We start from the raw sequence: 115343 nt of genomic DNA on the forward strand, positions 1-115343 counted from the left end.
GAAAAAGTAAACCTAAAGGCTTATTTTTATTTACTAGTTATCAAGGTTTCAAATTTATACTGGTTGAATACATCATTAGCAATTTTCAATTGTATGTTATAGGATTTGGAAATAAAATCATGTATAATGTTTGCATAGTTACTATTAAGGTAGGTGAAGAAATAAATGCCTCAAGGAAAGTATTTTCGGTTTGGTTATGCGATAGTTTTAATTTTTGTGATTATCTATTTAGCAACTTTAATTGATTTTATCTTTACTCCTATTGTTGTATTAGTTCAAACACTATTTGCACCAATTATTTTAGCAGGGGTTTTATATTATTTATTAAGACCATTTGTTAATATGCTAGCAACAAAAATCAACAGAGGATTATCGATTGTAATCCTTTATCTAGGTGCTGTTGCACTTATAACATTATTTATTTTGTTAATAGGTCCGGAGTTGCAAAATCAGTTTAACAGTTTAGTGAAGAATATGCCATATTTTGTAAATGAAATTAGAGGATTTATATTACAAATTCAAGAGAATGAATGGCTAGCAAGATTCCAGGAGACAGAAAATTTCTCGATTGAAGAAATTATTACTACATACACTAGCTACTTAAATGACTTTGTTTCTAAATTAGGTTCAAATATTGCTTCTTTTGTTGGGTTTATAGCGAATATATTTATTATCCTGATTATCATTCCTTTTGTACTGTTCTATATGCTTAAAGAAGGAGAGAAGGCACCTCGTCAAGTACTAAAGTTACTTCCGAGTAAGCAGCAACAAGAAGGAAGAAAGATTTTAGCAGATATGGATACAGCATTAAGCTCCTATATCCAAGGACAAATTCTTGTCAGCTTTTGTGTGGGAGTTTTAGCGTATATCGGTTATTTGATACTTGGGCTTGAGTTCTCGTTAGTTCTTGCATTAGTTGCGATGTTTACCAATGTAATTCCATTTGTAGGACCTTGGATAGGGACGTTTCCCGCGGTGATTGTAGCTTTTTTCTTCCATTCTCCGTTCATGGCACTTCTTGTTATTATTGTGATTGTTGTTATCCAGCAAATAGAAAGTAATTTTATTTCACCACAAATTATGGGGAGGAAGTTAGCTATTCACCCATTAACAATTATCCTCTTATTATTAGTGGCTGGTCGGTTCGCCGGATTATTGGGACTAATTTTAGCTGTACCAACCTATGCTGTAGGTAAAGTAATAGTTAGTCATACGTATCGACTTATTAAGTTAAGAAATAAACCAACAGAGGATTAGAATCCATATGTTGATTTTCTATTCTTATTTGGATAGAGTAGAGTATATTGATATTAATACGAGGTGAATTAGATGGCTTACGAGTTAGATGGAATTATGCAAATTGAGTACGATGAGCTTCAAAAGCTTGTTGACAGAAAATCTGAACTTGCACCAATCATTATTGATGTAAGGGAATTAGAAGAATACAATGAAGGACACATTCCTACAGTTCCGCTATTACCGATGCACAGTATTCCACCAGTAATTGAACACCTAGATAAAGATAAAGAATATATCTTTGTTTGTAGAAGTGGAAGCAGAAGTCAGCACGTGGCATTATACCTTAAACAAAATGGCTTTGATAAAGTGAACAATTATGCTGGAGGAATGCTCGGTTGGGAAGGACCAATTGCTACTGGGGAAGAAAATGTTGTCAAAGAAATTAGTGATCTTTATAAATAAAACATTACAGTAGCTGTGTTAGAAGGGGAACCTTGTAACACAGCTTTTTAGTATTTGATTGAAATATTTCAATTTTCCTGTTGTTTTTCGTCGAAAGAAAAGGGATGTTTTAAAAAGGAATTTTGAGATATTATAAAGAAGCTAGAAAGTGAGAGAGAAGAATTAGGAGGAGTAGGAATGAAGTTAGGATTTATTAGAATGATACTTCTTTCTGGAATAGTCATTATTCTGACTTTTGCAGGAAACGAGACATATGCAAATTCTATTAAACTATATATTGACGGACAGCCACAAACATACTTTGGACAAGTAGTGGAGGAGAATGGGGAAATGTTTCTTCCGTTACGTCCAGTCATGTTAAGTGTCGAAAGAAGGGTAGCAAAGGAAACAGAGATGGTTTATGGACTCAGCATGGAGCAGGATTACCTTGAAAATATTGAAAACGATATACAAGTTCAATCAATTCGTGGCAGAGATATGATCACACTAGCAGAAGCTGAGAAGCTAGGTTTTGAAAGTACTTTTTACAATGAAGAACAAGTACTGCATGTTTCTTCAAGTAATCTATTAACAGTAGCTGATATAGAAATTGGTATGTCAAGACAAGAAGTCAATGAAATTCTTGGAACGATTCATTGGAATACAGTGTTTAGTAAGCAAGCTGATTATATTGGCTTTTATGGTGAAATGCATTCATATATGTATGTCGATAGGTATGGATATGAACGTCGCGGAGAAGTACCAGATATTCAAATTGAAATTATTGATGGAACAGTATCTTATGTTATAGTTTCCTCACCAGAGTACCTGACTTCAAAAGGTGTGTCAGTTGGTGATAATGTTAGTACATTATTCCGGACATATGGGACAAGCTTTGTTCGAGAGTATATCGATGGTAAAGAAGTATACATTTACGATGTTGAACAAGGTTCAATTTGGTTTATTGCAAATCAGAATCGAGAAATAGAACGAATTGGTTATTGGGATCATTGGATGAGAGGTTTTTAATAGTGAAAAGGGATTGTCTGTAAGGTTAGTTACCTTATTGACAATCCCTTTTTTAAAAGATAGAAAGTATAAAACACTACTATCAGATTTGCCGATGAAGTTCAATGGCTTAGCAATTACTTCAACGGTTTTCTAAGAATAGATACTACTACAAGTGGTCCGTTTTCTTAGAGTACTGTCGTTCGCCTCGCTGACGATTCTTTTCACGTAATTCATTTTTTTGTTGTAGTTTTGCATTATTGTCTCTTTTCTTTTTGTCATCATCTTGAGTATGTGGCATGCTAACATCCCTCCTAAATAAAAGTCATTACTATTCTTTGTTTTATTATGAAAATGATACATTTGTGAATTGTGATGTTTCATGTCGTGTTTTTTTGGGAAGAGAAAAGTAACGCCAATAAAGGAGTGTTGTAATATGAAGAAAACATCCGTTTTTCTATCGGCTATTGCAGGTACCGCTGCTGGTGCAACTGCTATAATGTTAAAAGATAAAGATAATCGAAAAAAACTTTTGTCGATGTCGAAGAAGTTCGTTCCTATGTTAAAAACCCATGATGATAAAATAGCAGAAGAATTACCAAAGAGAATTGGTCATCCAGACCCTCATGATTATGAGGATAATTCAATGGTTGATGAAGGTTCAATTTATTCAATACAATATTATAATGAGAAGAAAGAGAAACAGCCCACGTAATTTTGAGGCTGTTTCTTTTTTTATCTAAAATAATTTTTATCTTTTTATGGTAAAGCTAAGGAGGGTATTTGTTAATGGATAATTTCAAATTTCAAATGGCAAAAGAATTAAAAGCTTATTCGAGGTATTTATGGTTTTGTAAATTGCTTAAAATCAACTATCGTTGATTCTTTTAATACTTTTTTAATAATTTCATAAGTGAGGTTTAATGATTGTTTGTGATAATTGGTTTAGGACGTTGAAGGAGGTAGGATTAATGGAAGATAAACCGGTTGCTCAGCTTATTAGTTTGACTAAGAAAATCGGGAATACAACGATTATTGATGATGTTACATTAGATATATACCCTGGTGAGGTGTTTGGATTTTTGGGACCAAATGGTGCTGGGAAAACGACAACGATTCGAATGCTAGTTGGACTTATGAAAATGTCTGCAGGAGAAGTACTTATAAATGGATACAGTATAAAAAATGACTTTGAAAAGGCAATAGCTCATGTAGGTGGGATAATTGAGAACCCTGAGATGTATAAATTTTTATCTGGTTATGATAATTTAATACACTATGCAAGGATGCTTCCGAAAAAGGTTAGTAAAAAGAGAATAGATGACATTGTAAGACTTGTTGGGTTAGAGGGTAGGATTAATGAAAAAGTTGGGAAATACTCTTTAGGGATGCGACAGCGATTAGGATTAGCACAAGCCCTTCTCCATTCTCCATCATTATTAATATTAGATGAACCTACCAATGGATTAGATCCTGCGGGAATTAGAGAAATTAGAAACTACATTCGTAAGATTGCTCATGAGGAACAATTAGCTGTATTTGTTTCAAGTCATATGTTATCAGAGATGCAGTTAATGTGTGATCGTATTGGAATTATACAAAAAGGAAAATTAATTAGCGTTGAAACTGTTGAGAATTTTGTAGATGTGAAGAAGGATGTTAAAACAAGCTTTGATATTGATAGACTTGATGAAGCTTTACAGTTTGTTCAAGATAAGTTTCCAGCGACGAAGCCTATTATTAATAAAGGGTTATTACAAATTCAAATAGTACGGGATCAAATTCCATCAATGACAGAATCACTTATACAGGTTGGATTCAAAATTTATGGTATTTCTTCAGATAAGAAAACACTAGAGGATAAATTCTTAGAAATAACGGAGGAATAAGATGGGACTACTACGTTTAATTCAAAATGAAAATATGAAGATTTATAAGCGTACGGGAACGTGGGTAATGATAGGAATGCTTGTATTAGCTATTCTTGTTGTAGCTATCTTTACAAATGTGTTTATGACAACAAGTGAAAATTGGAAAGAACAGCTAGTAATTGAAAACCAACATTTAATGGAAAGTGTATCTGGAATGCCTATGTTGGAAGTAGCAAACAGGCATGTTGAACAACGTATGGCAATAAATAATTACCGGATAGAAAATGATATTCCACCTATTGAATCGACAACTTTGTGGGGATTTATGATTGATTCAACAACATTTACAGGCTTCGTTTCATTGTTTACGATTGTTATTGCTGCTGGGATAGTTGCAAGTGAATTTTCGTGGGGGACGATTAAGTTATTACTTATTAGGCCAGTGAGTAGAGGAAAAATATTATTATCGAAGTTCCTAGCAACCTTGTTATTTGCATTAATTTTACTACTATTATTATTTTTCTCTTCTTTTGTATTAGGAGCAATTTTCTTTGGCTTAGGCGGGGCAGAGTTACCTTACTTAGCATACATGAATGGTGATGTTGTTGAAAAAAATATGTTATCACATATTTTTAGCTTGTTTGCATTTCGTAGCATTGACCTTATCATGATGACAACAGTTGCTTTTATGATTTCAACAGTTTTCCGAAGTAGTTCCTTAGCTATTGGTATTTCAATCTTTCTTATGTTTACAGGACCACAAATGGTTCAATTATTTAGTCAATATGATTGGGTAAAATATATATTATTTGCAAATACAGATTTACTTCAGTATGTTAATGGTACACCGTTAGTTGAAGGTATGACTATGACATTTTCTATTGTCATGCTGCTTATTTATTTCCTAGCCCTTGTAATACTATCTTGGGTCATTTTTGAAAAAAGAGATGTGGCAGTTTGATATAATAAAATTGGAATTATAGAGATTACATGGCAAAATGGGATGAATTCATCTTATTTTGCTATTTTTACATATGGCTGTTTATTGTTGGTTTACAATTTGGAGGGACCTACGTGAGTGATACAATTTTAATTATTGAAGATGAACGTGAGATTGGTGAGTTAGTTCGGGACTATCTTGAGGTGGAGGGATATCATGTTATTCTTGCATTTGATGGCACAGAAGGGCTCGAGTTATTTAAGAGAGAAGAGCCTACATTAGTTGTTTTAGATATTATGCTTCCGAAAACTGATGGTTTAGAAGTTTGTCGTACGATTCGTTCTAACTCAACAGTTCCGGTTATCTTAATGAGTGCAAAAAAAAGTGAAACAGATAAAATTATCGGTCTAGGAATCGGTGCAGATGATTATATTACAAAACCCTTTAGTCCGGGAGAACTTGTTGCGAGAATCAAAGCTCAGCTTCGTCGGTATAAACACTTTTCTTCAACGGTTGAAAAGAAGACACTGCTAACAAGTGGTGAGCTACAAATAGATGAGCAAGGGTTTACAGTTTCAATAGGGGAAAACAATATTGAGTTATCAGCAAAAGAATTTCAAATACTTTTGTTCTTAATGAAAAATAAAGGCCAAGTGTTTACAAAGGAGCAATTATTCGAGAAGGTATGGGGGTACGATTCTTACGGGGATATGAATGCAGTTACTGTGTACATTCGCAAAATCCGTGAAAAAATTGAGAAAGTCCCTTCTAAACCAACTTACATAAAAACAGTATGGGGTGTTGGTTATAAGTTTGAGGGTGAAAGTCTATGAATTTTGGCATTAAGACAAGGCTTCTCCTAGCATTTCTTTCGATTATTATCATGCCTATATTAACAATACTCGGCTTATTATATATTTTTTCTACACAGCTTGAAGAAATGGAAGTGGAGCAAAGCGAAAAGCTAGACCTCCTTTTTCAGGAAGTAAAGAATGTAATAATTGAAGAGTATGAGCATATTAACGAACAGAATAAATTTTTTCAAGAAATAGAGCCGTTGCTACTCATATATGATATTGATATTACGATTACAGATGAGTCAGGATTACTTTTTACTTCGGTTGACTACCGAAGTAATACACAGATTGAGAACGAATTTATATTTGACCTTGACCAGCTACAAGCATTTCAATTCTTTATCGAGCCAGTTGAAGGAGAAGTCCTGACTGTCGATCTGAAGGCTAACTCATTTGAAGTAGAACCGTTTACAAGTATTAAACAAATCTTATTGAATATTTTTCTTGCAATAGGTGGGGGATTTGTTGTGTTAGTAGGTTTAATAGTAGGTTGGACATGGTATATTTCTCGAACAATTTTACAGCCCCTTAAACAAATTTATCAAGCAACAGAAGAAATGAGAGATGGAAATTTAGATTATAAAATTGACTATAATAAAAAGGATGAAATCGGACGTTTTATTAATGGATTTAATTTAATGAGAGAGAAACAAAAGCTCTATGAAAAAAATAGAAAAGAATTAATTGCAAGCATTTCTCATGATTTACGTACCCCTTTGGCTTCAATTAAAGGCTATGTAGAAGGGTTACAGGATGGTGTCGTTAAAAGTAAAGAGATGGAACAAAAGTATTTACGAGTGATAAAAACAAAAACTGAACAACTAGATTATTTAATAGAAGATTTATTTGATTTTTCTAAGTTAGATTTAGAACAGCTGCCGATGGAAAAAGTGACTGTAGGTAGTCATGATTTTTTCACAGAAGTTATATATAACGGTAAGATGGATGCAGCACAGCAAGGTGTGAAATTAGATGTGAAGGGTGAAATTCCAAATGTATCGATTGATTTAGACCCTTTTCGGATAGAGCAAGTCCTAATGAACTTATTAGAAAATGGTGTACGATACGGCGGTACAATGATTGATGTAGGTTTTTCAGTAAACAAGGAAGTACAAGAGCTGCAAGTTGTAATTTCTGATAATGGAAGAGGGATTTCAAAGAAGGAGATTCCTATGGTATTTAACCGTTTTTATCGTGGTGAGAAATCTCGTTCACGAGAGCATGGTGGTACAGGTTTAGGATTAGCGATTTCAAAACTAATCATTGAGGCCCATGAAGGTCGCATTTGGGTCGAAAGTGAGGAAGGGGAAGGATGTCAGATAAGTTTTACTCTCCCAATATAGTGATTGAAATGCTATAATTAGGAAAAAATAGAGGTGGAAGAAGATGACAAGCTCAATAGTAAATTAATACTGGTGTTACTCCTGCTATGTATAAATGAACATAGCAGGATTTTACGTTTAGGAATATTTATAAGTTTAATTATTCCTCCTTACGTATACATTAATAACAAGGTAAGGAGAGCCATAACTAGAGGTGAAAAAAATGGAGATTATAAAAAAGCTCTCTGTTATTACATTAGGGGCTGTATTATTAGCTGTAGCTTTAAATATTTTCTTAATACCAGCTAATGTGTTTGCTAGTGGTTTTACCGGGGTTGCGCAACTACTCGCAACTGCCATTCCATTATCAACTGGTATTATACTTTTGCTACTAAATATACCTGTTGCTATTTTAGGATGGATGAAGATTGGCAAGGAGTTTACGGTCTATAGTTTTATTAATGTTGGTTTAACAACATTCTTCCTTGAAGTAATTCCATTAGAAGGAATTTCACAGGATTTATTATTAAATGCTGTTTTTGGAGGGGTTATCCTAGCAGTTGGTGCGGGCATAACACTGAAAGTTGGTGCCTCTACTGGTGGGTTAGATATTATCGCATTAATCTTATCTAGAAATTCAGATCGTTCAATTGGAATGTATTTCTTTATACTTAATGCTTTAATTGTTGGAACATCTGGACTGTTGTTTGATTGGGAACGTGCATTATATACAATGGTTACTTTATATGTTTCCTCGAGGGTGATAGATGCAATTTACACTCGTCATGTAAAATTAACGGCCATGATTGTTACAAAAAATCCTGATGAATTACGGGAAGCGATTCATGCACGGTTAGAAAGAGGAATTACTCGTCTTCCAGCAAAGGGAGGATATACAGAAGAAGATAAAGAGATGTTGTTGATTGTGCTAACTCGTTATGAGCTTTACGATTTACAGCAAGTCATACAACAAGTAGATCCTACAGCTTTTACAAATATTGTAGAAACGGCCGGTATCTTCGGGTTATTCCGAAAAGGGGACTAAGTAAAAAAGTAGGGGAGAGAGGATGATATGAAAAAATGGGCGCTTATTTTTTCGGTATTAGCATTATCTGCTTGTGGTGTGGAAAATGAAGAAATAGAACCAGGGGATGATCAGATAGTGATATTGGAACAATTAACAACTAGTCTTCATGTTATAGAGGATGAGAGTCATCTTGTTGCTGAGATAGCTATAAAAAATGTAGGACCTGAAAACGTAGAAGTGACATTTCCATCTGGTCAAATGATTGAGATCATTGTTGAAAATGAGCAAGGAGATATTGTTTATCAGTACAGCGATAATAAGATGTTTACCCAAGCAGTAATGATGAATAGTATCCCAACAAATGAAGAGCTTAGCTGGACAGAAAGTATAGAAGTTGAAAATCCAAAAGGGATTTACACCGTAACAGGAGAAGTACTTGTAACAGAGGTAAATGGGGAAAATGTACTTGTTGGGGAATTTAGAGATATGCAAGAGATCACGATTGATTAATTACTATATAATAAGGGCTACCTATGTTACTACTTAGGTAGCCCTTATTAGTATTGATGTTAAAATCTTAAATCTACTGATTCCATTTTTTTTTCGCTGCTTTGCTAACTGAAGTAATAAAGTGTTGCCATTGTTCACTGCCTTGCTGAACATCGTTTATTTCTTCGGAGCCAATACTCGTCTTTCTTTTCTTTTTGTACCAAAATTGTTTAAAAGGCTTAGGCATATCTTTTTTCATATTTCAGACCTTTCTAGTAGAAGTTTAGCTTTTCGGTGTGACTTCAATTCAATCATCTAGTTTCTAAGTTCTAGTAGTTCTCGTAATTCATCCTGAGATAATTCGGAAAGCTGTTGCTCATTTGCACCTAACACTTGGTCTGCTAGTTGTTGTTTCTGTTGAAGCATATGGTCAATTCTTTCCTCTAATGTTCCTTTCGTTACCATTTTATGTACGGTAACATGTTTCTTTTGTCCAATTCGATAAGCTCTGTCAGTAGCTTGGTTTTCTACAGCAGGGTTCCACCATCTATCATAGTGAATAACATGGTTCGCAGCCGTAAGATTTAACCCGGTTCCACCAGCTTTTAATGAAAGTATAAAGATCGGATGGTCATTACTTTCTTTAAATAGATTAATTAGCTCATCACGCTTCTTGCGTGGCAGGCTTCCATGGAGAAATGGGATGTCCTTTCCGAGCCATTCACCTAACCCTTGTTTTAATAATGTACCCATTTCTTTATATTGCGTGAAGATTAATGTTTTTTGTTCATTATCTATAATTTGCTCTAGTAAGCCCATTAGTAATTCCCATTTTTCTGAGCGAGAGGCAAGTGGTCCGCCATCTTTTAAAAATTGAGCAGGGTGGTTACAGATTTGTTTTAGTTTTGTAAGGCTACTTAATATCAATGCACGACGTTCCATGTCAGTTACGTTATCTATTTGGGTCATTAAGTCATTTACAACTACTTGATAAAGAGTTGCCTGTTCAATCGTTAAGCCAACAAGATGTGTTTGTTCATTTTTATCAGGCAATTGCAGCTCTAATGTTGGATCAGATTTTTTCCGCCTCAATAAAAATGGAGAAATAAGCTGTTGTAATTGAGTGAGACGTTTTTCATTCTTCTCTTCGCCTTCTAGCTCTTTAATGAACATTTGTTGGAAGTGTCGATATGAGCCTAAATAGTTATGATTTAAAAAGTCAACCATTGCCCATAGTTCTTTTAGACGATTTTCAATTGGTGTACCAGTTAATGCAATTCGATGAGTAGCACTCATTTTCTTTATTGATTTACGTTGCTTTGTTTCTACATTTTTTACTTGCTGTGCTTCATCTAGGATCAGACCATCCCATGTAACAGATTTCCATATGTCTTCGTCACGTACTGCAAGGGCATAGGATGTGATGATAACATCGTAAGTTAATTTTTCCTCTAGTTCATTTTCTATAACTCGACTATCACCGTGATGGATAAATACTCGTAATTTAGGAGCAAATTGCTCTAGCTCATGAACCCAGTTTCCGATAAGAGACGTTGGACATATGAGTAAGAATGGAACAGAGCTTTTCTTTTCTTGTTTCTGTACTTCTCTAATCTTAAGTAGATAGGAAATCGTTTGAATTGATTTTCCTAGTCCCATGTCATCAGCTAAGCAAGCTCCGAAGCCGATTTTTCTCATTAATAACAACCATGAGTACCCTTCTTGTTGATAAGGTCTTAAAGTACCTTGGAGTGATAGTGGTGGTTCCACGAGCGGAATATCTTTCTGTTCAATCATCGAGAGAATCTTTTCTAACTTGTCATCCCAGTTCACTTGCCAATCAATATGAAATTCTTCATCGACACTATTTTCGACATCATTAGGCTTTGAATCAGCAGCCATATGTTTTTGAAGTGCATCAAAAAAGGAAAAAGGTTCCTCTTTCTGTGAGTCTAGCTGCTGTTTCAACTTATTTGCTTGTTTCGGGTCCCATAGCAACCACTTACCACGAACTTTCACTAGTGATTCTTTTCGTTTAACTAGTGAAGTAAATTCCTCTTCAGTTAATGTTGCACCACCAACTGAAACATGGTATTGAAAATTAGTAAGACTTTCCCAACTCATTAACGGGTCGATACTTGTATCAATCGGTTCATTTTGTTTAGCTACATTAACTTGAACTGAATACTGATTTTGAATATTACGCATCCATTGAGGAACATAAATCGTAAATCCTATCTCTTGTAATCGTTGGAAATCTTCAGTTAAAAACATGTAAACTTCATCTGCAGTCACAGTGATTTCAGAATTAGTAGGTGATAACTTTACTAGTTTTGGAACCTTTTCTGTTCCTAAACTAAGATCTTGTTTAATTTTTGAAATAGGGTTACTTCGCCAAGGATGATCTCCATTTTTTAGTTGTTCCATTGTAATGAAAAGGGACGGATCTTCACGGTCCTGAATAAACAAGGAAAGTGTCCATTCTTCTGATTCTGTCTTGGGCTCATTAATGGCAATCCCTGTTTTAAATGGAGACTGCGGAAGCACTCCTAATTCCTCAAGTAGATATAATTCATCAACTTCACCAGTAACAGTATTTTCGCTGTCAAGAGATTCTACTACTGAAGATAAGATGGCATCATCTGTGTTATTTAAATTAATTAATGCATCTTTTACATCTTGCTCTGAATGCAGTAAATCTCTAATTAACTTGTCACAGATAGAATTAGCAACAACTTGTAAGGATAACTCTTGATTATTTTTTACAAAGTGTGCAGATTGTGTTTTAAGTGAATAGCCTGACTGAGGAATGATTTTTTTCCAAGCAGACCAATCGCTTCTTCGTAATTTCCAATGTCCATCAGTTGTAGGCAGAAACGCACCTTTTGAAATATCAATTTGAATCTGTTCAAAGAACTCAATCCAGCCAGACAAGTCTCCACTTACATACCAATCAGACGAGCTTTTCCAAGTTTTGATTAATTCGATATAGGTTGCAAGACTTTCGATAGGAATGGTTATTCCTTCAATAGGGAATAAGTGATTTTCGTCATTTGAATTCGCTTGATAGATAAGCATTTCTCCAGCCGGAGAATAGAAGTGTCGTTCTAATAATGGTACATCAAGCATGGCTTTGTCGGTAGATATAAAAGTACCGTAAAAGGACTCTTCATCATAGCGAAACAGTTCAAGCTTTAGTTCAGCTGGAGAATATAAAAATGGATATTGAAAATTCACATATTCCATATATTTTTTTTGCTTTTTTCGTTCTCCCCATATAAAGAAGGTTTCTTCATTGAGAAAACCTCCATGTAAAATGACCCTATTTTCCTTTAACGATTCCATTAAGCTTTTTCATCTCCTGTAACAATGCACGGTATGTTTTATAAGTGGATTTTAATTGCTCCAGATAGTCACTAAAGCGGTCTTGTTTTCCTAATTCATTGTAAATATGACCTAATTCAATTAAATACTCCACTGCTTCTTCATAATGCTGACGCGATTTTTTTTCAACGAGTCTCACAACAAATTGATGATAAATAGGTAATAATTGAGCGGAATTATGTTGTTTAACTCCCTTTAAAAAACGTTCTTTCTCAGGTGATAGCTGTAAGGGATTTTTCTCATGCTTTAAAAGAAAATCAATTCCTTCTTCATAGAGCTGTTCTTTATTTACTATTTGAATGTATAGTTGCTGTGTAAATGGCGTTTCATGGTGACGTTCTAATAACGGTAAGATATAGCTTAGGACTTTTTTTCGGTCATCTTTGTTATATGATTTGATTTTGGTTTGATAGGTTTGAAAAGAAGGTCTTGTAAGCCAAGACTTCCATATTGCTTGAATTTGTGAGTTTATATCCTGAGAATTTAATGCCATTTGTTCATAGAACGGTTGTAGCCTTCCTAGAGACTGATTTTTCCAACTAGGTATAAATAAATTAAACCAAACCTTCATGGTGTCCCTATCGTTTCTATCCTGTAAGAGTTTGAAATGATAATACAAATCATTTGGTGTAACTTCATTACTACGTACTCGTAAGAGCTGTAGTGACCGTGCACCATCCTCACATGCCAGGGCAACAAGGCTTGTTAAGTAGGTAAGTGAACGATTTTCTTTATTATGTTTATGGTTTTCTGAAAGTATCTTATAGTAGTCTTGAGTTTTGTTTCGATTCTCCTCAAGCATAATCCATTCTCTTAATAGCGTTTCCCAAGGAGAATGGTCAACTTCTAGGTAGTCAATATAATAAAAAAGTAATGAATCTGAGAGCCATTCTTTAAATCTCGAGTCTGATTCTTCTGACACTTGTGGTAATAGAGGCTCAATATAAGTAACAATGTATTGATAGAATTTCATAAAACGTCGTTCAAATGGATCCGACGTTTTAAATTTTTGTGCTAGCGAAAGAGTGCCATTAACTAAATAAAATACGCCTATCATTGTTTTTTTGTAACTAAACTCTGCTGTTTGTTTGATTGAATGTAGTGTTTTATCACTTAGTTGTTTAAGTTGTGCATCTGTTAAATACCGTGATGAAGTCAAAATTTTATATACTTGTACGACAGTTGTTTCAAGTTCTTCCTGGATACTATGTTGTATTTCTTTTACATCAATTAATTCTATATCTTCAGTCATCAGTACATCCTTTACATAATATAAGACGGCTGCCATGTGTTTACAATAATTATCATAAGGGCAAGAACATTCACTCTTTGGAAAGTTTATTAGGTCAAGGTGGACGTTATAGGATTCCGAACCTGACACAGTTGCTTGTACTGTTTTTCCTTCCTCAATCGAAATTTCCCTTATAAAATCATTTACAAAATAAGTGTAACCACGGTCAGAAATCCGCTTGGCAAAGTATTTAGCTAACAATTGTTCAATTTTCTTAGCCTGGTTCGGCATTTGTTTTTTCAATCAAATCACCACGATCTCATTCATTTCATCATTCAATTGTATCATTGGTGAGAAGAAGAAACAAACGGAGTGCTGATAGATGATAGGAGATCCTTTTTTGAAATCGGAAGGAAAACCGTTAGAAATAGAGAAGTACCTAGTGTCAGCTATTTTAATTCAGTCGGTAAATTGTTATAAGGGGGAGAGAAATATTGGTGCCTATTCGAAAAAAAGTTCAGATTCAGCAGTTTCTTTCATCGTTTTCAAGTACAGTACATTATGACCAAGTGAAGCAAAAGCATTATTTAGTATTTGAAGACCGATTTCGTAAAGGACAAATTACATTGATGAAAACAAATGGACGTTGGTCAACTCATGGGAAAGGCAAAAGTTATAGTGATATTAAAGAGAGCTATTTAGATGAGGACGAGGTAATTTCTCTTGTTTGGAAGCATCGAGCTGCAGTGAACCGAGTGATGAGAGAAGAGTTAACGGGAAGTGCAAGTGTTAATTGATAATTGTTAATTTACCAGGGCACATCAAATGGATGTCTTAAGTTTTGATGTGCCCTCGAATTTATTAAAACAATATGGAGTACAAGCTTAATACCGCTATGCTACTAAGGACAACGAAAATTAAATTCGCTCCTGTTAGTGCGACAAGAATGGCAGTCACTCCACCGATAATGCCGAACCAAATATTTTCATTTACATATAGAATCCCTGGGAAAATAAGGGCTCCTAATGCAGCATAAGGAACATTTCGAAGAATTCCTTGTACTCGTTTTGGAATTTTATTAGCATCTATCGCTACTAGAGGGAGCATTCTTGGTATGTAAGTGACAATGGCCATCCCTGCTATGATAAGAAACATAGTAGACATTATTCCTCCTCCTTTTTCTCGAAAAATTCAATTGCTACTGCAGCGACTAAGGTTGCAAAGATGATTGACCATCCACTAGGAATAACCATTGAAAGTAGAGAGTTTAATACAGCAGCAATAAGTGCAAGTGAAATAACTTTTCGATGCTTTTTTAAGGAAGGAACTAATAACGCAATAAACATTGCATATAAAGCAATTGCCATACTTTCCTGTAAGGTTTGAGGGAGAATACTTCCAACCATATGACCTAATGCAGAGTTGAGGACCCAGCTACTATAAGCAATTGTTGCGACACCAATGATAAACCCACTCTTCACTTGCCCTTCCTGAGTTGTAGTCACGGCAAATACTTCGTCAGTAATCCCAAAGGAATACAATGCTTTTTTAAACGGATGGTCAGGTTCTACTTTCTCACTTACGGAAGCACTCATTAGTAGATGACGTATGTTCACAATAAATGTTGTAAAAATAATTTCAAAAGCTCCTGTACCAAGAGCGATTAAGTTAAGTGCCATATATTGGGCAGCGCCAGCAAAGACAAATACGCTCATTGCAGTTGCTTCTGCTAATGATAGCCCTGTCGCCTTGGCTAGTAAACCAAAGGTTAATGCAGCAGGTGCGTACCCAATGGCAATACTAATACCAGCAATCAAACCTCGTTGAAAATCTGTTTTTTGACTCATTACTGTTGTTGCCATAGAAATCCCCTTGAATAAAATTTGTTTTATTACCATTATTAATTGTATTCCAGCATAAGGAATTGAACAAGAAAAATATAGTAGGAGTGATAATTTCGGTCATACTAATCATGAGGTGATTTAATGAAGTTAGTGGACGAAATTTATCAAATGTATGAACATCATTTCACAGGTGATGAGGAAGATGCTTGGCTTGTAGTAGCTGGAATCATAGAAGAGTTTGACCGTGATGATTTTATGAATCAAATCGATGCATTAAGTGATACTCATTTAACTGAAATGTTTGCTTTATATGTCTATGAGAAACTAAGAGAAAAAATGGCAAGAGAGGGTCTTGGTTATACGAGAAATGTAGATGATGGGGACGGAAATTTATTTCATTAAAAAAGATTGTACAATGTACGGTCTTTTTTTGACCAGAAAATGTCATTAAAGGCTATACATATTACATTACCAAAGGCGTGACATCTTATAAGCACTCTACGATTTTTGGTAAGTAGTTATATTTGTAAAAAACATGTACATACATTATATTTTAGTTATTATAAATTATGATGTAGAGGAGAAGTGCAATGTTTGATTACCTCATAAAGAAGTCGAAAATTACGCTGTTATTTATTGTTTTATTCATTATCATTGGATTCATTACATTTTGGCAATTACCACAAAGGGAAATACCAGAAATAACATTGGATATTGTTACTGTTACAACGGTCTATCCTGGTGCTACACCGGAATCAGTGGAACGTACGATAACTGACCCTGTGGAAAGTGCGTTTGAAGGGATAGGTGGTATTGAGAGCTTTACATCTGTATCATCTCTTGATGCATCGAATATTGTGATTGAAATTGCGGACAACGCAGATAAGGATAAGGTATTGTCAGAAATTAGACAAACAATAATTGATGTAAGTCGTGATTTTCCAGAACAAGTCCTCTCTCCGAATGTTAGAGAGGATATTCAAATGGGAGCATTATCCTCTTATCATATCGTATCGGAAAATAGAGAAGATTTATTCGGTCTTGGCTCTGTTTTAGAAAAGTGGCAAAGAGAAGTAGAAACAATTCCAGGTGTTAAGGGTACAATCGTAAAAGGTGTACCTGAAGAGGAAATACTCCTTTCTCTTGATTCAGATAAAATGGCTGAGAACGGTGTTTTTGTTCCTAATGTATTAGATGCCCTATCAGGTGAATACGAGCAGGTGCCAATAGGAACTCAGCAAATAGGAGATATCATTCATCAACTTGTACTTCCAACAATAAGCGATATTGAAGGTCTTAAAGAACTTCTAATTGGTGTTGATATTAACGACGAACCTATACATATCACTGATATTGGAGAAGTAACTGTACAATATAAAAATCTAAAAGATGTTATCACATATGAAGGTACACTAGCTCTATCGTTTACAGTGTTACCTGAAAGAGGTGTTGATGTACCTTCACTTCATCAAGCTTTAGATGACAGATTAGCAGTATTAAAGGAAGAGCTACCTGCGAATACGGAACTTGATTTATTTTACACCCAAAATAATATCGTTTCAGAAATCTTTAGAGACCTATCTTTATCATTTATTATCTCTGTATTGTTGTTATTCTAGTAACATTGCTTGGATTAAACTTTGCATCTGCTATTATCGTTGCATTGGCAATTCCTTTTTCAATATTACTAGGACTAATACCCTTGCCATACGCAGGTGTTGATTTAAATCAAATATCGATTATTGGGTTTATTATTGCTCTAGGGATACTTGTGGATGATGCAATTGTTGTAAATGATAATATCCAGCGTAGATATCGAGAAGGTGATGCACCTTTAGAAGGTGCATTACGAGGAACAAAAGAGGTACGTGTATCGATCATTACCTCAACATTAGCTGTTGTATTTACATTTCTCTCACTTGAAGGCAGTGGAGCAGTTGTTGATAATATAGGTACTCCTTGGCCAACAATTATGTATGATATGGATCGTCAATTTCTTGCTGAAAATGGGTTAACGATGAAAGAGGTAAGTGAGCAAATTAGACTGAGGACGGAAGGAATACCAGTAGGGAATTTTGATGATGGGCTTAATTTTAGGGATATGAGACTTACTGTCGATGAGCAAGTAGTAGGAGAATCTTTGGATTTATCTGCTCTTGGAATTCCAAGTAGAGCTACTCAACAAGAAGGCGTTCCATCTGTAATTGTGTCCTTTGACCAATTTATAGAGGAAAAAGAAGTGGAATTAATCCAAAGAATTCCTCATTCTAATGGTGAACGTACAGTGACAGTTCGTGTCTATCCAAATGAAGGGGCAAATAACCTCGAACAACAAATTAACGAAACAGTTGATGAGTATTCGCTTGCAGATGGATATACGATCTCGATAGGTGGAGAAACAGAAGCAAGAAGTGATTTCTTTATTGAGGTCGGAAAGCTTTTTCTAGTTGTAATCTTCTTAATTTATATAGTGATGGCTGTTCAATTCTACTCATTAACAACACCTATACTTGTGATGAGCACAGTCTATTTAGCCCTTTCTGGAGCAGTAATTGGATTATTTATTACTCAAACAGGTTTGGGCTTTATGGCAATGATGGGTCTCGTTTCATTAGCTGGTATTGTTGTGAGAAACTCTATTGTGTTAATTGAATTTATTGAACAACGTATGAGAGAAGGAATGGACCTTATCGAGGCTGTTATTGAATCAGGAAGGGCTAGACTTAGACCTATTCTGTTAACTGCCTTAACGGCTATTGGTGCGCTTATTCCAATTGCATTGAGCGGTGATGTTTTGTTTACGCCATTAGCAGTCTCCATCATTTCAGGTATATTCTTTTCAACATTTTTTACCTTATTAATCGTTCCAGCACTTTATATGTGGATTGCTTCAAAAAAGAAAAACAAGAATGTAGCTAGTAACTAAATAACTATAGAAAAAAAGAGCTCCGTATGGTTGTCAACCTATACGGAGCTCATTCTCTTCACTATAATAGCTGCTCTACTTCCTCACGACGATTTAATAGCTTTTTTAAACGACTTTTATGAGAGCGAACCCTCATATTATTACTTTCTTGTAATGCCTCGTGAAGCTCCATTAATTCATAATCAATCTCCATATTCATAATATTAAATATTGTTTGTGGCTCAAGGTTATGGTCATACTCCCTGTACTCAATAATCGATCCATGTTTGTTCATAATGATTTTTTCACTCCCATCAATTTCGATAATCGATTGAATGTCCCCCGTCTTGTAACATGTGATATAGAGGGGACCGTCAGTGAACTTCTTTACAACTCCATTTCCACTAAACTGTGAGATAATCACTTCTAGGGATTCAGCAATTATTGCATCGTTCACTGTAAGATGGTCAACGTCAAGAGTAAGAAAATCGTTATTACGTACAAATGGAATTTCGTATATTAATTCTTCGTTGTCAATGAGTAAATAAATGGTGTCTTCCTCATACCGCCAAAAGAGAGAAAAATTTTCTTCCATTAACTTTTTAATGAAATCATGGAGTGCAGGTTTCGAAATTTCAATATAGAGGTCAGAAAATTCAGCTTCGTAGTAATGTTGGGTCACTAATATACACCCCTCTTTTTAAACTTTGTGAAGAGACTTTTGTTGCTACATCTTATGCAACTAACTACAAAAAAAGAAGTATATTCAGCAAGGAAACGAGCCCTTATAAAAAATAGGCAAGCATGGAGGGGGCTAAAATTAGTACTTTAGGAGAGGAATGGCCTGTTTTAAAAGAAAGAAAAAAGATGTACAGAAAGGAAAAAAGTTCCTCTTTGTACACCTATTATAAAGTGAAGAAATTATGAGCGCCCATATCCATAACGCTTTGATACGATATCATAGAAACCGAGTGAGTTATAGAGGGATTTTGTTGCTTCGTTGTTTACACCGGTCTCAAGTTCTATCCGTTTGATATCATTATCCTCTGCCCAATAAATAACTTTTAAAAGCAATTTCTTTGCAATACCCTGATTCCGGTATTCTTTGTGTACATAAAGGTCATTTAACCAAAGGTAATGTCCACCTTTATTAAGACTTATCCCAATATTGAAGAAAGCAACGCCTATAATCGTTTCTTTATCTTCTGCAACAAATAATCTAGCAGAAGAATCCTCTTGTAATGTTAGTTCAATAGCTTCTAGAAGTAGTTCATAAGCATCGTCAGCGCCTATTGATTCCATTTGCCCCATTAGAAGGTCGGCAATCTTGATGCGGAGCGAGTGGTCTGCATTATTTGGTACACGAAAAATTTTCATTACCTAGTCCCCCAATCATAAACTAGTCTATTCAGTACTAGCTATGAAAATTACTTTTATTAAAAACTCGAAAGTATACAATTCTATCAATCAAAAAAACATAGTGAAAACACACTTACTAGATTATCACAAAACGATTGAAGGGAGTAGGAATATTATGAATAAAAAGTGTGTACTAATATTTTTTAATTTTAACTAATAAAAGAGGTTATCTTAGATAGAAGACTTCTAAGACAACCCCATTCTTGCTCTGTTTATTGTTAATATAGTTTTGTTTCAAGTGAATTTAATTGATTTTGCATATCAGCTAGTTGTTCTTTTTCAGCTGTAGTAGAATTTGCAAAGGCAGAAGATAAATTATTCTTTGCCTTTTCCATTTCTGCTCGAGCAAGTTCAATTTCTTCTGAGGACTGAGCGTTAGAAGCCATTTGTTCAACAATTTCAATAGCATTTCTAGCTTCTTGGAATAGTTTATTACCCATTATTTATCACCTGCAGTATCATTATTTGTATTGGTTTCGCTTTCTTCAAGATCAACCATTGTTGGAATTACTTCATAACGCTCTTCTTTAGTCGGTGTCGGTTCGTGACTTTGTCCAAATTGCTCCTTTGAAGTGGAACGTTTACTCATTGATAACAGCTCCTATCAGATAATTTCAATAGTAGTTTCCCCAAGATTAAACCGATTATGTAATGATATATACCACAAGAGTTAAATAGTTTTTTGAGTTGTGTTTTTAATGAGTGAATAGTGATTCCAAAAATTACCTCTATATGTGTATCAAGTATAGGTTCATGGTAATACTTAAGATTAGTCTGTATTAGACATAGAAACTCCTTTTGTTCAAAATATTGTTAGAAAATAGGCAGTAGTTTACCCCTAAGCGTACAAGAGAAAATGTGCTATAGTTAGTATAGTCTTAAAGATTAGTTATAACTGTGATTTACCTTATGATAAGGAGGAAAACTCATGATAGAACAATTATTAACTAGCTTTGGGTTTCGAGCATTGTGGACACCTGAGTTAATTGTTATTTTGGCTATAGTAGGAGCAGTTTATTTTACTCTTATTACAAAATGGCGTCATCTTTTTAAAGATTCAGAACCAGTAAGAGTACGTCAGAAGGTGTATTTTGTTCTTGCTTTAATTGCATTATACATTGGGTGGGGAAGTCCATTATATATAGCAGGACACATTATGATCAGCTTTCATATGACACAAATGGTGTTTGCTTATTTTATAGCTGTGCCATTGTTTATTATTTCCATGCCTAAATGGTTGCTATATGCGATCAAACGTAAAGTGGAGAATTATTTATTAGGTAGGATTGCCGGTAAGTTATTTATGAACCCGATAATCGGTCTACTGATTTTTAATGGTCTTTTTTCTTTTTACCATATACCGTTAGTTTTTGATACGTTGATGCAACAAGTATATCTTCATAGCTTGTATGAAGTTTTCATGTTTATTGGTGCTACAATTATGTGGTGGCATATGATTGCGCCTCTGCCTAGTAGTGCAACGTTATCTGATCTAAAGAGAATTGGCTATATCTTTGCTAATGGTGCATTAATATTACCTGCATGTGCGCTAATTATCTTTGCTGGTAAACCACTTTATAGTGTTTATACAGATCCTAACACGTGGGCAACGGTTATGTCTTATTGTTTACCTGCAGGGGCATCTATCCCATACGGTCTTTTTGATGGTCCTAATCCATTTTCACCACTTAGTGCCACTCATGATCAACAGCTTGCAGGTGTACTAATGAAGATTATGCAAGAAATTACGTATGGTATTACTGTAGGGTATGTATTTAAGCAATGGATTAGTAAAGAAAAACAGTCAGACGGACCATCAATTAGTGATATTCCGACAACAACAATGCCAAGAGCAACTAAATAATAGAGGAGATAGGGCAATGCGCATTAAACTATTCATTACAGTATTTGTTGCCACTTTAACTCTTTCAGGCTGTGGGTGGTTATATCAATCACATGGGGATGAAACACCTAACTCTGATATTTCTGCTTCAGAGCTGCAAGTTCCAGAGTTTGAATTTGTAAATCAATTTGATGAGAGCTTTGGTTCAAAAGACCTTGAGGGGCAAATGTGGATTACTAGTATGATTTTTACTAGGTGTCCAACTGTTTGTAATATGATGACACCAAACATGGGAATTTTACAGGAAGCTCTTAAGGAAGAGGGGTTAGATGTTAAGCTAGTTTCGTTTACCGTTGATCCTGAATTTGATAACCCAGAGCGCTTAAGAACATACGGAGAGAATAACGCTGCGGATTTTGATCGTTGGATTTTCCTAACAGGTTATACACAAGAGGAGTTTATTGATTTCTCTGCGGATGCATTTGCTACTCTAGTCATGGAAATACCTGATAGTGATGATATTGTTCATGGTACAAGCTTCTTTCTAGTTGATGGGAAAGGAAATGTTATTAGAAGGTATGACGGTTTAAAGTCTGACCCAACTCCTATTATTAACGATTTAAAGAAAATTAATTAAAATAATGTGAGGTTTGAATTTTATTATGAGAAAAATAATGATATTATCCTCTATTATGCTAGCTATAATGATTTTTTTAACAGCATGTGGAGAAGAAGAAGCAGTACCTTGTGGAAATACACTAGTACCAATAGAAGTTAGCTTTTCTTGGGATTCAGTTGAACTTGATAGTGGAGCGGAAGTAGAGTTTGAGGCAATCGTAACACATGATGAAATTCCAGTTGATAATGCTCAAGAGGTTATTTTTGAAATTTGGGAGCATGGTAATGAAGACTATCATTTCATGGAAGAGACTGTCGTAGAAGGTGACGGACGCTACACGCTTGATTGGACTTTTGACCGTGACGGTGTTTATTATGTCTATTATCATGTAACGGCATGTAGCATGCACAGAATGGAAAAAGTGCAAATCGTTATCGGTGACGTTGATGTTGATGCTATACTAGCAGAGCCAGACATCGGTTCAAAATGGAGTAATAGTCATGAACATGGTCACGGAGAAGGTGATGATGAACATGAGGAACATGAAGATGGTCATGAAGAAGATCATTCAAGCCATGAACATGATGAACATGATGCGGAATAATAATATTAGGGAGTAGTGGATATTGTGATGATAAAAAAAACATCATGGCTCCTTCCAATAGCAGTGTTTTTTATACTAAGCTCGATTTTACTTTCTGGATGTGGTGGACAAGAAGAAGCTTCTGATGGACCACTTGTTCTTTTAAACGAGCAAAATGAAGAGGTATCTTTAACAAATAAAGACAGAGCTACGATACTTTTTCACTTCACTGAAATTGGCTGAGGACTTTGCCAACAGCAACTAGTTGAGTTGCAGGACCATTTGCATTTATTTGAGGAAGTAGATGCTGATATTTATGCAATTAGCATTGATTCCACTAGTAATCATCAGCGTTTAAAAGAAGCCGGAGAATTTACGTTTGCATTTCTATCAGACCCTGAGTTTAACGTCATTGAGCATACGAATATGAGAAATGAAAATGTTTCTCATAGGGGTTTCAGTATCCTTGATGCTGATGGGAATCATGTCTATTCTCATATTAATGACTTCTTTGGTAATGAAATTGAAGAAACGTATAGTATCATTGTTGAAAATTTACAATAAGAACGATGAAAAAGTCGAAGAACTCATTCCTAATATAGGTAGTTCTCCGGCTTTTTCTTTTTTACTGTTTAAATCTTGTATTGGAGTTACGTTTGGTGAAACAGAAAGAGAACTGTCCTTTTGCCAACATGCCATTACAAATAAAAAGCCTCTGATTGTAGAAGATTCTTTAGAAGATGAGAGATTTAAAGATAATCCACTTGTAAAGGACCACGGTATTCGGTTTTATGCGGGGGCACCATTAGTAACTGAAAAAGGAAACTATTTAGGCACTTTATGTATTATTGACGATAAACCAATTAATGAATGTTTATCTTCTATTGTACTTAGTTCTTATAAACGTCCAGAAAAACTTCCAGAAAAACTTCCAGATGATATTACCATTGTTTCTATTGAAGTAAGTTGAATAACTTTTGTTAAAGAGTAGCCATTAAAAATGAGAGCACTGAAAAAGTCCAAGGTAGTGTATTAAAAAGGAAGTAATGGCTCCACATGTTGCAAGCCTGCTATGAGTTAACTCATAGCAGGCTTTTTTTTAAAAGAGGCAACGGTTTCATACATTACATAAAGCTGACTGAAAAAGTGAAGTGTACACTTTTTCAGTCGAATCTGTAAATGGCTATTCTTTTTTTATAATCAATAATTTCTGAAACTATTTTTTATACAATATCAGTAATCATAATAATTATATTGATTACTGATATTCCTTTAATGAAAACAAAACAATAGATTTAAGAAAATTAAAATTAAAATAAAAATACAGTTGCATTTATTTTTATTCATACTTATAATAAAAAACAACATAAATGATACGTGGGGAGAGAAGAGATATGAGAGCAGCAATTATTGGGGCCACAGGATACGGTGGTGCAGAGTTAATCCGTTTATTACATAATCATCCCGAGGTAACGTTAAGTTCAGTTCATTCATCTTCACAACAGGGGGTATCCATATCAGAAACATACCCTCATCTAAACAATGTAGTTGATTTAGACCTAGAGGATATTCAAGCAAAACTAATTAAAGAGAAAGCAGAGGTTGTCTTTCTTTCGACTCCACCAGGAGTATCGAACAAGGTAAGTGAATCTCTTTTATTAGAGGGTCTGAAGGTTATTGACTTATCCGGAGACCTACGGCTAAAGGATCGTGATGTGTATGAACAATGGTATGGGATTGAGGCAGCTCCACAACAACTAATAAATAATGCAGTATATGGCTTAACTGAGTGGGCAAAAGAGGAAGTACAAGGGGCAAAACTAATATCAAATCCAGGCTGTTATCCTACAGCGACATTATTAGGTTTAGCACCGTTAATGGTTGAAAAGCTAGTTGAACCTAAATCGATAATTATAGATGCGAAGAGTGGTACTTCAGGAGCAGGTCGTACACCGACTGCGATAACTCATTACGCAGAAATGAATGAGAATTTTAAAATCTATAAAGTTAACCAGCATAAGCATATTCCTGAAATTGAGCAGGGGTTACATGGATGGGATGAACGAGTATCAACAGTTACGTTTAGTACTCATCTTGTACCAATGGTAAGGGGTATCATGTCGACTATTTATGCACAAGCAACAAATCCGATGTCAGAGGAACAACTACGTGAGCTATACGAAACAATGTATGAACAATCGCCATTTGTACGTATAAGGAAAAATGGACAGTTCCCATCAACGAAAGAAGTCTATGGAACGAACTATTGTGATATTGGAATCACATATGATGAGCGTACTGGACGAATTACAGTTGTATCAGTAATTGATAATCTTGTTAAGGGTGCAGCTGGTCAGGCGATTCAGAATTTAAATGTTATGCAAGGATTTGATGAAAAAATGGGCTTAGATTTAGTCCCATTGTATCCATAAAGAGAAAATTTGAGGTGAACATCGTGAGCGTAAATACAATCGAAATTATAGAAGAGGGAAGTGTCACTACACCAAAAGGGTTTAAAGCAACAGGGGTGGCATCTGGTATTAAAAAAAATGGACGTTTAGATTTAGGTGCAATTATATGTGACGTTCCTGCAAGTAGTGCGGCCGTTTATACACTAAATAAAGTTCAGGCAGCACCGTTAAAGGTAACACAAGAGGCAATTGCCAAAGAAGGGAAGCTTCAGGCAATTATCGTAAATAGCGGAAATGCTAATGCGTGTACAGGAACAAAAGGGTTAGATGATGCATATAAAATGCAAGAAGCAGGAGCGGAGAAGTTTAACCTACCTACGCATTATGTAGCTGTTACTTCAACCGGTGTCATTGGAGAATTGTTACCGATGGATAACTTACTTTCAGGTATTACACAATTAGCTCCAGAAGGAAATGAGACAGCTGCTACTACATTTAACGAAGCGATTTTAACAACTGATATTATACAAAAACATGCATGTGTACAAACAAACATAGACGGCAAGATTGTCACAGTTGCTGGTACTGCTAAAGGTTCAGGGATGATTCACCCTAATATGGCAACAATGCTTGGATTTATTACAACAGACGCTAACATCACACCAGGTAACCTTCAGCGAGCGCTATCTGAAGTTACGGACGAAACCTTTAATCGAATTACAGTTGATGGAGATACATCAACAAATGATATGGTTGTTGTTATGGCAAGTGGCTTAGCTGAAAACGACTTTTTAACGCCTGAACACCCTGAATGGTCTACATTTGTGGCAGCACTTAAGCAAACAAGTGAAACATTAGCTAAAAAGATTGCACGTGACGGTGAAGGAGCAACAAAATTAATTGAAGTTCAAGTCAAAGGTGCAAAAACAGATATAGATGCAGGAAAAGTAGCTAAACAAATTGTTGGCTCGTCTCTTGTTAAAACAGCGATTTTTGGAACAGATGCAAACTGGGGACGTATAATATGCGCAATTGGTTATAGTGGAGCAGATATTGACCCAGATAAAATTGATATTGCGGTTGGACCGATTGAAACATTAAAAAATAGTCAACCACTTCCTTTTTCAGAGGAAGATGCGAAGTCTTATTTAGAGAAAGAGAATATTACTATATTCGTAGATTTACATGCCGGTAATGGATTTGGTAAGGCATGGGGTTGTGATTTATCTTATGACTATGTACGTATTAATGCGGGATATAGAACGTAACTACGAAGCTATAATGTAAATGCTGAGTTACAGTGGAGCTATTGCTTAGATACAATCGAAATGAGGGAAGATACATGAACGAAATCGTTGTTGTAAAGTGCGGAGGAAGTACGATTGCTGAGCTTTCAGATGACTTCTTTGTAAGCCTTAAGGCACTTAAGGACGCTGGGAAATCACCTGTTATTGTTCATGGTGGTGGACCTGAGATAAATAAATTATTACAAGTATTAAAGATTGAGAGTGAGTTTATCAACGGCTTACGTAAAACGACAGCAGATGTTCTAGATACGGCTGAAATGGTTTTATGTGGAAAAGTTAATAAACGCTTAGTTCAGAAATTACACCAAGCTGGGTTAAAAAGTATTGGACTTTCAGGGTGTGATGGTGGATTAATTACAGCGAAGCCAATCGATAAAGAGGCTCTAGGATTTGTTGGAGAAGTTGAAGCGTTAAATGCAGAGCTCTTAACTTCATTTATTAATCAAGACCTTGTCCCGATTATTGCTCCAATAGGAATGGGAGAAGATGGGGAACGATATAACATTAATGCAGATAGTGCAGCAGGTGCAGTTGCAGATGGACTTGGAGCGAAACAGCTTATTTTTGTAACAGATGTACCTGGAATTTTACAAAATGGTAACTTACTAGATGTAGTAACAACAGTGGATATTGAAACTCTAATTGAAGATGGAACAATATACGGTGGAATGATTCCTAAAGTAACGGCAGCTGTAAAGAGCCTACAAGGAAATATTGAAGAAGTAATGATTATGAATGGAAAAGGGACGACACTATCAGAAGATGGTTCGATTATTGGAACGAAAGTAATAAAACAACCAGCTGTTACAGAAGTACTTTAAATATAGAAGTAAGGTGGAGAAAATAAAATGAGTGTATTATTTCCTACGTATGCAAGATGGGAAGTGGCGGTAAAAGAAGGAAAAGGAACGACAATTATAGATGTAAATGGAAAAAGCTATTTAGACTTTACTTCTGGAATTGCTGTTTGTAATTTAGGGCATTGTCATGAAAAGGTAAATCAAGCGCTGAAAGACCAAGTTGATAAAGTTTGGCATGTGTCTAATTTATTTCAAATTGAAGCCCAAGAGCGTGTCGCAAGTATTTTAACTGAATATTCTAGTGGTGAATATGTATTCTTTTGTAATAGTGGAGCAGAGGCAAATGAAGCAGCTATTAAATTAGCTCGTAAGCATACAGGTAAGTATAAAATTTTAAGCTTTCAACAATCTTTCCATGGAAGAACACTAGGAAGCATGTCAGCTACAGGCCAAGATAAGGTACATCAAGGATTCGGTCCGTTATTACAGGATTTTAAATACCTACCATATAATGATTTAGACGCAGTAAAGGATGCAATTACAGATGAAATAGCAGCAGTTATGATTGAGGTTATTCAAGGTGAAGGTGGAGTACGCATCGGGAATGAAGACTTTATTAAAGGTGTAGCATCACTTTGTGAAGAGCATGGTGTACTCCTAATTGTTGATGAAGTACAAACAGGAATTGGCCGTACAGGTAAGCCTTTTGGCTACCAACATTACGGAATTTCTCCAGATATCATCTGTGTGGCGAAAGGACTTGGAAATGGATTCCCAGTAGGTGGGATTATTGGTAAAGGACATTTAAAAGAAGCCTTTTCACCAGGAAGTCACGGTTCAACCTTTGGAGGTAACTTTCTTGCGATGGCAGCAGCAGAAGCGACAATAAATGAAATCTTTAATCCTACTTTCCTAGCAGAAGTTGAGGAAAAAGGGAATTATTTTAAAGATTTATTAGCTGAGAAGCTTAAAAATGTTCCTTCTGTACAGTCTATCCAAGGAAAGGGACTTATGATCGGTGTAACTTTTGACCAGGAAGTTGCTCCAATGCTAAAAGATTTACGTGATAATGGCTTACTAGCCCTAGTTGCAGGTCCAAATGTACTTCGTTTAGTACCACCATTAATCGTTACGAAAGAAGAGATTGAGAAGGCAGTAGAGTTAATCGTAGAACAATGTGAAAAGCTATAAATTTTTTTTCGTACGATTGAATAAAAATACCTTGTTTGAAATAAATATACAACAATGAAAACGGATAGGAGGACCTTCGATGAAAGGATATTTGGTACTATCTTCAGGTGAGACGTTTGAGGGAGAATGGTTAGGGGGTTCAGAAGAGGTATACGGGGAAGTTGTTTTCTTTACAGGAATGACAGGTTATCAAGAAGTCATTACGGACCCATCATTTAAAGGACAGATTGTTGTTTTCACGTATCCCTTAATTGGGAATTATGGGGTTAATGATGTAGATAATGAGAGCAAAATTCCTCAAGTAACTGGAGTTATCACAAGTGAAAGTAACGAAGAGGGATTCCATTATGAATCGAACCAATCGTTTGGAAGGCATCTTCAAAATCAAGATGTGCCTTTACTTGTAGGTGTTGATACTCGTGCAGTTGTAAAACGAATTCGTGAGCTTGGTGATATGGGGGCAATTCTAACAACTAATTTAGATAATGTAAATTTTGAAGATAAACAACCGATTGGAACACGAAATTTAGTAGAAGAAGTATCGACAAAAACAATTGAGACAGTTGGTGATGGAGAGCACCATGTTGTATTAGTTGATTTCGGTTATAAACAGTCGATAGTTGATTCTCTAGTAAAAATGGATTGTAAAGTATCGATTGTGCCATATGATACAGGGTTAGATACAATACAACAATTAAAGCCAGATGGAATTCTTTTATCGAATGGTCCTGGTAATCCTAAACAGCTGGAAGCACATTTACCAACGATAAAAAGTATTGCGACAGCATTTCCGACACTAGGAATTTGTTTAGGACACCAACTATTGGCTCTTGCCTTTGGTGGAGATACTGAAAAGCTACGATTTGGTCACCGTGGAGCAAATCAACCGGTTCAGGATATCGTGACAAAGCAAGTGTATATGACATCACAAAACCATAGCTATGTAGTAAAGGAAGATGACGTTTCTGAAACTGGTTTTTCAGTAAGATATAAAAATATTAATGACGGTTCAGTGGAAGGTCTTGTTCATAGCCTTTATCCGATTACTTCGGTACAGTTTCATCCGGAAGCTCACCCTGGACCTAGCGATAGTGAAACAATTTTCGCCTTATTTAAAAAAGAAATGAGTAGCAAGAGGAGAGAGAAACTTTATGCCTAAGGATACTTCCATCACATCTGTTCTTGTTATAGGTTCGGGCCCGATTGTAATTGGTCAGGCAGCAGAATTCGATTATGCAGGGACTCAAGCTTGTCTAGCATTACGAGAAGAAGGGGTTAAGGTAATCCTTGTTAATAATAATCCAGCAACTGTGATGACAGATAAATCGTGTGCAGATGTTGTTTATTTTGAACCTTTAACAGTAGAAAGTATTGAAAAAATTATTCAAAAAGAAAAACCGGATGGTCTTCTAGCAACTTTAGGAGGTCAAACAGGTTTAAATCTTGCATTGGCATTGCATAAAGCAAACCTATTAGAAAAATATTCTGTAAAACTACTAGGAACTCCTATTGAGTCAATTATTAAAGGGGAAGATAGAGAAGAATTTCGTGCATTAATGCATGAACTCAATGAGCCTGTTCCCGATAGTGAAATTGTTTCTACTTCAATTGAAGCAATTGACTTTGCAAATAAAGTTGGTTATCCGATTATTGTCCGCCCTGCTTACACGTTAGGTGGTGCTGGTGGAGGAATTGCCTCGACTGAAGAGGAACTTCGCTATATTATTAAGGGCGGTCTAGAGATGAGTCCTATTACGCAATGCTTAATAGAAAAGAGCATTGCAGGTTTTAAGGAAATTGAGTACGAGGTAATGCGTGACTCGAATGATACGTGTATTACTGTTTGTAATATGGAGAACATTGACCCAGTTGGGGTTCATACGGGTGATTCTATTGTTGTAGCCCCGTCTCAAACACTAACAGACGTGGAATATCAAATGCTGCGTTCAGTTTCAGTAAAAATTATTCGTGCTCTTGGGATTGTTGGTGGTTGTAATATTCAATTCGCTCTTGATCCTTATAGTAAGCAATATTATTTAATTGAAGTGAATCCTCGTGTGAGTCGTTCATCTGCTTTAGCATCTAAAGCAACAGGTTATCCAATTGCACGTATGGCAGCAAAGCTTAGCTTAGGTTATCACTTGCATGAATTATTAAATCCTGTAACAGGACATACGTATGCGAGTTTTGAACCAGCATTGGATTATCTAGTTGTGAAGTTCCCACGTTGGCCATTTGATAAATTTGTTCATGCAGACAGAAAGCTTGGAACTCAAATGAAAGCAACTGGAGAGGTAATGGCAATCGAAAGAAACCTTGAAAGTGCATTTCAAAAAGCCGTACGTTCACTAGAAATAAAGACAGATGGCCTGTCACTTCCATCATTGAAAAGTTGGTCTGAAGAACAATTATGGAACGTGGTTGTTAAACCGGATGATAGACGTTTCTTTGCAATTTTAGAGTTAATGAGAAAAGGAATCACAATTGAGGAAATTCATGAGAAAACAGAAATAAACTTATTTTATTTAACTAGCTGGAAGAAGTTATTAGAGCTTGAAAAATCAGCTCAAGAAATGACATTTGCATCTGTTTCAAAAGAAGCTTTAGCTAAGCTGAAGAAATATGGTTTTTCTGACCAATGGCTTGCAAGTGTTTGGAGTGTGACCCCTTTAGAGTTACGTAACAAGCGTAAAAGTTTAGAAATTTTACCATCTTATAAAATGGTTGATACGTGTGCAGGAGAATTTACAGCATCAACAGCTTATTACTACTCTAGCTGGAGTGGTGAACAGGATGTAGATGTGTCTTCGGACAAGAAAAAAGTTTTAATTATAGGTTCAGGACCTATAAGAATTGGACAAGGGATTGAATTTGACTATTGTTCAGTTCATGGCGCATTAAGCTTGAAAGAGCTTGGTTATGAAGCAATCATTATGAATAATAACCCTGAAACCGTAAGTACTGATTATGAGATGGCAGACCGCCTATACTTTGAGCCACTAACTGTGGAAGATGTATTAAATGTTATTGAGCTTGAAGGAATTGAAGGAGTCATTGTTCAGCTTGGAGGTCAAACAGCGATTTCATTAGTAGAGGGCTTAGAAGAAGCAGGTATTCGTCTATTTGGTACGACAATGGATACAATTGATGAACTAGAAGACCGTGGACGTTTCTATGATTTCATGAACCGAGTAAATGTGCCACATATCCCTGGTGTAACGGCTTATAGTGAAGCTGAAGTTTTAGAAAAAGCAGAGGAGATTGGGTATCCGGTATTACTTCGTCCGTCATATGTAATTGGTGGGCAAGGTATGGCAATACACTCAACAAAAGAGGAGCTACTTGCTTATATTCAGGATACTGAGAATAACATGGCTTACCCAATTCTAATTGATGCCTATTACCCTGGTGTAGAAATTGAAGTCGATGTGCTGACAGATAGCAAAGATGTACTGATTCCTGGAATGTTCCAGCATATTGAAAAGGCAGGGGTACATTCGGGCGATAGTATGGCTGTTACTCCACCATTCTCATTATCAGATGAGACGAAGGAAACGATACTAGCTTACACAAAACAAATTGCACAAGGAATGGATTTCCGTGGCGTATTTAATATTCAATTTGTATTATTTGAAGGTACGCTATACGTGATTGAGATTAATCCGCGTGCCTCTCGTACTGTTCCAATACTAAGTAAAGTAACAGGACTTAACATGATTGGTGTAACGGTTCAATTGTTATTAGGCAAAACGTTATCGGAAGTAGGTCTTACACCTGGGGTACTACCAGAAACTCCTTATTATACAGTGAAGGCACCGATTTTCTCATATAGCAAATTAGCAGGGCTTGATCCATTACTAGAAGCGGAAATGAAATCAACTGGAGAACTAATCAGTATTGATACATCCGTTCAAGTCGCAATGAAAAAAGCATTTGCTTGGAGTGAAGGGCAAATACCGGCTATGTATCAAAAGGAAGGTTCTATTTATTGTGATATTGCTGATGAAGAGTGGGGGAATTTTACCCCTTTAGCTAAAAAATTAAAGGAACAAGGATTTACGCTTATATCGGATTGTAAGCATGATTTGATTGATGATATTGGAAGCTTTGAGACTTGGAATCAACAAGAGAATGCGTTAGGTCTTATTAGTATTCCGAAAAAAGGTCATCGTACAGGTAAAGAAAAAAGACAAATTGCATTAAAGCAACGTATCACTGTAATTACAGAGCTGTCCACTTTAGAAATGATGCTCAGTAGTTTTCATGCTAAAGATACAGACGTTTGCTCTATTGGAGAATGGCTCTCGATGCAGACGGCTAAAGCGTAAACATAGGAGAAGGGGAGTGAGTGAGATGCTTCAAACGAAAACGAGCATTGAGCCTGCAACATTTAAAGGAAAAGATTTTTTAACATTATTAGATTATACATCGGACGAAATTCTATTCATGCTTAACAAAGCAGTTGAGCTTAAGAAGTTACAAAAAGAAGGACATTGTCCATCCTTACTTGCTGGAAAATCGCTTGGAATGATTTTTGAAAATGCTTCTACAAGAACTCGTGTTTCTTTTGAAGTAGGAATGACACAACTTGGTGGGCACGCTCTTTTCCTAAGTCCACGTGACATGCAAATTGGTCGTGGTGAACCAATTTGTGATACAGCCCAAGTACTTTCTCGTTATGTTGATGCAATCATGGTGCGTACAAATAGTCATGAAAAAGTAGCAGAGCTTGCAAAATTCTCTACTGTACCAGTTATTAATGCTTTAACTGATGATTACCATCCATGTCAGGCATTGGCGGATCTACTAACGATTTATGAAAATAAAGGACAATTTACAGGCTTAAAAATGGCATTTATTGGAGATGGTAACAATGTAGCACATTCTTTACTTATCGCAGCTGCTAAGGTTGGAATGGATGTGGCCGTTGCAACACCAAAAGGATATGAAATGAATCCAGTGATTGTTGAGAAGGCTTTATCTGTAGCAGACGAAACAGGTTCAACAGTTACTATAACAAATGACCCATTAGAAGCAGTCCGTGATGCAGATGTTATCTATACAGATGTTTGGGCAAGCATGGGATATGAGGAAGAACAGAAAGCAAGAGAAGAAGCATTTACAGGCTTCCAAGTAAACAATGAGTTAGTTAGCGTTGCAAAAGACGATTATATTTTCCTTCACTGCTTACCGGCCCATCGTGGTGAAGAAGTGGCAGCAGAAGTTATCGATAGCAACCATTCAGTTGTTTATGATGAAGCAGAAAACCGCCTTCACGCACAAAAAGCGATTTTGGCTTTGTTAGTATAAATCTTAAAAACCACTTTCTATTCGGAAAGTGGTTTTTAAGATTCTAAGGATTATTTTTCAAATTCAATCCAATCATGAAAAGTATCCAATGAGGGGATAGTAAGATGGAAGTTCTAGATAAAAAGGAGTTGAACATTATGGGACAAAGTCATCAATTTGAACCGGGTCATAAAGCTCCAAACAATGGAATTTATGTGGAAATCGGTGAAACAGGTAGCATGGTTCAAAATCCACAAAAGGTTAAGTTAAAAGCCGGTGATACATTCCCTGCTACACAAAATAATAACCGTAAATGGACGTATAAGCGTAAGCCTTAAAATCCTACAGTAAAAGGCGGGAGTTAAAATGACACAATCAAAAAGCCAATCTGAGCGACAATTTAGAAAACGTAAAAATGCGCAAAATCCTCATGGAAAAGTGAGATCACTTAAGCAAATTGCAGAGGAAGAAACGAAGTAAGTTTTGTATTTATGTAGTCCTACTATGGGTGAAGCACTCATGGTAGGATTATTTAATATCTTTTATCTGTGATCAATTTTACAGAATTGAAGTTAATATTGTTCTATAATTAGTTTTGTAAACAGAAGTAATTACACTTTATATAGATGGTAATTAGTCTGACCAACTAATTATCCTTCAGAAATAATACGAAATGCCGATAATAGACAGACTTAAAAGGAATTAATCCTTCTAGGTCTGTCTATTACTTATGATAAAAAACCTATGAGTTCATTTGGAAGCTCATAGGTTAAGGCCTTAATTAATTATAATACTAACATTTTTTCTAGCCTTTCTACATGGTGTACGGTTATAAATCCTTGCTTGTTACTAACAATACCTTCTCGTTTTAGTTGATTGATTAATCTATTTACACTTTCTCTCGTAGCACCGAAATAGCTCCCTAATTCCTCGTGAGTAAGTTTTAGTTGAATAGTTATTCCTTGTTCCGTTTCTTCACCATACTCTTTAACTAATCGTAGAAGAGTTGAGGCTAATGAATCTTGTTTCCCATATAAGGCAACGTCTCTAAGTGTTGCTTGAGATGTACGTAATCGGTTAGACATAATTTTAAAAAGACCATTTGCTATTTCTGGACATTTTTTTGCGTATTCTTCCAATTCCTTTATTTGAATCGAAGACACAACGCTTTCTTCAATCGCAGTAGCTGTTGCAGGATAGGTATCTCCTTTAGTACCAAATAAAGCTGCTTCAGCAAAGATTTCTCCTGGTTTGCGGACGGTAAGCGTAATTTCCTTTCCTTCTGTAGAGCTTTTACTAATTCTAATTTTTCCTTTATTAACAAAGTAAATAGCCTCAGCAATATCAAATTCGAAAAAGATTACTTCTCCCTTTTTTATAGTTTCAACAGTATTAATTGAATCGAGTGAGTTCTTTTCATCCTTGGATAAATTGCTAAATAATGTGATAGATGTAAAGCTAGCTTCGGTCATAATATCACCTCATGATATAGAACTTTTCTAATATAGAAAGGTATTCAAGTTTATAAAGATAATCTGAAATACGTTTTTGAACAACCTTATTATCAAAAGCCTATCACGGTGTAAAATACCTATCAGTGATTTTTTTCACATTCTAGTAAGAGTTTATCTGTTAGTATCGTGTAGAGAGGATATCTAGTAATAAAAATTAATTTTTTAGATACCTCATTTACTAGAAGTTAAAAACTATTATTGAGGACGTGATGATATGACGTTAATAGATAAGTTCGGACGAAATCATGATTATTTACGTATTTCAGTGACAGACCGGTGCAATTTATTATGTCATTATTGCGTACCAAATGGAGTTCACGATTGTACGAGTTGGAAAAACTTAATGACTGATGATGAGATTATTTCAATCGTAGAAGCAGGAGCAGCTCTAGGTATTACGAAGATTAGAATTACGGGTGGCGAGCCATTAGTTCGAAAGGGCTTACCTAATTTAATTTCCAGATTGAATGAAATTTCAGGTATTGAAGACATTGCTCTTACGACGAATGGAATTTTCCTAAAAAAATATGCTCAACAATTAAAAAACGCTGGTCTGAAACGTTTAAATATAAGCTTAGATTCATTACAAGAAGATAAATTTACACAAATTACCAGTAATGGCAGACTGATGGATGTAATAGAAGGGATTGAAGAAGCAATCCGATTAGGGCTTCATCCAATTAAGATAAATGTTGTTTTGATGAAGGATTATAATGTTAATGAAGTCTCTTCATTTCTACAGTGGACAAAGGACGAGAAAATCCAAGTTCGATTTATTGAATATATGCCAATTGGTGATACACAAACAAATTGGTCTAAACAATATCAATCTTTATCAGTAGTTGAAGAAATAGCATCTAAAATGGGTGAATATGAACCAAAGGAAAAAGAAAAATCTTCTGGTCCTGCTAGAGTATTTTCGTTTAAAGGTGCAAAAGGTAGTTTTGGTTTAATTCACCCTATCTCAAATGATTTTTGTAACAGCTGTAATCGTCTACGGTTAACTGCAGACGGAAACTTAAAGTCATGTCTATTTTGGGAAGCTGAGGTCCCAGTTAAGCACCTTGCATTTAGCCCTGAAAAGTTAACAATAGCCTATAAACAAGCATTGTTACTAAAGCCTGAAAATCATGAAATGGGTAAGCAAATCTTTGAGCAAGGTTCACCTACAAAGAGACATATGTCTGCAATAGGTGGATAAATTTTCACGGGTGTGATTAACTTCACAGACGTTATACAGAAATGCAAGTATAGTATAAGTATCCCCTTTGAAATATAAATATTAGGACAGCCGGCAGTCATCATATGGTGACTGTCGGTTTTTTTTTCTACTAGTACTTGAAATACTGTGAGAATTCACCAGAAGCCTCATTTTTAATAATTAGGGAAAGTGAAAAGGTATGAGTCGATGGCTGTGACCATTAACTCATACCTTTTTTATTAGGCTTGTAGTTCTTTTGTGTTTAGTATCGTGTCTACTTTTGTTGCTAGTTGATTGTAGTATGGGAAGAGAATTGAGTCCTTCTTAAACAGTTGAGGAACTGTACCGTCTTCATTTGCTGTTGTCATTGGTATTGCTGCTAGTAATTCAGTGTTAAAGGTTTTCGCAAGGGATTCTCCGCCGCCTCTTCCAAACAAGTAATATTGCTCATCTGTTCTTGTTGGAGGTGAGAAGTAAGACATATTTTCTACAATTCCAAGTAATTCATGGTTCGCTCGTAGAGCCATAGTACCTGCTCTTTCAGCTACATAGGTTGCAGTAGGATGTGGCGTTGTTACAAGAATGTTTTTACAGTGAGGGATGAATTTCTGCATATCTAATGCAACATCGCCTGTACCAGGAGGCATGTCTAAGATGACATAGTCCGTATCTCCCCATACAACCCCTTCTAGAAAACGTTCTACTAACACTCCAAGTGCAGGTCCCCTCCAGCTAATAGGTTTATTCCCTCTTACCATAAAACCAGGTGACATCACGCTAATTCCGTGACTCATGACAGGTATTAGCTTACTGTTGATTGAACCTGGTCTCTCCTCTATTTCTAAAATACTAGGAACACTATAGCCGTAAATATCTAAATCAATTATAGCAACCTTCTTTTTCAATCGACTTAGAGCAAGTGCAAGATTAACTGCAACTGTTGACTTTCCTACTCCCCCTTTACCACTTATGACGGCAATTACATGACCTGTTATCATTTTTCTTCACTCCATTTCCTTATGAAACTCGAAACCTGTGACATTAAAATTGTACTAGCTTACCAAATTTTTGGATGTGACTTTTTTCACAACATTAAAAGATAGAAAGGATTACAATGAATGCATAGTAAATAGATGATTTAGAGGAGAGGTCTTTATGAACAGGGTGAATAAAATTACATGGAAGCTAGGAGTAATCATTATTTCAACGATCGTACTTTGTATGGCGATTATTTCTTATTCTAATTATCGCATTAGTTATGAACGTGTAAAGGAAGCGGCAGCGATTGAATTATATGGCTGCGCAAATATTACAACAGGGCTGCTTAACCCTAGTGAAATAGAAGTATTAGTCAGTGGAGATTTATCTAAGTCTCAGGAATTAGGAGAAATGTTAAGTTGGACTGTTGACCACAAAGGAATATTTGAAAATCAATATATTCTTAGTTTAGATGGAACAATTTTGATTGCAGATGAAAATACACAGAACCAGGGCTTTCATGCTGGAGATTCATTTTACATAGATGAGGAAGCGTTAGAAATTATCTTATCCATGGGACACCCTCATTACTCAGATATATATGAATTTGGTGGTATGGAGCGTTTAACAGGTTATGCACCAATATTTAAAGACCATGATCCAACAAAAGAGATTATTGCGATTAGTGCAATTGACTTTAATGCAAAAATTGTTCATGAGAGAACATGGGATATGGTAAGAGGAGGAATCTTATTTGGGTTTATTCCTTTGTTATTAACAGGGTTTTTCACCGTAATTTTAATTGCTAGAACAACAAAGCCAATCACTGATTTAATTGGTTATGCAAGGAATGTAGCTCAAGGAGATCTATCAACACCTTCATTAGAAATTAAAAGAAATGATGAAATTGGACAATTAGCAAAAGATTTTACATCAATGGTGGAAAATTTGCGTGAAGTTATAAAAGAAGTATCGGATAATTCACATCAAGTAGCCGCAACGTCAGAACAATTATCTGTTCGTTCAGAGGATATTACATTAGCTACAGAGCGAAATGGTGAGCATATTCAAAACATTCGAGATGGCTCTTATGACCAAGTGAAGAATGCTTTAAATATTAATGATGTTGTGACTAATGTATCAAACTCAATGGAAAAATTAGTAGAGCGTATCGAAAATGTCGAAAAATACTTTGAACAAGCAACAGTTAAATCAAATACAGGTGATGGAATTATTCGTAAAGGAATCGAGCGGATGGGTGTTATACAAGAGAAATCAGAATTGATGACAGCCTCGATTACTGATTTAGACGAAAAGTCAGACCAAATTAATGAGATTATATCTATCATTACAGCGATTGCAGAACAAACAAATTTACTAGCACTTAATGCAGCAATCGAGTCTGCTCGTGCTGGTGAGCATGGGAAAGGCTTTGCGGTCGTAGCAGATGAGGTTCGTAAACTAGCAGAGCAATCTTCAAAATCAACAAGTCAGATTAGAGATCTAATAGGGGAAATTCAAGTTGAAACAGAAAGGGCAGTAACAGCATCAAAAGACGGAAACAAAGCAGTTGAAGATGGGATGGATGTCATTACTCAAGCAGGTACAGCTTTCAATGATATTTCTCAATCAATTTCACATGTTACTACGGAAGTAGAGCAAGTTGCTGTTTCAATGAAGAATATTAACCTTGACATTAGTCAAATCGTAAACCTATCAGAAACAATTGTTGGAATTTCAGAAGGTCATTCCACTCATACTGAACAGGTGGCAGAATCTACTGAGCAACAAACAGCAGCTATGCAAGAAATTAGAGCTGCGGCAAATAGCTTATCTGCTATGTCAGAAAGATTAGAGGAAAAGGTAAAGAGCTTTAAAGTGTGATGAATTTCACGGAAATAAGTGTGAACTATCTATAAGCTAGGAAGTAAGAGAGTTATCGGCTGACATAACTGCAACCGTTAACGGATGAAGGAGGAACTAAGATGAATCATTCTTATACAAAACTAAGAGATTACAATCATTCTCCGTTTATTGTTATATGGGAAGTAACTAGAGCTTGTGCACTAAAGTGTTTACATTGCCGAGCTGAAGCTCAATACAAAGCTGACCCAGCACAGCTTTCTACTGAAGAAGGAAAAAGATTAATTGATGAAATAGCCAAGCTAGATAATCCCCTTTTCGTATTTACAGGTGGAGATCCTCTTATGAGGGAAGATTTATTTGAATTAGCACAATATGCAATCAATGAAAAGAAAATCTCAGTATCGATGACACCAAGTGCCACTCCAAAGGTGACGAAAGAAGCAGTAGACAGGGCAAAGGAAGTTGGCTTATCAAGATGGGCTTTTAGCTTAGATGGTTCTACAGCTGAAATACATGACCATTTTAGAGGAACAAAAGGTTCTTTCGAAACAACTATGAAAGGGATCTCTTATTTAAAAGAAGCCAAAATCCCCATTCAAGTAAATACAACAGTCTCTGCATACAATCTTCATGACTTAGAGGAGATAAGCAAACAAGTAAAGAAAATGGGTGCTGTGTTGTGGAGTTTATTCTTCCTTATTCCAACTGGAAGAGCTCAGGAAAAGGATATGCTACCAGCTGAACAACATGAAAAGGTGATGGAATGGCTTGTTCAAGTACAAGAAAAGATGCCATATTATGTGAAGGCAACTGAAGCACCTCATTACCGTCGCGTCCTTGTTGAGAAAAATAGTAGAAAAAAGGCTGTAAGTGTAGAGAAGCGTAATGATGTTCTAGGAAGAGCACCAAAAGGTGTAAATGATGGTGATGGCTTTGTCTTTATAAGTCATACTGGAGATGTATACCCAAGTGGATTTTTGCCTATCAAGTGTGGTAGTGTGCGTGAGCAATCACTAGGGGATATATATCGAAACTCACCAATCCTACAACAACTAAGAAATAAGTCAGCCCTAAAAGGGAAATGTGGGGTCTGCGAATACAAAGAGCTATGTGGTGGCTCACGTGCCCGTGCATACGCTGTTACTGGTGATTATTTAGAAAGCGATCCTACATGTGCATATATACCAATGAAATTGAGAGAATTAGTAAGTTTATAAGATAGATGAGGTTTTCCGATGGTTAGTATTCTACCTTCTGGAAAACCTTTTTTATTCTGAAAAAAAATAATTATTTTATTAATAGAATCCGTTATACGTGCATATAGTTTACTAGAAACCGAGAAAGAGAGGGAAGTAGATTCACTATACTATTAGAACTAGATTTATTTTAATAAATTATAACGTTTTAATGTGAATGACCTAGAAAAAAGTAGGGTTTTTATAAAAATAAGCAGTATCTTTTTCTTTTTGTCGAACCTTGTAGTATTATGGAACTAGTGTTAAAGTAGATAACGTTAGCAAAAGACACCAATGAATCAAACTCCTTATGACTAAGCTGATGAATTGCAGGTATATTGACGGACTGCATCTAGTAAATTTATAAATGAGGAGAATTGACATGAAAAAAATAATACAAAGATATTCAAAACAAGAAATCGGAATTATCATTGCATTTATTATGACAATTTTATTAATGTGTGCTTCTGTTCTTATTTCTTCTTAATCTATAGAATTAGCGATTGAACTAAATTATATATACTGTTATGAAAGTACCCTCTGTGGTGCTTTTTTTTTATGTAAGGTGAAAGATAATTACACTAATAAAAAGTAGTAGAAGTAAATACTCTACCAATCCCCCAGATTTAAAAGTAAGAGGGAATTTCACATTCCAAGGTAGAGGATAAAATAACTTTATCCCTCTAGGAGTCATCATATCTCCAATTAAGTGACTAATAGTTCCAATTACTAGTCCTAGTACAAATGAGTAGGGCGCCATATCTCGAAGAATTCCCCATAATAGGGCAACAAATAATATGCTATGAAAAAACTTTCGATGCCCAAAGAAAAAATATACTAGTTTTGATATAGAAGGGAGCTTTCGTCCAATTTTACTTTTCATATGATCAATATCAGGAAGTAACGCACCAATAATCAATCCTCCACTAAATAGTACAAGATCATCTATTACTGGTGAGTAAATCTGTAATGCTCCTATACCAGTGGCTAAACCAAAGGCTATATGTGTTTTATACTGCATCTTACTACCCCAATTTTCTATGACTTTTTTAATTATAATTGAGTTCCCCTCTTAACTATACAAAACCTAATCATTGTTTTCTATACTCTCATTTCATCCATTGCCAATATTTTGTCACAATATCTTTTTTGAATTTCATTTCATGTGTGATAAATTTCACTGTCTCAATATCTTAATCAGCCTACAATGTATTTAACAACAAGATAACTTGTTAGATTCTAAAGGGGTGGAAGAAGATGAATGATTTTGTAAGATCCTTTTATTCAAAAACAAGCATGTATGCTTTTTTCGTAGTATTAGTATTAATTTTTACAATGTGGGTTGGAACGAAGGGCTTTGTAAAGATAGATATGATGTTGTTTGGGTATTTTATTTCTTCAATAGTATTTGCTATCGGAATTACGGTTCGGACATGTTCATGGCTTATTAGACCAGCCACACATCAAGTGTTTAAACGCACACTTCAAAATTTAAAGAAACGTAAGAGACAGAAGCGTAATGTAAAGGCTATTACAAAGACATTAGTAGATAATATTATTCTTCAAAAATTTATTTTCAAGCGTGGTCTTTATCGTGGCATTCAACACTGGTTAGTAGCTTGGGGCTGTATTGGTTCATTCGGGTTTACATTTGGTTTAACTTTTGGGTGGATTCATTTTGCTTTAATAGATGCACAAACATATGCAGTTGTTGCAATGGGTGTTCAAGTAATGACAATGCATCCTGATGGATTCATAGCTCATATCATGTACAACATTTTAAATATTACAGCACTAATGGTATTAGGTGGCGTAACGATGATGATGATTCGTCGTGCGAGAGATAAAAATGTACAAGTAGGTCAGCGTTTTGAATTCGATTTATTCCCACTTTATGTGTTATTAGCAGTAACAGTAACAGGATTATTATTAACTGTTTCATATAAATTTTTAGGTGGATTTATTCATCCTTATCTATCATTGATTCATCAAATAACAGTCGTAATTTTCTTAGTTTACTTCCCATTTGGAAAGCTATTCCATTTACCTATTCGTCCATTGGCAGTTTCAGTACCGATGAACTATCAAGAAGTGATCCAAGTTGATACAAGAGCATGTAAGAAATGTGGAACGAATTATAGTAGTGATGACCAAATAGAAGATGTAAAAGGAATTCTTGGAGTTCAAAACTTTGATTTACAACTTGAAGATGGCTCATATCTAGCAGACTATTGTCCGTCATGTCGTCGTAGAATGCGTGTGATGAGTCAATTAAACTTAGAAAATCCAATGGGTAACCCATTCGGTCCAATTCAAACAAATAACGGAATTCATGTACCAGGGTTTAGTCAAAAACGTTCTGAAGAATTTTACAATAAGAGTGAATCTAAGGAGGAGAAATAAATGACTCAATTTCTACAAAAAGAAGGGACGAAAAACCTTCAACATCCAGGTGAAAAGCTAATTAGTACACATTGCTGTTATTGTGGGATGCAGTGTGGAATGCATATACGTTTAAATGAAAAAACGGGGAAAGTAGTAGGGGTAGAGCCTCGATACGATTGGCCTGTAACGTTAGGGAAGATGTGTCCTAAAGGAGTTACAGCTTACCAAACAATTGACCATGATGAAAGAATTACAAAGCCTTTAATTAAGAAGAATGGTCAGTTTGTAGAAGCTACTTGGAATGAAGCACTAGATTTAATTGAAACAAATTATAAAAAGCTGCAATCTGAACATGGTATGGACGCTATTGGAGTGTTCGGTGGCGTATCAATGACAAATGAAAAATGTTATTTAGTTGGTAAATATGCACGTGCTGTTTTAGGTACACGCTATGTTGATTATAACGGTCGTTTTTGTATGAGTTCTGCAGCAGGTGGTTTTATGCAAACACTTGGTACAGACCGAGGTTCGACATTACCATGGCCTGAGCTAGAGCATACGGATTGCTTCTTTATGGCTGGTTCAAACACAGCTGAGTGTCATCCGACGACAATTCAATGGTTATGGAAAGCACGTGACAAAGGGGCAAAAATGATTGTTTGTGACCCTCGTGAAACACCAACAGCACGTATTGCAGATGTTCATTTAGATTTACGCCCAGGTACAGATGATGTACTTGCGAGTGGAATGTTACATCTATTAATAAAAGAAGGCTATGTAGATGAAGCGTATGTTGCAGAGCGCTGTAACAATTACGAAGAATTAAAAGTAGCGGTTGAGAAATTCACACTAGAATATACGTCAGTTTACACAGGTGTATCAGAAGAAAAATTACTGAAAGCAGCTCATATCTTTGGTCGTTCGCCTCGTTCAGTTGTAATGTTTGCACGTGGAATTGAACAGCAATCAAAGGGTGTAGATAACGTTCGTTTATATACGTCAATGGCTTTATTACGTGGACAAATTGGAAAATTCGCATCAGGTGTTGCGACATTTACGGGACAAGCAAACGGACAAGGTGGACGTGAGCATGGTCAAAAAGCCGATGCATTACCAGGCTACCGAAAAATTGATGACCCTGCTGCTCGTAAATATATTTCAGATGTATGGGGAATTGACGAGAAAGATATGCCACAAGCTGGTGTATCAGCATATGAAATGTTTGATGAAATTGAAGCAGGTCGTATTCGTGGAATGCATGTAATGTGTAGTAACCCGGCTGTTTCAGCACCAAACCTACAACATATTTGGAATGGATTTAATAAATTAGACTTTTTAGTCGTAAGTGACTTCTTCATGTCAGAAACAGCAGAGTTTGCTGATGTTATCCTTCCTGCTTCTTCATGGGCAGAAGATGAAGGAACAACAACGAATTTAGAAGGACGTGTAATCCGAATTCGTAAAGTGAAAGACCCGATCGGTGAGTCAAAAACAGATTGGCAAATTATGAAGGTAATAGCTGAACGTATGGGTAAAGGACATCTTATGAACTACAATAACCCACATGAAATTTTCGAAGAGTTCCGTGTAGCAACTAAGGGTGGTAAAGCCGATTATTACGGAATTACTTGGGAACGAATTGATAAAGAAGATGGTGTGTTCTGGCCATGTCCATCAGAGGACCATCCAGGTACACCAACAATGTTTAAAGAAAAATTTGGCCATCCAGATGGGAAAGCAAATTTACCAATTGTTAACTACCGTGATTCAGATGAAGTCCCAACTGAAGAATTTCCGCTTTATTTAACAACAGGTCGTGTTGTATTCCATTTCTTATCTGGTTCACAAACGAGAAGAACAGAGTTCTTAATGCAACAATGTCCAGTACCTTATGTGGAGATGCACCCTGCTCTTGCTAGTCAGTATGGATTTAGTAATGGAGAAACAATAAAGTTAACGACGAAGCGTGGAAGTATGGTACTTGAAACTCGTTTAACGAAAGCAATTCGTGAAGATACAGTCTTCGTTCCATATCACTGGGGTAAAGATCTAGCAGTTAATGTTCTAACAAACCCAGCATTAGATCCAGTATCGAGAATGCCAGAGTTTAAAGTATGTTCGGTCAAAATGGCAAAAGCATAATAAGGGGAGTGTAAATCCATGAATAAAGTAATGTATTTGGAATTTGAACGTTGTATTGGTTGTCGTGCATGTCAAGCTGCATGTCGTGAGTGTGGAGGACATGATGCAAAGGAGCGTAACTATGTTGAGTATGTAGACTTTATGGAAAGCAGACAAACGTTCCCAATGCTTTGTATGCAATGTAAAGATCCCGCATGTGCACGAGTTTGTCCAGCTAACGCAATTCAAATTACAAAAGAGGGCGTCGTATTATCAGCAATGGAAGAAAAATGTATTGGCTGTAGAAATTGTACTTTTGGTTGTCCTTTCGGTATACCGAAGTTTGATTTTGAAGAGAATAAAATGTATAAATGTGACATGTGTTATGACCGTACGCAATATGACATTTCACCAATGTGTGCATCAGTATGTCCAAGTGATGCGATTCGTTTTATTGATTTTGATGAGATGCAAGCATTACGTCGTCGTAGAACGCAAATGAACTTAATTGAAGGTAAGAAACCATCTGAACAAGATAAATGGAAATACGTACCGGAGTTCTTCGGAGTATATTCTGATTAATTAAAACGGCTGTAAGTACGTGAATGTAGAGGAGAGAATAGCTGACTAGAGTTCGTCTTTCCTCTAAAAGCTTCCATTCATATAACTGGGAGGGATTATTATGACAGATAAGAAAAAGCTCGGACGGAATAAAAAAGATACTAATGATGATATGATAAATCTTGTTGATAATTTAAACCGTGATGATGATACTAAGTATAATCGTCGTGCATTTTTAAAGACGGCAGTAGGGACTTCTGTTGCACTCGGGTTTGCAACAGTACCGTTTTCGTTACGTGCTATGCTTGGCTTTGCAGATGAAGAGTTTGATGCCTATGAAATTGCGAAAGTCAATGATGTACCTGCAGGGAGCTCAGCAACTTTTTATTACCCAACAGATAGTGACCCCGCATTATTAGTTCATACGAAATCAGGGGAGTGGGTTGCTTATAACAGTGCATGTACACATTTAATGTGCCCTGTATTTTATGAAGAGGAAAAAGAAATATTATTATGTCCTTGTCATAATGCATACTTTAACTTAAATGGACATCCTGAAATGGGTCCACCACAACGAGAGTTACCGAAGATTTTAATAGAAGTGAAAAATGGTACTGTTTATGCAGTAGGAAGGGAATATCGTCATGGGTAAGAAAACTTGCTGGATAATCATTTTTCTTACGATTGCAGTTAATGTTGTTATGTTGCAATGGACAATTGAGGCTTATTTAGGTAGAGAATATGAAATTATGTACACTTACACAGTTGTTGGAGTTGTCTCAGCTATTATTGCATTTGTGACATTTTTACAATGGCGAAAACTTGAATATAAAGACTAGGTTAAGCAGGGAACAGGCAAAGTTAAATGTCTGCAACCCTGTTTTTTTTATTATATCTAGATAAAATTTCATGGTTGTTGAAAGTATTTCTGAGAAGAGCAATGGCTGCGCACACTACACGTCTAGCAAGAAGAACCCGCTTGTTGCTAGACTCAAAACAAAGTAGTGGCTTCGCTCATTGCTTCATATAAAACGCTCCGCATTTTATTATATGAATAAAACGTGAACATCCTCAATAATGTGAGAAATTTCACATCGTAAAAGACTAGTATGCTTTATTCTAATAGTAACTTCTTAAGAAGAGTTAAATTAACTAACTAAGAAATATTACTGGAGGAATAAATTATGGCTAGAATTACGAAATGGGAGCCGGAAAACGAACAGTTTTGGGAGTCGGAAGGAAAGAAACATGCGAGTCGAAATTTATGGATTTCAATTCCTGCTTTATTTTTAGCATTTGCAGTTTGGCAAATATGGTCGGTTGTAGCAGTTAACTTAAATGATGTGGGCTTTAACTTTACGTCTGGAGAGCTATTTACTCTTGCAGCGCTTCCGGGCTTAACAGGTGCAACACTTCGTCTTATATATACATTTGTAGTCCCTATTTTTGGAGGGAAGAACTGGACAATCATTAGTACAGCGTCCTTATTAATCCCTTCGATTGGTATTGGTTATGCAGTACAAAATCCAGAAACTTCATTTATGACAATGGCAATTTTAGCAGCACTTTGTGGATTAGGTGGAGGTAACTTTGCTTCATCAATGGCGAACATTAGCTTCTTCTATCCGAAAAAAGCAAAAGGTACAGCGTTAGGACTTAATGCAGGTATTGGTAATCTTGGTGTAAGTGCTGTTCAATTTATCGCACCTTTAATTGTAACTGTTGGGGTATTTGGCGCAGTTGCTGGAGCACCACAACAAGTAGCAGATGGTACAAATATTTGGATTCAAAATGCGGGGTTTGTATGGGTAATTCCGATTGTATTGACTGTTATTGCAGCAATCTTTGGAATGGATAATCTACCTGGTACAAAGGCTTCAGTTAAAGAGCAAGCAGTAATCTTCAGAAACAAACATACGTGGATTATGACATGGTTATATGTTATGTGTTTTGGCTCATTCATTGGATATGCAGCAGCATTTCCGCTATTAATTCGTACAGAGTTTCCAGAAGTAAATGCAATGCAATATGCATTCTTAGGACCTTTAGTAGGGGCATTAATTCGTCCTGTTGGAGGATGGATTTCAGATAAAATCGGTGGAGCAATTGTTACATTTTGGGATATTGTTTTGATGATTGCCGCAACAATTGGGGTTATTTACTTCTATAATGCAGGCAACTTCACAGGGTTTCTAATCATGTTCATGGTTTTATTTGTAACAACAGGGATTGCAAATGGTTCAACATTCCGTATGATTCCGTTTATCTTCCCAGTAAAAGAAGCAGCTCCAGTCCTTGGCTTCACATCAGCAATTGGTGCATATGGGGCTTTCGTAATTCCGAAAATGTTTGGTTGGTCAATTGAAACAACAGGTGTAGCAAACACAGCTCTTTATATCTTTATTGCGTACTATGTAATTAGTTTGTTAATTACTTGGTATTATTATTCTAGAAAAAATGCAGAAGTTAAGTGTTAGAACTAATAAGATAATCGGCTGTCACCAAAAGAGTTTGGGGATAGAAGAGCACTAAAATGTGAAAAACTTTTCAGTGCTCTCGCTGATAGCCAAGCTCTTATAAATTATATGGTATGTTGTAGTGGTTCCTAGTTGGAGGGAAGAAAAGTGACAGCGAAAGAAATTTTTCAATATAAAAACCCTAGAATAAAAATGCTTCATTTAACATGGATTGCTTTTTTCATCTCGTTCTTCGCTTGGTTTAATATGGCACCATTGGCTGGGACAATGGTTCATTCTCTAGGTTGGTTAACAATGGATCATATTGCAGCATTAGCGATACTAAATGTTGCATTGACAATTCCAGCACGGATTCTTATTGGGATGCTTCTAGATAAATTTGGTCCAAGACGAGTATTTTCAATTCTGTTAATTGTTATGGCGATCCCAACATTTATGTTTGCTTTCGGTAACACGTGGATGCAATTATTTATTTCAAGATTATTAATTAGTTGTATTGGAGCAAGCTTTGTCGTTGGTATTCGAATGGTTGCTGAGTGGTTTCCACCAAAGAGTGTAGGTTTTGCTGAAGGATTCTATGCTGGCTGGGGGAACTTCGGTTCTGCAGCCGCTGCAATGCTATTACCTTGGTTTGCACTAACTTTAATAGGCGGAGATGATGGTTGGCGATATGCGATTGCATTCAGTGGTGTAGCCTGTGTTATTTACGGAATTATTTACTGGTTCGTTGTAACAGATACACCAGAAGGCAAAGAATATCAGCGTCCACGTAAGGTAGCTGCAATGGAAGTCAGCACATACGGGGATATGATTCAGCTTATCATTTGGACTGTACCACTGGTCGGTGCATTAGGATTACTTTCTTGGAGATTGAAAAATTTAGGCTTTATTTCAGAGCAAGCATTAAACTTTATTTATGTCGCTCTTACAATTGCACTTATTTATCAAATCATCCAAATTCTTAGTGTGAATTTGCCGATTTTGCGTGCCGGTGTTCCAGAGGATGATAAATATAAATTTAGAAATGTAGCAGCATTAAATACAACCTATTTTGCTAATTTTGGTGCAGAGTTAGCAATTGTCTCAATGCTTCCTTTATTCTTTTTAACAACTTTCTCACTGTCAGCAACAGCAGCAGGTTTGATTGCCGCATCTTTTGCTTTTGTAAACTTGTTTGCTAGGCCATTAGGTGGGTATTTATCAGATAAAATGACTAGTCGCAAAAAGGTTATGCTGATGTATATGTTTGGGATTAGTATAGGTTTGTTTGGCATGGGGCTTATCAATTCAGAATGGCCTCTTGTTTTAGCTATTGCTATGACTGTTCTTACCTCTCTATTTATTCAAGGAGCCGAAGGTGCTACCTTTGCAGTGATTCCTTTAATTAAGAAGAGAATCACTGGACAAATTTCTGGGATGGCAGGTGCTTATGGAAACGTTGGAGCAGTGGTCTACTTAACATTATTCACTCTTGTTACTCCTCAAACATTCTTCTTTATCCTCGCAGGAGGAGCATTTGTAAGTTTTCTCTTTTGTCTACTCTTCTTAGAAGAACCAAAGGGCTCTCATGGTGAGGAATATGTACTTTCCTCTGTAGATAAGGAAATAGCCTAAGACTTTGAAGTTTTATATGGTTCATTCTAATGTTGTTATTAGAGTGAACCTTTTATTACATAAATATAGTGAAAATGGTGATAAAAAACCAAGTTTATTTTTTGCTATTGTGTTAAAGTAAATTTACTTGGTTATTTTTACTCTGTTGATGTAGGAAATCACGGTTATACTATGTACAGAGACATTGAGTAATTACTCTATTAATTGGTGGGATTATATGGATAAAAAGCATCTTGAAATGAAACGTTTCTTTAGTGAATTATCTGAAGATAATAAGTCACTACTTTTAGAACGTGGTACACCTATTCAAGTTAAGGCAGGCACAGTTTTATTTGTTGAAGGGGACGAATCAGAGTTTGTTTATTTAGTTCGCTCTGGTAAGGTTAGCCTTAGTAAAATGACTACAGATGGTAAAGAATTTGTCGTTCACTTAAAACAGAAGGATGAGCTTGTCGGTGAAGTAGGTCTCTTTAATGAAATGTGTATAAGTGTAACTGCTAAGGTGGTTGAGGATGCTGATTTATTTCGTTTTGAACGTAGTAAGCTAGAAGACCTGTTCGCTGAGAATGGTGAAATTGCAGTAGCGTTTATGAAGTGGTTTTCACGTCATACTCAGTCAACACAAGCGAAGTTTAAGGATTTACTTTTATGTGGAAAAACAGGCGCTCTTTACTCAATGTTAATTAGATTTTGTAATTCCTACGGTGTAGAAGTAAAAGAAGGAATTAGAATTGAAGTAAACTTAACTAATCAAGACCTTGCAAATTTCATCGGGACAACAAGGGAAAGCGTTAATAGAATGTTAAATGATCTAAAAAAATTAGACGTTTTAGATAAAGTAGAAGGTTATATAATTATAAAAAAATTGGAATTTTTAAAGGAATATTTACACTGTGGAGATTGTCCAGTAGAAATTTGTACAATATAACAAAAGAGGCTTTCATCCATATATATGGTGAAGCCTCTTTTGTTTAAAAGTATTCGCCTGTTGTTTTAACTGTTAGGTGTGTGCCGTCATATGTTTGTTCACCAGATGCTGTTAGTAGGGTTACTTTATGCACATTAAAATCAATACCTTCCTTTAATGAATATCCTAGTAACAAACCAGTACCGAGTTCATTTTGATTATCGTATACTGCGACTTTTTGCCCTTCCATTGACTTATGCTTTGCCTCTAATATAAACCTTCGCCACTCTCCAAATCTTTTTATAATATAGGCTGATTCACCATCATCTAGATAGCCTACGAAAGCTTTAGAATCATCGATAAGACCATTTTTGCAATGTGCCCCTATTTGTTGGATAACGAGATTAATTTGCTCTAATTGTTCAAACTCGAGTTCATTTGAAAAGATTATCGTGAACATTTGCTCTTTTTTGTAATTAGTAACAGTGAAGTCTCCCTTAGGGTGGAGAGGAATGATATATGTATCATTCTCGACCTTCGTAGCAATACTTTCTAGATAGGTTATTGCTTCTTCTGCGCTTATATATGTAATATTTACTTTTAACAAAGACAGTCCTCCTTACAAAATTGTTGTTGCCTCTAGTATGTACCCATTGTGTTCATTTCTAAACTGTGATGCGTATCACATCGTAAACCAGCTTTCTTCGGTAAACTTAGTATATACCAAAGGAGAAAGGAAGATCACAATGAATATAAAGTGGTTTATCCCTCGGGAACATGGTGCATGGGCAATGCTGATTGTTCCTTTATTGCTCGGTACTTTTATTAGTAACCCTTCTTTTACTCACCTTTACTTTATTATTGGAGTATTAAGCCTGTACTTTGGCACTGGTCCTCTTTTAGCTTATATAAGGAAACCTAGACTAGGAAAAACAGTACTCCCATCATTTATGATTTATACAATTTGCGGGTTGATTTTTCTTGTTCCAGTATTGTACAAGCATCCATTTCTACTTTTATTCTCTTTTGCCATTATCCCTCTATTTTTTGTCAACATATTATTTGCTAGAAAAAGAAATGAACGGTCGTTTAGTAATGATTTAGTAGCTATTCTAGCATTATCATTTTTGGTACCTATGACATATTATATTGGAAATAATGCTATGACTTCTGAGGCATTGATTTTAATGTCATTAAACTTTGCTTTTTTTATTGGAAGTGTTTTTCATGTGAAGACATTTATTCGTGAGAAAGATAATAAGAAGTTTCTAAGGCTTTCAAATGGATACCATGGAGCAACTGTCATTATCCCTTTTTTAATAGGCTATCCTATTTTTGCTTTAGCATTTGCCTTTAGTACGATTAAGACATGGGTGATGCCCAAAGGATTAAAGATAAAACCAATTACTCTAGGACTAGTTGAACTAACGAATAGTATATTCTTCGTGTTAGTCATTTTGTTATTTAGGACGTGAAATATTGTATGAGACAAGTGTATTGATGCGGAAAGTAATCATTATATTGATACTTAAGAATATAAATAATTAGAAAGAGTGGAATTACGTTGAAGTCTAAGCTCTTAACTACCAATCATGATTCTTTTTTGGAGAATAATTGATGAAATGATCCAATAAGAGAGATTGTTAGGATGCGAGGCGATATTATGTCGGTGAAAAAGCGGTATTTTTGCATTGATGGAGAATGGGGAATCGTCCACCTACCAGAAAAACCAAACGGCTTTGCGGTATTTATATTGGGGGATATTAATCATTTTGTAAATAAGAAAACGAGTTTCTGGGTTCAACATCCGGACAGAAAGAAGTATATTGAGAAATTAAGGGATAAAGGATATACCGTTTTTCTCTCTAATTTATATGGTAGAAATTGGGGTAGTAAAAAAGCTGTACAATTGGCTGAGCACGTCTATCATGTTGTTATGAAAAAAGAAATACTTAATAGCAAAATTCATCTTGTTGCAGAAGGTATGGGGGCATTAGTTGCGATTAATTTGATAAAAAAATTGGATAATATACGTTCGGTAGTTTTTATAAATCCATGTTTACATTTGTATCATTATTATGACAAAGAAAAAAGGAATAAGTTGTTCTTTAAACGTTTCTGCCATGAACTATCATTGGCTCATCAAATTGATGAGGAGTTTATTGAAGAATTGTTATTGAAGCAAAAGAATACATGGGCGAGTACAAAACACATGCCAATCCATATTATTCATGAAACGAGTCATAAAAGGTATAGCATGGATGAGCATAGTAAACAGTTTGAGCATCATCGTAAAAAGATAGGCGATCCAATTACACTTACGATTTATCTACCTGGAAAGCCGTTTTCAAAGTATGCGAAACCAACCTATACATTTTTTCAAAAATACGAAAAAGAGTTATAGATATAGGTCAATCATAATATGCATTTCAGAAAAACCGGCAAAATCGGATACCTTGATTTTGGGGAGGTGACTTTTTGAAAAAGGTTGTCGTAACGGGAGTATTAGGATTTATAGGGCATCAACTATGCATGAGCTTGTTAGAAGAAGGTTATAAAGTATATGGAGTAGATGGAGTGGAGCTCGCAGAAAATAAATTAGCTGAGCACAAGCTTGATTTAATTGGGAGAAACTCCAATTTCAAATTTATTAATAAAAAAATTGAGGATGTTGACTTTAAAAATTTACTAAAGGGTATAGATATTGTCTATCATCTAGCCGCATCTACAAACTCCGATAATCAGTGGCAGAACTTACGAACGACAATTGAACACAATGTTCGAGCAACACAGCGAATCATTTCCGCTTGTCCTAAAAAAACAAGGTTTATTTATTCTTCAACTGTTCAGGTATATGGAGATAGACCAGGAGTCATTACAGAAAATGCACCAACGAATCCAACAACTGCTTATGGATTAACGAAAATGACAGGTGAATCTATTATTTTACAAGAGAAAAAGAAGAAGGATATGAATGTAGTTATTTTAAGATTACCGACTGTCTACGGACCGTGGCAACGTGAGGATATGACGTACTACCATCTATTAAAAGGAACCATAGAAAAAACACCTGTGACTGATGTTTGTATTGACCGTACTACTTTGGATGTTGTTTATATTTCTGATGTAGTAGATGCATTTCTACTTGCAGGTACCACTAAAGAAACGAATGAAACTTATAATATTACAAGTAGGAAAAAACACCAATGGCATAAAGGGAAACAAATCCTCACTAATTTTGATTATAAACCATCGATCAATGAAAGGCTTGAATCCTCATTGTCAGGTGAAAAAGCAAAAGAGCGGCTAGGATTTGTTCCTAAAGTATCTTTAGAAGAAGGATTAAAGAATCAGGAAGAACATATGAGAAAATGGATTCCTTTGTTAAAAGAATAAATTTCTCTGATGTGGTTGGCTTTTTGCTTTAATTATTTTACAATGAAAGGATAAACAAATCACATCGGAGGACAATGTGTGGAAGCAAAGTCAGTCATTATCGGAGTTGTTATTTTTGCAATCGTGACAGTAGGCTTATTCATAATGTTAAATATTGTATTAAGGTTAGGAGAAACAATATCTGTTATTGTTGCGATCGTAGTAGGAGCAATTGCAGAAATTATTTATAGGAGAAAAAAGAACTCATAAGCCCAAGTTTTAGGGCTTACGAGTTCTCTTTTTTGTTTTGATGCCTATATTGTTTTCATAAAAGAATTTTCGAAAAACTTTAATTCTGGGTATTTTTCTTGTGCAGTTCGCATTTGGTAGTCATTTTCAAATAAAGCAACAATTCGTCCGTCTCTATCAGTAACTAAACTTCGTTGCATTCGCTTAAAACGTTCTAATTCTTTTTCATCACCATCAATCCAACGTGCATTAGAAAAAGGCATTCTTTCTAGCTGGATATCAACGTGATATTCATTTTTTAAACGATACTCTAATACTTCAAATTGTAGTACACCTACAACTCCAACTATTTGTTGTTCAATTACTTTATTGTATGTTTTAAATAGCTGAATAGCCCCTTCTTCAGTTAACTGCTTAATCCCTTTTTCAAAGGATTTATGCTTTAGAGCCTCTTTTACTGTAATAGCAGAAAAGTACTCGGGAGAGAAGTGTGGCATCTCATCAAACTCAAAAGTTTCTCCTTCTGCAAGAGTGTCACCAATTCTAAATGTACCTGGATCAAATAATCCAATGATATCACCTGCGTAAGCTTCATCAATAATATTTCTACTTTGAGCTAGAAATTGAGTAGGCTGTGCTAGCTTGATTGGCTTATTAATACGGACATGCTTTACTGACATCCCTCTTTTAAATGAACCTGATGTAATACGTAGGAATGCTATTCTATCTCTATGGGCTGGATTCATATTTGCTTGGATTTTAAAGATAAACCCTGAGAACTCTTCTTTTTCTAATGGATTAATAATTCCGTTGTTACTTTCACGTGGAGTAGGACTTGGAGACATTTCAAGGTAGTGCTCTAGGAATGTTTGAACACCAAAATTTGAAATGGCACTACCGAAGAACACAGGAGTGAGCTCTCCACTTTTAATCCGTTCCCCGTCATATTCATCACCAGCAACATCAAGTAACTCAATTTCTTCTCTAAATTGAGAGACTAAGCTTTCATCTCCAATGATCTCGTCAATTTTAGGGTCATCTGGTCCTGAAACAGAAATTACATCTATATCATTTGGATTATCAGGATTGTATAGCTCTAGTTTTTTTCGATGACGGTCATAAACACCAGAGAATGAAAGCCCCATACCTATTGGCCAATTCATTGGATAAGAACGTATTCCAAGAAGATTTTCCTGTTCCTCTAATAAATCAAATGGATCTCGACCTTGACGATCGAGTTTGTTAATAAATGTAAAAATAGGAATCCCTCTCATTTTACATACTTTGAATAGCTTCTTAGTTTGTGCCTCTACACCTTTTGCGGCATCAATTAGCATCGTTGCTGAATCGGCAGCTGTTAATGTGCGATATGTGTCTTCACTGAAATCTTCGTGGCCGGGTGTATCTAAAATATTTACGTGGTAGCCATCGTATTGAAACTCAAGTACAGAACTTGTAACAGAGATTCCACGTTGTTTTTCTATTTCCATCCAATCACTTACTGCGTGCTTGGAATTTTTTTTTCCTTTTACCGAACCGGCTTCACGAATTGCTCCACCAAATAATAACAGTTTTTCTGTTAAAGTTGTTTTCCCTGCATCGGGGTGAGAGATAATCGCAAACGTTCGTCTCGATAGAACTTCCTTTTGATAAGAATTCATAATATTCCTCTTTCTTAATAAATAATAATTTCTTTACTAGTACGTGCATAGAGTAAAAGAGATGTACCTTTGTAAGAGCTTTATCTATTATAGCAAGGATAAAGGTAAACTTCCATCAAGCATTCTAAGCAGTGACCTGTACTTTCAGAATTAAAAGATGGAGGGGATTGTGACCTTGTCTAGAATATATTTAGTGGAGTAATAACTTAAGTTCAATAAGCTACTAAATATATTGTTGAGGAAAAAAAGTCAAATTTCTATTATACTAGTAGAGTATGTCTTGAACGATTAAGTAAGGGAGTGTCTTTTCATGCAACAGAAATTTATTATATTCATCCTAATCATGCTCATGTTAGCTATAAGTGGATGCTCTAGTTCAACTCAAAACCAAATCCAACGAGTAGGCTTATTATTAGAAGATACGATAGATGATCAAGGCTGGAATAGTCAAGGATATCAAGGACTATTACAAATTCAGTCAAGTCTAGGTGTCGATGTGTTTTTTAAAGAGGATATCAATACATATGAAAAGGCAAAGGATGCTGTAATCAAGTTTGATAATGAAGGAGTAAACTTGATTTTTGGTCATGGTCGCATTTTTGCAACATTCTTTAGTGAGTTAAATGAAGATTATCCAGATATTCATTTTGTTACCTTTAATGGTGAAGTGGAAGGTGAAAACATGACTAGCCTTCATTTTGAAAGTCATGCGATGGGATTTTTCGGTGGGATGGTAGCAGCTGAAATGTCAGAAACTAAAACAATTGGAGTAATTGCTGCGTTCCCTTGGCAACCTGAAGTAGATGGATTTGTTGAAGGGGCAACATATCAGGAGCAACAAATAGAGGTACTAACGGATTTTGTTGAAGATTGGACGGATACGGATAAAGCAATTTCGATTTATGAACAGATGGTCATGGATGGTGTTGATGTTTTTTATCCTGCTGGAGATGGCTATCATGTACCATTAGTAGAAAAAATTAAAGATAAAGGTCTTTATGCAATCGGATTTGTTAGTGACCAATCAGACTTAGGTGAGTCTACAGTATTAACAAGTACAGTGCAAAATGTAGAGACTCTCTATCAACTAGTAGCAAATAAGTTTGTTAATGGTGAGCTAGATGTTGGTAATCTATTCTTTGATTTTCAAGACGATGTCATAACACTAGGAGAATTTAGTTCTGTAGTGCCTATAGAATTTCAAGAACGAGTAGATCAATCAATTGAACAATATAAAGAAGATGGAAAACTTCCAAATCAAAGGTAGAAATTTTACACTATTTGCATAAATAATAAAACCATTGTATTCTTTTTAGAGGTTGTTCTCGAATATTCTTTTAGAAAAGTTAATGGGGTGAAACGATGAATTCAGAAAATAACATGAAGTTTATGCAAATTGGAATGAAGTATATGCCAGAAGCGAAAGCTTTTTTTGATGAAAAAGGTATTGAGCTTAACATGGAAGACCTTCAACCAATGTTAGAGTTACTTTTAAAGGTAATGTCTGACGCATATGAGTTAGGAAAAGAAGAAAGTACTAATGAATAATAACTTGAAGCCGACTACAAAGCAGTAGTCGGTCTTTTTTTATCATAAGTATGCTTTGGAGAGGACTAAGTCGACTTTACTAATTGTACAGGCGCATTCGTCTAGTTATATTCATAATATAAGTAGTGAAGTCACTTTAAATTTAAAGGAGTTTTGCTTCATGTATTACCATCCTCAATATATGCATAGACAGCACCAACAGCATCAACATCACCACGGACATCACGGACATCACGGACATCACGGACATCACGGACATCACGGGCATAGTGGTCAATCAGTACTACCGTTCTTAGCCGGTCTTGCTGTAAGTCCATTTTTATTTGGTGGCTTAGGTGGTGGAGGTTATGTGCCAGGACAACAATACGGTCCAGGAGGCTATGCACCTGGCCAATATGGTCCGGGAGGCTATGCACCTGGTCAATATGGTCCAGGAGGATACGGTCCAGGAGGTTATGTACCAGAGCAATATGATTCAGGTGGCTATACTCCAGGACAATATGGTCCAGGAGGCTTTCCTTTTGGTCAATAATAGTAGAGAAGAGACTGACACATTTTTCATGTCGGTCTCTTTGTTGATTTCAAATGTGGAAACATTTGCTTTGGATTCGCGCTTATTTTAAACTTTTTTAGTGATCTTCTAAACTGATGATTTTCTTTAGAATTTGAAAAGATATTAGCTTGCAAGGTTGATTACTCTTTTGGTTTATTATTTTCTTTAGACTCATTTGTATTAGTATTGAAGGATTGTAACATCGTTAATAACGGTGCTAGTTTATTAATTGATGGGCCAACTTTCTGAGCGAAAGACATAATTTGTTCAATTTGAGGAATTATTGATTCTAGATTCACGTTAGGAACACTATTATTAGTAGTAGAAACATTACTCTGAGTATTTACTTCTTCTTTATTTACTTCTTCTTTATATTCATCGATTTCCTGTTCGTTATTAGGTTCCTTAGGGATTTCTTGTTCAGTTGGCTGCTGTCTAGGTGGACCAAACATTAGGTCATTAAAAAAGTTATGGCTTTGTTCTTGACGTTGCTCGTTGTTGCTATTCATTAATTGCTACCTCCCTATTACAATCGTTACTATAAAAATATGAAACAAAAGTAAAATCGGTGTGAATATAAAAGCCCGTTTCCTGATAACAACTATATAGTCCAAATATAGACAAGTTAAAAAAAATACTTTAAAATTGGTATCAGGTCTTAATAATTAGTGGTAACTTATTGTTTTAGTAGATGGTTGGTTAAAAACAAACCTATAAAGAAATATTTTGTAGATGTAGATATGATTTGACATGAGGAGGGCTATGATGAGTAAAGCAGGAATTTTAGGTATGGGGAGCTATCTAGGTGAAAATGTTATTACAAATAAAGACTTTGAAGAACGCTTAGATACGTCAGATGAATGGATTCGTACTAGAACAGGTATTGAAGAACGTAGATTTGCTAGCGATGAAGTAGATTCTTCTCATATGGCTTATGAATCTGCTAAAGAAGCATTAGAACAAGCTGAAGTTACAGCGGAAGAGCTGGATTTAATTATCGTTGCGACTGTTACTCCTGATATGCCATTTCCATCAGTTTCAGCGCTTATTCAAGAACGATTGGGAGCAAAACAATCTGCTGCAATGGATGTAAGTGCTGCGTGTGCTGGATTTATATATGGAATCGTAACGGCCCAACAATTTATAGAAAATGGTGTATATAAGAATATCTTAGTTGTAGGTGTTGAAAAGCTCTCGAAAATTACGGACATGGAAGATAGAAATACTGCTGTTCTGTTTGGGGACGGTGCTGGAGCAGCAGTGGTTGGCCCTGTTTCAGAAGGTAAAGGAATTTTATCATTCGAATTAGGTGCTGATGGTACTGGTGCAATGCACATTAATCAGGCTGATGGATTCTTACGTATGAATGGACGAGAAGTATTTAAATTTGCTGTTCGACAAATGGGTGAATCTGCAATTAATGTGATTGAAAAAGCAGGTTTGACGAAAGAGGACGTAGATTTTCTTGTTCCGCACCAAGCAAATATTCGTATTATGGAAGCGTCTAGAGAAAGATTAGAATTACCTGCTGAAAAAATGTCAACAACAGTACGCCGTTTCGGTAACACATCTTCTTCTTCTATTCCTATAGCTATGGTAGAAGAGATAAAAAATGGTAAAATTAAAGATGGTGATGTTGTCGTACTTGTAGGCTTTGGAGCTGGTTTAGTGTGGGGAGCAGTCGCACTACGCTGGGGACGATAAATTGACGTTGAATATATAATCTTAGAATAGATAGGTAAAGGAGAGAGCCTTATGAAGCAAAATAGAGTAGTAATAACAGGACTTGGAGCTGTAACTCCACTTGGTGTCGATACTGATTCTTCTTGGCAGGGTGCTATTGCAGGGGAGTCAGGAATTGGACCATTAACAAGAGTTGATTCATCAATGTTCCCTATGAAAGTGTCAGGTGAAGTTAGTAGTGATTTTGATATTACAAAGTATGTAGAGAAAAAAGAAGCAAGAAAGATGGACAGGTTTACACATTTTGCTGTAGCCGCATCTCTAATGGCTGTTGAAGATGCTAAGCTAGAAATTACAGAAGAAATCGCTCCTCGTACAGGAGTATGGATTGGTTCAGGTATTGGTGGAATGGAAACTTTTGAGCAACAATTCCGTACATTTGAGCAAAAAGGATATCGTCGTGTTAGTCCATTTTTTGTTCCAATGTTAATTCCTGATATGGCTTCAGGGCAAGTATCAATTATTACTGGAGCAAAAGGGATAAACTCTTGTTCTGTGACAGCATGTGCATCAGGGACAAACTCAATTGGAGATGCGTTTAAGGTTATTCAACGAGGAGATGCTGATGTCATGATTACTGGTGGCGCAGAAGCACCTATTACAGATATGGCAGTTGCAGGTTTCTGTTCAGCTAAGGCTGTTTCAACTAGTGAAGACCCTAATAATGCTTCTCGTCCGTTTGACTTAAACCGGGATGGATTTGTAATGGGTGAAGGTGCAGGGATTTTAATTCTTGAGTCCTTAGACCATGCAGTAAGTAGAGGTGCACGTATCTATGCAGAAATTGTGGGATACGGTGCAACTGGTGATGCATATCATGTTACTGCTCCAGCTCCAGAGGGAGAAGGTGGAGTACGTGCAATGAAACAGGCAATTGAAGATGCAGGCTTAGCACCTGAAGAAATCGATTATATGAATGCACATGGTACAAGTACTCCGTATAATGATAAATACGAAACAATGGCAATTAAAACGGTGTTTGGCGAACATGCGAAAAAGTTAGCAGTAAGTTCTACAAAGTCAATGACTGGACATTTACTAGGTGCAGCAGGTGCAGTAGAAGCCGTTTTTACAACGAAGGCAATTGTAGAAGGGATTATTCCTCCAACAATTAACTATCAGACACCAGACCCTGACTGCGATTTAGATTATGTTCCAAATGAAGCTCGCAAACAAGAAGTTAGAGTTGCGTTAAGTAATTCATTAGGCTTTGGCGGTCATAATGCAACAATTGTGATAAAAAAATACGAAGCATAAAAAATTAATGAGGTTGAGACACACGGCTGGGACAAAAGGTCAAAAACGGACCTTTTGTCCTAGTCTCTTTTATTCGGTGGGAGGATGTATATATGATACAAGCATATAACATAAAGTCTATTAACGTTGCAAAGCCAATGGTAATGGTATATAAGGGAAGTGAAATCGAAACAGCAATAAATAAAAAGCCTATAGAAGGTCCAGTATATTTATCCTCACAAAACCTCGAAGGTGACGGTCAAGGAGATTTAGTTCACCATGGTGGTGAAGATAAAGCGATTTGTGTGTATTCATATGATCATTATTCTTTCTGGGAAGATGCTATCGGAAAGTCAATTGGTGAAGCTGCCTTTGGTGAAAACATCACTGTTGAAGGGCTATACGAAAAGGACATCTTTATCGGGGATATATTTGAACTAGGAGAAGCAGTTATACAAGTAAGCCAACCACGAGAACCTTGCTCTAAAATAGGAATGAAGCATAACAGAAGTGAATTTGCTAAAGACATTCTAGCAAAAGGTTTCACAGGATTTTATTGTCGTGTTTTAAAAGAAGGAATTGTCTCGAAAGAAAACAAATTGTTATTAAGCGAAAGAAATAATCACAAAGTTACTATTGAATTTGCAAATAACATTATGTTTCATAATACTGAAGACAAAGAAGCTCTTACTAAATTACTTAGTGTATCTGAGCTTTCAAATAATTGGCGAGAAACTTTACAAAAACGATTATAATTGAAAAATAAGCCCCGAATGGATTATTCGGGGCTTATTTCAGCTTTCTTTTTGCTTGTTTTTCTTTTCATCTTCTTCATTTGATACATACGTTGATGATTTTTCTTGTAGATTAAAGAATTCATGTAGTGCTTGCTTATTCTTTTCCATATCAAGTTCTAAAACAGAACCAGCGTGAGAATATCGACTATCACGATAACCGTTTTCTACTGGTATCGTTAATGTTTCAACTTCGCTAACTGGATTTAAAATGAAATCTCTACCAATATTTAAAACTTTCCCAGTTGTTATATTAGTATCTACATAAGGTTCAATGGAGCCAATTAATCTCGGTAAACGAGTAATGCCACTTATTGATAAAAGTTCATCTTTTAGGATGTTTAATACTTCTTGTTGTCGTCTAACGCGACCAAAATCATTTTCGTTATCGCTACGGAATCGTACATATTTTAATGCATCTTTTCCAACAAGAGTTTGTTCACCTGGATGGAAATTAATTTCCATATCGGCGTAACTGTCGCGATAATACATTCGATTCTGTATGTCAACTTCAATTCCATTTGGTGCTAGTACATCAACAACTTGTACAAATCCATCGAAATTAACCATTGCATAATAATGTAAATCAATATCGAAATTTTCTTTAATTGTCTTTCTGAGTAGTTCAGGACCGCCAAAGAAAAATGATGAATTAATTTTATTGTCGCGGTAACCTGGAATTGTAACATAGCTATCGCGCATGATTGAGGCGAGCTTTGCTGTACCTTCTTTTCCATTATACTGAGCGATCATGATTGTATCAGTTCTAGCTCTTTCTCCTTCATCAGCATCAATTCCAACTAATAAAATGTTAATGTATTCATCTTTTTCTTCATCAGAGTTAAACTCGATAGGAATTACCTCGATGTCTTCATTTGTTTCCTCTGCAGTGCTCTCTCCTGATATTTTAGTGGATGACTCCGTTCTTCCAATATCATACTGGATTGCTCCATAAGCAGCAGATACAACTAAGAATAATGAAAACACTGATAGTACTATAAATAACTTTTTCTTTTTATATCGTTTCTGTCGTTTCTTTCGCTCCAATCGAGATTTCATATAGATTTTAACCTCCCAACACATACATCTCCGATTATAGCAGAAAATAAGTCACAATATGATGTGGAATTTAATTTTTTTCTAAAAACCGACAAAATATTCGAATTGAAAAGAAATTGATGCTATTATTATTCGGTGTAACAATAGAGACTATGAGTAATTTTAAAAATTGTTTTACAGTAGGAGGATTACTATGGGAGTATTAGAATTGTATAAGCAAAAGATAAAAGCAACTGCTTTAGAAGCAATTCAAATCATTGACTCGAAGGATGATATAATTGTTCCATTAGCAGTTGGTGAGCCCGGTGCTTTGTTAGATGCTTTACCTTCTCATAATGGATTAAATGGAAATAGATTATTTCAAATGTTATCACTGCGTCCAGTCATAAATATTGAAAGTGAACGTTTAAAAATTGTATCAATGTTTTTAAATAAAGATGAACGACGAGCATTTTATAATGATGAGATCGATTTATTACCTAATCATTTCTCTGACTTACCAGACATGATTAGAGAAATTACTGAAAACAGAGTAATAATGATAATGGTAGCTCCTATGGACGAAGCAGGATTCTTCTCATTTGGAACTAATAGTGATTATGTTAGTACGCTATTACATGATGCAAAAGCGATTATCCTTCAAGTGAATGAACATATGCCTAAAACGTTTGGAGATAATAAAGTTCATATTAATGATGTAACAGCAATAGTGGAAGAGAGTTCGCCTCTAAACGAAACACCAGAAATTCCTTTACGTGAGGATGATATTACTATTGGTAAGATGGTTGCTGATTTAATTGAAGATGGAGATACGTTACAAATAGGTTTTGGTGCAATTCCAAATGCAATTATGAACTTTTTAACAGAGCATAAGGATTTAACTATATTTACAGAGATGATTCCTGATAAAGTTGTTGATTTATTTGAAAGCGGTGCAATAACTAACAGTAAAAACCCTTTAATGCCTGGTAAAATGACAGCTACGTTCGCATACGGTACTCGACGTTTATATGATTTTCTAGATAGGAATGATCAGGTACGAATGCTTTCAGTAGATAAAACTAATGATGTAAGAAATATTTCTCAAATAGAAAAGCTAGTCACAATTAATGCAACAATAGAAGTTGATTTTCTAGGTCAATGTAATTCAGAATCGATTGGTGGCAGATACTATTCATCTTCAGGTGGACAAGGGGACTTTGGAATAGGTGCGAGAATGTCGAAAAAAGGTAAAGGGGTTATTTGCTTACATTCGACAGCTAAAGATGGCACCATTTCAAAAATTGTTCCAACACTTGCTACGGGTTCGGTTGTAACAACATCTAAAAATGATGTGGATTATGTTGTAACGGAATATGGTGTAGCTAAATTACGAGGACGAACAATTCGGGAAAGAACAGAAGCCTTAATTAATGTAGCACATCCAAAATTTAGAGATGAACTTAGAGAAGAAGCAAAGAAACTAGGGTATACTTCCTCAATAAAGGTCACAAATAATATATAAAATCAAAGTATCGTTTTCCTTTATCAGGGAGCGATGCTTTTTTTGAGTAATAAGTTAATTGGTTAATCTGAAAGTACTAAAAGTAAAAACACAAATTTTTTTCTTGAAAAATCATGTAACTTTTCTGACGTATACAAAAGTATTATTTTTTTGAATAAAGTGAAAAAATCTACAAATATTGTAAAAAAATATTGACTATTTACACTGTATTTATATACAATACCTTTAACAGCTTAGAGCGTACAAAATAGTTATTAAATAAAGGGGTTAATTAAATAGGATGAATCGTTCACGTTCGTTTACTACCGAAACGTCAAATGTTGCAAATTCTAGGTCGGCTTATCGTTTTCAAGACCGTACATTTTCTACTAATGTTGAGATGGTTGAAGTACTTCTACATGAAGCGAATGAGAGAATCATTAAGATTGATATTGGAGAATATGAGAACAATAGATTAAATCGTAATTATGCAGTGTGGAGACTTAATAATTTACAGAAAAATGTTAGTGAATCATTCTTTATCGGTTATAAGTCTACATATAATTCTCTATGGAGCCAATTGTATCGGTTAGAGCATTTAAGTGGAGATGGACATCCTTATATTGATTATATTAGGAAAAAATTAGGTAACAAAAGCTGAGCCAAAATAGGCTCAGCTTTTATTATAGTACTCTTTTCTTACTATCTTTTCCTAATCCATTCTAATGCATCTTCTCTGCTTGTAATATTCTTATTTAAATAAGCAATTTCCACATCAACGAGAATTTTAGAAAATATGGGACCAGGTTTGATTCCTATTTCCTTTAAATCATCACCTGTAATTAATACTGGCATTCTTGCTCTACAGTAAATGTATTCTTCTACCATAGTGGCGGTCGTTTCTTCACAACTAGACCCGAAAAAGATAAGAGCTAGAGAGGATATTTTCTTAAGTTGTTGATGGAGTAGAGTTTCTTTTGAGAAATCTTGTTCATTTAAAAAGTGAAGCTCATCAATTAATTTTCGCTCTTTATTTGTTGGTGAATATTGTGAAATATGCTCTTTCCAATTTGGTTGCTTATAAAATGGAATCAGCAAGTAGCAAAACCAAACAGGTGCATTTTTACCTAACTCAGTTGGTACATTTTTTTGCAACTTATGAACTCGTTCATGGAAAATAAGAGCATGTTTCTCTATATCAGTTTTATTTCTTGCATTAGGATTGAGTTGTTTCCAGAAACCTAGTTGGTTAAGCCTTTCTAATGCCTCAACTGGATGGTCTTCGTTGAATAATTTTTGTAATTCATTTGAAAGCCGTACTTTCGATAATGAAGGACTTTTATCAATCGATGTTTTAGCTAATTCTTCGCTTTGACTGTCCATCTTAAATCCAAATCGCTTTTCAAAACGTACTGCCCTTAGGATACGAGTTGGATCTTCTACAAAACTTAAGTTATGAAGGGTACGAATTAGTTTTTTTTCGATGTCTTCTCGAGCATGAAAGAAATCAACTAAATCTCCAAATTCTGACTGGTTTAATTTAATTGCCATTGCATTAATTGTGAAATCTCTACGGTATAAATCTTCTCTTAGGTTTGAAAGCTCGACTGTTGGTAATGCAGCTGGATGATCGTAATATTCCGTTCTTGAGGAGGTAACGTCTATCTTCATTCCTGATTCGGCTTTCCAAGTTGCAGTGCCAAAGGTTTCATGTATTTTAACTTCACCACCATAGGAAGAAACTAACGCTTCTGCAAATTCTATTCCATCACCTTCAATAACCACATCGATGTCTTCATTGGATCTTCCAAGAATAATATCTCGAACGATACCACCAATCATATAGACTGGAACATTTAAGTTGTCTGCGCATTCACCAATTTGTTTTAATAGCTGAAAGCTTTCAATAGGTAGCTGATTCTTCATTTTCACACGAACATTATTTTTCAAAGCTTCAATCGCAGACAGTTGCAATTCTTCTTTTAATTTTTCATTATGTAGCATTTCAATGACATTTGAACGAGAGAGGATACCGACAACTTGTCCGTTATGTAACACTGGTAGACGTCCAATATCATGTTTTATCATAATGTTTTGAACTTCTTCTAGAGATGTGGTTGGTGTGATTGAAATTGGATTCGTACTCATATATGCCTTAACAGGGGCATGACCTAGACCGTGATGTGTTGCTTTATCTAAATCTCTTCTGGATATAATTCCAATAAGTTTACCTTCCTCACAGACTGGAAAGCCTGTATGTCCATATCGATACATCATTTTTGCTGCGTCATCGATTGTTTGTGTAGGTGCTATTGTCTTAACTGGGCTAGCCATAATTGCCTTAGCGGTAATAGCAGGTTTTAGAATGGCATCTAAGCTATTAACTACTGTTGACATTATTTCATCTAAGTTTCCTTTTTTAATCGTGGCAGATGCAGCTTTTTCATGCCCACCACCACCTAGCTCTGCCATCAATGGTAAGAGGTTCACTCGATTTGAATCTGCTCTTCCTACGACATAAACTCGTTTGGACATTTCAACAACTACGATTACCGCATCAGCCCCAGTTGTTTCTAGCAGTTTTCGTGTGAGTGTAGATAATCCACCTTGGAATTTCTTTTGTCGGTGAGTACTGATCATGATGTTTAACCCTTGAGTTTGGTATTCATTTGATTGTACTAGTAATTGGTTGAAAATTTCTTGTTGTTGGTCAAATAGCATTTGATCGGAGAAACGATTAATTAACTCTAAATTCATACCTTTTTCAAGTAGGTAGCTACCAATGAGCAAGTCTCTTGGAGTTGTATTTGAATATGAGAAGGAACCTGTGTCTGTGTATACCCCTAGTCCAAAGATAGTTGCCTCAAATGGAGTAATATCTATTTCTCTTTTTTTAATCTCTTCAACTAATAATGTAACTGTGGCACCAACAAATTCAATTGTACTTTCATCTGCTACTACATCATCTTTACTTGGTGGATGATGATCATAAACGGTTATTGTCACATTGTCTTTTAATTTCTCTGCAAATTCTCCAACTCTTTGTAATGATGCAACATCAACTATTATGAGATGTGTAACTTTGTCCCAGTCAATTAAGTGTGATTGATATAGTTCAATACTATCTCGGTAGATGGCTAAAAATTGTTTGACTGCTGCATTTTGTTTATCTGTAATTACAAGTGTTGCATCTGGATAGAGCTTCTTAGCAGCAATCATTGATGCAAAGCCATCAAAGTCTATATTTACGTGTGATAAGATTATCTGCACAAAAAATGCCTCCCCTTTGAAAAGGTTATGATCGAGTGTGTATAATTCTCGCTCATCACCTTTTCAGTTTCATAGTCCAATTATACAATTAAATGATTTTGGAAAAAACGTCCTAATCATATCTTTAAGATTCCTCTTCAATAAAAAGTCCCTTGTAGTTAAAAATAGGCTGTTCGTACCGAGAGTACTGCTCTTTTGGTACTCTAATACTAGTAAAGGATTTATATTCTCTTAAAATCATTTTCTTAAACTGGCTAAATACCGAATCAAACACTTCATCATTTTCTTCAATATAAGTGATGAATTTCTCAGGCTGGAATTTGAGCAATCCACTTTCTTCTTCATACACTCCTAACGGTTCAAGTTGTTCAGAAAATGAATGAAAGACATTACGGATTGAATCGATATGATTTGTACCTGCTGCTTTATCAAAAGATGCAAGCGCTTGTAACGCTTGATTGTACTTATCAATTAGATGACTTGTATGCTTGACTACTTTTTGTTTGTTTTCATCTAAATTAACAATTGCTTCATAAAGCTCTTTTTCATGATGATAAAACTTTTTAAATTCAACCTTCAGTTCCTTGAGCTTCTCATAGTACCTATCATAGGAGTCAAGGTAGTTTTCAGAAGGGTAGTTAACTGGGTTCTTCGTTTTTCCAACAGGGTCCAAAGGCTCTACACGTTTAATCTCTTGAGTTTGATTCATACTACTAACATAATTTCCTCGAATTCGATTAGCTTTTAGTGAAGAAGAAAGTCTTGAAATTCGACTCATTTTTACCCCTCCTTTGCAGTGTTTCCAATTATTAAATGGTCCTTTTATATGATATCGGTATAAATTAGAAAAATTTTCAATCAAACATTCAAATGAACATTTGACTAATAACTTGAATAAAATGTAATATAAAATTGTAGGGAGGGATTAGATGGTTGCGAAAGATGAATGTGAAGTATTTTGTGTTGACGAAAAAAGTGTATCCAGTTTAAAAGAAATAATAGCTTCGGAAAATATAAAAAGTATGGTGCAAATGTTCAAAGCCCTAGCAGACGATACCCGTATGAAAATAGCGTATGCACTTACTGAAGAATCTGAGCTATGTGTTTGTGATGTAGCGACGATAATTGGTTCATCAACTGCAACAGCATCACACCACCTTAGACTTTTACGAAATCTTGGATTAGCTAAATATAGAAAAGAAGGAAAGCTAGTCTATTACTCTTTAGATGATGAACATATTAAGCAACTCATTGTAATGGCGTATGAGCATAGTAAAGAGGAAAAAGGAGGCTGATGGATATGGAGAAAAAGAAAATCTATCGAGTCCAAGGGTTCACCTGAGCAAGCTGTGCTGCTCAGTTTGAGCAGAACGTTAAAAATTTAAAAAGTGTTCAAGATGCGGAAGTTCATTTCTCTGCATCGAAACTAACAGTCTATGGAAACGTGACGGTTAAAGAATTAGAAAAAGCAGGTGCTTTTGAAGGACTTAGGCTTGCTGATGTAAATGAAGAAATGACGAAGGTACCATTATGGGAGAATGGGCGAAGTATACGAACAATTATTTCAGGTTTACTGTTAGTAATTGGGCTTACGCTTTTACTAGTTGGCGTAGAAAGTAATCTGTCAATTTTTCTATTTGCTAGTTCCATTGTTATCGGTGGATTTACGCTGTTCATACAGGGAATAAAAAAACTGTTTCAACTACGTTTTGATATGAAAACATTAATGACGATTGCTATTATAGGTGCTGTGGCAATTGGAGAATGGGCAGAAGGTGCAGCTGTTGTTTTCTTTTTTGCAATAAGTGAATGGCTAGAAACCTATTCAATGGATAAAGCAAGGCAATCAATACGTTCATTAATGGGCGTAGCTCCTAAAGAGGCAACGGTTAGGAGAGAAGGGGAAGAGATTCTAGTACCTGTAGATGAGATTGTTATCGGTGATGTACTCATAGTAAAGCCTGGGGAAAAAATTGCGATGGATGGTCATGTAATAAAAGGATTTTCATCCGTAAACCAGGCTGCAATAACCGGAGAATCGATTCCTGTTCAAAAAGTTACAGACGATGAAGTGTTTGCAGGCACGTTAAATGAAGAGGGTTTACTAGAAATTAGAGTAACAAAGAAGAGTGAAGATACAACAATTGCAAAAATAATTCATATGGTCGAGGAAGCACAATCTGAACGTGCTCCTGCGCAAGCGTTTATTGACCGTTTTGCAAAATATTATACTCCAGCAGTAATGGTATTTGCACTTTTGATTGTTACAGTTCCACCACTATTTTTTGGTGGGCCTTGGGATGAGTGGATATACAGAGGGCTTGCTTTACTTGTTGTAGCATGTCCATGTGCATTAGTTATTTCAACACCTGTTGCAATAGTTACTGCCATAGGTAATGCAGCGAGGAATGGTGTCTTAATTAAGGGCGGAGTCTATCTTGAAGAAGCTGGTGCACTTACTGCTATTGCCTTTGATAAAACAGGTACTTTAACAAAAGGTGTTCCAGTAGTAACTGATATTATGTCTATAGAAAAGAACAATCTAATCTCAGATGAAAAGAATGAGGCCGAATGGTTACAAATTGCCGCAGCAATTGAGTGTGGTTCACAGCATCCACTTGCAAAAGCAGTCACTCGTAAAGCAAAGCAAGCAAAAAGCAAGAATACTAGATATGAAATAGATGAATTTCAATCATTGACTGGAAAGGGAGTAAGGGCATCAATAGAAGGAGTCACATATTATGTCGGTAGCCCAAAATTATTTGAGCAAGTACTTCCAAACGATATTAGCTCAATATATGATGGGATTTATAAATTACAGGGAGAAGGCAAGACCGTCATAATTGTTGGAACAGACAGGAAACTCTTAGGAGTATTAGCTATTCGAGATGAGATTCGTCCGGAAAGTCAACAAGTAATAAAAGGTCTTAACGATTTAGGTATTAAAAGTACCGTTATGTTAACAGGAGATAATACCTTAACAGCCAATGCAATAGGAAAAGAGCTCGGCATAAGCGAAGTGAAGGCTGAATTGCTACCAAAAGACAAACTAGAAGCAATTAAAGGGTTAAAGAAAGATGGTAAGGTAGCAATGATTGGTGATGGTGTGAACGATGCACCAGCATTAGCAGCATCAACTGTCGGGGTTGCTATGGGTGGAGCAGGTACAGATACTGCATTGGAAACAGCTGATATTGCTTTAATGGCAGATGACATTAGTAAACTACCATTTACGATTAGACTTAGTAGAAAAGCATTAGAAGTTATTAGACAAAATATTGCCTTCTCACTGGCGATAAAACTAATAGCTCTAGGCTTTATTATTTTAGGATGGTTACCATTATGGCTCGCGATTATAGCTGATGTTGGAGCGACATTGTTAGTAACATTAAATGCAATGAGACTTACAAAGGTAAAACAATAATAATATGATAAGTAAAGAATGATAGGGATGTCGTCAAAGGTAGATATACCTTTGACGACATCCCTTAGTTTCTATATTTTAGTACAGCCTATCGTTTAAGTACAATCCATATTTTTATTTGAAGGAGATAACTGATGTTTACATATGATATAGATGAGGTATTGAAATTAAAGTTACTAGAAATAAATGATAAGGAACCTTTATTTAATTTAATTATGAATTCCAAACTTCATTTGAAAGAATGGTTACCTTGGGTTGAACATACGAAACGTATTGAAGATACTGAGGCATTTATCAAATTAACAATGAAGCAATTTGCTGAGAATAACGGCTTTCAAGCTGGTATTTGGTATGAAGGGGAGATTGCTGGTGTAATTGGTTTTCATCGGATTGATTGGAGCAATAAATCAACAAGTATCGGTTATTGGTTAGGTAAGGATTATGAAGGGTTAGGTATTATGACGAAATCGTGTAAAGCACTAGTTAATCATGCATTAGTTGAGTGGAAGTTAAATCGTGTGGAAATACGCGCAGCCGAGCAAAATATAAAAAGTATAGCGATACCAGAAAGACTTGGTTTTATAAAAGAGGGTGTCATTCGACAGTCAGAATGGTTAGATGGCAAGTTCGTTGATCATATTGTTTATGGGGTGTTGGCAGAAGATTGGAGATAAAGGTATTTATTTAGATTCAAAATAAAGTTAATTGTAATCATAAGTTCCCTTTAGGTATTCATTCTGTAATCAGTTGTCAATACTGTTATAAATGGTAGATGAGATTTTAAAAAGACCATATAAAAAAGATGCGGTGAAAATGATGAAGATGTTGTGTATTGATGGTGGTGGAATTCGTGGTGTATTCGCACTTGCTATATTAGAAGCGTTAGAGGAAGAATTTCAATGTCCTATAGGTGAATTATTTGATGTCGTGGCAGGTACAAGCACAGGCTCAGTCATTGCTGCTTCCATTTGTCTGAATAGAAAAATGAGTGATGTCCATGAAAGTTATACTACATATGGTAAAAAAATCTTTGTTCGTCAAACCAAAATAGGGCTATTTAAAAGTGTTTATAGTGATCAATACTTAAGACGTTTCCTTCAAAAAGCATTTGGTGAAAAAACAATGGCTGATATAAAAAAGCCCTTACTCATTCCAGCAGTAGATGTAACACATGGGAAACCTTATGTTCATCGTTCGAACTATGGGCATGAAGAAAGTGGAGATTTATCATTAAAGGTGTGGGATGCGGTATTGTCTTCCTGTTCAGCACCTGTTTACTTTCCACCAAATAATATAAATAATAAATATTTATCAATTGATGGGGGTCTTTGGGCTAATAATCCGTCACTAGTTTGTATGACAGAAGGATTACATCACTTTAAGAAAAATATGAATGAAATTAAAATTATGTCGATCGGTACAGGACAACAAAATATCGACTTTACAATCGATGATAACTTGAATTGGGGTGTAAACCACTGGTTACCATTTCACCTCCCGACTATGAAGGTCACTCCCAAATTACTTGATTTAGCCTTGCATTTGTCATCAGAATCAGTGACATATCACTGTCATCTCCTACTTGGGAAGCAGTATCTTCGTATTAATACTGATTTAGGAAAAGAAATACCATTTGATGAGGTAAAGTATATGAATGAGCTTAGTGAATTAGGGATGAAGGTGTTTAATGAAAAGGTGGAAGAGGTTAAGGCGTTTATTACGAGTTGAATTGAATGAAATCTAGAATTGCAAATGGCGAATTGCGAATTAAAAGATTTTTCTGTTCTAGCTTTGCTAGAAACAGCTTTTGCTAATTGCCGCGGCTGATTTATCAGCCGCGCAATTAGCAATTAGCAATTAGCAATTAGCAATTAGCAATTAGCAATTAGCAATTAGCAATTAGCAATTAGCAATTAGCAATTAGCAATTAGCAATTAGCAATTAGCAATTAGCAATTTACTAAAGTTCCGCCGCATACTTATTAAGTTCTTTACTCATTTTTTCAATTTCATCGATAAAGGTTGAGATTTCTTCTGTAGATAAAGCTTGCTCACGTCCAACTGTTACAACCTTTTCGATTGCAGTAGTGATTCCGTTTATTGACTCCTGCATATTTGTTAATGTATTACTAATCTTCTCTGTAGATGAAACGGTTTCATTTGATAGTTTCCTAATTTCTTTGGCTACTACATCAAAGCCACGTCCTCTGTCACCAGCTCGTGCTGCCTCTATTGAAGCATTTAGTCCAAGAAGGTTCGTTTGGTCAGCAATTTTTTTTATAAACTTGATAACTTCATCTGTGTTTTCCATTTGTTCTGCTGCGCGGTTAGATTGCTCAAGAAGTGAATTACTTATCACGGAGAGACCTTCTGCGTTTTTTGAAACATTTGCAATTCTATCGTTCGCTTGTGTAATGGATATTACAATTTGATCAGCTATTTTACGTAATTCTTTTTCATTTTGTTCCTGAATTTGAATAGCAAGCGCGCCAATAACCTCTCTACCTTCAACTATAGGTGCGGCTAGACCTTTGAAAGGGAAGCCAAAGAATTCAGAAGGTACTTCTTCTTCAATAACTTTATTTTTTGAGATACATTCTGCAAGTGGTTCTTTTGGATTAATTTTTAATCCTGGCTTTGCACCAATATTAATTTTACTGCCAGGGTAATAGGCGAGCCACTCTTTTGTATTTGCTATACCAATGCCGACATCTGGTAGCATGGCATGAATTACTGGTATAACCTCAAGAAAAGCTTCTAATTTCTTATGGTGTAGTTCGGTTGAAAGAGAGCCTGAAGCTAAGTTAGACATACTATCACCTTTTCCTTCCTTGTCAGTGTATATATATATTAACACTATTCAGATTAGGTTAACTACGAAAAAGCTTTATTTTTGAGAAAAAAATAGGAAGGAAGTAGTAGGTAAATGTATAAATCAATTATGTAAATAAGCGTTATACGAATAAAAAATGAACGCGGCTGAATGAAACAGCCACGTTCGTTTATAAAGCTTATTATTATCTAGCAAACACGTGGTTACCAATCGTTACTGTTACAGGACGAGTTCTGATCCATTGATTAGATGTTTTTGCTGGATTATAGAAGTATAGTGAGCCAGAACCTTGTCCTCTAAAAGCAAGTGCTTCTTCAACTGCTCGTCTTGAGTCTGCATCAGATGCTCGGTTGATTCGACCATTTTGAACAGGTGAGAATGCATAATATCCGCCAGAAACCTCGTTAATAACGCCCCATAATGAGTTTGGGAACAATGAACTATCTACACGATTTAATACGACTGTAGCTACTGCAACCTTACCAGCATAAGGTTCTCCTTCAGCTTCTGCTCGCACTAACCTTGCTAATAAATCCTTTTCATTTGATGTTAATGAAGATGGGATTTGAAGACGTTCCCCAACAAGTAATAGATTAGTAGATTTATTATTAGTTGATTTGATTGAATTGACTGGTACTCCATATTGTACTCCAAGCTTCCAAAGTGTATCTCCAGATTTTACTGTATGAGTTGTGTTTGCATTTACCTCGTCAGTTGAACCTAAGAATGATAGTGATAAAAATAATGTTGTGGCAAGTAAAAGTTTTTTCATGTTGTTGACCTCCTGTTGTTTTCTTTGCTGTAACTAGATTAACAAGGAGGTTAAGAGAAATCGTTAGGGAGCTATTACCAATCGAGCTACTATTAACACTTGAAACTATGGTATTACTAGCCTCATTACCGTTTATTACAGTTTTGTAACGAGTCCTATATATGGAATTATAGGTAATAAATAGTGAATTTAATAGCTGTGGGTTTCAACTATGCTAATTCTAGTTGATTTGTCGTATGAATATAGTTATCTCAAACCATAACATTCTTTGTTTGCATTTTTTGTTCTCCATTTGTAGCTAATATGGTAGCCTTATAATAATCAATCTACCATTACCGAATGGAAAGGGTTTAATATATGAAAGTAATTATTGCAGAAAAACCAGATCAAGGTGCGAAACTAGCAGCACCGTATCCTCATAAAAAAAGACAAGGGTTCATCGAGATTGGGAAATGTACGACTTTCCCTGATGGTGCCTACCTTTCATGGGCAGTAGGACATTTATGTGAGCTAAAGCAACCTGATTCATATAATCCTCAATGGAAGAAGTGGTCTTTGAATCTCCTCCCCCTTTTACCAGACCGTTTTGAACACCAGGTAATGAAATCAAAATATAAGCAGTTTCAAATAATAAAGAGTCTTCTAAAAAAAGGTAATATAAATGAAGTCATTATCGCTTCTGATGCTGGTAGGGAAGGTGAGCTGATAGTAAGGGTTATTCTGTCGCTTTGCCAAGTGAAACAACCAATCAAAAGGCTTTGGCTTTCTTCGTTAACATCTAAAGCAGTTCAAGAAGGGTTTTCACGACTTTTAGATGAATCAAAAACGAGAAGCCTCTATTATGAAGCGTTAAGTCGGTCGTGTGCAGATTGGTTGGTAGGGATGAATGCATCAAGAGCATATACTCTTCTTTTACAGTCAAAAGGGGTAGAAGCTCTTTTTTCAACAGGTCGTGTTCAAACTCCTACTCTTGCATTAATTGTGAAACGAGAAAATGAAATAGAACAGTTTAAATCAGAGCCCTTTTGGGAAGTATTAGCAAGCTTTGAAATGAACGGTAAGAAATACGATGGTAAGTGGCATAAAGAAGGTGAAACAAGGCTAAAAGAGGAGAAACAAGCAACAGCAATTGCTCAATTCTGTCATGGTAAAGACGCTGAAATTCAAGACGTTGAGAAGGAAAGGAAAGAATATCAGCCACCGATGCTTTTTAACCTTTCAGCCTTACAAGCAACAGCCAATAAACGTTTTAAATATTCACCAAAGAAAACATTAGATATTGCGCAGCAATTATATGTAAAAGGGATATTGTCTTATCCACGTACTGATTCAAACTATGTAACGAAGGAGGAGGCACTTACTTTTCCTGATATTTTAAATAAAATTGAACAAATGCCTCAGTATAAAGAGTTTTTTCCTCTACCAAAATCAACAGTGCTCCAAAATAAGCGCTATGTAAATGAGAAAAAAGTGACGGACCACTACGCAATTATCCCGACCGAACAAGTAACAAAGTTAGAAGCGCTATCAGGAGATGAACGAAATATTTATGATTTAGTTATCCGTCGCTTACTAGCGGCACATTATGAAGCAGCTGTTGTAGATTATACAACAATTCATACTGTTGTATCAGAGCGAGCGACCTTTATAACTAAAGGTAAAGCAGAAGTACAGAGTGGATGGAGAAAGGTTATTTTTTCGGGTAAAGAATTAGCTAGTGGAGATGAAGGTGAAACGAATCTTCCTATAGTTGATAAAGGTGAGCAAGGGAATGTTTTAGATGCAACAGTGAAAGAAAGTAAGACTCAACCACCTAAGCGTTATACGGAAGGTCAATTAATAACGTTAATGAAAACGGCTGGAAAGCATATTGAAGATGAGACATTGGAAAAAGTCCTTATGAAAACAGAAGGCTTAGGAACAGAAGCAACAAGAGCAGGTATTATTACGATTCTTAAAGATAGAGGCTATATAAGTGTGACAAAAAACCAAGTCTTTGCTACTGAGAAAGGGAAGGTGCTTATTCATGCAGTTGGAAAAAGTATTCTTGCTTCTCCTGAAATGACGGCAAAGTGGGAGCAAAGACTAAGTGAAATTGGTTCTGGGTCTGCTTCACCAAAGGTATTTATGGAGCAAGCTAAACGATTAGCAACAAAATTAGTGGAAGAAGCTAAAGAGGATGCAACCAACTGGAGCTTTTCTAGCTATGATTTATCTAAAGTCTCAAGTGAAAAAGGAAGCAAACCTTTTAAGAAGAAAGTAGCTACTGTTGTTGGACAATGCAAAAAGTGTAATGGAAAAATTATTGATAGAGGAACATTCTATGGCTGTTCTAATTACACGAAAACAAAATGTGACTTTACGATTTCAAAAAAAATACTAGGAAAAACCATATCTCAAGCAAATGCAAAACTACTATTAAAAGAGGGGGCAACGAACACTATAAAGGGCTTGAAAAAAGGTGAGAAAGTCTTTGACGCTAAATTAGTTTGGAATGCAGATCTTAAAAAAGTTGAATTTTCTTTTACAGATAGTCAGCAATCTACTAAATGAGTAAATGAATAATAAGTAAACGACCAAAAAATAATCATGGTCGTTTTTTTATTGGGGCAAGCTAAAGATATGTTGTGTCTTAGTAAATCATGTATCAATGATTCTCAGCGAAAGGGGGATTTCTAAATGATGGATGTAGTAACTCTTGGAGAAACGATGGCCTTGTTTACACCTGATTCAACAGGGCTAATGAGGTATGCTCATACGTATTCAAGAAAATATGGTGGAGCAGAGTCTAACTTTGCTATTGGTTTGGCACGATTAGGACACGAGACAGGGTGGATAAGTAAAGTAGGCGATGATGAGTTAGGGAAAGGTCTTCTTTCCTTTGTAAGAGGAGAAGGGGTTGATGTAAGTCAAGTAACGATAGATGAATCTGCGCCTACTGGCTTATATTTTAAGGAAATTAGAAATTCATCGGATATACGTGTTCAGTATTATCGCAAAGGCTCCGCTGCTAGTAGAATGTCTCCTAGTGACTTAAATGAAGAGTATCTTTCAAAAGCCAAATATCTTCATCTCACTGGAATTACACCTGCTTTAAGTGACAGTTGTTATGAACTGATGTTAGAGGCGATACGAATTGCAAAAAAACATTCAATTAAAGTTATCTTTGATCCTAACATTAGAAAGAGTCTATGGTCTGAGGAAAAAGCTCGTGACGTATTACTTGAGCTAGCAAGTCAATCAGATATTATTTTGCCTGGTGAAGCTGAAGGAGAGTTTTTATTTGGTAAGACAAATCCAGAAGAGTTAGGAAAGAAATTTATAGAACTAGGGGGAGCCTCTCTCGTAGTTTTAAAAGTGGGAGCAAAAGGAGCTTATTTTTTTACTAACAATGAGGCTAAACTAGTTCCTGGATTTACTGTCGAACAAGTCATTGATCCAGTAGGGGCAGGGGATGGATTTGCTGCTGGTTTCGTATCAGGCTTGTTAGATAATCTTTCAATTGAAGAGTCTGTCTTGAGAGGGAATGCGGTAGGAGCAATCGTTACAATGGTTAATGGAGATGTAGAAGGGCTTCCTGATAAAAAAGAAGTTCAAAGATATATCAACCAAACGGGTGAGGATGTATCTCGATAACCAACTAATAAATGGAGGAATTACAATGGATAAACTACAACAGATTAAGGATAATGGTGTTGTTGCTATTATCCGTGGAGCTAATCCTAAAAGTATCCTTTCAATAGCAGGAGCTTTAAAGGATGGTGGAGTAAAAACACTAGAAATAACAGTTGAGACACCAAGAGTATTACCTCTTATTGAAGAAGTAGCTTCTAAATTTGGTGATGAATTAATTGTTGGTGCAGGAACCGTGTTAGACCCTGAAACTGCTAGAGCAGCTATAATGGCAGGTGCGCAATTTATTTTTTCTCCAACTGTAAATGTGGAAACAATTCGAACGACGAAACGTTACGGTGTTATTAGTATTCCGGGTGCATTAACACCAACTGAAATTTTGACTGCATATGAAAATGGCGCTGACGTGATTAAAGTGTTCCCAGCTAACATCTTTGGACCTAACTACCTTAAAGATATTCATGGTCCATTACCACAAGTTCCTTTAATGCCGACAGGTGGAATTGATTTACATAATCTTACTGATTATATTAAGGCGGGAGCTGTTGCTGTTGGGTTAGGTGGCTCATTAGTGAAGAAGCAAGACGTAACCGAACAATCGCTAGAAGAGTTGCGACAGAAAGCATCTCAGTTTGTAGAGGCAGTTAAGCAAGCAAGGAACGGCTAAAGTTAAGTAAGGGTTGGGACACAAATCATCTATAGAGGGGGCAATGGCTCTGTTCGCTACGCGTCTTGAAAGGAGAAAACCACTCCTTTCAAGCCTTTTAAAAAATGTAGCGACTCCGCTCATTGCTTCAAGGCTGGGACAAGCGATCAAACTTTTGTCCCAGCCATGTTTCATGTTGTTAGAGTTTATTTAGACCATCTATCGATTAGAACATTAATTGCTCCATCGCCAGTAACATTTGTTGCTGTACCAAAGCTATCTTGTGCCATATAAAGAGCAATCATTAATCCAATAGCTACTTCGTTAAAACCAAGCATCGACGTAAGGATACCTAATGCAGCCATGATGGCACCACCAGGCACACCAGGTGCAGCAACCATGATTAAACCAAGCATTAAAATGACAGGGATCATCTGAGGTAAAGATGGCTGTATTAACTCAGGAGAAAGTGTCATTACTGCAACTGCACAGATTACGATTGTAATGATGCTCCCAGATAAATGGGTAGTTGCACATAATGGGACACCAAAGTTTGCGATATCTTCTTTTACTTTATTATTTTTTACTGATTTTAATGTTACGGGTATTGTAGCAGCACTGCTCATCGTTCCTAATGCTGTAAAATACGCTGGTAACATATTTTTTAGTAGCATAAATGGATTTTTCTTTGCTATAAGTCCAGCTACCATATATTGAATTAGTAACCATGCCCAATGAGTGATAATCGCAAGTACAAGAACGACCCCAAATACTTTAAGTGTATCGAATACAGTTCCTTCAGAAGCTAATTCAGCAAAGATTCCTGCAATATAAAATGGTAGGAAAGGAATAATTATTCTTGTAATAACAAGTTCAATTATTGATTTACCTTCATCAAATATTTTCTTTAGGTTCTCAGAACTTGTTTTAGCAACTCCAATTCCAAATACAAATGCAGTAACTAGCGCCGTTACAACTCCCATCATTGGTGCAATCTCTAGAGTTAGGAAGGGTTCTAATGCTGAACTATCCGTCACATTTCCACTCTCGGTTGTTAAGAATGGTATAATAATAATAGCTACAATAAATGCTAGAAGCCCTGCAAGGAATGTAGAGACATAGGCTGTACCTACAGTCATACCGACTAATCGTCCCGAATTTTTTCCTAAATTAGCGACACCACTAGCAATAAAGAATAGAATGATAAATGGAATAATAAAGCCAATAAAACTTCCAAAAAGAACTTTAAGAGTAATAAGACTTCTTACGATAAATTCTGGTCCAATTAATCCGATAAATAATCCTAAGATAATACCAATGATTAATTTGAATATTAATTTCATAATGATTGACTCCTTCTTATAATAATGTCCACGCAGGAAAAACAAATGTATATTCATATTTTACATATTTTTTGTCAAAAAACAACGAATTTTCATTTATTCAGAATAATTAATTTATTATTTTAGGAAAGTAAGAGATAGTATTAGAATAAGAAAAGGATGCCGGAAAAACTCCAGCACCCTAATAGCAAATTGTTATTAAAATCACTTAGTCCGAATGTCCAATAACTTCAATAATTGGTTTACCATTAATATCCTCAATATCACCAATTTCTTCATCATGTCTTTCAAGCGTATTTCGCAAATTTAGTATTGTATCGGATACATTCTCTTTTAGTTCAATATCAACCCAATCTGTTATAGTCTTCTCTTTTGAATCATACACAGCGTATTGGTTATCCTCAGAAACTAGCCAGAATCTTTTCATTATACACCTTCCTTTCAGCCCAGTAATATTAGTATGCCTAACTTAATTGAACTAAAAAATAAAAATGTCACAAACGATAAGTTATTGAGTACGCTGATAATTAGCTAATGTTTGAAAATGTGGCTTTAATGAATTATATAACCCTTTATAGATTTCATAAAGCTCTAAATAAGTATTATGGTTATAGGAATTAGGAATTAATGATTTCTTCATTGGTATGTGGTCTTTTATTGCTTCAAGAGATTCAACTTCTCCGATAGCATATAAACTAAACCAAGCTGCCCCCCAAGCAGAACTTTGGTGACTTTCAGGTATTTGTATTTCATGACCAAACATATCTGATAAAATTTGTAGCCATAATTCAGAACGCGCAAAGCCTCCGCTAGCTAAAATATTATTTGGTTTACCCGCAAGCCGTTCAAGAGCTTCCCCAACGTTATAAAGGCTGAAAATAACTCCTTCCAATCCTGCGCGAATCATATGATCCTTATTATGGGCTAAAGTTAATCCAATAAAGCTGCCGCGAGCATTTGCATCCCAATGAGGGGCACGTTCTCCATTTAAATAGGGAAGGAATATTAATCCATCAGACCCAGCTTTAATCTTACTTGCTCTCTTCGTTAGAAGATCATATATATGTACTCCTTGTTTAGGTGCAATTATTTCATCATACTCCCCTAATAAATCTTTTAACCATTGTAAAACAATTCCTCCGTTATTCGTAGGACCTCCAGTAATCCACAAATCTTGTGTTAAGCCATAACAGAAGATTTCTTGTAAGGTATCTGTAGTAGGTGCATTTGTCATTTGTCTGATGGCTCCACTTGTCCCTACAGTAATCGCCACATCACCAGGTGAAATAGCCCCAATCCCTAAATTAGCAAGGGGGCCATCACTTGCACCAATCGCAAAAGGAATGTCTCCATGTATGCCTATTTTATTTGCAACATTTGGGTCTAGCCCCTGACATATATAAGTTGGTGGGACAGGCTTAGAAAGTTGTTCTTCGGTAATACCTACTAAGCATAGAGCATCTTCTTCCCAAGTAAATGTACGAATGTTAAATAATCCACTTGCAGAAGCAACAGAATAGTCAACGACATACTCTCCAAACCATTTTTGCATAATAAATTCTTTAATAGAGATAAATTTTCTTGCTCTTTTGTATGGTTCGTAATCGTTTTCCTTCATCCAAAGTAGTTTGATTAATGGAGACATAGGGTGAATTGGAGTACCAGTTTTAAGGTAGATGTCAGTACCACCGTTTGCTTTTAGAGCTTGTCCTTGTGCCACACTCCGACCATCTGCCCAAGTAATAGATGGAGATAGAGGTTGGTGATTTTCATCAACGCATATAATTGAATGCATTGCTGATGATATTCCAATCGAAATAATTTGCTCTGCTTCAATATTACTTGAGGCAATAGCGTCATGTAATGCATGAATTGCTGCTAACTCTATCTGTAAAGGGTCTTGTTCAACCCATGATGGACAAGGATGAAATACTGAGTATGAGCTTTCACTTTCGGCGATTACGATTCCATTTTTATTAAAAATGACGGCTTTTGTACTTGTTGTTCCTATATCTAAGCCAATAACATAATGTTTTTTCATCGATTTTCTCCCTTTCATTGTTTGACTCTAGCGAAGAGTATTAGTTTTTATATGAAAGAAGTTAGATTCTTTTCAATGAAATGGCTTCCCTTAATTTTTGTAAAGAAGGCTTCATTAAATCTTTCCTCCCAATACTAATATTTACGTATAAAGCATCAATGATACTTAATTGAGCAAGTCGAGATGCTAGAGCTTCAGAGCGAAACTCAGTTTCTTGAGATACGGTATAAAGTGAAATATCCGCTCCTTGACTTAGCGGTGATTTTGCTAAAGTTGTAATCGCAATTGTCATGATTCCATATTCCTTAGCTAATTCTAATGCCAGTAAAATATCACGGCTTGTACCTGAATGAGAAATTAGAACGACTACATCATCTGTTGTTAGCTGTGATAGAGACATTAATTGTAGGTGAGAGTCAGTATAGGCTGCAGTTTGAATTCCTGTTCTCATAAATTTATGGTTAGCATCTAATGCGATAATACCGGAACCACCACTACCGTAAAATTCTACCCGATTTGCTTTTAACATCGCCTGTACTGCTTTTGAAAAGCTTTTTTGTTCAAACACTTGTAGTGTTTCTTCTAGTGTTCGAATATTTGATTTAAATACTTTTTCTGCAACCGTTTTTTCGTCGTCGTTTTCCTCGATAGTTTCATGTATATCTTGAATAGGTGTTACTAATTCAGATGCAAGTGCTATCTTCATCGCTTGATATCCTTTGAATCCAATTCGTTTACAGAATCGAAATACAGTTGCTTCTGCTATCTCTAAATTCTCTGCTATTTGGTTGATTGTGGAATGAATGATCTTGTTTGGGTTGTCGATAATATAGTCTGCTACCATTTTTTCCTTGTCGCTAAATAGTGGGTAGGATGCACGAATTCTAGCTATACAATGCTTATTTTCCATTATTATTCCCTCTTTTCTTATACTAAGTATATTGTATCTCATTTTAATTATTTGAAAAATATTATTTCTTTAAAAGTATTGAAAAAGAAATTTTTTATCATATAATGATTTTAGAAATAAAATTTCATGTTACTGAAAAGTAACAAAGGAGTTGATATGAAGAATTTCGGATGATTGCCTTTGTAAAAGTCATTCATTTATCGTAAGTAACATTTACTAACATTTCAATTGAAAACGTTTACTTATTTAGTTTAATTTACGAATACGATATTTCTTTAGGAAAGGATGTAAGCGATTACACTTTGTGAATTTTCTAATAATTAGTAATTCGATTTATTTAAAGGATAATAAGTAAATTTTATTATTTAAGCCCATACTAACAAAAGTAAAGACTATCTAGGAGGATTTAATCATGAAAAAGTTATTATCAACATTTTTACTCGGTTCAATGGCAATGGTAATGGCAGCCTGTGGAGGGGCTGGAGATGACACCGGTGGAGCTACTGATCCAGTAGTAGATGAAGGAGCACCTGCTGCTACAACTCATACAATTCGTGCTGGAATTGGTTTGAATAATGAGCATCCACAGTACAAAGGTTTACTTAAATTTAAGGAAATCGTTGAAGAACGTACAAATGGTGAAATTGTTGTTGAAACATATCATAGTAGTCAATTAGGTGATGACCGTTCAATGATGGAAGCATTACAGTTAGGAACACAAGAAGTAACTGTACCATCAACGGCACCAATCGCAAACTTTGTACCAGAGTTTACTGTATTTGATTTTCCATTCCTATTCCCTAGCTCAGAAGTTGCTGATGAAGTATTAGATGGGGAAGTAGGTCAGAAGTTATTAGACATGCTAGATGCTCAAAACTTAGTAGGGTTAGCATACTGGGAAAATGGCTTCCGTAATGTGACAAATAGCCGTCGTGCAATTGAGACATTAGAGGATTTCAAAGGATTATCACTTCGTACAATGGAAAACGAGTTACACTTAGATGCATTCCGTGCTTTAGGTGCAAATCCAACTCCAATGGCATTTGGTGAGTTATTTACTGCATTACAACAAGGTACAGTTGATGGACAAGAAAACCCATATGCAACAATCTATTTAGAAGGTTTATATGAAGTTCAAGACCATGTATCAAACACAAACCATATTTACAGCCCGTTCGTATTTTTAATGAGTAAATCTTTCTTTGATGGATTATCTGAAGAGCTTCAAGCTATCGTTCAAGATGCAGCTTTAGAAGCTGGTCAATACCAACGTGAATTAAACCGTGTAGCTAACGCAGAATACTTAGAAAGCTTACAAGAAGTTGGAATGACTTACACTGAGATTTCTGAAGAAGAACGTACTAAAATCGTTGAAACGGTTCAACCAGTTCTACAAAAATATGTTGACCGTGTTGGTGAAGAAATCGTAAATGAAGTATATGATGCAATTGAAGCTGCTCAGCAATAATTGATGTAAGGGGCTTGAAAGCCAAGTCTTTCAAGCCCCTATTTTATTAAGACGTAAAGAAAAAGAAAGGTGGTAATCTGTCTGAAAGATTGTCAGCTTTGTTTTCCTTTTCATTAAAATCAAAGCATCTATAGAAAGAGGGGAAAAAAATGAAGGTCGTTAAGTGGCTAGATGAACATTTTGAAGAAGTATTTTTAGTTATCTTTTCAGCCATTATGGTTGTTGTTATTGCTGCACAAGTATTCATGAGGTATGTAATGGAATCGTCCCTTGCTTGGTCTGAAGAATTAGCAAGATATTGTTTTATTTGGCTCGTATACTTAGGTATTAGTTATGGTGTTAAGAAACAAAGACATATTAAAGTTGATGTAGTTTTAATGTTATTAAAAGATAGAGGGAAAATCTTATTAAGTATATTTGCTAATCTTATCTTCCTAGGTTTTGCTATTTTTGTTGTTATTTATGGCTATGGAATCGCAAGTCAGATCCTAAATTTAGGTCAAAAATCTCCAGCTCTTCAAATTCCAATGGGATATGTCTATATGGCAACGCCTATTGGTATGGGTCTAACAGCTATTCGAATCGTTCAACAAATTGTGAAGCAAGTACAAGCTTTACGTGGAAAAGATGAATTTGATGTTAGGACAGAACAAGAACGACTCTTAGAATCAGAGCAAGAAGCAATTGAAGAAGGACAGCACAAGCTGTTAGAGAAGAAATAGGGAGGGAATGACATCATGACAGCTTTAGTTTTATTTGGTAGCTTCGCAGTATTTCTTCTGTTAAGTGTACCAATTGGGATATCATTAGGTCTAGCGACTTTAGTATCACTTATTTATTCAGGCTCTCTACCTTTGCAGTTTTTAGCGCAAGGTTTAGTAACATCTGTCGATTCATTTCCCCTTATGGCAGTACCTTTCTTCATTTTGGCTGGTGAAATCATGGGGAAAGGTGGAGTCTCTGACAGGCTGTTCCGAGTAGCCAATACGGTAGTAGGAAATAAAACTGGTGGTTTTGCAATTGCGACAATTATTACTTGCATGTTCTTTGCAGCTATTTCAGGTTCTGGTCCTGCAACTGTTGCAGCAATCGGGGGAATTATGATCCCTGCGATGGTACGACAAGGGTATGATAAAAAATTTGCGACAGCTGTAGTTGCTGCAGCAGGGTCACTTGGGGTAATTATTCCACCAAGTATACCTATGGTTATTTATGGGGTAGTTGGTTCAACTTCAATTGGAAGCCTATTTATTGCAGGGATTATTCCAGGTCTATTAGTTGGATTAGGGCTAGTGTTGTGGACATATATCTATTCAAGGAAAAAGGGTTACCATGGGACAGATGAGAAATTCTCATTTAAAAAGTTTCTTGAAGCATCATGGGAAGCTAAATGGGCATTGCTTGTTCCAATTATCATTTTAGGTGGTATTTATGGTGGTATATTCACACCTACGGAAGCTGCAGTAATTGCAGTAGTTTACGGATTATTAGCAGGAATGGTCCTTTATAGGGAATTAAAAATTAAAGAGTTACCAAAAGTATTTGCTGATGCGGCGTTAACGACAGCTACGATCCTTATCATAGTAGGTACAGCAACTGCCTTTGGACGCTTATTAACAGTAGAACAAATTCCAAACCAGGTTGCTGAAGCGATGCTATCTGTTTCTCAAAACCCAATTGTAATCATTTTATTAATAACAGTTCTACTATTAATTGTAGGTTGCTTCATGGATACATTAGCAGCAATTATTATCCTAACCCCTATTTTATTACCTATAGCAATAAGCATAGGCTACGATCCGATTCACTTCGGTATTATTATGATTGTTAACTTAGCTATTGGCTTTATCACACCACCATTAGGTGTAAATTTATTTGTAGGCTCTGGTATATCGGGTCTTTCAATCGAAGCTATATCAAAGGCTATTATTCCATTCTTTATTGCCATGGTTATTACTTTGTTAATTATAATATTCATTCCACAATTATCTCTTTATTTATTGCAATTTAGATAGGATAAATTGGGACAATCTTGATACCTATTGAAAGGGTGATATGATGACTACGAGTCAAAAGGAAATTACCGTTAACATTAGTGAGGAACAGACGATTGTTGAATTAAGTAAAAAAATACAATCCTATAAATCAGAAATTTTTCTTTCAAAAGTATTAAGAGGTACTCCGATGGAAGTGAATCTAAAGAGTTTTTTAGGGTTAATTACACTTCATCTAGAGAACCATGATAAAATCTTAGTACGGGCAGTTGGTGAAGATAGTACCGAGGCACTTGAGGAAGTTGTATCGTATTTGACGTAAAAGAAGATTAGTACAAAAGCTGCGAATTGATTGTTAGACTAACAATCGATTCGCAGCTTTTTACAAATCTATAAAATAATTAGTTCGAAGTTATGTTGATATTCTTTCTACTTTAAAATCTTCATGATCATTTGAGAATAACAACCCATGAAATGTAAGCTTATGTGGTAAGAGTGGGTGCTTGTTTAACATCTCTAAGTTTGTTTGAATTTCTACTTTAGGATTTCTAGCTGAAAGCCATTTTTCTAAATAATGTTTAGAAGGGTGGTCAAGGTAATGTAATAGCTCAAATGTTTCATCCTTAACCCCTTCCTGTTGAAGCCAAGCGCGTATATCAGAATAGGAAGTATGCTCATTTTTATCCACTATATAATCTACAAAGTAGAAATCAGAAATTTGTTCCTTATATGCAGCTAATAGTATAGAACGAACTGTGTTTCCAAAAGGGTGAAGCACGCCATGATGATACGATTGCAATATGACTACATCTTTCTTATCTAGCTGTAAATGATGTAATGTATAATCAATTATTTCAATATGAGATGTTAAAATCATGCTTTTTTTCATGAGATACCTCCCCTATATAGAGTTAGATTAATACAAGAAATTAGCTAGTGAATAGAATAAAGGAATACCGATAACTAAGTTGAAAGGGAATGTAATCCCAAGAGCAAGACCAAGGTAGATGGACGGGTCAGCTTCAGGTACAGAAGAACGTAAAGCCGCTGGCGCTGCGATATAGGATGCACTAGCTGCAAGTACGCCCATTAACGTTGCTCCTCCAAGAGAGAGTCCTGCCACATAACCAGTTAAGATTCCTAATACCCCGTACATCAATGGCATAACCGTAGCGAAGGCTAATAACTTCACTCCATGACGTCTAACAACAGCTAAACGTTGTCCTGCGATTAGTCCCATGTTTAATAAAAATAGTATTAAAATACTTTGGTAGAGGTCTAGGAAGAGTGGTTTAATAACGGGAATACCATTTTCACCAACAGCAAGACCAATAAGAAGACTTCCAACAAGTAGTAGTACACTTTTTCCAAAAAAGCTTTCTTTCAAAACATCTTTGCTAATAAAAGATAAAGGATTTTGAGCAATAATTCCTACCTTCTTATCTGGTAGGACAGTTTCTTTGTCTTTTGATTTCTCTAAAATACCTAATAATAATAGAGCTACTAAAATAGCTGGTACTTCCATAAGAACAACCATTGCATTCATAAAGCTTTCATAGCTCGTATTTGAGTTTTCTAAAAAAGTAATTGCTGCACCGTACGTAACAATACTTACTGAACCATAAGTTGCAGCTAGACCAATTGCATTTTTTAAATCCATTTTCATCAGTTTTCTAAGTACAAATAGGGTCACTATTGGAATGACAGTACCTAAAAATAATGCAGCGACAATTGGTTTAGATACGGTCGCCAATGAATAGTTTGACAGTTCAATACCACCTTTTAACCCGATGGCGATTAATAAATAAATACTTAACGCTTCCCCAAGCCCTTGTGGGAACTTTAGGTCAGACTTCACCATTGCGGCAATAATGCCTAGCAAGAAAAATAATACTGCTGGAGATAATAAATTTTGCACGACCATATCTAACATACTGAACCCTCCAATTCTTATTGTGGCTATGGGAACAAAAAAGACCAACGAAGATGATATTCATCAACGTTGGTCTACCTTGCACTCACCTTAGTAGGCGTTTGCTTGATCTCCCAAATCATTATTCAGCTAATTTCTTTTCTAAATTGTCCTGTAGAATAAAGACAATAATACGTTCTCCGTTACGGGTACTAATATCGGTGTGAAAGCTTTCGACTTGCTCATTTGTTAATGAGTAGATAAGATCTTTTAATTGTTTGTTTCCTGTTTCAATTAAATCAGACCGGATTTTCTTTATTGAGAGCAATCCAGTTTCGCTTTTAGTCAGCTCTTTTTCAGCTGGCGTTAATATCCCCTGAAGCTGTACGATAATCATATTACGTAAAATATCTGATTTAACTTGAACAGAACCTCTTCCGAAATATTCCTTTTCCCATTGAGTGAGGGCTTTACTAATTTCAGCCTCTAGCAGACCTTTTTTACGTTTCTCCGTTGTTTCCATAGGTAACCCCCTAATCAATGCTTATATAAACAGAATATTACAATTAAATTGCTTAAGAACTCAGACAACGTCTATGTTCTTAGATAAAAAAACGGTATATTCCACTGTTTAATTACTTTCAAAACAGCAAAATATACCGATTATCTTTAATCTCGACTATGATGGATGAATAGTTGGTTTTCATCTTATCCCTATCAGGTTATGATATTGACATAATGCTAACCTATATCCCCATATAGCATCTATTAGTAACATCTCGGTAAAAATTATAGTGTTAATAATCATTATAATTTCTCACCATTACAGTGTCAATAAAAAATCTCTAATTTGTATAGGTTTGGTACTTTCGCTTCATCTTTCCTTTTGAATATAATGGTATTCTAATTCTTGTATGCTTTAGAATAATATATTGGAATTAACTATCTTTTACTATAATATTTACTATGTCTATTTTCTTGATTTTATTCTAATTAATTAGCTGTATAACCGGATTGGTTTAGGCAACAATGAATGCTAGCGAAGTTTATACTAGGAGTGTGAATCCTAATGTATGTATTTATAGTCAACCCTATTTCAGGGAATGGTAGGACAATAACTATTTGGAAAAATATAGAACGTTTATTGGTTGATAAAGGTATTACGTATGACGTGAAATATACTAACGGCCAGGGACATGCAACAGAAATAGTGCGAGAGCTTGATTCAAGTAATGTTACTGCAGTTATAGCTGTTGGTGGTGATGGTACGGTCCACGATGTGGTAAATGGTCTAAAGGTAGTTAAAGTTCCTCTAGGTATTATTCCGGCAGGCTCTGGTAATGATTATGCTCGCTCTATGAATATACCGAAAGATTTTAAATTAGCTTTAGAAAGAATTTTAACGGGTAAGAAAAAGAAAATAGATATTTTACATGTTGGAGAAAGATGTTGTATGACGGTTATCGGGATTGGCTTCGATGGAAGAGTGGCTGAACTAGCAAACAGTTCGAAATATAAGAAGATATTAAATGGGTTGAATCTTGGGAAATTTACCTATTTGGCAATTGTATTAAAAGTTCTCTTTCAATATAAACCAACAAAAGTAACAATTACATTAGATGATGAAGATATTACCTTTGATGATGTATGGTTGGTTGCCGTAGCTAATCTACCGTATTATGGTGGTGGAATGAATATTTGTCCTGATGCGGAGAGTGATGATGGAATATTAGATGTTTGCATCGTCCATTCCATTACTAAGTTAAATCTCCTTAAAGTATTTCCAAAAGTGTTTAAAGGAAAGCATGTATCACACCAATCTATTACAATACTAAGAGGAAAAAAAATCAAGGTCATCTCAGATACACCTGTTGTTATTCATGGAGATGGAGAAATCATAGGTCAAACTCCTATTGAAGTAATTATTGTAAAAGATGTACTAGATATTGTTTAGGTGAAATTTAAATTTAGAATTTAGAATTGCAAATGGCGAATTAAGAGCTTTTAATGTTCTAGCAAAGCTAGAACGAGTCTCTGCTAATTGCGCGGCTGATTTATCAGCCGCGCAATTAGCAATTAGCAATTAGCAATTAGCAATTAGCAATTAGCAATTAGCAATTAGCAATTAGCAATTAGCAATTAGCAATTAGCAATTAGCTCTTTCCTCTAATTTCCATAATAAATTTATGGAAATGTCCTACTGCCACTGTAAGAATCGCCTCATTTGTGTTTCTCTCTTCTGGCATTTCTACATCATGAAAGTACTCTCTTATTTCTTCTAATTGCTCATTTTGTTCTTTGAAAAGACGAGTGTTTGTGAATTTTGTTTCCATACCGAGGTGAGAACCTTCTTCATTTAGCTCTTGAATAAGTCGATCTAGCTGTTGAACTTTTTTGTAATACTCTTCAATTTGCTTCTCCCTATGAGTTTTCATTCCAGTCCCTCCTAATTTCATCTCTTATTACTGTTGTAGCACAAGTTGCAAATGGGATAAAGTGCAAAGCTTTTGCATCTAGGCATTGAATTTTCACGTCAAACTTTAGAAATTCCTATTCCCATGCATAGCACCTATTACATACATTATTGATAAGAAGTTTGATGTATGAGAGGAGGGACTTGTTTGGGTACAGTAGCAACAAACCGGTGGCTCGTTCAGTATATAGAGAAATATAGTGATACATTGTCCCAGCAAGAAAAGTTACAACTTCAATTAGATACAATGATAGCGCCTCTTACTCGTGTATTTAAAAGTAGAGATATGGTTGGCTTACACCGTTATTTATTGGAAAGTGGATTATTTTATCCAGATAAAAATATTACAGAAGAGTTAGAAATAATGAAGTCTAGCCAGCTTTGGAGAACAGTTCAAAATGAATATCTTACCTTAAAAAAAGCATGGTGTGGACCAAAAGCGAAAATATTCCTTTACCCGTTAGAGGAGAGAAACGAATTGATAATGAAAGAACTTGGTGGAAAAATGGGTTTAGGATTTCCTGATAAAATTTTCTTATTTGTTACAGGACGATTAGAGGAGAGTGAGCTCAAAGCGTTAGTAACTCATGAATATCATCATGTTTGTCGCTTACAATCACTTGATATGCCTCATGATAAAGTAACGTTACTCGATTCACTTATTATTGAAGGGTTAGCAGAGGTAGCTGTTCAAGAAAGAATGGGCTATCGATGTGTTGCAAATTGGGCTAAGCGGTATTCAGAAGAAGAGGCGAAGCAAATTTGGTACAGGTTTTTCATAAATAATAAGGAAATTAAAGGGAAGGAACAACACCTACCATTTTTATATGGTACAGATATTATTCCGCCATGGGGTGGTTATAGTGTGGGCTTTCATATCGTAAATACTGCAATTAAAAATGACAAAGAACTTGTAACTAATGAGCTATTACAACTGTCAGCGAAAGAAATTCTATCTATTTCTTCCTTTTCATCATAATTCGGCAAATAAAGCTAAAAGAGGTAAAAGGGATTTACTAGTAAAGAGAGAAACCTTATTTTACGAATAAAAATAAGGTGTGAGGGTGATGAAGAAAAAATGTGATAGGTCAATGAGGATAGGAAGGGTATGATAATGCGCTTCTTTATACTCCTCATTGGCTTTGGTTTAGCAGTCGCTGGTGGTGTTAGCATATTAGCCTATTTAAATTTACTAGCAGCAGGTTATGATTTTAAAACATATTTCAAGTTTATAATTTATAGAGTTGAATTATATTTATTTATTATTGGAGCTCTTCTAATAACAGCAAGTATATACTTACCTAATAATCGAAAAAAGTAACATAAAATATTTATAGTTGAATATAGTAGTTGTGGAATAAATTGGCTCAGCCCTGACTATACTGTTGATACAAATAATTCTACAGTAAAGGGGGCGAAGAGATGGTCCATGTTCGAGATGTATGGATTAATTGGTTTGAAGGTGAAGAGAATGGTTACAATGTGTGTGAATTTCATGAGTGGAGAAGTGACGATCGTATAGAGGTGCTTGACCAAGCTATTGTTGTGAGGGTGAGCAATGAACTGTATAACTACATAGAAAACAATATAGGTGAGCTACCTGATCAGTTACTTAATTATGTCTATCAAAAAAGCTATTTACGAAAGAATATGTCCCGAATTCAATTAGATTATTGTTTTATTGCTACAGATGGACAAGGGGTCATCGCGGTAGATACCGTTGGATATCGAACACCGATTAGAAAGAGTAGGTTAACCCCAAGGCAAGAGCAAATAGTATTTGACCTTTTAGAGAATGAACAATTTACTGTATATGAGCTTGATTATGAAGTAGATAGCAAAGAATATCATATTCTTTCTCCGAGCCCTAATGATATGAAAGGGTTGACTAGAAAAGAAAGACAGCTTAAGCAACTTCTCTATATGGCGTTGGATCAGCTATATACATCAGGTAATGTTGCAGAGGTAAGATATTGGTTTACTGAATGGGACCCGAGTATGTATATTGACATTCAGGGAATGAACTTAGATGAAGCGTGGAACTCCTTATATGCTGAGGTTAAAGAAGGATGGTCAGAAGCTCATTATAAATTCTGTGAAGCTTTAGTGAAAGGACAACCCTTCTTTGAGAAACTGTGGGAACTAGAGCACGGACAAAGTGTGAAATAAGGCTAATAGAATTGTGATTATCTTTAGAACGTTTTTTATCTGTTATTTACAGTCCTCTGAAACTTTCTTATAATAGGAAAGAAGAATAATAAAAGTTGTACAATTTGAAGAGGAGGGCGTACTTATGAATGGAGATTCTTTAGCACATTTAATTATGCAGATCTTAACAGTTGTTATCTTCGCAGGTACAATTGGTGTTTCACTATTAGTAGGCGCGATCTGGAGAAAAGATAGAGGCTATTAAGAGCTCATCCTAATATCTATTGAAGAGGATGTCTTTATCGTTGTTATTCAACGTATGGATATCCTCTTTTTCGTGTGGGAGAAGAGATTGAATCTCTATGTGCAACCACAGAAGAGTTATCTGCTAGCGCTGAAGAAGTAAATGCCTCTGTTCATGAAATGGAAGATAAATCAAGAGAAGCGACTGAAAAGTTAGAAGTTGTAGCAATGGAAACAAATAACCAGTTAAAGTCAATGGAAGAAGTACAAGGTACATCAAAGCAAATGCTTCAGCTTGCAACTCAACTTGAAGAAATGATAAAAAAATTTAAGGTATAATAGATTTCACCATTAGCTATATTTTTCGCTGATGGTGATTATTTATGTCAAAGTAAAATAATAATGGATAAGGGGTGAGTAAAACATATGAATGATCAAGAAAGGATTCATGCTCTTGAAAAGAGGGTTGAAAAACTTGAAGAAGAGTTAGCATCTATTAAGAGTAGTCAATCCAGTAACGTTCCTACAATAAACAAAAAACGACCTATAACAGTACAAAAGAATATAAATAAAAAAGTAATAACAAAGAAAAATGAAAAAGATTGGGAAAAAGAATTCGGTCAAGTATGGTTACCAAGAATTTTTATCTTTGTCCTACTTATTGGTGTGATATGGGCTTTTAAGGCTGGTACAGAGCTTGGGCTAATAAACGAATATGTCAGAGTTGTTGCAGGATTTCTAGCCGGAGGTGCAATGCTTCTAGTTGGCCATATCCAATCAAAGAAGCAACATTATGTTCTTTCACAGGTTCTTCTTGGAGGAGGAGTGGCATTATTTTTTGTTACTACGTTTTCGGCACATGTTTTATATGGATTTCTAACATTGCTACTGGCATTTAGTATACATGTAGCAGTAGTTGCATTGGGACTATATTTAACGATTCGTTATCAGTCACAAAGTATCGGTATTGTCAGTAGTATTGGAGGTTTTCTAGTTCCATTTATATTAAACTCTTCTAGTGGCAATGTCATATTCTTTGTATCGTATGAGCTACTAATCTTTGTAGCATTTATGTATATAGCTACACGTCGTCAGTTAAATCGTTTATATTCAGTCATTATTTATGGATTGCATTTTGCTTTTCTCGCTTTTTCAGTATTTGAACCGATGTCTAACATTATTACATTCGGGGCCATTATTCAGCATGTTATGTTGTTGCTATATTTCCTATTTGGTTACGATTTGAAAAAGGAAAACAGTTTTGCAGTGTTGTCTACTTCAGTCTTCGTGGCGCTATGGGCAATAACTTCATTTAATGAGTTTGGTTATACGTTTATTTTACTAAGTATGTCTATTATTTATGTTGTATTAGCATTAGTGATAAAAAGAGGAAATGAAGTGAAAGCAGTCCTTCTTTCTAGTGTAGCTTTGATACTACTAATTTTCTTCATGAAGCAATATGAGGCTTCCCTTGGACTTCTTTTACTTGTACAGGGTGCAATCGTCACGTATCTTGGCTATCGTTTATTTTCTAAAATTCAAAAGTTTATTGGTCTAGTCATTTATGGAATTGGATTACTGTTTACACTAATGAACCCAATAGGAGCATTTATTTCAATTGAATTTGTATCTTGGTCAGTTTTAATGATTACGTTAGCTGGTCTCTATGTTTTAATAAAATCAGCGCTACCGAAGAAAAATGATGTGATTATCCCAGTGAAGGTCGCTATTACTATTATTGGTTTACTTTATATTTCACAGTTAGCTCAACTACTTACAGTGAATGTAGGAACAACTTTAGAACCGATGGTCTTATCAATAAGTTGGCTGCTGTATGCAGCACTATTAATTGTGTATGGATTTTATAGAGAGGATAAAGTAATACGAGTAGTTGGTATCGCTTTGATTTTGTTTACTCTACTTAAAGTCATTCTCATAGATTTACCAACTGTTTCAATTGTTGTTCGTGCTCTTCTTTTCCTTGTATTAGGTACAATAGGGGTGGCAGTATCCAGATTATTTTATAGAAAAAAGTCATGACTCGATGTACGGTAAAGGGATTGTAAGAGTTTGTGTAGAATTAGATTATTATAATAACGTACTCAATAAAGGGAGAGACATATATGGGCAAGATACTCGTATTAGTTGGACCATCTGCAAGTGGAAAAACAACTATTCAAAATGAACTAGGGTTTCCTAAAATTGTGACAACAACAACAAGACCAAAGCGAGAAGGGGAACGCAGTGGGATCGATTATCATTTTATGACAACTGAAAACTTTAAAAAGGCTGTCGAGAATGATGAGTTTGTAGAGTATATCGTATACGCAGGTAATTCCTACGGCAGTCATAAACAAACAATCGAAGGAGCGCTTAGTTCAGAAGGGTATCACACGATTGTACTTGATATTCAAGGCGCACTGAAGCTAAAAGGATTGTATCCTAATGATGTTACGATTATGGTAATTTCTATTGATTTTAATGTGATAAAGCAACGATTAATAGAAAGAGAAAGTACAGAGGAAGAAATAGAAAGAAGATTGCAGCGAGCAAGGGAAGACAGAAAACTATATTATTTAGCAGATCATATTTTTACGAATGATAAGGCGTTAGAGGAAACAATTAAACAAGTGAAAAAAGTGATTGAGTAGGGGTGTTTCATGGATATAATAAAACTTTTACAATCAGAGGTTGAGCTCTTAGAAGCGTATCCAGTAATGAACCAGTTAAGAACACACTTAGATGAGACCACTTACCTTTCGTTAGTTACTGAAGCAAAAGAGAAGGAAGGGTATAAAATGGTTGCTTTATTTGCTAATGAAGAAATAGTTGCCGTTATCGGTTTTCAGCCAATGATTACGTTATACTATGGTAAGTTCATTTGGATTTGTGATTTAGTAACTGACGCTACTAAGCGTTCAAATGGATACGGTAAAAAGCTACTGTCTTATGTTCATAAGTGGGCAAAGGATAATGACTATGAAAGTGTTGCCCTTTCTTCTGGACTCCAACGTACAGATGCTCACCGCTTCTACGAAAAAAAAATGAACTACGATAAAGCCGGCTACGTCTTCAAAAAGAATCTATAAATTAACAAAAACACGAGGACCTAACCCTCGTGTTTTTGTTATTAATCATTAACTCGATTATCTTCTCTTTCTCCCTAACCCCATTGCTCGTTCTGCTTTTTCAAGCATACGAGAAGCTGCACGATTTGCCTTTTCTGTACCTTCATCTAAAATATCATCTAATTCTTGAGAATTCACTAATTCGTGATAGCGCTCTTGAATAGGACGAAGAGATTCAGCTACAACTTCACCTAATTCTCCTTTAAAGTCTCCATATCCTTTTCCTTTATACATCTCAGTAATTTCTTCAAAGCTTTTTCCTGAGCATAAAGAGTAGATTGACATTAAGTTAGCTATAGCTGGCTTGTTCTCTTTGTCATAATGTACAGAATTGTCAGAGTCAGTTACAGCACTTTTCATCTTCTTGATAATTGTTTTCTCATCATCAAGCATGGAAATATAGCTCTTAGCATTAGGGTTTGATTTACTCATCTTTTTTGTTGGGTCATTTAATGACATGACACGTGCTCCAACTTTCGGGATACGTACCTCTGGAATTGTAAAGATGTCATTATACTTTTTGTTAAAACGCTCAGCTAAATCACGAGTCAGCTCTAAATGCTGTTTTTGGTCTTCTCCAACTGGAACGATGTCCGTTTTATAGAGAAGAATATCTGCTGCCATTAATGGAGGATATGTAAGTAATGAAGCAGAAACAGCTTCCTTTCCGTCTGATTTATCTTTAAATTGAGTCATTCTTTCTAATTCACCTATGTATGAAACACATTGCATAATCCAACCTAATTGAGCATGGGCTGGTACTTCTGACTGGATAAACAGAGTTGATTTCTTAGGGTCAATTCCAGCAGCGATATAAAGAGCCGCTAGACTTCGGATATTTTCGCGTAGCTTTGCTTTATCCTGAGGTACTGTAATTGCATGTTGGTCTACGATACAGAAATAGCAATTGTATTCATCTTGCATGTCAACAAAGTGCTTCATTGCACCAATATAATTCCCTAATGTTAACGTACCACTAGGTTGTATTCCTGAAAAAACTGTTTTCATAATGTTCTTCCTTTCCATTTTAGAGCATGTTCAATGGGTTTACTATTATCGCTCATTTAATTGACAAATTCCTTTATTACATCATCTTAACGAAATCTTTAGTCAGAGTAAACTAAATTCACTAATTTCCGTACCGATGCATGTTTTTCATTATAGATTCGAAAACTATTGGTAACTATCTTGAGTTCTTATTACAGGAGATGGAAAGTGAGGAATTTTACATGCAAAGACCTTTGATCTTTTCCGCTTCCATTGGACATGGACATCAAAGAGCAGCAGAAGCACTCAAAGTAGAATTAGAAAACAAAGGCTATCAGCCTGAAGTGATCGATACGTTTTATTCATTAAGCCCTATGTTACACAAGATTATGTTGAATAGTTACCTTCGTTTGTTAAAGGTGACACCTAAATTGTGGAGAAGTATTTATTATCGAGCAGAAGACGTCCCAATGTATTTATGGCTAGACCGATTTGGATCGCTTTTCGTAGAGAGACTATATAAGCTAGTCAATCATTTTTCTGTGCCTTTCATCATCTCTACTCATCCCTTTGTCACTGCTTTTTTAACTAGTTTAAAGCGTAAAAAGGAGATGGATATACCGCTTTATACAGTGATTACTGATTTTGTACTACACCCCGCATATGTGAGGGATGAAATCGATGGCTATTTTACAGCAGATCCTAATGTTAAAAAATTTACGAGTAAGTATAATTATCAATCAAACTTATTTTTCTCAACTGGGATTCCGGTTCCTGATTGTTCGGTTGCTGAGCAATCTAAATGGAAGGTTCGATATAATCTTCAGCTGTCTCACGAGAAAAAAATTGTTCTAATTGCTGGCGGTGGGATTGGATTAACTAATTACGTAGAAGTGATTCGTTCAATGGATAAATTAAAAAAGCAAGTCTTGCTATTATGTATGACTGGTCATAATGATCGAGCGAAAGAAAAAATTGAAACGATGTCAAGTAAGCATGAAGTTGTAACCATTCCTTTTACAGATAAATTCCTTGATTATTTACGTGCAAGTGATGTCGTTGTGTCTAAATCAGGTGGGTTAACGATGGCGGAAGCATTATTATGTGAAACACCTATTTTAGTTTATCAGCCAGTGCCTGGGCATGAAGAACATAATGCGGATTTTTTAGAACAATATGGAGCTGCCTTAAAAGCAGAGGAAAGTGAACAAATTCCATTATTAATAAAAAAGATGCTTTATTCTAAGCGCATTAATGAGGCATTAAAAAGCTCTGCAAAGAGATTAAAGAAGCCATATGCAGCAACAAAGATTGTAAATGAAATAATGGACCAAATGGATAAAACTCATCAGGCAATAAGATAGAAGGAGAAGAGGGTACCTCCTAATTACTCGCTTGCTATGAGCATTTCATAGCAAGCTTTATTAAGAGAAGGTTTTACTTTTCTTTTTCCTTTTCACTCTTCTTTCTTGAATAGACATAGTAAAGTAACAAAGCGGTGTTTATAAAGAATAAAATTGCTAGTATAACATTGTTTTCATAAGAATACTGATGAGAAATGATGATATAGAGTGAAAAGACGATAGCTGAAATTAATAAGTAAATTTGTGGTTTAGACATAAAAAGCTCCTTACATGATTATGGTCTTGTCTACATAAGTATTAAGTGTGGCCAATAGATTCAGCTTAGATTTCTATACTTTAACATAAACAATAAAGAGGTGAAACTATAAGTGAAGCAAACGAGAAAAGCATTTTATTTTAGCGTACTGTTTTTTATATTATTTGCACTTGGAAGCTTTTATCAACAATCAAATACAGTATTTAATCAGGTAGATGAGGCTGTGGCTGCGGCGGCTATTAGTAAGGTAGGACCTTACGAGGGTAATCAAGCGGTTTCTTTTTCATTACCAGACGAGAACAATCAAATCGTTACTCTTGAAGATTATAAAGGAAAGACTGTTATTTTAAACTTCTTTGCTTCATGGTGTCCTCCTTGTCAAGAGGAAATGCCGGTAGTTGTAGATTTTTCAAAGAAAATTAATCAAAAAGAGGATGCAGTTTTTCTAGGAATTAATATGACCCATCAAGAGAAAAGCAAAGAAAATGTCACTAAGTTTTTAGAACACTTTCATGCGGACTTTAAAGTGTTATATGACGAAGATGGTAAAACGATGAAAGATTATCAAATTATAGGCATCCCAACAACCGTTGTAATAGGTAAGGATGGTAAGGTAGTTAGAAGAATAAACGGAATGGTTACACCAGAACTGGTGGAAGAGTTGTCAAAATAAAAAGAGGCAGTATCGAGTGGTTAAAACTCCTTCGATACCGCCTCTTTGTTTTTTTAGACTAACTATAAAATACATTTATGCGGATAAACAAATAACGCTTTTTTGGGGATTGCTTACTTACGACGAAATCCCTCTTCGTCTAAATATTGTATCGCTTCATTGTATGAAGGAAATGTTCCATCTAAATTATCTCCACCATATACATTCCACATCTCGTATTCTTCTGTTAACCTAAGTGTTTGTTTTTCGTTATTAATCCAGTATTCATCTTCATGTACGGGTTTCTCATCAATTTCAACTTCTTCATCAGAAGTTAATGACACAATTGCTTTTGAAATTAATGAACGCAGCTCTTCCTCAGAGTACTCACGAATATTCACCATACCCTTACTATCTGTACGTTGTCCTTTGATATGTTTAGCAAAGATAAAGCCGTTTCCATTGGGGTGTAAATGGTATACAACATTCTTCTTTTCAGTTGAGCTTTCATCAAAGTGAAAGTTCACTCTCCCTAATGATACGTCTTTTCGTTCTAGTTCAGGGAATGATTCAATAATAGATAATTTTTCTTCAAATGTTAGCATGAAGGCCTCCTGTGTTGGTTAGTTCTAGTTTTTAATGGACAAAAATTAAATAAGATGAAATAAAATATACAATGACGAGCAAAACGGACGGTATTGCATATCCGACAGATGAACGAAATGACTTTCTTGTTAAAGAATATAAGATAATGACTGATAAAATCGTCACAGCCCCAGCTGTAATTTGGTTTACGTTTGAAACGAACGTAAGAATTGCACCATCTTGGAAGATAATATCAGATCCAGTAAGAATTAAAATATTAAATAAGTTACTTCCTAGGATAGAGCCGATCGCAAGGTTATAATTGCGTAATTGTACAGCGATTAAGACTGCAACCGCTTCTGGTAGAGACGTCGTTGCGGCTATTAAAAAGCTACCGACAAAGCTAGAGCCTAAACCTGTAATGACCGCAATTCTATCCCCTGAAATCGTTAGTAACGAACCAGCAGCTAGAATTAAAATGGCTGCAATTATAAAGCCATATACTGCTCTTTTTAAAGAAATTGCTGACGTATTAAGGTCTGTTTCCTCTGGTTCAACAAGCTCGTTATTATTAGACATTCGTGATAATACGTACATTCCTATTCCGTAAATGGTTAAAAGGAGAAGTGAATCAATCCCTATTCCAAATAATGTAATATTTAACCTGAATGTTAACGATAGTAAAGCAACTACGGCTAAGAATAGTCCAATAATGGCTGTATAGAGATGTTCTTTGGCAGCATTTTTTAAGATTTGCTTTCTTCTATAGAACAAATCAAAGCTTGCAAGTATAAAAAGGTTGAACAAATTACTTCCTAATACATTACCTACTGCAATATCTGGATTATTTAACATGATTGCAGATACACTTGTTGTTACTTCCGGCAAAGAGGTTGCTCCCGCAAGAAATATTGTTCCAATCAATAACCCCCCTAAAGAAGTCTTTTCACTTAATGCGTCAGCATAAGTCGATAGTTTTATCGCTGCTAAGACAGTAATTATAGCAGCTACTATAAACAATACAAAAACCACATTTAATCCTCCTTTTGAAAACGAAAAAGACCCTTTTATGAAAGTTTACCCTAAATGTAAACTCTCATAAAAAGGTCTTGCGTACTTTGTCAATTTTCTTAAACAAAGCTCAATGAACCGAGTGAGAAACTCACCGTCATGACGACTCATTAACCTTGCGGTCGCTACTCCCCTTTTTGGGCTTATTCGCTTTTTTTTCAGAGTATCACGATACAATTCATGCGTCAACCTAAATTTAAGCAATATAAAAGGAAGAGTTCAAAACTGTACTCTTCCTTTTTAAACGCTCTTTTTTAAATTCGGATTTTTTAATGCTTCTGATACAAGTGCGTCTAGTCGTTTAATACTTTTATAAGCCTGCTCATCAGTTATTGTTTTGTAGTGGTGATCACCATTTGGCTCTTCATCTGCTTCATCAGCTAAGGCAACAACCTTTTGAAGAGGATCTAAGGAAAGCTCACCGCTAGGTAAATAAGAATCAGTGTGAAGCAATATAGCTAAGCAGATTTGTTTAGCTTTCCTAGGGTCTTCTCCTAGTCTAATTAATAATTTATGAGCTCTTTCTGCTCCTTTAATTGCATGAATATCATTTTCTTTATATAAATTAAAGTCCCATTTTCCGTTTTGGTACCATGTATAGTGCCCGATATCATGGAGGAATGCTGCTTTCGTAGCAAGATCAGGGTTTACGTTGTACTGGGATGATAATTTAAAAGCATGATAGCTAGCCGCAATTGCATGAGCAAGCCCAGAGCGCTTTACATATTTCTGTGTTATCGGGTGTTTAAAAAGTTCAGTTAACGTCACGTTTCTCATCTATATTCCCTCCTTGGTAGTGTGTAAGTTTTTATAGTGATTTTTAGTGTATTATTTCTATTATATAGATTTAGGTTCGTTAGTGCAATGTTTTTCTTTGTTTTATTAGTATATTTTAATCAAGTAAAAATATGTTAGGTTTATTGATGGCATTGGGAGGATATTGTCCTAAAATTTGATAAAATCATGACAATTCATGTCGATTAACGTTATAATTTTGTTAGGGAGGGGTATTGATGTATATCACAGTTCAAGAGTTAGCTGAGTATTTAGGAGTAACACCAGACTATATTTTAGAACAAGTAAACCTTGGTAATATCAAAGCAGTTTATGACGGTGAGAAGTATCTATTTAATAAAGAACAGTTTAGCTGGCATAAAGAAGAAATCGAGAAAAAGCTCATTCAGCTTAGAAAAGAAGAGGAAGAGCCACTTCCAGAAGATATTGATGTTAAAGATGAAGATTAGTACATACAATTAATAATGACAAACTATATGACAGCAAAGGCAGTGAGTATATGGGGAAAACATTCTTTCGTACCATTATTGCAGTAGTTTGTATGGTTGCAGTTTTTGGATTGCTTTATATGTATCCGAATGTAACATTGGCGGAGGAACAAGGTGTAGTTTATGAGCATAGTAAAAAGATGAGTTATGAAAAGCAATTGGAGATACCAGTAAGAATGGCAAGGTTCGTATATGATTCCGGTTACACTTTCAACTACCCTGATGCTGTGAGAGGTATTTATGTAACAGGGAACTCAGCAGGAGGACAGCGGTTTAGCTCATTACTTGAACTTCTTGATACGACTGAACTAAATTCAATGGTGATCGATATTAAAGAGGATAATGGGTATTTAACATACAAACCAGATGAGGACTCACCGTTTCTCGATATTTCAAAGAATTTTATTAAAGACCCAGTAGGTATGATGCAGGTACTCGAAGAAGAGGAGATTTATCCGATTGCACGTATTGTTGTTTTTAAAGACTCTGTATTAGCGGAAAAGAGACCGGAGTTATCATTTTTAAATTCAGACGGTACAGTGTGGAAAAATCGTCGTGGTGAAGCATTTGTTAATCCTTTTTTAAAAGAAGTTTGGGACTACAATATTGCAATTGCAGAAAAAGCAGCTAAATTAGGATTTCAAGAAATCCAATTTGATTATGTGCGTTTTCCAGAAGGTTTTGAGCGTAGAGATGATGAGTTACAATACAATGTTGGAGAATATGAAGGTGGAGATGGGGATAATGTACAGAAACGTGTTAGTGCAGTAACGGACTTTGTCGCGTACGCAAGAGAGCAATTGTCTCCATATGATGTAGATGTCTCAGTTGATATATTTGGGTATGCAGCAACAATTAAAGAAGCACCTGGTATCGGACAGAATTTCTCAAAAATCTCAGAAAATGTAGATGTCATCTCGTCAATGATTTATCCAAGCCACTGGACATCATATTTCGGTATTTCTAAGCCTGATTTGCATCCTTATGAATTAGTTAAGGAATATGCAAAAGTAGAAAATCAAGTTCTTGATGCTCTTGATAATCGTCCAGTTTCAAGACCTTGGATTCAAGACTTTACTGCAAGTTGGTTAGGGTCCGGAAATTATAAACGTTACGGAAAAGCAGAAGTTGAAGCTCAAATTCGTGCATTGAATGAAGAAGGTATAGATGAATTTTTACTTTGGAATGCAGGAAATCGATATACAGAAAATGTGAATTACACACCGTTGGACAACTGACGCAATAATAAAGGGCTGAACCAAATGTATTTGGATCAGCCCTTTCGTTATGTAGAATGACGATTACTTGCCGTTCCCGCCTACTCTTCTCCAGTTCATTTGGGTTGCTGCGGACTTATCCACAAAACGATTTGCTTGACCACGTCCTAACACCTTTGTACCAAATGACATAGAAACTACGCCCATTAAAGCAGTAATTACGATAATTAACAGGGCTAAGATGCCCAAGTCTGTAAGAAGCTCAATCATGTTATTGCCTCCTTAATGAAATTTATATCATTGTCTTATATTTTAAATGAGTTTGTAAAAAAATGAAAGGGATTTCCTGTGAATAGCGTTGTCTTTGAAAAGTGTTTAAATAAAATTGGAAGGAATTTGGTCTTTTTCTTAGAAACAACGACGATTCAGGAGTATTTGAATAAGATAGTACCTAATCGATATGTAATATCCTGCTATTCTTATTGAAGGTAAATACAGTTGATATATTCCAAAGAGAGGAAGTTTATCAAAGTCTAAAATAAGCATATAATAAATATAAGAAGAGAGATGGAGGTAATATAAATTGAATTGGTATGAAAAATTAAATCAATATTTTCCGATAGAAGAGATGAAATCTAAAGAGCATATAGAATTATTATTGGCAGAAAAATCCGATATATATTTTAAAGATGAAGGTCCAAACCATGTTATGATGTATATAGAAATGAATGACTTTGTTTTTATTGATTATTTATTTGTTTCCTCTGCTGCAAGAGGGCAAGGGTTAGGTAAGAAGTTAATCGATCAATTAAAACAAAAAGGAAAACCAATTATTTTGGAGGTTGAGCCTGTCGACTATGAAGATACAGATACAGAAAAGCGTCAAAAGTTTTATAGTAGAGAAGGCTTTAAGCATGCAGAGTCTATAGGTTATCGACGTCGTTCATTAGCTACAAACGAAATAAATGAATTAGAAATTTTGTATTGGTCACCAACTGATGAGTCGGAAGAAAGCATCTTTGAAAAGATGAAGCACACGTATGAAACAATTCACACGTATAAGGACAAAGAGCTATATGGACAATCGTATAGTGATGTAGATGAAGTCTTAACGTTTGACGAAGATAATAAACCGAATGAACCAGAGCAAAGAATCTAATACTATCTAGAAAAGGGGGTAAGTGGAAATGAAACAATCTGAGAAAAAGAAGAAAAATCGTAGAGAGCTTTTAAAGGAGCTACTAAAGAAAAACCTCAAGAATTGGAACCCTTCCCCAAAACGTCAACCAACAGCAAGTCGTAGAACAACAGCATAATTTTGTATAGAAGACAATCAAGTGCATTAAATTTGGTTGTCTTTTTTTTTGAGTTTTAGTGCTATTCAAATCGTCTATTTTAGACTTTTTCAGGCAACCTCTAAAAGAGGTTGTTCAAAAAGTAGCTGCAATGGCTTCGCACGCTGTGCGCCTTGCTAGGAGAAAACCACTCCTAGCAAGGCTTTTAAAAGAATACAGCGACTACGCTCAATTACTTAGAGGTTATTCAAAAAGGTAAAAAACGACCTTTTTGAATAACCTCTAAAAGAAAAATTGGATTTAGGAGGACAAATGGGTTTGAGTGTTGAAGAAATTAATGTACATGTTAGGTTAATTACTCCTAATATAGTAAGAATATTTACTTAATTTTCTAAATTATGATAGGTTAGGAGAAATTAGATGAAAAAAGTACATAAAGGTTGGATTATTCTTTTTTTATTATTCTGTACGATGCTTGGTAGCCTAGGATTTGGACGTTTTTCATTAGGCGCGATTCTTCCGTTTATGAGAGAAGGGTTAGCTCTTGATTATCGGCAAATTGGTTTAATTGCATCATCAGCATTTATTGGTTATTTATTAAGTGTCTCGATAGTAGGATATTTCGTAATTCGTTTTGGTGCAAAAAAAATAATAAACTACTCATTGTTTATTATTATTGTTGGTATGGTCCTCAATGCAAATGCGATGTCTTTCTGGCTAGCTTATTTTGGTTGCTTACTATTAGGAATTGGTGCAGGAGGTTCTTCTATACCGACAATGGGTCTTGCAGGAAGATGGTTTTCAAACAAGAAGAAGGGTATGGCCATTGGGATTGTATCTGGTGGTTTAGGTGTAGGAATAGTTATCAGTGGACTATTTGTTCCGACTATCGTAAATATTACCGCTGAAGGTTGGCGGATTAGTTGGTATATCCTTGCTATTATTACTTTTCTTTTTATCATAGTAAACTGGATTTTTCTAAAAAATTCTCCGGAAGAGTTAGGCTTAAAGCCGGTTGGTGATGAAGAGTCGGTATCTAAGCTATCTAAGAAAGTAGAAACGCCGGAACAAAGTGGTAAATGGAGTGTTTATAAAAATAAGCAAGTTTGGATTATTGGTTTCATTTATTTATCTTGGGGGTTTAGTTATTTAATCTTTTCAACTTTTCTAGTTGATTATTTAATGGTGGAATTACACTTTTCTAAAGAGTTGGCTGGTCTTATCTTTTCGATAGCTGGTTTTGTGAGTATTATAAGTGGATTTATTTGGGGCGGATTCTCTGATAAATATGGAAGGATGTACGCTTTGTCCCTTGTATTGGCGATTCAATTCTCCATGCTAATTGCACTAACTATGTCAACTTCAACATTTTTTATTGTTCTAGAATCGATCATTTATGGACTGACATTATGGGCTGTACCGACGATTATGAATGCAAGTGTGGCAGAGTATGTAAAAATTTCTTATGTTCCTGTAGCGATGGGCTTTGTTACCGTATTTTTTAGTATCGGACAAATTGTATCACCGATTATAACAGGATTTATTATTGACTCAACAAATAGCTACTATTTAGCATTTTTGCTTTCCGCTTTAATTTGTTTATGTGGTGCAATTGGTTGTATGAGACTTCATTTTATGAAGCGTTCAAAACAAAAAGTAGTGGTAACTAACTCGAATTTGAATATCTAATATTTTTGAATCATTTAAAATCAGTTATCAAAATAAAATAATAATATGTTAAGGGGGATAAAAAATGAGTAAAAATCGTGTTTGTGAACTTTTAGGAATAGAATATCCAGTTATTCAAGGTGGATTGGCCTATGTAGGGAATGGTGCTTTAGCAGCTGCTGTTTCAAATGGTGGAGGTTTTGGGCAAATTGGAACAGGTGGTCGTTCATTAGACGATTTCCGAGAACAGATTCGAATTGCATCAGAACTAACTGATAAACCTTTTGGAGTTAATTTACCAATTAGCGAGCATTCAGATAATACGCCTTTTGTAGAAGCAATCATAGAAAATGCAGATAAAATAAAGGCTGTAAGTGTGGCAGCAGGGAATCCGAAGCCTTTTGTCCCTCTTTTTAAAGAAGCAGGATTAAAAGTTATGGTCGTAACAGCTGCTGTTAAACATGCGTTAAAGGCTCAAGAAATAGGTGCTGACCTAATCATATCAGAAGGATTTGAAGCAGGTGGTCATGACAGTCCGTTGGAATTAACTTTGTTCACACTTATACCACAAGTGTCTAAAGCAGTTGATATTCCAGTAGTTGCAGCAGGAGGAATTATGAATGGTCAAGGGATGGCAGCAGCAATGGCACTAGGTGCAGAAGGAGTTCAGCTTGGTACTCGTTTTGTTGCAACAAAGGAATGTGAAGCCCATGATAATTATAAAAATTTATTAACAGAGGCAAATGAAGATTCAACAGTCGTTATTGAACGGAGCATTGGAAGAAGACTACGAGTATTAAAATCACCATTTGTTGATAAGATCCTTGAAGTGGAAGATACTCAACCTACAATCGAAGAGCTACTACCATTTATAAGAGGGAAGAACAACAAAATAGCTGCAATTGAAGGGGAAGTAGAGAAAGGCTGGATGAACTGTGGGCAAGCAGTTGGTCTAATAGATTCTATTCCAAGTGCAACAGAAGTAGTAGAAACAATTATGCGAGAAGCAAGGGATGTAGCATCTAACTTAACAATAGATTAAGAAGGGAGTAGATGATTGTTCGACTGTGAAGGTTAATATGTAGGAAAATAGGAAAAGAGGCACAACAAGGTTGAATACTTGTTGTGCCTTTTTAGTTGCTTAGGAAATTTTAATTTATCTATCTTCCAACTCTAGTTTCTTTTCTAATCTTTTTTCTTTACGCATGTCTAAAACGTAATAAATAACTGGAATTAATACTAGTGTGATGAATGTTGCGAAGGTAAGTCCGAATACAATGACAATAGCCATTGGTTGCTGTACTTCTGTTCCTTCACCAAAGCCAAGTGTTAATGGAATTAAACCTAGAATTGTTGTCATTGCCGTCATTAAGATTGGACGGAGACGGGTTGGGCCTGCTTCTACAATGGCGTCATAACTCGTACGCCCTTTTTTCTTTAGTGTATTAATATAGTCAATTAATACAATCGCATTATTTACAACTATCCCTGTTAAAATTAAGATCCCAACTAAGGAACCAACCCCGAGAGGTTGCATCGTTACAAGTAAACCGATAATTACTCCTATTGCTGTAATAGGAACAGAAAACATAATAATGAATGGATAGAAGAATGATTCGAAGCGTCCGGCCATGACCATATAGACAAGTACTACAGCTAAAGCAATAGCAAGTGATAATTTAGTAAAGGCATCAATCATTTGCTCGTTTTGCCCACCAAATGAAATTCGATAGCCAGTTGGTAAAACAGGAGCGAGCTCTGCTCGGAGTACATCTTCTATATCTGATACGACACTGCCTAAATCTCTATCTAATATGGATGCTCGAATCGTCACTTCTCTTAGCCGGTCAGTTCGGCGAATTTGACTCGGTCCTTCTCCACGTTGAATCGTTGCTACTGCGTGAAGAGGAATTCTGTCTCCAAACGGAGTGTCAATAAGTAACTCTGACAAGGCATCAATTGATGTTGTATAGCGATTGTCTACAAGTAGACGTACATCCAATTCCTCACCAGTTCGAGCGAGTCGTGTAGCAAGCAAACCTCGTGTAGCATCATTAATCGTTGATGCTATTTGGCCACTGCCAATACCGTAACTTGAGGCTTGGTCTCGGTTAATTGAAACAGTTATTTCAGGATTTCCAGCTGTGAAATTAGAATTAGGTTCTCTCACACCTTCTACTTCTGAAATTAGTCGAATTACTTCCTCTGATAATTGTTGAAGTGTTTCTAGCTCTCTGCCTTTAATTGTGATTGAAACAGGATCATCTGTAAAACCACTATCACTAGCTGCTACTCCAATATCTGCAGGAATATCCTTTACACGCTCTCTTATCTCTTCGGCAATTTCTTGGTCATTGCGGCTTCTTTCATTAACTTCGGTTAATAAAATACTATAGCTCGCTCTATTTGTCTGTGTCCCAGCAGCCAAGGCAAAGTTATCGGTGCCTCCAACAGTAACATAAGCTAAATCTATTTCAGGTATACCTTCTAATGAGTTGTCTATTTCCTCAGTAATTTCATATGTTGCTTCAAGAGAGCTTCCAGCAGGAAGTCTTACATCCATACTTAAAAAGCTTTGGTCTTGTGCTGGTAAAAATTCAGTACCGATAAATGGTATTCCGCCTAACGATAAGAGTAATAGAAGTAATGTACCGCCTATAATTGTTTTAGGACGGCGTAAGGCTTTTTCAAGTGATATCTTATACCATGAGGACAACCGTTCGAATCCTCTTTGAAAGGCAGAAGTATCGTCATTTACTTTCATAAAGGTAGATGAAAATAACGGTACGATAATTAAAGCTGTAAAAAGGGACGCAAACAACGAGAAAGCAATGGTTATTGCTAATGGCTTGAATAATTGTGCAGCAAGTCCTTCTACAAATACAATAGGTAAGAAAACGACTATTGTAGTTAATGTTGAGGCAATAATTGCTCCGCCTATTTCACTTGTTCCTTCAATTGCAGCTTCTTTAATTGAATATCCTTTTTGTCTAAGTCGATAAATGTTTTCAAGTATAACAATTGCATTATCAACCATCATCCCAACACCTAGAGCAAGTCCACCTAGGGTAAGGATGTTTAATGTTTCACCATAAAAATACATAAATAAGAAGGTTGTCATGATTGAAATCGGTATAGACATACCAATAATAAAGGTACTTCGTAGATTACGTAAAAATAAATAAAGAACGAGCGCAGCGAGAAAACTTCCTAAAAGAATATTCCATGCAACAGCTCTTAGAGATTGCTCAATAAATCGACTCTGATCAAAAATAGAACGTATTTCAACACCCTCTGGTAAAAGCTCTTTAACGGCTTCAATTTCACTATTTATTGAACGAGCGACAGTCACCGTATTCGTTCCAGATGCCTTAAGAATAGACATACCAACACTAGGTTCACCGTTTAAATAACTTACTTGATTTGTTGGTTTTGTCGTTTCTCGGACATCAACAAGTGTTTCAAGTGGAATTACACCAATATTAGTAGGAATAGGTAGTGCTTTTATATCGTAAATGGATGTAAATTGTCCTGTCACCCGAATGGGGAGGTTTTGATTCATATCTTGAAGCTGCCCTGCTGGTATATTTAAATTTTCACTTGCTATAATTTGTTGTAGTGTTGATAGTGTAACGTCATATGTCGATAGTTTTGATGGATCAACAGTTAGCTGAATCTCTTGTTCTGCTCCACCTTCTACTTGTACAGCAGCCACTCCATCGACAGAATCTAGAAGTGGTTTTATATCATTTTCAACTATTTTTTTTGCAGTAGCAAGATCACCGGATGGTTCTGTTACTGCTAACTGAACGATAGGAAGGAGGCTAGGGTCAAACTTTAACACTTGTGGCATCGGCACTTCTCTCGGAAGTCCTTCCCTAACCAAGTCTAATCGTTCTCTCATATTGAGAGTGGCAAAGTCCATGTCCGTACCCCAATTAAATGAAACGAGAATTAATGCCCCACCAGTTCTTGAGGTTGATGAAACAGATTCAACATTTGGAATACTAGACATTATTTCTTCTATAGGACCTGTAACTAATTGCTCAATCTCCTCAGGACCTGCACCTTCATATGTAACAGTAACGGCTGCGACAGGAAAAGTGAGTTCAGGAAAAAGATCTAAAGATAAATTGCGCAAGGAAACAATCCCTAGTATTAAGATAAGGCCAACGACCATTGCCATCGCAACTGGTCTCAGTACAGATAGTTTCGCAATCTTCATTGTATCTTCACTCGCTTCGTATTGTAATTTCTACTCCCTCGGTTAAGCGCTCTTTTCCCGTTGTTACGATTATGTCTTCTGCGGAAAGTCCATCAACAACTTCGATCATATCTTCATTTCTCATACCAATGATAATATTCGTGCGAGTGACCGTCCCTTCATTAACGACATAAACATACGGTTGCAAATCATCATAGAGAATAGCAGTTAACGGTACCATCAAGGCTTCTTCTATCGTACCTAACTTAATATGTGCAGTTGCTTTCATTCCTCCTTTAATTTTCAGTTCCGTATTATCAACTGGGATTTCAACAGTGAAACTATTCGTTTGTGGATTAATAACTGGAGAGACTACTGAAATTGTCCCTTGTAATTGCTCTTCAATTCCATTAATCGTTAATAGGGCATCCATGCCTCTTGTTAGTTGTGCCACTTGAAAACTATTTGCTGTAAAAGTTGCTACAACAGGATCGAGTTCAACGACCATAACTAAAGGTGAGTTAGGAATGGCAGTTTGTCCTTCTGTCACATCTAATAGGGCAATGACACCATTTATGGGTGAGCGTAGTTTTGTCATTTCAAGTGCAAGTTCTGCCTGACGTACATTTTCTCTTGCACTAGTAAGCTGAGTTTCTAGCTCAAGGGTATTAATTGATGGTATTTGCTGCATGCTCCCTGCAGATTGTTGGAGTTCAGCTTGTTTTAATGAAAGCTCTAGAGAACTTCTAACGAATTCTACTAAAGATACATCAGCATCTTCATCCCCAAGTTCAGATAGGAGTTTTTGTGTTTGTTTGAGTGATTGTTCAAGTTCATTTTGTTGTTGTTGAAGTTTTGTTATATTTTGCTCAGTATTTTTTCTTAATTGGTTTGCTTGAGAGAGAGCTTTTTCTAATTCAGTGACGACATTTCTAGCTAGATTCAATTGCCTTTTTGCGCCTTGATCGTCTAATGAAATAATTAAGTCATCTTTACTAACTTCATCCCCGACCGTTTTGTGGACTTGTTCAACAGTGAGAGGAGTAGGTGTAAATAAAGGTAGTTGATTTGCTGGCAATGCTTGTCCATTCAGTTCTAACGTCTTTTCAATCGTTTCTTTTGAAACAGTCGCTGTCTCCACTAAAATTGACTGTCTCTCAACTTCATCATTGGTAATATCATTTGTTTGACAAGCAGTAAGGAATATAATAAATAAAATAAATAATACCTTTTTCAAAATGTGTCATCTCCTCTTAATAAATACAAAAACAATGGTACTATAAATAAAGATTATAACTAAAAGATATGTACCATTATCTTGTGACTAAAGTGTGAAATATATGAACTTGTAGTGAATTTTGGTGAGATTTCAATTAATATGATGTTTAATTAAATACTGATTGTGGTAATCAGCAAAGTAAGGTATACAAACCTGTTATCTAACATGTACATGTTGTATAGATATTGTACATTTTTTTTATAAAAGAGTCTATTCAAATTAGAATCATTATTGTATAATGTATGTAGTAAGAAAAAATTCAATTTTATTTTTATGTGATACATTTGAAGGGAGATGTCCATAAATGGTAACCCTGCTTACTTCACCAAGTTGTACATCGTGTAGAAAGGCCAAAGCTTGGTTAGAAGAACACGAAATTCCGTTTCAAGAGCGTAATATTTTCTCATCACCATTAACAATTGAGGAAGTTAAGGAAGTTGTTCGTATGACTGAAGATGGTACAGACGAAATTATTTCAACTCGTTCAAAGGTTTTTCAAGAGTTAGACGTTGAGCTTGAATCTTTACCTTTACAAACATTATTCAAGCTAATTAGCGAGAATCCAGGTTTATTACGTAGACCAATTATCTTTGATGATAAACGCCTACAAGTTGGATACAATGAAGCAGAAATACGTCGATTCTTACCAAGAAAAGTACGTACATTCCAATTACAAGAAGCACAAAAGCTTGTTAATTAATTAAAAGGGACAGACCCTTTAAAAAGAGCCGTAACCACATGTAGTGGTACGGCTCTATTGCTTTTTGGGGATTGAACCTTTCCTATACAATGAGTAGTAGAGGCTGGGGCAAAAGGTACGTTTTTGACCTTGTGTCCCAGCCTCATAACACATGCAGTTACTCCATTCTCAACCTCTAAAGTTGTTTGATAATGCTAACTTGCGAGAGAATACTCCAGCTACTAATACACCAACTACTATAATGATTTGGAAAAAGGCTGTCATATAAGGGTGTGAACTAAATAGTGGTGAGAACATTTCTTCATGAGAGATCATTCTACCAGCTGTGAATGCTAAGATTCCTGCACCAATATAGATAATAAAAGGGAATCTGTCGAATGCCATTAAAATTAACTTACTACCCCAGATGATAATAGGGACGGAAAAGATTAAGCCAATCATCACCAGTAGCATATTTCCATGTGCTGCACCTGCTACAGCAATGATATTGTCAAACCCCATAATAAAGTCTGCAATAACAATTGCTTTAATTGCACTAAAGAGACTCGTACCACCATTAACATCTCTGTTATCGTCATGGTCAGTCAATAAACTATAAGCGATGTAAATTAGTAGGGCACCACCAATGGCTAATAGATAAGGGATTTCTAGTAGTTGAACGGCTACTAGTGTTAGTCCCATTCGAATGACTAGAGCAAGAGTGATTCCTAATATAATTGCTTTGTTTCTTTGATGTGCTGGTAAGTTTCTACAAGCTAAGGCTACTACAATTGCATTATCACCGCCGAGGATAAGGTCGATACCAATAATCGTTAGAAGAGCAATTAGAAAATCTAAATCCATCATCGTATTTTCATCCTTAATCTTTTGGTTTTTGACTGGCTATCAAAGTATCAAATAGTTGACAAAACAAGTTGATATCATTGATAATTGGTACTTAATATAGAACAATAGGTTGTCTATACTATGTGTATACGAAAAGAGAAGGAAAAGAACGAAAATATGATATATATTCAAGGGAAGTTTGGGTAAACGTTGACTTTTGAAAAAAAGTTTAAATTGTCAGCAAATTAATTTCCATTCTGAGTGTATTTATCATAAAATAGAAATATAGATATAAAAACTCAACAATGTAACTTGCCTCTACAATTAGGAAAGTAAAAAGTGGAGAATTTCCTTACGAATTACGTCATTTTGACTAAAAGTATTATAGGATGTGCAAATTGGGTATAGGTGACCTAAGACATTTTTGGGGAAGAGGAAGTCCTTCCGCCATGATGAATATCGCAAGGAGGGAGAAATTCAGATGGAGATCGAAAGAGTGAACGAAACAACGATTAAATTCTATATTTCATATAAAGATATAGAGGACCGCGGCTTTGACCGTGATGAGATATGGTATAACCGTGAAAGAGGAGAAGAACTCTTTTTTGAAATGATGAATGAAGCAAATGACAATGGTGAATTTGAGCTTGAGGGCCCATTATGGATTCAAGTACAGGCACTTGAGAAGGGATTAGAGATTGTTGTTACGAGAGGCAAAGTCTCTGATGGCAATGTGAAGTTAGAAATCCCAGTATCCTCAAATGATAAGCATGCGGATTCACCAGTTGACAATGATATCGTTGATATGCTCGACGCTCAATTTGGAGACTCGACTAAAATAATTGAAGTAGAAGAAGATTTTCTTGAACTTGTAATTGGTTTTGCAGATTTAGAGGATCTAATTTCATTAAGTCATAGCTTCCAAGAAGATATAGAAAATTCTCTTTATCATTTTGAAGGTAAATATTACTTGTATATTGTTTTTCAAGATGACCAATATACTGAAGATGAGCAAGATGATATGTTAAGTCGAATCCTAGAGTATGGTTATGAGACAGAATTTACAGTTCACCGTATGCATGAGTATGGTAAACAAATTATTGATGGTAATGCAATAAATACGATTCGTGAGAATTTTCC

117 protein-coding genes and 3 pseudogenes (1 of these 120 only partly in view) are annotated in these 115343 nt (G+C 35.6%); 82 read left to right on the plus strand and 38 right to left on the minus strand.

What is annotated here, in order from left to right; all coding sequences use genetic code 11:
* Nucleotides 1-165 precede the first annotated feature (165 nt).
* The 3 genes from CD003_RS00590 (at nucleotide 166) to CD003_RS00600 (ending at nucleotide 2709) form a co-directional block, all read left to right on the plus strand.
* A complete protein-coding gene (locus tag CD003_RS00590) occupies nucleotides 166-1257 on the plus strand; it encodes an AI-2E family transporter (protein WP_096198958.1) in 1092 nt (363 codons plus the stop codon).
* 72 nt (nucleotides 1258-1329) lie between these two features.
* Nucleotides 1330-1701 (plus strand): rhodanese-like domain-containing protein, encoded by a 372-nt coding sequence (locus CD003_RS00595; RefSeq protein WP_096198959.1) that lies wholly within the window; start codon nucleotides 1330-1332, stop codon nucleotides 1699-1701.
* A 177-nt stretch (nucleotides 1702-1878) separates the two neighbouring features.
* Nucleotides 1879-2709, plus strand: coding sequence for a hypothetical protein (locus CD003_RS00600; RefSeq protein WP_096198960.1), 831 nt, complete (start codon nucleotides 1879-1881; stop codon nucleotides 2707-2709).
* A 148-nt stretch (nucleotides 2710-2857) separates the two neighbouring features.
* Here the strand turns inward: CD003_RS00600 and CD003_RS00605 are convergent, their stop codons facing one another.
* Nucleotides 2858-2989 carry a DUF3941 domain-containing protein gene (locus CD003_RS00605; RefSeq protein WP_096198961.1) on the minus strand — a complete coding sequence of 44 codons (132 nt, stop codon included), beginning with the start codon at nucleotides 2987-2989 and terminating at the stop codon, nucleotides 2858-2860.
* A gap of 135 nt (nucleotides 2990-3124) precedes the next feature.
* Here CD003_RS00605 and CD003_RS00610 point away from each other — a divergent pair, with 135 nt between their 5' ends.
* The 7 genes from CD003_RS00610 (at nucleotide 3125) to CD003_RS00640 (ending at nucleotide 9215) form a co-directional block, all read left to right on the plus strand.
* Nucleotides 3125-3403: a hypothetical protein gene (locus tag CD003_RS00610; protein WP_096198962.1), complete on the plus strand. Its 279-nt coding sequence runs from the start codon at nucleotides 3125-3127 to the stop codon at nucleotides 3401-3403.
* A 256-nt stretch (nucleotides 3404-3659) separates the two neighbouring features.
* A complete protein-coding gene (locus tag CD003_RS00615; RefSeq protein WP_096198963.1) occupies nucleotides 3660-4577 on the plus strand; it encodes an ABC transporter ATP-binding protein in 918 nt (305 codons plus the stop codon).
* 1 nt (nucleotide 4578) lies between these two features.
* The gene (locus tag CD003_RS00620; protein ID WP_096198964.1) at nucleotides 4579-5520 is read left to right on the plus strand and encodes an ABC transporter permease; all 942 of its coding nucleotides are present in this window, start codon (nucleotides 4579-4581) and stop codon (nucleotides 5518-5520) included.
* A gap of 113 nt (nucleotides 5521-5633) precedes the next feature.
* Nucleotides 5634-6332, plus strand: coding sequence for a response regulator transcription factor (locus CD003_RS00625; RefSeq protein WP_257008126.1), 699 nt, complete (start codon nucleotides 5634-5636; stop codon nucleotides 6330-6332).
* On the plus strand, nucleotides 6329-7699 hold the full coding sequence (locus CD003_RS00630; protein ID WP_096198966.1) for a sensor histidine kinase: 1371 nt from the start codon (nucleotides 6329-6331) through the stop codon (nucleotides 7697-7699). Before CD003_RS00625 ends, CD003_RS00630 begins: the two co-directional genes overlap by 4 nt.
* A gap of 202 nt (nucleotides 7700-7901) precedes the next feature.
* The gene (locus tag CD003_RS00635) at nucleotides 7902-8723 is read left to right on the plus strand and encodes a YitT family protein (protein ID WP_096198967.1); all 822 of its coding nucleotides are present in this window, start codon (nucleotides 7902-7904) and stop codon (nucleotides 8721-8723) included.
* A 27-nt stretch (nucleotides 8724-8750) separates the two neighbouring features.
* Nucleotides 8751-9215 carry a BsuPI-related putative proteinase inhibitor gene (locus tag CD003_RS00640; protein WP_096198968.1) on the plus strand — a complete coding sequence of 155 codons (465 nt, stop codon included), beginning with the start codon at nucleotides 8751-8753 and terminating at the stop codon, nucleotides 9213-9215.
* Nucleotides 9216-9288: 73 nt separating this feature from the next.
* On the opposite strand, the gene CD003_RS21605 is transcribed toward CD003_RS00640, so the two are convergent.
* The 3 genes from CD003_RS21605 to CD003_RS00650 are packed head-to-tail and all read right to left on the minus strand — an operon-like array spanning nucleotide 9289 to nucleotide 14112.
* A complete protein-coding gene (locus tag CD003_RS21605; protein WP_179295376.1) occupies nucleotides 9289-9453 on the minus strand; it encodes a hypothetical protein in 165 nt (54 codons plus the stop codon).
* Nucleotides 9454-9509: 56 nt separating this feature from the next.
* Nucleotides 9510-12539, minus strand: a complete 3030-nt coding sequence (locus CD003_RS00645) for a DEAD/DEAH box helicase (RefSeq protein ID WP_096198969.1) — start codon at nucleotides 12537-12539, stop codon at nucleotides 9510-9512.
* Nucleotides 12517-14112 (minus strand): SWIM zinc finger family protein, encoded by a 1596-nt coding sequence (locus tag CD003_RS00650; protein WP_096198970.1) that lies wholly within the window; start codon nucleotides 14110-14112, stop codon nucleotides 12517-12519. The genes CD003_RS00645 and CD003_RS00650 overlap by 23 nt, the downstream gene beginning before the upstream one ends.
* A 194-nt stretch (nucleotides 14113-14306) precedes the next feature.
* Between CD003_RS00650 and CD003_RS00655 the strand changes: the two genes are divergently transcribed.
* Nucleotides 14307-14606, plus strand: a complete 300-nt coding sequence (locus tag CD003_RS00655) for a hypothetical protein (protein ID WP_142302819.1) — start codon at nucleotides 14307-14309, stop codon at nucleotides 14604-14606.
* A gap of 64 nt (nucleotides 14607-14670) precedes the next feature.
* Here CD003_RS00655 and CD003_RS00660 read toward each other — a convergent pair whose 3' ends face one another.
* A complete protein-coding gene (locus CD003_RS00660; protein WP_179295577.1) occupies nucleotides 14671-14976 on the minus strand; it encodes an AzlD domain-containing protein in 306 nt (101 codons plus the stop codon).
* Nucleotides 14973-15671 (minus strand): AzlC family ABC transporter permease, encoded by a 699-nt coding sequence (locus CD003_RS00665; protein ID WP_096198973.1) that lies wholly within the window; start codon nucleotides 15669-15671, stop codon nucleotides 14973-14975. The genes CD003_RS00660 and CD003_RS00665 overlap by 4 nt, the downstream gene beginning before the upstream one ends.
* A gap of 123 nt (nucleotides 15672-15794) precedes the next feature.
* Between CD003_RS00665 and CD003_RS00670 the strand changes: the two genes are divergently transcribed.
* From CD003_RS00670 to CD003_RS22125, 3 genes and pseudogenes are all read left to right on the plus strand, one after another.
* On the plus strand, nucleotides 15795-16055 hold the full coding sequence (locus CD003_RS00670) for a DUF6154 family protein (RefSeq protein WP_096198974.1): 261 nt from the start codon (nucleotides 15795-15797) through the stop codon (nucleotides 16053-16055).
* Nucleotides 16056-16243: 188 nt separating this feature from the next.
* A pseudogene (locus CD003_RS22120) lies at nucleotides 16244-17508 on the plus strand (efflux RND transporter permease subunit); the annotation flags it as partial.
* A 162-nt stretch (nucleotides 17509-17670) separates the two neighbouring features.
* Nucleotides 17671-18579 (plus strand): efflux RND transporter permease subunit, encoded by a 909-nt coding sequence (locus tag CD003_RS22125; protein WP_257008339.1) that lies wholly within the window; start codon nucleotides 17671-17673, stop codon nucleotides 18577-18579.
* A 61-nt stretch (nucleotides 18580-18640) separates the two neighbouring features.
* Here the strand turns inward: CD003_RS22125 and CD003_RS00680 are convergent, their stop codons facing one another.
* The 4 genes from CD003_RS00680 to CD003_RS21610 form a co-directional block, all read right to left on the minus strand.
* Nucleotides 18641-19240, minus strand: a complete 600-nt coding sequence (locus tag CD003_RS00680; RefSeq protein WP_096198975.1) for a hypothetical protein — start codon at nucleotides 19238-19240, stop codon at nucleotides 18641-18643.
* A gap of 239 nt (nucleotides 19241-19479) precedes the next feature.
* Nucleotides 19480-19935: a GNAT family N-acetyltransferase gene (locus CD003_RS00685; protein WP_096198976.1), complete on the minus strand. Its 456-nt coding sequence runs from the start codon at nucleotides 19933-19935 to the stop codon at nucleotides 19480-19482.
* Nucleotides 19936-20195: 260 nt separating this feature from the next.
* Nucleotides 20196-20417 (minus strand): DUF3813 domain-containing protein, encoded by a 222-nt coding sequence (locus CD003_RS00690; RefSeq protein WP_096198977.1) that lies wholly within the window; start codon nucleotides 20415-20417, stop codon nucleotides 20196-20198.
* The gene (locus CD003_RS21610) at nucleotides 20417-20566 is read right to left on the minus strand and encodes a hypothetical protein (protein ID WP_179295377.1); all 150 of its coding nucleotides are present in this window, start codon (nucleotides 20564-20566) and stop codon (nucleotides 20417-20419) included. The genes CD003_RS00690 and CD003_RS21610 overlap by 1 nt, the downstream gene beginning before the upstream one ends.
* Before the next feature lie 342 nt (nucleotides 20567-20908).
* On the opposite strand from CD003_RS21610, the gene ctaG reads away from it, so the two are divergent.
* The 15 genes and pseudogenes from ctaG to CD003_RS22130 all read left to right on the plus strand — a co-directional run bounded on the left by ctaG (nucleotide 20909) and on the right by CD003_RS22130 (nucleotide 34500).
* Complete coding sequence (gene ctaG, locus CD003_RS00695; protein ID WP_096202194.1) at nucleotides 20909-21841, plus strand: cytochrome c oxidase assembly factor CtaG; 933 nt, start codon at nucleotides 20909-20911, stop codon at nucleotides 21839-21841.
* A 16-nt stretch (nucleotides 21842-21857) separates the two neighbouring features.
* Entirely contained in the window at nucleotides 21858-22457 is a 600-nt protein-coding gene (locus CD003_RS00700) for an SCO family protein (RefSeq protein WP_096198978.1), read from the plus strand.
* 25 nt (nucleotides 22458-22482) lie between these two features.
* Nucleotides 22483-23043, plus strand: a complete 561-nt coding sequence (locus CD003_RS00705) for a FixH family protein (protein ID WP_096198979.1) — start codon at nucleotides 22483-22485, stop codon at nucleotides 23041-23043.
* Nucleotides 23044-23070: 27 nt separating this feature from the next.
* Nucleotides 23071-23265: a hypothetical protein gene (locus CD003_RS00710; RefSeq protein ID WP_096202196.1), complete on the plus strand. Its 195-nt coding sequence runs from the start codon at nucleotides 23071-23073 to the stop codon at nucleotides 23263-23265.
* 18 nt (nucleotides 23266-23283) lie between these two features.
* Nucleotides 23284-23586, plus strand: a pseudogene (locus tag CD003_RS00715) (redoxin domain-containing protein); the annotation flags it as partial.
* Entirely contained in the window at nucleotides 23546-23992 is a 447-nt protein-coding gene (locus CD003_RS00720) for a GAF domain-containing protein (protein WP_218838263.1), read from the plus strand. The pseudogene CD003_RS00715 and the gene CD003_RS00720, both read left to right, overlap by 41 nt.
* 424 nt (nucleotides 23993-24416) lie before the next feature.
* On the plus strand, nucleotides 24417-25454 hold the full coding sequence (gene argC, locus CD003_RS00725; RefSeq protein WP_096198982.1) for an N-acetyl-gamma-glutamyl-phosphate reductase: 1038 nt from the start codon (nucleotides 24417-24419) through the stop codon (nucleotides 25452-25454).
* 14 nt (nucleotides 25455-25468) lie between these two features.
* The gene (argJ, locus tag CD003_RS00730) at nucleotides 25469-26701 is read left to right on the plus strand and encodes a bifunctional glutamate N-acetyltransferase/amino-acid acetyltransferase ArgJ (protein ID WP_096198983.1); all 1233 of its coding nucleotides are present in this window, start codon (nucleotides 25469-25471) and stop codon (nucleotides 26699-26701) included.
* Between the two features lie 74 nt (nucleotides 26702-26775).
* Nucleotides 26776-27561: an acetylglutamate kinase gene (gene argB, locus CD003_RS00735; RefSeq protein ID WP_096198984.1), complete on the plus strand. Its 786-nt coding sequence runs from the start codon at nucleotides 26776-26778 to the stop codon at nucleotides 27559-27561.
* Between the two features lie 27 nt (nucleotides 27562-27588).
* Nucleotides 27589-28731, plus strand: coding sequence for an acetylornithine transaminase (locus CD003_RS00740; protein ID WP_096198985.1), 1143 nt, complete (start codon nucleotides 27589-27591; stop codon nucleotides 28729-28731).
* A gap of 79 nt (nucleotides 28732-28810) precedes the next feature.
* Nucleotides 28811-29890 (plus strand): carbamoyl phosphate synthase small subunit, encoded by a 1080-nt coding sequence (locus tag CD003_RS00745; protein WP_096198986.1) that lies wholly within the window; start codon nucleotides 28811-28813, stop codon nucleotides 29888-29890.
* Nucleotides 29883-33059, plus strand: a complete 3177-nt coding sequence (locus CD003_RS00750; protein WP_096198987.1) for a carbamoyl phosphate synthase large subunit — start codon at nucleotides 29883-29885, stop codon at nucleotides 33057-33059. Before CD003_RS00745 ends, CD003_RS00750 begins: the two co-directional genes overlap by 8 nt.
* Before the next feature lie 25 nt (nucleotides 33060-33084).
* Nucleotides 33085-34041 (plus strand): ornithine carbamoyltransferase, encoded by a 957-nt coding sequence (gene argF / locus CD003_RS00755; RefSeq protein WP_096202197.1) that lies wholly within the window; start codon nucleotides 33085-33087, stop codon nucleotides 34039-34041.
* A 137-nt stretch (nucleotides 34042-34178) separates the two neighbouring features.
* Nucleotides 34179-34358: a YjzC family protein gene (locus CD003_RS00760; protein WP_096202199.1), complete on the plus strand. Its 180-nt coding sequence runs from the start codon at nucleotides 34179-34181 to the stop codon at nucleotides 34356-34358.
* A gap of 28 nt (nucleotides 34359-34386) precedes the next feature.
* A complete protein-coding gene (locus tag CD003_RS22130; RefSeq protein WP_257008127.1) occupies nucleotides 34387-34500 on the plus strand; it encodes a DUF6254 family protein in 114 nt (37 codons plus the stop codon).
* Between the two features lie 305 nt (nucleotides 34501-34805).
* Here CD003_RS22130 and CD003_RS00765 read toward each other — a convergent pair whose 3' ends face one another.
* Nucleotides 34806-35492, minus strand: a complete 687-nt coding sequence (locus CD003_RS00765; protein WP_096198988.1) for a Crp/Fnr family transcriptional regulator — start codon at nucleotides 35490-35492, stop codon at nucleotides 34806-34808.
* Between the two features lie 256 nt (nucleotides 35493-35748).
* Between CD003_RS00765 and moaA the strand changes: the two genes are divergently transcribed.
* Nucleotides 35749-36735 (plus strand): GTP 3',8-cyclase MoaA, encoded by a 987-nt coding sequence (moaA, locus tag CD003_RS00770; protein ID WP_096198989.1) that lies wholly within the window; start codon nucleotides 35749-35751, stop codon nucleotides 36733-36735.
* A 239-nt stretch (nucleotides 36736-36974) separates the two neighbouring features.
* On the opposite strand, the gene CD003_RS00775 is transcribed toward moaA, so the two are convergent.
* Entirely contained in the window at nucleotides 36975-37733 is a 759-nt protein-coding gene (locus tag CD003_RS00775) for an Mrp/NBP35 family ATP-binding protein (protein WP_096198990.1), read from the minus strand.
* Between the two features lie 712 nt (nucleotides 37734-38445).
* Here CD003_RS00775 and CD003_RS22485 point away from each other — a divergent pair.
* The 3 genes and pseudogenes from CD003_RS22485 to CD003_RS00785 all read left to right on the plus strand — a co-directional run.
* Nucleotides 38446-38658, plus strand: a pseudogene (locus CD003_RS22485) (HAMP domain-containing protein); the annotation flags it as partial.
* Nucleotides 38650-39597, plus strand: coding sequence for a methyl-accepting chemotaxis protein (locus CD003_RS22490; protein WP_373558546.1), 948 nt, complete (start codon nucleotides 38650-38652; stop codon nucleotides 39595-39597). The pseudogene CD003_RS22485 and the gene CD003_RS22490, both read left to right, overlap by 9 nt.
* 101 nt (nucleotides 39598-39698) lie before the next feature.
* Nucleotides 39699-40796 carry a TIGR04053 family radical SAM/SPASM domain-containing protein gene (locus CD003_RS00785; RefSeq protein WP_096198992.1) on the plus strand — a complete coding sequence of 366 codons (1098 nt, stop codon included), beginning with the start codon at nucleotides 39699-39701 and terminating at the stop codon, nucleotides 40794-40796.
* Between the two features lie 574 nt (nucleotides 40797-41370).
* Here CD003_RS00785 and CD003_RS00790 read toward each other — a convergent pair.
* A complete protein-coding gene (locus CD003_RS00790; RefSeq protein ID WP_096198993.1) occupies nucleotides 41371-41835 on the minus strand; it encodes a metal-dependent hydrolase in 465 nt (154 codons plus the stop codon).
* 236 nt (nucleotides 41836-42071) lie between these two features.
* Here CD003_RS00790 and CD003_RS00795 point away from each other — a divergent pair, with 236 nt between their 5' ends.
* From CD003_RS00795 to CD003_RS00830, 8 genes are all read left to right on the plus strand, one after another.
* Nucleotides 42072-43217 (plus strand): MFS transporter, encoded by a 1146-nt coding sequence (locus CD003_RS00795; protein WP_096198994.1) that lies wholly within the window; start codon nucleotides 42072-42074, stop codon nucleotides 43215-43217.
* Entirely contained in the window at nucleotides 43218-45341 is a 2124-nt protein-coding gene (locus CD003_RS00800; protein ID WP_096198995.1) for a molybdopterin oxidoreductase family protein, read from the plus strand. It abuts the gene before it with no gap.
* Nucleotides 45342-45359: 18 nt separating this feature from the next.
* Nucleotides 45360-45902, plus strand: coding sequence for a 4Fe-4S dicluster domain-containing protein (locus CD003_RS00805; protein WP_096198996.1), 543 nt, complete (start codon nucleotides 45360-45362; stop codon nucleotides 45900-45902).
* A 100-nt stretch (nucleotides 45903-46002) separates the two neighbouring features.
* Entirely contained in the window at nucleotides 46003-46533 is a 531-nt protein-coding gene (locus CD003_RS00810) for a ubiquinol-cytochrome c reductase iron-sulfur subunit (protein ID WP_096198997.1), read from the plus strand.
* Nucleotides 46526-46720, plus strand: coding sequence for a hypothetical protein (locus CD003_RS00815; protein ID WP_096198998.1), 195 nt, complete (start codon nucleotides 46526-46528; stop codon nucleotides 46718-46720). The genes CD003_RS00810 and CD003_RS00815 overlap by 8 nt, the downstream gene beginning before the upstream one ends.
* 345 nt (nucleotides 46721-47065) lie before the next feature.
* The gene (locus tag CD003_RS00820; protein ID WP_096198999.1) at nucleotides 47066-48358 is read left to right on the plus strand and encodes a NarK family nitrate/nitrite MFS transporter; all 1293 of its coding nucleotides are present in this window, start codon (nucleotides 47066-47068) and stop codon (nucleotides 48356-48358) included.
* 147 nt (nucleotides 48359-48505) lie between these two features.
* Nucleotides 48506-49972 carry an MFS transporter gene (locus CD003_RS00825; protein ID WP_096199000.1) on the plus strand — a complete coding sequence of 489 codons (1467 nt, stop codon included), beginning with the start codon at nucleotides 48506-48508 and terminating at the stop codon, nucleotides 49970-49972.
* A 217-nt stretch (nucleotides 49973-50189) separates the two neighbouring features.
* Nucleotides 50190-50900 carry a Crp/Fnr family transcriptional regulator gene (locus CD003_RS00830; protein ID WP_096199001.1) on the plus strand — a complete coding sequence of 237 codons (711 nt, stop codon included), beginning with the start codon at nucleotides 50190-50192 and terminating at the stop codon, nucleotides 50898-50900.
* A gap of 43 nt (nucleotides 50901-50943) precedes the next feature.
* Here CD003_RS00830 and CD003_RS00835 read toward each other — a convergent pair whose 3' ends face one another.
* Nucleotides 50944-51486, minus strand: a complete 543-nt coding sequence (locus CD003_RS00835; RefSeq protein WP_096199002.1) for a hypothetical protein — start codon at nucleotides 51484-51486, stop codon at nucleotides 50944-50946.
* Nucleotides 51487-51625: 139 nt separating this feature from the next.
* Here CD003_RS00835 and CD003_RS00840 point away from each other — a divergent pair, with 139 nt between their 5' ends.
* The 4 genes from CD003_RS00840 (at nucleotide 51626) to CD003_RS21615 (ending at nucleotide 54524) form a co-directional block, all read left to right on the plus strand.
* Nucleotides 51626-52354: a YwiC-like family protein gene (locus CD003_RS00840; RefSeq protein ID WP_179295378.1), complete on the plus strand. Its 729-nt coding sequence runs from the start codon at nucleotides 51626-51628 to the stop codon at nucleotides 52352-52354.
* A 188-nt stretch (nucleotides 52355-52542) separates the two neighbouring features.
* Nucleotides 52543-53283 carry an alpha/beta hydrolase gene (locus CD003_RS00845; RefSeq protein ID WP_142302820.1) on the plus strand — a complete coding sequence of 247 codons (741 nt, stop codon included), beginning with the start codon at nucleotides 52543-52545 and terminating at the stop codon, nucleotides 53281-53283.
* A gap of 74 nt (nucleotides 53284-53357) precedes the next feature.
* On the plus strand, nucleotides 53358-54275 hold the full coding sequence (locus CD003_RS00850; RefSeq protein ID WP_096199005.1) for an NAD-dependent epimerase/dehydratase family protein: 918 nt from the start codon (nucleotides 53358-53360) through the stop codon (nucleotides 54273-54275).
* A 78-nt stretch (nucleotides 54276-54353) separates the two neighbouring features.
* Nucleotides 54354-54524 (plus strand): hypothetical protein, encoded by a 171-nt coding sequence (locus tag CD003_RS21615; RefSeq protein WP_179295379.1) that lies wholly within the window; start codon nucleotides 54354-54356, stop codon nucleotides 54522-54524.
* 44 nt (nucleotides 54525-54568) lie between these two features.
* Here CD003_RS21615 and CD003_RS00855 read toward each other — a convergent pair whose 3' ends face one another.
* A complete protein-coding gene (locus CD003_RS00855) occupies nucleotides 54569-56164 on the minus strand; it encodes a peptide chain release factor 3 (RefSeq protein WP_096199006.1) in 1596 nt (531 codons plus the stop codon).
* A 310-nt stretch (nucleotides 56165-56474) separates the two neighbouring features.
* On the opposite strand from CD003_RS00855, the gene CD003_RS00860 reads away from it, so the two are divergent.
* From CD003_RS00860 to CD003_RS00870, 3 genes are all read left to right on the plus strand, one after another.
* Nucleotides 56475-57431, plus strand: a complete 957-nt coding sequence (locus tag CD003_RS00860; RefSeq protein ID WP_096199007.1) for a BMP family ABC transporter substrate-binding protein — start codon at nucleotides 56475-56477, stop codon at nucleotides 57429-57431.
* A 95-nt stretch (nucleotides 57432-57526) separates the two neighbouring features.
* Nucleotides 57527-57712 carry a ComZ family protein gene (locus tag CD003_RS00865; RefSeq protein WP_096199008.1) on the plus strand — a complete coding sequence of 62 codons (186 nt, stop codon included), beginning with the start codon at nucleotides 57527-57529 and terminating at the stop codon, nucleotides 57710-57712.
* 160 nt (nucleotides 57713-57872) lie between these two features.
* The gene (locus CD003_RS00870; RefSeq protein ID WP_179295380.1) at nucleotides 57873-58244 is read left to right on the plus strand and encodes a hypothetical protein; all 372 of its coding nucleotides are present in this window, start codon (nucleotides 57873-57875) and stop codon (nucleotides 58242-58244) included.
* Nucleotides 58245-58405: 161 nt separating this feature from the next.
* Here CD003_RS00870 and CD003_RS00875 read toward each other — a convergent pair whose 3' ends face one another.
* The gene (locus CD003_RS00875) at nucleotides 58406-58774 is read right to left on the minus strand and encodes a hypothetical protein (protein ID WP_096199009.1); all 369 of its coding nucleotides are present in this window, start codon (nucleotides 58772-58774) and stop codon (nucleotides 58406-58408) included.
* 256 nt (nucleotides 58775-59030) lie between these two features.
* Between CD003_RS00875 and CD003_RS00880 the strand changes: the two genes are divergently transcribed.
* The 3 genes from CD003_RS00880 (at nucleotide 59031) to CD003_RS00890 (ending at nucleotide 61999) form a co-directional block, all read left to right on the plus strand.
* Nucleotides 59031-59969: a beta-ketoacyl-ACP synthase III gene (locus CD003_RS00880; protein ID WP_096199010.1), complete on the plus strand. Its 939-nt coding sequence runs from the start codon at nucleotides 59031-59033 to the stop codon at nucleotides 59967-59969.
* Nucleotides 59970-60020: 51 nt separating this feature from the next.
* Nucleotides 60021-61265, plus strand: a complete 1245-nt coding sequence (gene fabF / locus CD003_RS00885) for a beta-ketoacyl-ACP synthase II (RefSeq protein WP_096199011.1) — start codon at nucleotides 60021-60023, stop codon at nucleotides 61263-61265.
* A 92-nt stretch (nucleotides 61266-61357) separates the two neighbouring features.
* Complete coding sequence (locus CD003_RS00890; protein WP_257008128.1) at nucleotides 61358-61999, plus strand: MOSC domain-containing protein; 642 nt, start codon at nucleotides 61358-61360, stop codon at nucleotides 61997-61999.
* A gap of 39 nt (nucleotides 62000-62038) precedes the next feature.
* Here the strand turns inward: CD003_RS00890 and CD003_RS00895 are convergent, their stop codons facing one another.
* A complete protein-coding gene (locus CD003_RS00895) occupies nucleotides 62039-63097 on the minus strand; it encodes an LCP family protein (RefSeq protein ID WP_096199012.1) in 1059 nt (352 codons plus the stop codon).
* Between the two features lie 193 nt (nucleotides 63098-63290).
* On the opposite strand from CD003_RS00895, the gene CD003_RS00900 reads away from it, so the two are divergent.
* Both CD003_RS00900 and CD003_RS00905 read left to right on the plus strand, forming a co-directional pair.
* The gene (locus CD003_RS00900) at nucleotides 63291-64601 is read left to right on the plus strand and encodes an acetyl-CoA hydrolase/transferase family protein (protein WP_096199013.1); all 1311 of its coding nucleotides are present in this window, start codon (nucleotides 63291-63293) and stop codon (nucleotides 64599-64601) included.
* Between the two features lie 280 nt (nucleotides 64602-64881).
* The gene (locus CD003_RS00905) at nucleotides 64882-65241 is read left to right on the plus strand and encodes a hypothetical protein (RefSeq protein WP_096199014.1); all 360 of its coding nucleotides are present in this window, start codon (nucleotides 64882-64884) and stop codon (nucleotides 65239-65241) included.
* A 41-nt stretch (nucleotides 65242-65282) separates the two neighbouring features.
* On the opposite strand, the gene CD003_RS00910 is transcribed toward CD003_RS00905, so the two are convergent.
* Both CD003_RS00910 and CD003_RS00915 read right to left on the minus strand, forming a co-directional pair.
* Entirely contained in the window at nucleotides 65283-67850 is a 2568-nt protein-coding gene (locus tag CD003_RS00910) for a CBS domain-containing protein (RefSeq protein WP_096199015.1), read from the minus strand.
* A gap of 124 nt (nucleotides 67851-67974) precedes the next feature.
* A complete protein-coding gene (locus CD003_RS00915) occupies nucleotides 67975-68628 on the minus strand; it encodes a hypothetical protein (protein WP_096199016.1) in 654 nt (217 codons plus the stop codon).
* A gap of 151 nt (nucleotides 68629-68779) precedes the next feature.
* On the opposite strand from CD003_RS00915, the gene CD003_RS00920 reads away from it, so the two are divergent.
* From CD003_RS00920 to CD003_RS00935, 4 genes are all read left to right on the plus strand, one after another.
* Entirely contained in the window at nucleotides 68780-69145 is a 366-nt protein-coding gene (locus CD003_RS00920) for an ArsR/SmtB family transcription factor (RefSeq protein WP_096199017.1), read from the plus strand.
* Nucleotides 69146-69150: 5 nt separating this feature from the next.
* On the plus strand, nucleotides 69151-71274 hold the full coding sequence (locus CD003_RS00925) for a heavy metal translocating P-type ATPase (RefSeq protein WP_257008129.1): 2124 nt from the start codon (nucleotides 69151-69153) through the stop codon (nucleotides 71272-71274).
* A gap of 134 nt (nucleotides 71275-71408) precedes the next feature.
* A complete protein-coding gene (locus CD003_RS00930) occupies nucleotides 71409-71948 on the plus strand; it encodes a GNAT family N-acetyltransferase (protein WP_096199019.1) in 540 nt (179 codons plus the stop codon).
* A gap of 139 nt (nucleotides 71949-72087) precedes the next feature.
* Entirely contained in the window at nucleotides 72088-73002 is a 915-nt protein-coding gene (locus CD003_RS00935) for a CBASS cGAMP-activated phospholipase (RefSeq protein ID WP_257008130.1), read from the plus strand.
* Between the two features lie 231 nt (nucleotides 73003-73233).
* Here the strand turns inward: CD003_RS00935 and CD003_RS00940 are convergent, their stop codons facing one another.
* The gene (locus CD003_RS00940) at nucleotides 73234-74085 is read right to left on the minus strand and encodes a methyl-accepting chemotaxis protein (protein WP_096199020.1); all 852 of its coding nucleotides are present in this window, start codon (nucleotides 74083-74085) and stop codon (nucleotides 73234-73236) included.
* Between the two features lie 205 nt (nucleotides 74086-74290).
* Nucleotides 74291-74878, minus strand: coding sequence for a cell wall hydrolase (locus CD003_RS00945; protein WP_096199021.1), 588 nt, complete (start codon nucleotides 74876-74878; stop codon nucleotides 74291-74293).
* Nucleotides 74879-75235: 357 nt separating this feature from the next.
* Between CD003_RS00945 and CD003_RS00950 the strand changes: the two genes are divergently transcribed.
* The 3 genes from CD003_RS00950 to CD003_RS00960 all read left to right on the plus strand — a co-directional run bounded on the left by CD003_RS00950 (nucleotide 75236) and on the right by CD003_RS00960 (nucleotide 79178).
* Complete coding sequence (locus tag CD003_RS00950) at nucleotides 75236-77431, plus strand: DNA topoisomerase III (protein ID WP_096199022.1); 2196 nt, start codon at nucleotides 75236-75238, stop codon at nucleotides 77429-77431.
* A 129-nt stretch (nucleotides 77432-77560) separates the two neighbouring features.
* On the plus strand, nucleotides 77561-78514 hold the full coding sequence (locus CD003_RS00955) for a sugar kinase (protein ID WP_096202203.1): 954 nt from the start codon (nucleotides 77561-77563) through the stop codon (nucleotides 78512-78514).
* 25 nt (nucleotides 78515-78539) lie between these two features.
* On the plus strand, nucleotides 78540-79178 hold the full coding sequence (locus tag CD003_RS00960) for a bifunctional 4-hydroxy-2-oxoglutarate aldolase/2-dehydro-3-deoxy-phosphogluconate aldolase (RefSeq protein WP_096199023.1): 639 nt from the start codon (nucleotides 78540-78542) through the stop codon (nucleotides 79176-79178).
* Between the two features lie 185 nt (nucleotides 79179-79363).
* Here the strand turns inward: CD003_RS00960 and CD003_RS00965 are convergent, their stop codons facing one another.
* The 4 genes from CD003_RS00965 to CD003_RS00980 form a co-directional block, all read right to left on the minus strand.
* Nucleotides 79364-80500 (minus strand): dicarboxylate/amino acid:cation symporter, encoded by a 1137-nt coding sequence (locus tag CD003_RS00965; RefSeq protein WP_096199024.1) that lies wholly within the window; start codon nucleotides 80498-80500, stop codon nucleotides 79364-79366.
* A gap of 208 nt (nucleotides 80501-80708) precedes the next feature.
* Nucleotides 80709-80927, minus strand: coding sequence for a hypothetical protein (locus tag CD003_RS00970; protein ID WP_096199025.1), 219 nt, complete (start codon nucleotides 80925-80927; stop codon nucleotides 80709-80711).
* A gap of 81 nt (nucleotides 80928-81008) precedes the next feature.
* Entirely contained in the window at nucleotides 81009-82541 is a 1533-nt protein-coding gene (locus tag CD003_RS00975; protein WP_096199026.1) for a gluconokinase, read from the minus strand.
* Between the two features lie 61 nt (nucleotides 82542-82602).
* Complete coding sequence (locus CD003_RS00980; protein ID WP_096199027.1) at nucleotides 82603-83451, minus strand: MurR/RpiR family transcriptional regulator; 849 nt, start codon at nucleotides 83449-83451, stop codon at nucleotides 82603-82605.
* Between the two features lie 412 nt (nucleotides 83452-83863).
* Between CD003_RS00980 and CD003_RS00985 the strand changes: the two genes are divergently transcribed.
* The 4 genes from CD003_RS00985 (at nucleotide 83864) to CD003_RS01000 (ending at nucleotide 87235) form a co-directional block, all read left to right on the plus strand.
* Nucleotides 83864-84919, plus strand: coding sequence for a TRAP transporter substrate-binding protein (locus CD003_RS00985; RefSeq protein ID WP_096199028.1), 1056 nt, complete (start codon nucleotides 83864-83866; stop codon nucleotides 84917-84919).
* A gap of 149 nt (nucleotides 84920-85068) precedes the next feature.
* Nucleotides 85069-85641: a TRAP transporter small permease gene (locus CD003_RS00990; RefSeq protein ID WP_096199029.1), complete on the plus strand. Its 573-nt coding sequence runs from the start codon at nucleotides 85069-85071 to the stop codon at nucleotides 85639-85641.
* A 15-nt stretch (nucleotides 85642-85656) separates the two neighbouring features.
* A complete protein-coding gene (locus CD003_RS00995) occupies nucleotides 85657-86934 on the plus strand; it encodes a TRAP transporter large permease (protein ID WP_096199030.1) in 1278 nt (425 codons plus the stop codon).
* A 43-nt stretch (nucleotides 86935-86977) separates the two neighbouring features.
* A complete protein-coding gene (locus CD003_RS01000) occupies nucleotides 86978-87235 on the plus strand; it encodes an HPr family phosphocarrier protein (protein WP_257008131.1) in 258 nt (85 codons plus the stop codon).
* 90 nt (nucleotides 87236-87325) lie between these two features.
* Here the strand turns inward: CD003_RS01000 and CD003_RS01005 are convergent, their stop codons facing one another.
* From CD003_RS01005 to CD003_RS01015, 3 genes are all read right to left on the minus strand, one after another.
* Nucleotides 87326-87802, minus strand: coding sequence for a hypothetical protein (locus CD003_RS01005; protein WP_096199032.1), 477 nt, complete (start codon nucleotides 87800-87802; stop codon nucleotides 87326-87328).
* Between the two features lie 27 nt (nucleotides 87803-87829).
* Nucleotides 87830-88846, minus strand: a complete 1017-nt coding sequence (locus CD003_RS01010; RefSeq protein WP_096199033.1) for a sodium-dependent bicarbonate transport family permease — start codon at nucleotides 88844-88846, stop codon at nucleotides 87830-87832.
* A gap of 121 nt (nucleotides 88847-88967) precedes the next feature.
* Nucleotides 88968-89348, minus strand: coding sequence for a DUF2294 domain-containing protein (locus tag CD003_RS01015; protein WP_096199034.1), 381 nt, complete (start codon nucleotides 89346-89348; stop codon nucleotides 88968-88970).
* Between the two features lie 546 nt (nucleotides 89349-89894).
* Here CD003_RS01015 and CD003_RS01020 point away from each other — a divergent pair.
* Entirely contained in the window at nucleotides 89895-90779 is an 885-nt protein-coding gene (locus tag CD003_RS01020) for a diacylglycerol/lipid kinase family protein (RefSeq protein WP_096199035.1), read from the plus strand.
* A gap of 199 nt (nucleotides 90780-90978) precedes the next feature.
* Here the strand turns inward: CD003_RS01020 and CD003_RS01025 are convergent, their stop codons facing one another.
* The gene (locus CD003_RS01025; RefSeq protein WP_096199036.1) at nucleotides 90979-91260 is read right to left on the minus strand and encodes a hypothetical protein; all 282 of its coding nucleotides are present in this window, start codon (nucleotides 91258-91260) and stop codon (nucleotides 90979-90981) included.
* Between the two features lie 186 nt (nucleotides 91261-91446).
* Here CD003_RS01025 and CD003_RS01030 point away from each other — a divergent pair, with 186 nt between their 5' ends.
* From CD003_RS01030 to CD003_RS01060, 7 genes are all read left to right on the plus strand, one after another.
* Complete coding sequence (locus CD003_RS01030; protein WP_179295381.1) at nucleotides 91447-92277, plus strand: DUF2268 domain-containing protein; 831 nt, start codon at nucleotides 91447-91449, stop codon at nucleotides 92275-92277.
* Nucleotides 92278-92412: 135 nt separating this feature from the next.
* Nucleotides 92413-92619, plus strand: coding sequence for a hypothetical protein (locus CD003_RS01035; protein WP_306453935.1), 207 nt, complete (start codon nucleotides 92413-92415; stop codon nucleotides 92617-92619).
* A 101-nt stretch (nucleotides 92620-92720) separates the two neighbouring features.
* Nucleotides 92721-93467 (plus strand): YjbA family protein, encoded by a 747-nt coding sequence (locus CD003_RS01040; RefSeq protein ID WP_096199039.1) that lies wholly within the window; start codon nucleotides 92721-92723, stop codon nucleotides 93465-93467.
* Between the two features lie 318 nt (nucleotides 93468-93785).
* Nucleotides 93786-94028, plus strand: a complete 243-nt coding sequence (locus CD003_RS01045) for a hypothetical protein (protein WP_096199040.1) — start codon at nucleotides 93786-93788, stop codon at nucleotides 94026-94028.
* An 87-nt stretch (nucleotides 94029-94115) separates the two neighbouring features.
* Nucleotides 94116-95729 (plus strand): DUF2339 domain-containing protein, encoded by a 1614-nt coding sequence (locus tag CD003_RS01050; RefSeq protein ID WP_096199041.1) that lies wholly within the window; start codon nucleotides 94116-94118, stop codon nucleotides 95727-95729.
* An 83-nt stretch (nucleotides 95730-95812) separates the two neighbouring features.
* Entirely contained in the window at nucleotides 95813-96340 is a 528-nt protein-coding gene (locus CD003_RS01055; RefSeq protein WP_096199042.1) for a guanylate kinase, read from the plus strand.
* A 9-nt stretch (nucleotides 96341-96349) separates the two neighbouring features.
* Nucleotides 96350-96778: a GNAT family N-acetyltransferase gene (locus CD003_RS01060; RefSeq protein WP_096199043.1), complete on the plus strand. Its 429-nt coding sequence runs from the start codon at nucleotides 96350-96352 to the stop codon at nucleotides 96776-96778.
* Nucleotides 96779-96835: 57 nt separating this feature from the next.
* Here CD003_RS01060 and trpS read toward each other — a convergent pair whose 3' ends face one another.
* Nucleotides 96836-97825, minus strand: coding sequence for a tryptophan--tRNA ligase (gene trpS / locus CD003_RS01065; protein ID WP_096199044.1), 990 nt, complete (start codon nucleotides 97823-97825; stop codon nucleotides 96836-96838).
* A 221-nt stretch (nucleotides 97826-98046) separates the two neighbouring features.
* Here trpS and CD003_RS01070 point away from each other — a divergent pair, with 221 nt between their 5' ends.
* Complete coding sequence (locus CD003_RS01070) at nucleotides 98047-99168, plus strand: MGDG synthase family glycosyltransferase (RefSeq protein WP_179295382.1); 1122 nt, start codon at nucleotides 98047-98049, stop codon at nucleotides 99166-99168.
* Between the two features lie 73 nt (nucleotides 99169-99241).
* On the opposite strand, the gene CD003_RS01075 is transcribed toward CD003_RS01070, so the two are convergent.
* Nucleotides 99242-99424 carry a hypothetical protein gene (locus CD003_RS01075; RefSeq protein WP_096199046.1) on the minus strand — a complete coding sequence of 61 codons (183 nt, stop codon included), beginning with the start codon at nucleotides 99422-99424 and terminating at the stop codon, nucleotides 99242-99244.
* Nucleotides 99425-99536: 112 nt separating this feature from the next.
* Here CD003_RS01075 and CD003_RS01080 point away from each other — a divergent pair, with 112 nt between their 5' ends.
* Complete coding sequence (locus tag CD003_RS01080) at nucleotides 99537-100097, plus strand: TlpA disulfide reductase family protein (RefSeq protein WP_096199047.1); 561 nt, start codon at nucleotides 99537-99539, stop codon at nucleotides 100095-100097.
* A 113-nt stretch (nucleotides 100098-100210) separates the two neighbouring features.
* Here CD003_RS01080 and CD003_RS01085 read toward each other — a convergent pair whose 3' ends face one another.
* The 3 genes from CD003_RS01085 to CD003_RS01095 all read right to left on the minus strand — a co-directional run bounded on the left by CD003_RS01085 (nucleotide 100211) and on the right by CD003_RS01095 (nucleotide 102509).
* A complete protein-coding gene (locus tag CD003_RS01085; RefSeq protein WP_096199048.1) occupies nucleotides 100211-100681 on the minus strand; it encodes a hypothetical protein in 471 nt (156 codons plus the stop codon).
* Nucleotides 100682-100712: 31 nt separating this feature from the next.
* Nucleotides 100713-101693, minus strand: coding sequence for a sodium:calcium antiporter (locus CD003_RS01090; protein ID WP_096199049.1), 981 nt, complete (start codon nucleotides 101691-101693; stop codon nucleotides 100713-100715).
* A 279-nt stretch (nucleotides 101694-101972) separates the two neighbouring features.
* Nucleotides 101973-102509: an HD domain-containing protein gene (locus tag CD003_RS01095; protein WP_096199050.1), complete on the minus strand. Its 537-nt coding sequence runs from the start codon at nucleotides 102507-102509 to the stop codon at nucleotides 101973-101975.
* 236 nt (nucleotides 102510-102745) lie between these two features.
* Between CD003_RS01095 and CD003_RS01100 the strand changes: the two genes are divergently transcribed.
* Nucleotides 102746-102976, plus strand: a complete 231-nt coding sequence (locus tag CD003_RS01100) for an excisionase family DNA-binding protein (RefSeq protein WP_096199051.1) — start codon at nucleotides 102746-102748, stop codon at nucleotides 102974-102976.
* A 50-nt stretch (nucleotides 102977-103026) separates the two neighbouring features.
* The gene (locus tag CD003_RS01105; RefSeq protein WP_096199052.1) at nucleotides 103027-104253 is read left to right on the plus strand and encodes a putative glycoside hydrolase; all 1227 of its coding nucleotides are present in this window, start codon (nucleotides 103027-103029) and stop codon (nucleotides 104251-104253) included.
* Between the two features lie 63 nt (nucleotides 104254-104316).
* Here the strand turns inward: CD003_RS01105 and CD003_RS01110 are convergent, their stop codons facing one another.
* Nucleotides 104317-104502 (minus strand): hypothetical protein, encoded by a 186-nt coding sequence (locus CD003_RS01110; RefSeq protein WP_096199053.1) that lies wholly within the window; start codon nucleotides 104500-104502, stop codon nucleotides 104317-104319.
* A 313-nt stretch (nucleotides 104503-104815) separates the two neighbouring features.
* On the opposite strand from CD003_RS01110, the gene CD003_RS01115 reads away from it, so the two are divergent.
* The 4 genes from CD003_RS01115 (at nucleotide 104816) to CD003_RS01125 (ending at nucleotide 108237) form a co-directional block, all read left to right on the plus strand.
* A complete protein-coding gene (locus tag CD003_RS01115) occupies nucleotides 104816-105391 on the plus strand; it encodes a GNAT family N-acetyltransferase (protein WP_096199054.1) in 576 nt (191 codons plus the stop codon).
* A gap of 28 nt (nucleotides 105392-105419) precedes the next feature.
* The gene (locus CD003_RS22135; RefSeq protein WP_257008132.1) at nucleotides 105420-105548 is read left to right on the plus strand and encodes a hypothetical protein; all 129 of its coding nucleotides are present in this window, start codon (nucleotides 105420-105422) and stop codon (nucleotides 105546-105548) included.
* A 399-nt stretch (nucleotides 105549-105947) separates the two neighbouring features.
* Entirely contained in the window at nucleotides 105948-107216 is a 1269-nt protein-coding gene (locus tag CD003_RS01120) for an MFS transporter (protein ID WP_257008133.1), read from the plus strand.
* A 64-nt stretch (nucleotides 107217-107280) separates the two neighbouring features.
* Nucleotides 107281-108237 (plus strand): NAD(P)H-dependent flavin oxidoreductase, encoded by a 957-nt coding sequence (locus CD003_RS01125; protein ID WP_096199055.1) that lies wholly within the window; start codon nucleotides 107281-107283, stop codon nucleotides 108235-108237.
* Between the two features lie 114 nt (nucleotides 108238-108351).
* On the opposite strand, the gene CD003_RS01130 is transcribed toward CD003_RS01125, so the two are convergent.
* The gene (locus tag CD003_RS01130) at nucleotides 108352-111420 is read right to left on the minus strand and encodes an efflux RND transporter permease subunit (RefSeq protein ID WP_096199056.1); all 3069 of its coding nucleotides are present in this window, start codon (nucleotides 111418-111420) and stop codon (nucleotides 108352-108354) included.
* A gap of 7 nt (nucleotides 111421-111427) precedes the next feature.
* A complete protein-coding gene (locus tag CD003_RS01135; RefSeq protein ID WP_096199057.1) occupies nucleotides 111428-112636 on the minus strand; it encodes an efflux RND transporter periplasmic adaptor subunit in 1209 nt (402 codons plus the stop codon).
* Nucleotides 112637-112982: 346 nt separating this feature from the next.
* On the opposite strand from CD003_RS01135, the gene spxA reads away from it, so the two are divergent.
* Nucleotides 112983-113378, plus strand: a complete 396-nt coding sequence (gene spxA, locus CD003_RS01140) for a transcriptional regulator SpxA (RefSeq protein ID WP_096199058.1) — start codon at nucleotides 112983-112985, stop codon at nucleotides 113376-113378.
* A 168-nt stretch (nucleotides 113379-113546) separates the two neighbouring features.
* Here the strand turns inward: spxA and CD003_RS01145 are convergent, their stop codons facing one another.
* On the minus strand, nucleotides 113547-114221 hold the full coding sequence (locus CD003_RS01145) for a TerC family protein (RefSeq protein ID WP_096202206.1): 675 nt from the start codon (nucleotides 114219-114221) through the stop codon (nucleotides 113547-113549).
* Between the two features lie 463 nt (nucleotides 114222-114684).
* On the opposite strand from CD003_RS01145, the gene mecA reads away from it, so the two are divergent.
* Nucleotides 114685-115343, plus strand: the 5' portion of a protein-coding gene (mecA, locus tag CD003_RS01150; RefSeq protein ID WP_096199059.1) for an adaptor protein MecA. 10 nt of this gene lie beyond the right edge of the window; the window shows 659 of its 669 coding nt (coding positions 1-659); its start codon is at nucleotides 114685-114687; its stop codon lies beyond the right edge, outside the window.

Origin of the sequence: Bacillus sp. FJAT-45350 (assembly GCF_002335805.1) — a bacterium.
Taxonomy (GTDB): Bacteria; Bacillota; Bacilli; order Bacillales; family NISU01; genus FJAT-45350.

What these genes read in the sequence shown, in the direction of transcription:
- CD003_RS00590 (WP_096198958.1), top strand. Translation starts at nt 166, where the DNA reads ATGCCTCAAGGAAAGTATTTTCGGTTTGGTTATGCGATAGTTTTAATT.
- CD003_RS00595 (WP_096198959.1), top strand. Translation starts at nt 1,330, where the DNA reads ATGGCTTACGAGTTAGATGGAATTATGCAAATTGAGTACGATGAGCTT.
- CD003_RS00600 (WP_096198960.1), top strand. Translation starts at nt 1,879, where the DNA reads ATGAAGTTAGGATTTATTAGAATGATACTTCTTTCTGGAATAGTCATT.
- CD003_RS00605 (WP_096198961.1), bottom strand. Translation starts at nt 2,989, where the DNA reads ATGCCACATACTCAAGATGATGACAAAAAGAAAAGAGACAATAATGCA.
- CD003_RS00610 (WP_096198962.1), top strand. Translation starts at nt 3,125, where the DNA reads ATGAAGAAAACATCCGTTTTTCTATCGGCTATTGCAGGTACCGCTGCT.
- CD003_RS00615 (WP_096198963.1), top strand. Translation starts at nt 3,660, where the DNA reads ATGGAAGATAAACCGGTTGCTCAGCTTATTAGTTTGACTAAGAAAATC.
- CD003_RS00620 (WP_096198964.1), top strand. Translation starts at nt 4,579, where the DNA reads ATGGGACTACTACGTTTAATTCAAAATGAAAATATGAAGATTTATAAG.
- CD003_RS00630 (WP_096198966.1), top strand. Translation starts at nt 6,329, where the DNA reads ATGAATTTTGGCATTAAGACAAGGCTTCTCCTAGCATTTCTTTCGATT.
- CD003_RS00635 (WP_096198967.1), top strand. Translation starts at nt 7,902, where the DNA reads ATGGAGATTATAAAAAAGCTCTCTGTTATTACATTAGGGGCTGTATTA.
- CD003_RS00640 (WP_096198968.1), top strand. Translation starts at nt 8,751, where the DNA reads ATGAAAAAATGGGCGCTTATTTTTTCGGTATTAGCATTATCTGCTTGT.
- CD003_RS21605 (WP_179295376.1), bottom strand. Translation starts at nt 9,453, where the DNA reads ATGAAAAAAGATATGCCTAAGCCTTTTAAACAATTTTGGTACAAAAAG.
- CD003_RS00645 (WP_096198969.1), bottom strand. Translation starts at nt 12,539, where the DNA reads ATGGAATCGTTAAAGGAAAATAGGGTCATTTTACATGGAGGTTTTCTC.
- CD003_RS00665 (WP_096198973.1), bottom strand. Translation starts at nt 15,671, where the DNA reads ATGGCAACAACAGTAATGAGTCAAAAAACAGATTTTCAACGAGGTTTG.
- CD003_RS00670 (WP_096198974.1), top strand. Translation starts at nt 15,795, where the DNA reads ATGAAGTTAGTGGACGAAATTTATCAAATGTATGAACATCATTTCACA.
- CD003_RS22125 (WP_257008339.1), top strand. Translation starts at nt 17,671, where the DNA reads ATGAAAGAGGTAAGTGAGCAAATTAGACTGAGGACGGAAGGAATACCA.
- CD003_RS00685 (WP_096198976.1), bottom strand. Translation starts at nt 19,935, where the DNA reads ATGAAAATTTTTCGTGTACCAAATAATGCAGACCACTCGCTCCGCATC.
- CD003_RS00690 (WP_096198977.1), bottom strand. Translation starts at nt 20,417, where the DNA reads ATGGGTAATAAACTATTCCAAGAAGCTAGAAATGCTATTGAAATTGTT.
- CD003_RS21610 (WP_179295377.1), bottom strand. Translation starts at nt 20,566, where the DNA reads ATGAGTAAACGTTCCACTTCAAAGGAGCAATTTGGACAAAGTCACGAA.
- CD003_RS00700 (WP_096198978.1), top strand. Translation starts at nt 21,858, where the DNA reads ATGCGCATTAAACTATTCATTACAGTATTTGTTGCCACTTTAACTCTT.
- CD003_RS00705 (WP_096198979.1), top strand. Translation starts at nt 22,483, where the DNA reads ATGAGAAAAATAATGATATTATCCTCTATTATGCTAGCTATAATGATT.
- CD003_RS00710 (WP_096202196.1), top strand. Translation starts at nt 23,071, where the DNA reads ATGATAAAAAAAACATCATGGCTCCTTCCAATAGCAGTGTTTTTTATA.
- argC (WP_096198982.1), top strand. Translation starts at nt 24,417, where the DNA reads ATGAGAGCAGCAATTATTGGGGCCACAGGATACGGTGGTGCAGAGTTA.
- argB (WP_096198984.1), top strand. Translation starts at nt 26,776, where the DNA reads ATGAACGAAATCGTTGTTGTAAAGTGCGGAGGAAGTACGATTGCTGAG.
- CD003_RS00740 (WP_096198985.1), top strand. Translation starts at nt 27,589, where the DNA reads ATGAGTGTATTATTTCCTACGTATGCAAGATGGGAAGTGGCGGTAAAA.
- CD003_RS00745 (WP_096198986.1), top strand. Translation starts at nt 28,811, where the DNA reads ATGAAAGGATATTTGGTACTATCTTCAGGTGAGACGTTTGAGGGAGAA.
- CD003_RS00750 (WP_096198987.1), top strand. Translation starts at nt 29,883, where the DNA reads ATGCCTAAGGATACTTCCATCACATCTGTTCTTGTTATAGGTTCGGGC.
- argF (WP_096202197.1), top strand. Translation starts at nt 33,085, where the DNA reads ATGCTTCAAACGAAAACGAGCATTGAGCCTGCAACATTTAAAGGAAAA.
- CD003_RS00760 (WP_096202199.1), top strand. Translation starts at nt 34,179, where the DNA reads ATGGGACAAAGTCATCAATTTGAACCGGGTCATAAAGCTCCAAACAAT.
- CD003_RS22130 (WP_257008127.1), top strand. Translation starts at nt 34,387, where the DNA reads ATGACACAATCAAAAAGCCAATCTGAGCGACAATTTAGAAAACGTAAA.
- CD003_RS00765 (WP_096198988.1), bottom strand. Translation starts at nt 35,492, where the DNA reads ATGACCGAAGCTAGCTTTACATCTATCACATTATTTAGCAATTTATCC.
- moaA (WP_096198989.1), top strand. Translation starts at nt 35,749, where the DNA reads ATGACGTTAATAGATAAGTTCGGACGAAATCATGATTATTTACGTATT.
- CD003_RS00775 (WP_096198990.1), bottom strand. Translation starts at nt 37,733, where the DNA reads ATGATAACAGGTCATGTAATTGCCGTCATAAGTGGTAAAGGGGGAGTA.
- CD003_RS22490 (WP_373558546.1), top strand. Translation starts at nt 38,650, where the DNA reads ATGGTGGAAAATTTGCGTGAAGTTATAAAAGAAGTATCGGATAATTCA.
- CD003_RS00785 (WP_096198992.1), top strand. Translation starts at nt 39,699, where the DNA reads ATGAATCATTCTTATACAAAACTAAGAGATTACAATCATTCTCCGTTT.
- CD003_RS00790 (WP_096198993.1), bottom strand. Translation starts at nt 41,835, where the DNA reads ATGCAGTATAAAACACATATAGCCTTTGGTTTAGCCACTGGTATAGGA.
- CD003_RS00795 (WP_096198994.1), top strand. Translation starts at nt 42,072, where the DNA reads ATGAATGATTTTGTAAGATCCTTTTATTCAAAAACAAGCATGTATGCT.
- CD003_RS00800 (WP_096198995.1), top strand. Translation starts at nt 43,218, where the DNA reads ATGACTCAATTTCTACAAAAAGAAGGGACGAAAAACCTTCAACATCCA.
- CD003_RS00805 (WP_096198996.1), top strand. Translation starts at nt 45,360, where the DNA reads ATGAATAAAGTAATGTATTTGGAATTTGAACGTTGTATTGGTTGTCGT.
- CD003_RS00810 (WP_096198997.1), top strand. Translation starts at nt 46,003, where the DNA reads ATGACAGATAAGAAAAAGCTCGGACGGAATAAAAAAGATACTAATGAT.
- CD003_RS00815 (WP_096198998.1), top strand. Translation starts at nt 46,526, where the DNA reads ATGGGTAAGAAAACTTGCTGGATAATCATTTTTCTTACGATTGCAGTT.
- CD003_RS00820 (WP_096198999.1), top strand. Translation starts at nt 47,066, where the DNA reads ATGGCTAGAATTACGAAATGGGAGCCGGAAAACGAACAGTTTTGGGAG.
- CD003_RS00830 (WP_096199001.1), top strand. Translation starts at nt 50,190, where the DNA reads ATGGATAAAAAGCATCTTGAAATGAAACGTTTCTTTAGTGAATTATCT.
- CD003_RS00840 (WP_179295378.1), top strand. Translation starts at nt 51,626, where the DNA reads ATGAATATAAAGTGGTTTATCCCTCGGGAACATGGTGCATGGGCAATG.
- CD003_RS00845 (WP_142302820.1), top strand. Translation starts at nt 52,543, where the DNA reads ATGTCGGTGAAAAAGCGGTATTTTTGCATTGATGGAGAATGGGGAATC.
- CD003_RS00855 (WP_096199006.1), bottom strand. Translation starts at nt 56,164, where the DNA reads ATGAATTCTTATCAAAAGGAAGTTCTATCGAGACGAACGTTTGCGATT.
- CD003_RS00860 (WP_096199007.1), top strand. Translation starts at nt 56,475, where the DNA reads ATGCAACAGAAATTTATTATATTCATCCTAATCATGCTCATGTTAGCT.
- CD003_RS00865 (WP_096199008.1), top strand. Translation starts at nt 57,527, where the DNA reads ATGAATTCAGAAAATAACATGAAGTTTATGCAAATTGGAATGAAGTAT.
- CD003_RS00870 (WP_179295380.1), top strand. Translation starts at nt 57,873, where the DNA reads ATGTATTACCATCCTCAATATATGCATAGACAGCACCAACAGCATCAA.
- CD003_RS00875 (WP_096199009.1), bottom strand. Translation starts at nt 58,774, where the DNA reads ATGAATAGCAACAACGAGCAACGTCAAGAACAAAGCCATAACTTTTTT.
- CD003_RS00880 (WP_096199010.1), top strand. Translation starts at nt 59,031, where the DNA reads ATGAGTAAAGCAGGAATTTTAGGTATGGGGAGCTATCTAGGTGAAAAT.
- fabF (WP_096199011.1), top strand. Translation starts at nt 60,021, where the DNA reads ATGAAGCAAAATAGAGTAGTAATAACAGGACTTGGAGCTGTAACTCCA.
- CD003_RS00890 (WP_257008128.1), top strand. Translation starts at nt 61,358, where the DNA reads ATGATACAAGCATATAACATAAAGTCTATTAACGTTGCAAAGCCAATG.
- CD003_RS00895 (WP_096199012.1), bottom strand. Translation starts at nt 63,097, where the DNA reads ATGAAATCTCGATTGGAGCGAAAGAAACGACAGAAACGATATAAAAAG.
- CD003_RS00900 (WP_096199013.1), top strand. Translation starts at nt 63,291, where the DNA reads ATGGGAGTATTAGAATTGTATAAGCAAAAGATAAAAGCAACTGCTTTA.
- CD003_RS00905 (WP_096199014.1), top strand. Translation starts at nt 64,882, where the DNA reads ATGAATCGTTCACGTTCGTTTACTACCGAAACGTCAAATGTTGCAAAT.
- CD003_RS00915 (WP_096199016.1), bottom strand. Translation starts at nt 68,628, where the DNA reads ATGAGTCGAATTTCAAGACTTTCTTCTTCACTAAAAGCTAATCGAATT.
- CD003_RS00920 (WP_096199017.1), top strand. Translation starts at nt 68,780, where the DNA reads ATGGTTGCGAAAGATGAATGTGAAGTATTTTGTGTTGACGAAAAAAGT.
- CD003_RS00930 (WP_096199019.1), top strand. Translation starts at nt 71,409, where the DNA reads ATGTTTACATATGATATAGATGAGGTATTGAAATTAAAGTTACTAGAA.
- CD003_RS00935 (WP_257008130.1), top strand. Translation starts at nt 72,088, where the DNA reads ATGATGAAGATGTTGTGTATTGATGGTGGTGGAATTCGTGGTGTATTC.
- CD003_RS00940 (WP_096199020.1), bottom strand. Translation starts at nt 74,085, where the DNA reads ATGTCTAACTTAGCTTCAGGCTCTCTTTCAACCGAACTACACCATAAG.
- CD003_RS00945 (WP_096199021.1), bottom strand. Translation starts at nt 74,878, where the DNA reads ATGAAAAAACTTTTACTTGCCACAACATTATTTTTATCACTATCATTC.
- CD003_RS00950 (WP_096199022.1), top strand. Translation starts at nt 75,236, where the DNA reads ATGAAAGTAATTATTGCAGAAAAACCAGATCAAGGTGCGAAACTAGCA.
- CD003_RS00955 (WP_096202203.1), top strand. Translation starts at nt 77,561, where the DNA reads ATGGATGTAGTAACTCTTGGAGAAACGATGGCCTTGTTTACACCTGAT.
- CD003_RS00960 (WP_096199023.1), top strand. Translation starts at nt 78,540, where the DNA reads ATGGATAAACTACAACAGATTAAGGATAATGGTGTTGTTGCTATTATC.
- CD003_RS00965 (WP_096199024.1), bottom strand. Translation starts at nt 80,500, where the DNA reads ATGAAATTAATATTCAAATTAATCATTGGTATTATCTTAGGATTATTT.
- CD003_RS00970 (WP_096199025.1), bottom strand. Translation starts at nt 80,927, where the DNA reads ATGAAAAGATTCTGGCTAGTTTCTGAGGATAACCAATACGCTGTGTAT.
- CD003_RS00975 (WP_096199026.1), bottom strand. Translation starts at nt 82,541, where the DNA reads ATGAAAAAACATTATGTTATTGGCTTAGATATAGGAACAACAAGTACA.
- CD003_RS00980 (WP_096199027.1), bottom strand. Translation starts at nt 83,451, where the DNA reads ATGGAAAATAAGCATTGTATAGCTAGAATTCGTGCATCCTACCCACTA.
- CD003_RS00985 (WP_096199028.1), top strand. Translation starts at nt 83,864, where the DNA reads ATGAAAAAGTTATTATCAACATTTTTACTCGGTTCAATGGCAATGGTA.
- CD003_RS00990 (WP_096199029.1), top strand. Translation starts at nt 85,069, where the DNA reads ATGAAGGTCGTTAAGTGGCTAGATGAACATTTTGAAGAAGTATTTTTA.
- CD003_RS00995 (WP_096199030.1), top strand. Translation starts at nt 85,657, where the DNA reads ATGACAGCTTTAGTTTTATTTGGTAGCTTCGCAGTATTTCTTCTGTTA.
- CD003_RS01000 (WP_257008131.1), top strand. Translation starts at nt 86,978, where the DNA reads ATGACTACGAGTCAAAAGGAAATTACCGTTAACATTAGTGAGGAACAG.
- CD003_RS01005 (WP_096199032.1), bottom strand. Translation starts at nt 87,802, where the DNA reads ATGAAAAAAAGCATGATTTTAACATCTCATATTGAAATAATTGATTAT.
- CD003_RS01010 (WP_096199033.1), bottom strand. Translation starts at nt 88,846, where the DNA reads ATGTTAGATATGGTCGTGCAAAATTTATTATCTCCAGCAGTATTATTT.
- CD003_RS01015 (WP_096199034.1), bottom strand. Translation starts at nt 89,348, where the DNA reads ATGGAAACAACGGAGAAACGTAAAAAAGGTCTGCTAGAGGCTGAAATT.
- CD003_RS01020 (WP_096199035.1), top strand. Translation starts at nt 89,895, where the DNA reads ATGTATGTATTTATAGTCAACCCTATTTCAGGGAATGGTAGGACAATA.
- CD003_RS01025 (WP_096199036.1), bottom strand. Translation starts at nt 91,260, where the DNA reads ATGAAAACTCATAGGGAGAAGCAAATTGAAGAGTATTACAAAAAAGTT.
- CD003_RS01035 (WP_306453935.1), top strand. Translation starts at nt 92,413, where the DNA reads ATGCGCTTCTTTATACTCCTCATTGGCTTTGGTTTAGCAGTCGCTGGT.
- CD003_RS01040 (WP_096199039.1), top strand. Translation starts at nt 92,721, where the DNA reads ATGGTCCATGTTCGAGATGTATGGATTAATTGGTTTGAAGGTGAAGAG.
- CD003_RS01050 (WP_096199041.1), top strand. Translation starts at nt 94,116, where the DNA reads ATGAATGATCAAGAAAGGATTCATGCTCTTGAAAAGAGGGTTGAAAAA.
- CD003_RS01055 (WP_096199042.1), top strand. Translation starts at nt 95,813, where the DNA reads ATGGGCAAGATACTCGTATTAGTTGGACCATCTGCAAGTGGAAAAACA.
- CD003_RS01060 (WP_096199043.1), top strand. Translation starts at nt 96,350, where the DNA reads ATGGATATAATAAAACTTTTACAATCAGAGGTTGAGCTCTTAGAAGCG.
- trpS (WP_096199044.1), bottom strand. Translation starts at nt 97,825, where the DNA reads ATGAAAACAGTTTTTTCAGGAATACAACCTAGTGGTACGTTAACATTA.
- CD003_RS01070 (WP_179295382.1), top strand. Translation starts at nt 98,047, where the DNA reads ATGCAAAGACCTTTGATCTTTTCCGCTTCCATTGGACATGGACATCAA.
- CD003_RS01075 (WP_096199046.1), bottom strand. Translation starts at nt 99,424, where the DNA reads ATGTCTAAACCACAAATTTACTTATTAATTTCAGCTATCGTCTTTTCA.
- CD003_RS01085 (WP_096199048.1), bottom strand. Translation starts at nt 100,681, where the DNA reads ATGCTAACATTTGAAGAAAAATTATCTATTATTGAATCATTCCCTGAA.
- CD003_RS01095 (WP_096199050.1), bottom strand. Translation starts at nt 102,509, where the DNA reads ATGAGAAACGTGACGTTAACTGAACTTTTTAAACACCCGATAACACAG.
- CD003_RS01100 (WP_096199051.1), top strand. Translation starts at nt 102,746, where the DNA reads ATGTATATCACAGTTCAAGAGTTAGCTGAGTATTTAGGAGTAACACCA.
- CD003_RS01105 (WP_096199052.1), top strand. Translation starts at nt 103,027, where the DNA reads ATGGGGAAAACATTCTTTCGTACCATTATTGCAGTAGTTTGTATGGTT.
- CD003_RS01110 (WP_096199053.1), bottom strand. Translation starts at nt 104,502, where the DNA reads ATGATTGAGCTTCTTACAGACTTGGGCATCTTAGCCCTGTTAATTATC.
- CD003_RS22135 (WP_257008132.1), top strand. Translation starts at nt 105,420, where the DNA reads ATGAAACAATCTGAGAAAAAGAAGAAAAATCGTAGAGAGCTTTTAAAG.
- CD003_RS01120 (WP_257008133.1), top strand. Translation starts at nt 105,948, where the DNA reads ATGAAAAAAGTACATAAAGGTTGGATTATTCTTTTTTTATTATTCTGT.
- CD003_RS01125 (WP_096199055.1), top strand. Translation starts at nt 107,281, where the DNA reads ATGAGTAAAAATCGTGTTTGTGAACTTTTAGGAATAGAATATCCAGTT.
- CD003_RS01130 (WP_096199056.1), bottom strand. Translation starts at nt 111,420, where the DNA reads ATGAAGATTGCGAAACTATCTGTACTGAGACCAGTTGCGATGGCAATG.
- spxA (WP_096199058.1), top strand. Translation starts at nt 112,983, where the DNA reads ATGGTAACCCTGCTTACTTCACCAAGTTGTACATCGTGTAGAAAGGCC.
- CD003_RS01145 (WP_096202206.1), bottom strand. Translation starts at nt 114,221, where the DNA reads ATGGATTTAGATTTTCTAATTGCTCTTCTAACGATTATTGGTATCGAC.